This window comes from Photorhabdus noenieputensis, from assembly GCF_018448935.1.
GTDB lineage: Bacteria > Pseudomonadota > Gammaproteobacteria > Enterobacterales > Enterobacteriaceae > Photorhabdus > Photorhabdus noenieputensis.
This window is the reverse complement of sequence record NZ_RCWC01000021.1, coordinates 1-86039: the sequence shown is the minus strand read 5'-3', so window position 1 is coordinate 86039 and position 86039 is coordinate 1. Positions and strand designations below refer to the sequence as shown.

At 44.0% G+C, this 86039-nt stretch carries 39 protein-coding genes, 1 tRNA gene and 1 pseudogene; 27 read left to right on the top strand and 14 right to left on the bottom strand.

All coding sequences use genetic code 11. The annotated features are described in order from the left end of the window. The 9 genes from EAE91_RS14475 to tssE all read left to right on the top strand — a co-directional run. Nucleotides 1–1608: ImcF-related family protein (locus tag EAE91_RS14475; RefSeq protein ID WP_280520286.1), on the top strand; the 1608-nt coding region annotated here is incomplete at its 5' end. A gap of 785 nt (nucleotides 1609–2393) precedes the next feature. After that, nucleotides 2394–2906 (top strand): Tli1a family immunity protein, encoded by a 513-nt coding sequence (gene tli1a, locus EAE91_RS14470; protein ID WP_214089114.1) that lies wholly within the window; start codon nucleotides 2394–2396, stop codon nucleotides 2904–2906. 51 nt (nucleotides 2907–2957) lie between these two features. Further along, nucleotides 2958–3473 (top strand): Tli1a family immunity protein, encoded by a 516-nt coding sequence (tli1a, locus tag EAE91_RS14465; protein ID WP_214089113.1) that lies wholly within the window; start codon nucleotides 2958–2960, stop codon nucleotides 3471–3473. Beyond that, nucleotides 3461–5938, top strand: a complete 2478-nt coding sequence (locus EAE91_RS14460; protein ID WP_214089112.1) for a T6SS phospholipase effector Tle1-like catalytic domain-containing protein — start codon at nucleotides 3461–3463, stop codon at nucleotides 5936–5938. The genes tli1a (EAE91_RS14465) and EAE91_RS14460 overlap by 13 nt, the downstream gene beginning before the upstream one ends. 151 nt (nucleotides 5939–6089) lie before the next feature. Beyond that, a complete protein-coding gene (locus tag EAE91_RS14455; RefSeq protein ID WP_214089111.1) occupies nucleotides 6090–7073 on the top strand; it encodes a T6SS immunity protein Tli4 family protein in 984 nt (327 codons plus the stop codon). Nucleotides 7074–7607: 534 nt separating this feature from the next. Further along, complete coding sequence (gene tssF, locus EAE91_RS14450; RefSeq protein ID WP_214089110.1) at nucleotides 7608–9368, top strand: type VI secretion system baseplate subunit TssF; 1761 nt, start codon at nucleotides 7608–7610, stop codon at nucleotides 9366–9368. Further along, complete coding sequence (tssG, locus tag EAE91_RS14445; RefSeq protein ID WP_214089109.1) at nucleotides 9332–10417, top strand: type VI secretion system baseplate subunit TssG; 1086 nt, start codon at nucleotides 9332–9334, stop codon at nucleotides 10415–10417. Before tssF ends, tssG begins: the two co-directional genes overlap by 37 nt. Continuing rightward, entirely contained in the window at nucleotides 10395–10934 is a 540-nt protein-coding gene (gene tssJ / locus EAE91_RS14440) for a type VI secretion system lipoprotein TssJ (RefSeq protein ID WP_214089108.1), read from the top strand. The genes tssG and tssJ overlap by 23 nt, the downstream gene beginning before the upstream one ends. A gap of 4 nt (nucleotides 10935–10938) precedes the next feature. After that, entirely contained in the window at nucleotides 10939–11367 is a 429-nt protein-coding gene (gene tssE / locus EAE91_RS14435) for a type VI secretion system baseplate subunit TssE (RefSeq protein ID WP_214089107.1), read from the top strand. Between the two features lie 90 nt (nucleotides 11368–11457). Here the strand turns inward: tssE and EAE91_RS14430 are convergent, their stop codons facing one another. The 5 genes from EAE91_RS14430 to EAE91_RS14410 form a co-directional block, all read right to left on the bottom strand. Next, complete coding sequence (locus tag EAE91_RS14430) at nucleotides 11458–12330, bottom strand: hypothetical protein (RefSeq protein WP_214089106.1); 873 nt, start codon at nucleotides 12328–12330, stop codon at nucleotides 11458–11460. A gap of 4 nt (nucleotides 12331–12334) precedes the next feature. Continuing rightward, nucleotides 12335–13597: a hypothetical protein gene (locus EAE91_RS14425; RefSeq protein WP_214089105.1), complete on the bottom strand. Its 1263-nt coding sequence runs from the start codon at nucleotides 13595–13597 to the stop codon at nucleotides 12335–12337. A 555-nt stretch (nucleotides 13598–14152) separates the two neighbouring features. Then, nucleotides 14153–14821 carry a helix-turn-helix transcriptional regulator gene (locus tag EAE91_RS14420; protein WP_214089104.1) on the bottom strand — a complete coding sequence of 223 codons (669 nt, stop codon included), beginning with the start codon at nucleotides 14819–14821 and terminating at the stop codon, nucleotides 14153–14155. Between the two features lie 450 nt (nucleotides 14822–15271). Next, nucleotides 15272–15958, bottom strand: coding sequence for a helix-turn-helix transcriptional regulator (locus EAE91_RS14415; protein ID WP_214089103.1), 687 nt, complete (start codon nucleotides 15956–15958; stop codon nucleotides 15272–15274). Between the two features lie 34 nt (nucleotides 15959–15992). Then, entirely contained in the window at nucleotides 15993–16682 is a 690-nt protein-coding gene (locus EAE91_RS14410; RefSeq protein WP_214089102.1) for a PAS domain-containing protein, read from the bottom strand. A 1063-nt stretch (nucleotides 16683–17745) separates the two neighbouring features. Between EAE91_RS14410 and EAE91_RS14405 the strand changes: the two genes are divergently transcribed. The 4 genes and pseudogenes from EAE91_RS14405 (at nucleotide 17746) to EAE91_RS14395 (ending at nucleotide 31076) form a co-directional block, all read left to right on the top strand. Further along, entirely contained in the window at nucleotides 17746–18213 is a 468-nt protein-coding gene (locus EAE91_RS14405; protein WP_105394619.1) for a hypothetical protein, read from the top strand. A 1228-nt stretch (nucleotides 18214–19441) separates the two neighbouring features. Continuing rightward, entirely contained in the window at nucleotides 19442–30022 is a 10581-nt protein-coding gene (rtxA, locus tag EAE91_RS14400) for an MARTX multifunctional-autoprocessing repeats-in-toxin holotoxin RtxA (protein ID WP_214089101.1), read from the top strand. Between the two features lie 205 nt (nucleotides 30023–30227). Beyond that, nucleotides 30228–30311 (top strand): annotated as a pseudogene (locus tag EAE91_RS24275) (tail assembly protein); the annotation flags it as partial. Nucleotides 30312–30515: 204 nt separating this feature from the next. Beyond that, on the top strand, nucleotides 30516–31076 hold the full coding sequence (locus EAE91_RS14395; protein ID WP_011147420.1) for a Panacea domain-containing protein: 561 nt from the start codon (nucleotides 30516–30518) through the stop codon (nucleotides 31074–31076). Between the two features lie 320 nt (nucleotides 31077–31396). Here the strand turns inward: EAE91_RS14395 and vapB are convergent, their stop codons facing one another. Beyond that, entirely contained in the window at nucleotides 31397–31639 is a 243-nt protein-coding gene (vapB, locus tag EAE91_RS14390; RefSeq protein ID WP_244868853.1) for a type II toxin-antitoxin system VapB family antitoxin, read from the bottom strand. Nucleotides 31640–31742: 103 nt separating this feature from the next. Further along, nucleotides 31743–33296: a Fic family protein gene (locus tag EAE91_RS14385; RefSeq protein ID WP_214089100.1), complete on the bottom strand. Its 1554-nt coding sequence runs from the start codon at nucleotides 33294–33296 to the stop codon at nucleotides 31743–31745. 454 nt (nucleotides 33297–33750) lie between these two features. Here EAE91_RS14385 and EAE91_RS14380 point away from each other — a divergent pair, with 454 nt between their 5' ends. The 3 genes from EAE91_RS14380 (at nucleotide 33751) to rtxA (EAE91_RS14370) (ending at nucleotide 66331) form a co-directional block, all read left to right on the top strand. Continuing rightward, nucleotides 33751–34767, top strand: a complete 1017-nt coding sequence (locus EAE91_RS14380; protein WP_214089099.1) for a formamidase — start codon at nucleotides 33751–33753, stop codon at nucleotides 34765–34767. 1344 nt (nucleotides 34768–36111) lie between these two features. Next, nucleotides 36112–54900, top strand: coding sequence for a non-ribosomal peptide synthetase (locus EAE91_RS14375; protein WP_214089098.1), 18789 nt, complete (start codon nucleotides 36112–36114; stop codon nucleotides 54898–54900). A 1234-nt stretch (nucleotides 54901–56134) separates the two neighbouring features. Further along, the gene (rtxA, locus tag EAE91_RS14370; RefSeq protein WP_214089097.1) at nucleotides 56135–66331 is read left to right on the top strand and encodes an MARTX multifunctional-autoprocessing repeats-in-toxin holotoxin RtxA; all 10197 of its coding nucleotides are present in this window, start codon (nucleotides 56135–56137) and stop codon (nucleotides 66329–66331) included. Between the two features lie 66 nt (nucleotides 66332–66397). Here the strand turns inward: rtxA (EAE91_RS14370) and ybfF are convergent, their stop codons facing one another. Beyond that, nucleotides 66398–67159 carry an esterase gene (ybfF, locus tag EAE91_RS14365; RefSeq protein WP_376744738.1) on the bottom strand — a complete coding sequence of 254 codons (762 nt, stop codon included), beginning with the start codon at nucleotides 67157–67159 and terminating at the stop codon, nucleotides 66398–66400. Between the two features lie 489 nt (nucleotides 67160–67648). On the opposite strand from ybfF, the gene EAE91_RS14360 reads away from it, so the two are divergent. The 3 genes from EAE91_RS14360 to EAE91_RS14350 all read left to right on the top strand — a co-directional run bounded on the left by EAE91_RS14360 (nucleotide 67649) and on the right by EAE91_RS14350 (nucleotide 70493). After that, on the top strand, nucleotides 67649–68902 hold the full coding sequence (locus EAE91_RS14360; protein ID WP_214089095.1) for a dicarboxylate/amino acid:cation symporter: 1254 nt from the start codon (nucleotides 67649–67651) through the stop codon (nucleotides 68900–68902). Nucleotides 68903–69840: 938 nt separating this feature from the next. Then, a complete protein-coding gene (locus tag EAE91_RS14355; protein ID WP_214089094.1) occupies nucleotides 69841–70062 on the top strand; it encodes an AbrB family transcriptional regulator in 222 nt (73 codons plus the stop codon). Then, nucleotides 70059–70493, top strand: coding sequence for a type II toxin-antitoxin system VapC family toxin (locus EAE91_RS14350; protein WP_214089093.1), 435 nt, complete (start codon nucleotides 70059–70061; stop codon nucleotides 70491–70493). Before EAE91_RS14355 ends, EAE91_RS14350 begins: the two co-directional genes overlap by 4 nt. Before the next feature lie 256 nt (nucleotides 70494–70749). On the opposite strand, the gene EAE91_RS14345 is transcribed toward EAE91_RS14350, so the two are convergent. Next, nucleotides 70750–70824: transfer RNA gene (locus tag EAE91_RS14345), tRNA-Arg, on the bottom strand. A 188-nt stretch (nucleotides 70825–71012) separates the two neighbouring features. On the opposite strand from EAE91_RS14345, the gene mlaA reads away from it, so the two are divergent. Continuing rightward, nucleotides 71013–71768 carry a phospholipid-binding lipoprotein MlaA gene (gene mlaA / locus EAE91_RS14340; RefSeq protein ID WP_214089092.1) on the top strand — a complete coding sequence of 252 codons (756 nt, stop codon included), beginning with the start codon at nucleotides 71013–71015 and terminating at the stop codon, nucleotides 71766–71768. A gap of 78 nt (nucleotides 71769–71846) precedes the next feature. Here mlaA and fadL read toward each other — a convergent pair whose 3' ends face one another. Continuing rightward, on the bottom strand, nucleotides 71847–73184 hold the full coding sequence (gene fadL / locus EAE91_RS14335) for a long-chain fatty acid transporter FadL (protein ID WP_214089091.1): 1338 nt from the start codon (nucleotides 73182–73184) through the stop codon (nucleotides 71847–71849). A 582-nt stretch (nucleotides 73185–73766) separates the two neighbouring features. Here fadL and fadI point away from each other — a divergent pair. The 3 genes from fadI to sixA all read left to right on the top strand — a co-directional run bounded on the left by fadI (nucleotide 73767) and on the right by sixA (nucleotide 78021). Continuing rightward, a complete protein-coding gene (fadI, locus tag EAE91_RS14330; RefSeq protein WP_214089090.1) occupies nucleotides 73767–75077 on the top strand; it encodes an acetyl-CoA C-acyltransferase FadI in 1311 nt (436 codons plus the stop codon). Then, a complete protein-coding gene (fadJ, locus tag EAE91_RS14325; RefSeq protein ID WP_214089089.1) occupies nucleotides 75077–77260 on the top strand; it encodes a fatty acid oxidation complex subunit alpha FadJ in 2184 nt (727 codons plus the stop codon). Before fadI ends, fadJ begins: the two co-directional genes overlap by 1 nt. Before the next feature lie 278 nt (nucleotides 77261–77538). After that, nucleotides 77539–78021 carry a phosphohistidine phosphatase SixA gene (sixA, locus tag EAE91_RS14320; RefSeq protein ID WP_214089088.1) on the top strand — a complete coding sequence of 161 codons (483 nt, stop codon included), beginning with the start codon at nucleotides 77539–77541 and terminating at the stop codon, nucleotides 78019–78021. Between the two features lie 20 nt (nucleotides 78022–78041). Here the strand turns inward: sixA and smrB are convergent, their stop codons facing one another. After that, nucleotides 78042–78575 (bottom strand): endonuclease SmrB, encoded by a 534-nt coding sequence (gene smrB / locus EAE91_RS14315; protein ID WP_214089087.1) that lies wholly within the window; start codon nucleotides 78573–78575, stop codon nucleotides 78042–78044. A gap of 314 nt (nucleotides 78576–78889) precedes the next feature. On the opposite strand from smrB, the gene hutI reads away from it, so the two are divergent. The 3 genes from hutI (at nucleotide 78890) to hutC (ending at nucleotide 81939) form a co-directional block, all read left to right on the top strand. Next, nucleotides 78890–80128 (top strand): imidazolonepropionase, encoded by a 1239-nt coding sequence (gene hutI / locus EAE91_RS14310; protein ID WP_214089115.1) that lies wholly within the window; start codon nucleotides 78890–78892, stop codon nucleotides 80126–80128. A 17-nt stretch (nucleotides 80129–80145) separates the two neighbouring features. Beyond that, on the top strand, nucleotides 80146–81102 hold the full coding sequence (hutG, locus tag EAE91_RS14305) for a formimidoylglutamase (RefSeq protein ID WP_214089086.1): 957 nt from the start codon (nucleotides 80146–80148) through the stop codon (nucleotides 81100–81102). 105 nt (nucleotides 81103–81207) lie between these two features. Then, nucleotides 81208–81939: a histidine utilization transcriptional repressor HutC gene (gene hutC / locus EAE91_RS14300; protein ID WP_214089085.1), complete on the top strand. Its 732-nt coding sequence runs from the start codon at nucleotides 81208–81210 to the stop codon at nucleotides 81937–81939. Between the two features lie 11 nt (nucleotides 81940–81950). On the opposite strand, the gene EAE91_RS14295 is transcribed toward hutC, so the two are convergent. Continuing rightward, entirely contained in the window at nucleotides 81951–82592 is a 642-nt protein-coding gene (locus tag EAE91_RS14295) for an HAD family hydrolase (RefSeq protein ID WP_214089084.1), read from the bottom strand. A 103-nt stretch (nucleotides 82593–82695) separates the two neighbouring features. Next, nucleotides 82696–83970, bottom strand: coding sequence for an FAD-dependent oxidoreductase (locus EAE91_RS14290; protein ID WP_214089083.1), 1275 nt, complete (start codon nucleotides 83968–83970; stop codon nucleotides 82696–82698). A gap of 245 nt (nucleotides 83971–84215) precedes the next feature. Here EAE91_RS14290 and EAE91_RS14285 point away from each other — a divergent pair, with 245 nt between their 5' ends. Further along, a complete protein-coding gene (locus EAE91_RS14285) occupies nucleotides 84216–84551 on the top strand; it encodes a TetR/AcrR family transcriptional regulator (RefSeq protein WP_214089082.1) in 336 nt (111 codons plus the stop codon). Nucleotides 84552–84690: 139 nt separating this feature from the next. On the opposite strand, the gene EAE91_RS14280 is transcribed toward EAE91_RS14285, so the two are convergent. Next, nucleotides 84691–86039: thioesterase domain-containing protein (locus tag EAE91_RS14280; RefSeq protein WP_244868852.1), on the bottom strand; the 1349-nt coding region annotated here is incomplete at its 5' end.

Sequence of the window (86039 nt, the reverse complement as noted above, 5' to 3'; positions counted from 1 at the left end):
CTGACGTTAAGGCAAATGACCGGCGACACCGATGCCGAACGGCTGTTTACCACCTCTCACGTGATACCGGGGATGTTTACCCGTCAGGCGTGGGAAGGCGGGATACAAAAAGCGATAGCGGAGGCGGTGGCGTCACGTAAAGAGGCGATTGACTGGGTACTGAGTGATAACCGTCAGGCAGTCTCGGCGTCGGTATCCCCCGAAGAGCTGAAAGCCCGGCTGACCGCCCGTTACTTTACCGATTTCGCCGGAGCGTGGCAGGATTTTCTCAACAGCCTGCGCTGGAACAAAACCCGTAACCTGTCGGATGTCATCGACCAGCTAACGCTGATGGCGGATGGGCGTCAGTCTCCGCTGATTGCGTTGATGAACACGCTGGCCTATCAGGGCGAAACCGGGCAACAGGGGCCGACGTTATCGGATTCATTGGTGAAATCCGCCAAAACATTGTTGAATAAAAACACGCCGCCAATGATGAACCAACAGACGGCTGGCGTGCACGGGCCGATGGATGAAACTTTTGGGCCGTTGCTGGCGCTGATGGGAGAAAACCGGGCGACCGGGGGAATCAAGACTGACAGCACGCTGAATTTACAAACCTTTCTCACGCGGGTAACCGAAGTGCGTCTGAAACTGCAACAGATGAACAACAGCGATGATCCGCCGGCAATGGCGAATGCGCTGGCTAAGACGGTATTCGAAGGGAAAAGCACCGATTTAACCGATACGCAGGGCTATGGACGCCTGATAGCCGCCAGTTTGGGCGGCCAATGGCGGAGTTTTGGTCAGACACTGTTTATCGAGCCGTTAGCGCAGGCATGGCAGGGGGTACTGAAACCGGCAGAGACGAATCTGAACACCCAGTGGCAGAGGGCGATAGTGGACAACTGGAATCGGGCATTTGCGGGCCGTTATCCGTTTGCCGGTGGCGACAGTGAAATCTCATTGCCGATGTTGGGGCAGTTTATCCGGTCAGATTCGGGGCGGATAGAGCAATTTTTGGCGCGTCAGTTAGGCGGGATACTGCATAAAGCGGGTAACCAGTGGGTAGTGGATGAGGTGAATGGTCAGGGCGTGCAGATTAACCCGGATTTTCTCAAGGCGATAAATCAGCTCAGTCAGTTATCGGACCTGCTGTTTGCCGATGGCAGTCAGGGATTGCGGTTTGAACTGCGGGCCAGAGCGGTGCGGGATGTGGTGGAAACCGACCTGACGATAGATGGGCAGAAGCTGCGTTATTTTAATCAGATGGAAAGCTGGCAGAGCTTTCGCTGGCCGGGAGAGACCTATAAACCGGGCGTGATGCTGACGTGGATTAGTGTTAATGCCGGAGCGAGGCTGTTTGGTGATTATCAGGGGAACTGGGGGCTTATCCGCTGGCTGGCACAGGCAAAAGTGGAGAGACTGGATGAAAGCCGTTATCGACTGATATTTACTGCCCCGGATGGATTACCGTTGACCTGGATTTTGCGCACAGAATTGGGCGAAGGGCCGCTGGCATTATTAAAACTGCGCGGATTTAAATTGCCGAAAAATATCTTTGTGACGAAGCCGGGTAAGCATACGACAATATCAGCGGTAAATGACGATGATTTGATGGAGGAATAATGCATACGATTGGCGATAAATCAGGGAATAGCGTAACCGTTAACTGTTTTCGTTAACAGAATGGTTGTCAGGATAAATATCACTACAGATATTCCGATGAAGGTGTTTGACTGTATGGTTGAGAGCCATGATTACCCTTTTCTCCGTGAAGAGGGAATATTGCTATGCAGTTTTCTTGATGTTATTGGCTACCTTATTATTCGTATGGCATGAATGAGAATTATTCTTCTTTATCGTGATGGGATAATTGAAATTAAAAAAGGAGTGATGAGATTGAAACAGCGATAATCTATTGGATAACATGAAAATAGGCATTGTTATCATAGGGATGTGATTAAAATCGCGTATTCAGGCCGCCTTCATTTTATGGCAATCAATGCCAGTTTACTTTTGTCAATAAATGTCATGTTATTGTCATGAAGTTTAAATATTTTGTTCGACATGCTGTTATATCGGCGGTGATAAAGGGGTGTGCATTAAAAATTGTATTTTTTTGAAAAAAAGAGTTGATTTTTATAATCACCCACCGAGAAGATAGAAAAATTCAGAAATCGCTCATCCTGTTTATGCATGATGTATTGCGAAAAGGTGAGTGGCCTGTGTAAATATCTTTGATCCGGTTAACTGCCAGTCGGGAAATACCTGCGAGGTTATTTTCCGGTATGACGATAATGACATGCCGAACTTTTATTAGTTTTGTGTTGTCTGCCAACGACCGTAGAAATTATTAATAACGTCGCCAGTATTGGAGACACCATTGAGTAAATAGGAGTAGGTATTTAAAGATGAAAAAACAGCAACTGAGGCTGGCGGTTTTATGCCTGCTGCTGGTCGCCTGTAGCCGGTTTTCGGCACAGGCGGGAATCATTGAAGCGATTAATCATACCAAATGGGCGATTAACCGGTTCACTGTGGATGATCAACCGGGTATCGATATTATCGGCCCGTATCAGGGCGGTGGTGGCGGTTGCTGCTATCGAGCCCCGGAGAAGTGGAAGCCGGGTATGACAGTCCGAGTGGATTGGGAGACTGGAGTGGCTTACTCCTATGATTTTCCCGGATATGAAAATAGAGAGAAATATCTGGAATGGGATAGAAAAATCAGAGCCCAGAAGCGCCAGCATAGCAAAGTAGTACCAATACCCGATTATACCGGGCAACGTACCTGCGGTATTACAGTGCATTTCTTACCCTGTGATCAGGTCAAAGTTACCACCTCGTGTAACACCTACGGTAGTCCCAACTACCCGATTAAAGAACCCTTGAAAATGAAGGAACCAAAAGTATGTCCGAAGTAACGCATACAGGCACCTCAAGTCCAAATTGTCACTAATGTGAAGGTATAGAAGATGAAAAAACAACAATTGAGGCTGGCGGTTTTATGCTTGCTACTGGTCGCCTGTAGCCGGTTTTCGGCACAGGCGGGAGTAATTATCGCCATTAACCATACTAAATGGGCGATTAACCGATTCAGTGTGGATGATACACCGGGTATCGATATTATCGGCCCATATCAAGGTGGCGGCGGCGGTTGCTGCTATCGAGTTCCAGATAAGTGGCGATCCGGGATGACGGTTAAGGTGGATTGGGAGACAGGAGAGGCGAGCATGAAGGGTTTTCCTGGATATGCAGATTACGAAAAATATTTGGCATGGGTAAAAAAGATGGATGTTTATACACGCCAGCATAGCCAGATAGTGCCAGTTCCTTATTATCAGAATGGTGGTGATACCTGCGGTATTACGGTGCACTTCTTACCCTGTGATCAGATTAAAGTTACGACCTCGTGTTATGCCTACGGTAGCCCAAACTACCCGATTAAAGAACCCTTGGAAATGAAGGAACCAAAAGTATGTCCGAAATAAAGCACCATGATCTTGTCTGGCTGCCAGCTCCTTTTCCGGCTCAGGGGCGGTTACCTGCCAAGAGTTATCTGGTCAGGGAAAACTGTCAGCAACAGAGCAGTCAGGAAAAAGCTTACTACCAGGAACTTTGTCTGGCCGCCAATCGCCGAGTAATCCGTCCCTGTTGTAACACGTTGCATGTCAGCCTGTTTTTTGATGGAACCGGCAATAATTTATATAACGACCTTTATCGGGCTATTCCTCATCATCCGACCAATGTTGTCCGTCTTTTCCAGGCAACCATTGGGGCGGGTTATGCCGGAGGGGCATCAGGTAAGCCGTTACTGGATAATATTGAGAGCACCGGCGGTAAGTACTTTAAGTATTATATTCCCGGCGTGGGAACTCCTTTCCCGGAGATTAATGAACTGGATTACAGCAAATTGGGGCTGGCGGTCGCTAGCGGGGGAGAGGACCGGATCAATTGGGCATTACTGCGGTTGATTGATGTTCTCCGTTTTAACCTGACCCAAAAACAGATGACAAACGAAGAAACCCTAAAATCCTTGAAAGCGATGGCGACCACGTGGAATATGCTGGAGTTGGGGGGCAGCAATAACCGCTATGAGGAGTTTTATAAGCAGTTTGCGAGTTTAAAACGTGAACTGAGGATAGCCCGCAGTCAGCCGGGGCGGGGTAAGTGTAAGTTGTTGGGCATGAAATTGTATGTGTATGGTTTTTCCCGTGGGGCTGCGGAGGCACGGACTTTTGTCAACTGGCTGACCGAACTGTTTCCGCCGTCGAGAGAATCAGGCCAAAAACCGGCTCAGTGTCTGCAACATAAACACGATACAGACCCGGATAGCAATTTACCCATCAGCGTAGAATTTCTCGGATTGTTTGACACGGTGGCGTCGGTCGGGGTGCCCCATATGATCCCCGTTGTTGAAGGTCATATGGCCTGGGCAGACGGCACGCAGGAGTTGCCATCGGAGGAGACTTACGGTGGTCTGGTGAAACGCTGTGTGCACTTGGTCTCGACCCATGAACAGCGGTTGTGTTTCCCGATGGATTCCATTCGCCGTTCGGACGGCACTTACCCGACAGGCAGCACCGAGGTGATTTATCCCGGCGTGCATTCTGATTTGGGGGGTGGTTATCCACCGGGAGAGCAGGGTAAGGCTATAGGTGAAACCGATGGTTTGCTGTTATCACAGATTGCCTTGCATGAAATGTATGCAGCAGCATTCGGTATCGGTGCACCATTAAAAGTTCCTGAAGATGTTTTGCCTACAGATTTAGCCAGTGACAATTGGCGTAAAATGTCTTTGGAATTAGGAAAGGAATTTTTGGTCACTCCAGATTTAGTCAACCGCTTCAACGCCTGGCGTCAAGTGACTCTGGGGTTGGAGATGCCCAAACAACCCCTGCCGGATGAAGAAGCGGCCCGCTTTGAACCGGTGCGGGCCTCTGTGGCGTTGGAACAGGCGATGGAAAACCAGATGAACTGGCTGACAGCCTGGCGTATCAATCGTTACGCCAACGGCATGCTGCTCGGTGAGCCATTTTTTCATGAGGCTCCTAATCGTGATGCGAAAAAGGCGCATTATGAACAGAGTGAAAAGGCACAAAAAGCGGCACAACAGCAGGTCGAGGCTAAACGGAAAGCGCAGTGGAATGAATTTTTTCGCGATGGAGGAAAAACGCCGCCGTTGTTAATGCAGGGAGTACCGGATTTTGACCCGGAAACCGCCCAGAACCAGTTGCGGGAAGCGGCAGCGGAATTTGGTCGTGACTACCGGGGAGAAAGTCGTGAGCAAAGCAATCTAAAACAATTTGCTATTGAAACTCTCGCATACCACATGCTCTATATATGGGACAGTAATGATGATATTAAGGAATGTCAGCAAATGAAAACGGCGGGAGAAGCGTTGGTCAAACCGCTTTTCCGGCCTGCTCCAGTGGGAAAAACCGGCCAGCAGGAGTCACCCGAGTCATTGTTGGTCGCTCTGTATGACAATCAGGTTCATGATTCCCGCGCCTGGTTTATGTACTCTCTTCTGGATACCCGTGAGCCGGCAGGCGGTTACTTCCGTTACCGGATAATTTATTTCGGTACGAAATGTAACAAGCCTTTATCACCTCTGACGATAGCTGGCAATGTCGTCGGAGCGGCGAACCCGGTTGGTGCAGCGTTGTTTTTCTTGAAAGATAAAAAAGTCGGCAACATGTTGTCGGATGCCGCCGACAAGGTATCCGTCACAACGTGGGAAGTGACCGCGCAATATTTAACTTCTGGCGAGCTGATCCCCCTGTTAGCAGGACCGGAGTATAGAAAAGCGTTCACCCATAACGTGGGCGAAGTGACCCGTCAGCAGAGGGAATTTCTCAAAGAACGGCGGTTGCAAATGACCAAGGATGATCTCAAAGCGCGTTGGGCGGGAAAAATTCTGGAACCGACCCCGTTCAAGGAGCCTGAGAAATGAAAAACGTAATCCGTTAATGGTGTTGATATAGCGTGAGATTGAATAAGAAATACCTTACTCATTTTATTCTCTATCGTAGCAATTTATGCCTTGTGGCAGTGGTATTTCCCTGCTTCTTATTACCCCGTTTTAGCCTGAAAAGGAAAATTAAATGAAAACTGAAATATTAGCCAATATGCAGACTCGTTGTGTCGGGCATTATCTGATTGATATTCCCTTGTCATTTGAAAATATCATCAATGATGAGATATTTATTGGTGATGCAAAAATAGAAACCAAGCGTATGCATTTATCCACGTTTGAACAGCGGATAGAGATAAGAGAGCAAAAATTAAGGACGACCAAGCCTACTGATTTTAAAGATCTGCCCTTTTTAAAGAAGACCCATCATCTCCAGGGAAACTTATATGGCGTGATTTTTGATAGAAATAGTAGTGTCAGTGAACCCGGCTTTTCCCGTGTATTAGAAGCCCATTTATATGATAATGGGGTTGCTTTTATTATAGAGATGAAGTTTACAGAGATATCCGATGATAAATACAGTTATTCAAAAGACCGTTATATAAAATCTGGATTGAATGAAAGCCAATATAAAATGCTGTCTCAAACTATGGACAAAATGCAAAGGCTAATTGTTAGAGTCAGTGGCAGAAAGGATAGCGATATTCCGACAGAGGCAGGAATTTGTATCCCTGACGGTTTTATTGCCGGTCATGATAATGAGAAAGAGAATATGATGTTTGTCTATCAAGGAAACAAGGATGATAATTTTACACTCAGTGTTGCAATCATTAATGACTTTAAAGGGGAAGGGGTTTTACTTGAACGTATTAGTGAGATTGAAAGGGATTGGTTCATTAACTATGGCAAGGTAATAAGAAAGGGGGAAAGAGAGATAAATGGGATTTATGGGGATGAGTTGTTAGCGGTAGGTCTGCAAGCTTTTGATAATAATCCGAGGTATCGATTTGATTTTATTGAAAATAATATGGTGTTGGATGATGAAAACGTCTGTGTTGGTGTTATATTAATGAATTACCAGTTACCTGCAACGCCATATACCGAAGATGAATTGATCATGTTTTGGGATGCAATAGCGAAAACCTTTCGTAAAAGACCGGGAGCTTTCGAATAGTAATAAAGTGAGAGAGTGTGTGTTTTAAATAATTCACTAATGGGAGATTCAATGTGTACTGGCTTTTATTGCTAATGGGTTTTTTTATTTATCTGTTGATTTTTGGTCCGGCAATATTGGTTGTTGATATATTTATCATTCGTCGGATAATTAAAAATGGAGGGTGGGGGAAATATAAAATTGTGTTCTTTTTGATTCCTGGCGTGTTATTGATGAGTATCTTGATAGCCGGTGTGGGCTTTTTCACTAACATGTCGCTTCTTTATTTATGTGACCATTCATATTACTATTTTAGTTGAGGTAATAACCTTAAAATCAATGGCAAGGTATTTCGATATGAAGTATTGCCTTTGAATATTAATTGCTTATTGCGTGATTGCTCTGGCAATAAAATAGAGAATGTCGTTATGTCTGGCATTATTTTTAGGTGATATCAGACTACAGCTATTTTTCTCTAATGTTTCATTTCCCTTCTTATTATTTATTCTGAACGGGAAACGGTATTTTTTAATAACTTTTTTGGAGGACCATCCTATGGATGATTTAACCCTGCGCTATTATGAGGCAGAAATGCGCTACTTACGTGAGGCGGGCAGAGAGTTTGCTAAGGCTCACCCTGACCGGGCGGCTGCGCTTAATCTGGATAAAATCGGTATGCGTGATCCTTTTGTGGAGCGTCTGTTTGAAGGCTTTGCTTTTATGATCGGGAGTCTGCGTGAGAAGCTGGATGATGACTTGCCGGAATTTACGGAAGGGCTGGTTAGTTTGTTGTGGCCGCATTACCTACGCACGATTCCGTCCCTTTCCATTGTTGAATTGGGGATGGATTGGGCGCAATTGAAAAGTCCGGTACAGGTGAAAAAGGGCTTTGAGATCCTTTCGCAACCAATCGGCCCAAGCAAGACCCGGTGTCGTTATACCACGACTCAGGCGGTTCAGTTGTTGCCTCTGGCTCTGACTGACGCTTCCTTGCAAGAGGAACCGAATGGACGCTCCGTGATTCGATTGCGTTTTGGCTGTGGAACACTGGTGGACTGGCGTCAAATTGATTTGAGCCGTTTACCGCTGTATCTCAGTGCCGACAGCCCACTGGCCTGTGCGTTACATCGAGCGTTTACGCTGCAAACACAACAGCTTTACCTGCGTTTACCGGGGCAGCCTGATCGTCAGCCATTTGACGGCGGATTCTCACCAATGGGGTTTGGCGAAGAGGAAAGGTTATGGCCGAAAGGGGAAAGTTCATTTAGTGGTTATCAACTCCTGCTGGAGTATTTCACTTTCCGTGAAAAGTTTATGTTTGTTACGCTCTGTGGGCTGGAAAAGTTGACTCTCCCCGAGAGAACGCCGTGGTTTGAGCTGGATGTGGTTCTGCGCGAAAGCTGGCCTTTTGATTTGCCATTTTCTGCCGAGCATATCCGTTTGCACTGTACTCCGGTAATTAACCTGTTTCGGTTGGAATCCGATCCACTTCAACTGTCACCATTGCAAACTGAGTATTTGCTGTATCCGGTCCGCTATCAGGATGGGCATACCGAGGTTTATTCCGTGGATGAGGTGTCCTCTTCGAAACGCGAAGGTCATCGGTATGTGCCGTTTAGTAGTTTCCGTCATAAAGGCGGCATGCTGCGCCATGATGCACCGGAGTGCTACTACCATACCCGTGTGAAACGGGGGCCATCAGGTCTGTGTGACACCTGGATTATTCTGGGTGGAGCGGATTTTGATGATAATAAACTGCACGAAGACGAGGTTTTGTCACTCACGTTGACCGGTACTAATGGTCAACTGCCGCGCAGGGCGTTGCAGGATACGCTGCTGGATACCGCCGTTAATCCTCCGTTGGCGGAATTTACGGTACGTAACCTGTGTGAGCCGACATTACCCTGCTATCCACCCAATCGGGACCGTTTCCACTGGCGAGTACTCAGTCATCTAGGTTCTAACTTTCTTAGCATGATGGATAACCCGGAAGTGCTACGCGGGACGTTAGCCCTGTATGACTGGTCCGACAATGAGATGAATTATCGTCGGCTGGAGGCGATTGTCGCGGTGAAGCATTCGCTGATTGAACGATTTGAGCAAGGATGTTTGCGGAGGGGCGTGCACATTGAAGTGACACTGGATAGCAACGGCTTTGCAGGTGCCGGTGATATCTGTTTGTTTGGCGAAATGCTCAGCCGTTTCTTTGCTTTGTACACCGATATTCATTTGTTTAACCGACTTACACTGATTTTACAACCTACGGGGGAACGACTGTTATGGGAAGAACAACACTGTCAGAACATTCCCGGCTGATGGCGATGCTGGAAGCTGACATTTCGGCACTCGATTTCTACCAATTCTGTCAGATCGTCGAGCAAGCAGTCCCTGATCGGCCGCCACTGGGTAGTACGGAAAATCCGGCTGATGATGCGATACGTTTGCGGCCTCATCCAGGTTTGGGATTTCCCGTCAGTGAACTGAAAGCGATAGAAACTGACAATGAACATCCAGAGCGTCCACCGACGGTCAGAACAACCTTTATGGGGTTGTATGGGGTGGATTCTCTGTTGCCGACCGCTTACCTGAACGATATCGCTCAGCAAAGGGAAGGGAATGAAGCTATCGAAGCCTTTCTGGATATTTTTAACCACCGGATGTTCGCCCAGTTTTATCGTATCTGGCGTAAATACTCCTATCCGGCGACTTTTGCTACCGGAGGAATCGATAGAACGTCTCAATGTCTGCTCGGACTGATTGGCTTAGGTATACCGGGTAGTCAGCAACAGATTGCCACGCCGATGTCCCGTTTTCTGGCGCTGCTTAGCGTTATGCGCCTGCCAACTCGAACCGCTGAAGGTGTGTCGGCGCTGGTGGCATTGTTGGCACCGCAAACCCGGATCGTGGTGACGCCTGCTTGCCCGCGGCAGATCCATTTAATGCAACCGGCGAGTTTTTCAGATACTCACCGAATTTCCCTCTCGCAGCGTACTGTGCTGGGCAGAATGGGCATTGATATCAATAGCCAGTTATTGCTGGCGCTGTATACCGATTGTCCGGATGAAGCGCGGGGCTGGTTGCCGGGTGGTCAGTTACATACCGATTTTTTGGTGTTGCTGCGGGTTTATTTGGGCTGGCGATATCAAGCCAGATTACAACTGACTTTGCCGACCCGAATATTACCGCCGCCGATACTGGGTGGTCAGCCTGTTCAGTTAGGGCTGACCGGGGTATTGGGTTTAAAAGTTGAAGATCAGGCGGCAGTGCCTGACAACATTACGCTGAGTCTGGGGGGGTATCAGGGAATACCTCCAGACAGTAATCAAGACAAAGGAGGTGATTATGTTAACTATCCCTTTTTATAAAATGGTGCCGACGATAGCGGCAATAGCATTACTGCTGACAGGCTGCGGTCTGACTCAGACGGTGACTGATGGCACAGTAGCAGCCAGCCAATCCCTTTTTCATAAGCGGGTGAAAACGTTGCATCTGGATTTTATTCCACGGGCAGCGGTTAATACCGACACGGGAGAAAGTGTTGCTCTATCTGTCCCGGCATTAGTACGGGTTTATCAGTTGCGGGATAACAACGCTATAAAAAAGGTGGATTATGCGGATTTGTTGGATGACGGCGACCATATACTGAGCGCTGATTGTCTGGCGAGTGAGGAGGTGGTGGTGAAACCGGGTAGTCATGCATCGCTTGATATGCCGATGGCGGCACAGGCGAAATATGTCGCGGTGGTGGGGTTGTTCAGAAACCCCGATTTAGCCAACGGGACTTGGCGTCGGATCATAAAACGCAATCAGTTGTTAGCGGATGGGCCTCGTATTATTGAGCTTAATGCCCACGGCTTGGCCTTGTTGCCTGAAAAGGGGTGAGTAAATGAAAAAACCTTCTCTGTATGAAAGCCTTTTCGGCAATTTTAACTGCGGTTTGGAGTTGCATCAGGTGAGTGAAGAAGATCAGGTCATTTTGTCGGTATTAGACAATATGCAACGTATCCTCAATAGCCGTGCCGGTTCGCTCGCCCATCTGCCCGATTATGGCCTGCCTGATCTCAACACCATTCTGCGAGGGTTGCCTGCGTCGTCACAGCGCTTGATCTCGACGATTGAACATACATTGTTGACCTATGAACCGCGTTTGAAGCGAGTTGATGTCACGTTATTGCCGGAACTTGCGCCGGGGCATTTGCGTTATGACATCAACGCTGAACTCAAAGGTGTGGGGCTGGTGCGTTTTAGTACCGAGTTTGTACCAGAAGGGAATGTGTTGGTCCGCCATTTACGCCAGCAAGGGTATGTGGATTAGGTATTTGTGTGTGTTTTGTTACTCGTGTCGTAAATGATCATTTGTAATACAAAGTGAAGGCTTGCCATTGTTGTGCAAGCCTTTGGTAGTTTAAGAGAGAATTCGCTCTAGAAAATCTAAAGCTGATTGAGTGCTAGATAATTCAGCATCAACACTGTCACCATTCATATACTTAACATGGATTAAAAATGTATTAAATATTAGGTGATTAGGAATGAGTGTGCTGTTGTATGTAGCAATAAAGTCTTTAGCTTCCTTTAAAGTTTGAAATTTAAAGTCATGCCCATACAAAGGGGTTATAACTACATATTTGAGTGTTTTTTGTATTTTCCATTCCAATGCTTTTGTAAATCTTTCAATGTTTGCCTTATTTGAGTTAAAAATACTAGACTTAACTATTTCAAGTTGATCTTGTTTAAGTCGTTCAATAAGAGCAACTTTTTCAGCAAGGATTATTTCTGAGGTATCTTCATCAAAAGCCATATCAATCCCGGCTAAAGCGAATGCTGAAACAATATCTTTATAATGAATATACAAAACCTGAAAACCACAACTCTCAAGTTGTTTCAAGGAAGGTTCTGTAAATTCTCCGGCGAGTATTGCGCCTTTGAAAGGGCATTCAAGTTGATATTTACTTACAATAGGAAGAACAGCACCTTGAATTTCTTGAGCTTTATTCTTTGAATGTTTGGTGTATCGACGCCATGCTGATTCAATGAAGGCGACGGGCCTTCCTAGTGTTGTTGCTGAGCCAGAATATTCAAACACGAAATCTAAGTCATGAGTGTTTCCATAAGTATCTTCCCAAGTTATTTTTTTTCCTTTTCGTGCTTTTCTTGGTTGTCCAACAACATCAAGATATAAGCTTGTCTTATTTGCTATATCTTGTAATAAAGGAACGAATAAATTTTCGAGTATGTTCCCAATGAGTTGTCCAAGTTTGTGAGATGGAGATATAGCCATATTCTTATCCTTCAACCCATAAACGACCTTCATGTAAAGGTACTGTATGTGTTCTATTCTTCCATTTAACATTCCTATCTCTTAGCTTTTCAAAGCTGTAAGAGGAAAAACCGGCAGAAACAGCAAGTTCCCCAAGCCATTTTTCAGCAGGAACATGTATACCATATGGCGCGGAGTCACCAATAACAAAGCAGGCTTTTGAATTTTTTTCCATATTTTTACGAATATTTACCCATATTTTGGCTATGTCTAAAAAATAAGCCGCAATCATGGTGTGGTAGGATTTTTTACCGCCTTTACTATGCCTTATTATGTCTAACTTTTTGGTTACATCAGATATTTCATCTTTTATTGGATAGAGAAGTGGATTGCTAAGAACTTCATCCAAGTCGATTTTATCTGAAGACGAGTGTTGAGAACATGATCTCATCAGTGAAGGTCTGACAACATCTTTGAGGTCGCCCCAACCATTTATCTCTCCCCAAAACATCATCTCTAGTCTTGTTGCATCTGCATAATCATAGTTATTAGGATATGGCGGTGATGAAATTAGCAAGTTACACTTTTTTGTTTTAAATGGTTGTCTCACATCTTTGTGTTCAATATATGAGCTATTCTGCCAACCTGACGAAACTGCATGAAGCATATCAGCTCTCATCATTTCAAGCTTCCCAATGAAGGCTTCGAAGGGTTCTAGTACTTTAGATTTGGATTTATTAGGTAATACATATTGCCACTGAGCTGTGCCTACATGGCTACATGCTCTCAGTATTGATGTTATGTTTAGCCTGATTAATTCCCAGATCGGTTCAGCGTTAGATAATTTTTCATATGCAATTTTTAATCGTTCAAGTTTGTTAAATGAATCAAAGGAGTAGCATTTCCCTAAAAGGTTATTTTCGTTGTAGTGAATAGGATCGGGCATTGTCTTTAAAGACGATGCGTATGCGATAAGCTCTTCTCCTGCATCATTTAGGTCATTTGTATCTAAATACCAAAGCTGTTTAGCTCTTGCGATCCTTGCTACAAAGGGATGTCCCTCAAATCCGAAAGAGTTAACATTAAAAAAATCGGCCGCAATGTTGGTTGTACCTGAGCCAGCAAAAGGTTCAAGAATTATCGCTTTTTTACCCGTTTCGTCTTGGAATTTTAAAATCTCAGAATTCACCCACTCAGCCGAAAAACCAGCGGAATAGCGAAACCACCGGTGAACAGGGAGTTTCATGTTATCGGTAAAAGTTCCTGAGCGAGCTGTTTTTTTGAGCATAAATCTTTTTGTCATTTCGTGTTAGTGTAGAAAGGGCTATTGTACTCGAAAACATCTTTTATTAAGACTGTTTTTTATTCGATCATTTTGTTTCTCATATTCATCTATAAATAAGGTAATAACAACGATTTAAACAACAATAGCGAGTAAAAGTTCTGTTGTTAATGAAGTTATGAAATTGTGATATAAATTAAATACAATTTTTATATCAGATTGAATTTTAATAATAAATTTTCCGATGAGATAAAATTTTTAATGATTGCAATGAATATTATCATCGGACTTGTGGTAGAACATTTTCTGCCTGTGAGGGCTAGATATTTTATCATTTACAAGAACAATATTCCTCATGTTATTTTTACAATATCGAAGTAAATAAAATTTTAAATGGAAAAATAAAGGTAAGGGGATTATTTTAGTTCGTTTTACTATAATGAAATTAATAATATTGTTTCAGCGGTAGCCTTATTAATAGAGCAAGGCTACCGTTATTTCTTCTGGTATGTCCAGATTGAAATTTATTGTCAATAGCAGAGTGGTTTAATAATAAAATTGCTATGACAATAAGAATTTTTCTGGTACATAATGATGAAAATTATTCGCTAAACAGTATTCTTTCAGTTGTTGACTGGAATGAACACCTATCTTGCCATATATCCGAGCCATATAAGTTTCAACGGTATGGTAAGAAATGTTTAATTTCTGTCCAATCTGTTTCCTGGTATATTTCTGTAAAAAGAAGAAAATAATATCCCATTCACGCGGCGTAAAAATATCGCTTGGTGGTTGGAGCATAATCGATGCTGGTAGTTCTTTATGATATTGATGCAAGCAGGATAATGAATAGTCTTTGGCTTCCCAACAGTGGTACATGACGCCAATACAATTTCCATTTTCATGATAAAAAGGTAATTTTTCACAGAAATAAGATGACAAAATTTGATTTTGTCCGAATATATGTGTCTCAATTGAACATATTCTTTGTTCTTTTTCCATAACTATTTTATCTTGAATAATAAATTCCTTAGCAAATTCAGCACCATCCCACGGGAGTTCATGATCATCAAGCCCCTCATAATCAAATGATGCTTTAAAATTATGAATATATTTCTTGGTTGCTGAGTTTCCATAAATGAAATTTGAAGAACTATCTTTTATTCCCCACGGCTCATGGCTGATTTCCATTGTGTTGATGATTTGAGGTGATATCGTACAGTTCTTCATAAAAACTCCTTAATAGTTTTCAGCTTAAATAAACATTCTACTTTTGGATTTCCTGGTGCTTTCTGGGGTATAGCAATAAAATTGACTTTTTTCATAAGAACTTTCTAGTTTTATATGTTATGGCAGACTGAATTATTGTTTATTATATTTAAAACAAAGGGTTATTATAGTAATATCTAACAATCTGCTAGCTCAAAAGTACATTTGTTAGTTAATTGATTATCTTACAAATTCAGAACCATTCCAAGGAGGTTTATGGTTATACGGCTTTCTGCAATCAAATAATTCTTCAATATTATGAGTAAATTATTTTGTTGCTGAATTGCCGTAAATAAAATATGAAGAACTATTTTTTATTCCCCACGGTGTATGACTTATTGCCATTGTGTTAATAATTTGAGGTAATATTTCATAGTTCTTCTTCATAAAAACCCTGTTGTTATTTAGGGGTTAAGGAAATATTCTACTTTCTGAATGCACAAATCTTTCTGGTACATAAAGATCATAATCATTTGTGCGGCAATAATCTTCCAATTGACGACTAGAATGAACACCAATTCTTTTATATATTCGCGAGAGATGGGTTTCAACAGTACGATAGGAAATATTTAACATCCTACCCATCTGCTTACTAGTGTATTTTTGTAACAGAAGGAAAATAACATCCCATTCCCGTTGCGTAAATATATCGGTTGGTGGTTGAAATAATATAGATTGAGGAAGTTTTCCATGAAATAGACGGGTAAATGAGAAATCCTGCGCTTTCCATCCGTGGAACAGGGTACCGATACATTCGTTATCATCATTATAGAGTGGATATTTTTCTTGGAAATAAGATGAAAGAAATTTATCTTTCCCATACATATGTGTCTCAAGTGAACATACTCTTGATTGTTTCTCCATTACACTTTGATCGTGAATAATGAATTCTTTTGCAAACTCAGCTCCATCCCAAGGAATTTCATCATCATACCGTCCTTCATAATCAAATGAATCTGGAAGATTTTGGATATGTTTAAATGCTAAGTTACCATAAATAAAACATGAATCTTTATCTTTGATCCCCCAAGGTTCATTACTCTGCCGCATAGTGTTAATGACTTGAAGTGAAAGATTTAATTTGCTGATTTGGTTCATCATGAAATCCTATTTTTAAATTAGTAATTGTAGTTTATAACTCTCTACTACCAATAGTGATAAATCTTTCAGGAATATAAAGATGATAGTTATTTTGCTTACAGAAATCTGCTAATTCTATATGAGGTGATAAATTAAATTTATGGTAAATTGACTGAATGTGATTAACAACATCTTCTGTAGTTATCATTAATTCTTCGCTGATACTTTCTTCATCCAGTGAGCGTAAGATCAGAAAGAGAATTTCCCACTCAGTTTGAGTCAGGATATCGTTCGGTGGCATGAATACTAACGTTGCCGGAGTGGTTTTGTCATAATAATAAGAAACAGAAAAATCTTGAGTTTTATACATATGAAAGAAGATTCCAATGCAATCATTATTCTCATCAAAAAGGGGAAATTTATCACAAATATAGGTCTGTTTGACGTTATTTTCTCCAAACTGATGGGTTTCCAGTGAAGTGACGCGCTGCACAGTTTGGATGGTTTTTTGATCCTGACGATGGAGTTCTTCTGCATATTCAGCAATAGGTGAAGGCAATTCACCCATAGAAAGCCCTATAATATCGAAATCTTCAGGAAGGTTTAGCAGTTGATAGAAAGCCGGATTAGCGTAAATAAATCTTGATTGGTGATCTCTGGCACCCCAAGGTTCATCGCTTTTATCCCACATCATGGTTAATTGTGGCGTAATAAGAGCGGGTTTGTTTCTTATATTTGACATAGTAACTCCTAAATTTTGATTTAAATTGTTATCTGAGTAGTTGCTTTTTCGATTATGTCCTAAGTGGACTGCTATATAATAGAATATAATACTTTTCTCGTCAAAAAGCGTATGTTTATTAATTGAATTTTTACTATTTTATAATGAAACTTTAAATGGCAATGAATATAACTATATATATTATTTTAGATGAGGATTATTTGGGTGATTGATTGAAAGAGTGGTTGGAGGCTGTTGCTGCGCTCGCTGCTGTGCCTGATATCCGCCATTTTTTAGCTGGAAAGCACCCATCATTAGTGGTAAATAAGTACAGGTTATACTCAAAATTATCAGCATCCTAGCTGTTGTCAATTAATAAATAATTATTCGTCCTAATGCTTAATAGCTGTTTTATTAAACTATTTTAGTTATTCTCTTTTGTAATAAAAAACAAATCTGAACAGTAGAATGAAAAAAACGCTAGTTTTTGAACACATTTTTGACGTGACCTAAAGATTGAACTAAATAAATTACGTCTGTTGTGTTAAGTATATACTGTTAGTTTTCCTCGTTGTTTGTACTTATTACCCTTTTAAAAGAGTCGCTGGCAATAGTTACACTCATTGGGATTAAGTAGTAAATACTTAATGAACAATGCTAGCATAAATTTGGTTCTTTTATTGGAATTTTATTTTTGTTTAATGCTATTCGTGACTTCACATGTATACCTCATTATAAAAGTCCATAAATTGCTAGAATAGTGTTTGAAGTTAAGCATGGATAGCTTTTTATCTGTAAGATTGATCGCTGCTTTTTTCAAATCAGCAAGCCACCTGAGCGCAATAGCTAAATTAAAGACTATAATATGAAAGACTTAAAAAAGAGTAGCTCTTGGAATAAAGCATTGTTAGATTGCGCAGGGGGTTCAGGAAAGGATGTCTGAAAAACCGTAGAGCCTAAAGAAGTGAATAAACTTGTGAAAAAGGCTGCAAGTCCTGGTTTGAATGGTAATATATATAAATATAGTTTTTAATTAGTGAAAAGGAGGGGGTAATTTCCCTCCTACTTTTAAAGAGAGGATTGTATGGTAAACAAAGAGAAAAAATTAATATTTCTTATTATTCTAATCGTATCTATACTGACTTCTTGTGTAGGTTTTGTGATTCATGTTATCAATTCCGAGTGGGTAGTTCCTTATATAAGGAATGAAGTAAGTAATATAACTGTAGCCCCGTCTTGGGATGTTAGATATCTTGCAGCATTAACAAGTTTAGAGACAGGACTGGGTATAACATTTTTATATATTCTCATAAAAAAGAGTCTTCCTACATATACCTCTATCACAAGAGGTATCCTTATGTGGTTAATTGAATTAGCAATCATGGGACGGCTTGTTAGGCAACCATTGATGGACTATGCTATAGGAAATCCATTTACAATATCTGTTTTACAGAATTCAGTATCATGGATTAACTGGTTTTTTATTTGCCTTATAACCACTTGTTTGTATGACTATTTAATTAAAATTTGGTGCCAAAATAATAACGAATGATAATATTTTTAGAGATTTAAATAAAGAGAACGATGAAAATAGGTGGGTTGTTAATACAATAATTGAAATTTACCTATCTTCTCTTTTTTATATTCAATAGTGTTTTTTTGATATTTTTTCTGATAAATACAGAACTAAAGGCTACATAATATTAATCTGGTGGTGATTTCGATTTTGTATAAGTTCAGTAATCATACTCACTTAGGTGTTATATGAACAGATATAAACTACCACCGGATTAATAACTAAGAGATGTGACGTTTGGTAAAGATATTTGGGTAGTAAGTATAATGGGTAAAATGAAATTACAGCTATCAAGTGTTATAAGCGGGATTCTCTAATGTGGGTAATATTTGAGCATTCATGCGGTTGCCTTGGTGAATTATCCATTCAATAGACCCACTTTGTGGTGTTTTTTTATAAATTGCCAGAACAGTGTTTGAAGTTTAATCTTGCTATTAATTTAACTCATTATAGTTAGTAATATTGTATTTATTTGGAACAGAGTAATGGGAGTGAACTATTATTTTTTTACTAGAGATATTTTATTGCAAAGAAATAAGTTAAATTTGCCTACATTTCTGATGCAATAATGTTAATAATTTAACCATAGTAATTTTATTTATGAAAATTTTTTTTAATAATTTTAATAAAAACAACAAGTTAACATGTAATTTAATCTTATTTTTTACTATCTTATTTGTATTGCTGACATCAGTGTGGGGATATAGGGCAATATATGGGGGGTAAACAGACTTTCTTATGTATTAATATTGATTTTGAGTTTTTGCTCTATATTATTTTATTCTGCTTATTCATTTAACACTATTTTTATATATAGGCTCATTATGTCTCTGAGCTTAGGGTTTTTATTTTTCTCTATATTTCGCAATCTTTGTGAATAAATTTCTTGTTGAGGCGGAAATATGTTTAAAAAATTCGAACAATTATCTTTGATATCAGTTATAACAAAGATGTTTTTTCTCATTATTTGGTTGATCGTAAAATAAACAATCAATGAAATAATAACTCAATGGAATTAGATTAATCTGCCTAATTAGGTCAAATTATACAAATAATACCTGATTAATGGCTGTCATTATATTTTTACTGTGGGAAAACGGTGATTTTGCGCTGTCCACGGAAAACTAGATTCTTAAAACCGTTGCTGTATCTGTCAGATGCAGTGGTTTTCTATTTAACCTCAGCTTAAATTAAAGGACTATTTATGGGAAAATCATCAAATCGTAGTACAGAATATTTCTTTACTGGGAAATACTACGATGATGATGATGGCAATAATATTGTTGCCATCGGTGTAGGAGGGGTTATTTATGCCAAAGGAGGAGATGATCGTATTACCCTCGGATCAATTGGGGCGACGGTCTATGCCGATTCAGGTAATAAGGTCGTTAATGGCGGTGCTGGATATTTAAAAATAGTGGATAAGGAAGGTAATCTGTCAGTACATGGTGCTGCGGGTTATTCGGGTATTGATAAGAGCGGTAATGGTGATATTTCATTTGCTGGCGCGGCGGGAGGGGTTGCTATTGATCACCGGGGGAGCCACGGTAATCTCAATTTCTCTGGGGTGGCTGCTTATAATGGTCTGAATCGTAAAGGGCAATCCGGTGAGGTGATTTTTGAAGGTGTCGGAGGTTATAACGAATTATGGCATGAAACGAATCAGGGAGATTTAAATTTTTTCGGTGCCGGGGCCGGTAATAAAATTGATCGTACCTGGCATGATCACTATGAGAGAAGTCACGGCGATGTGAAATTTGACGGTGGGGGAGCAGCAAATAGTATTAGTTCGCGGGTTGAAAATGGCAATATTAATTTCACCGGTGCCGGGGCTGATAACCACATTATACGTAAAGGCAGAGAAGGCAATATTATTTTGCATGGTGCCGGGGCATCAAACCGTATTGAGCGTTTGCGCCAAAGTCAAGATCAATATGGACAGACCCACGGTAATATCGAATTTGAAGGGGCAGGAGGCTATAACCGGATTTATTCTGATGTCGCACATGGTGATATTACTTTCGATGGTGCCGGTGCTTACAATGAAATATCAAGAATCGGCGCAGATAGCGGTTCTCGTGATGGCGCTCTGGAATATGCGAAAGCCGAAGAGATCGTGTTAACGACAGCGACAATGGGAGGAAGTTGGATTCAGCAATCCCAACAAGTAATAGGTATTAAATCAACTATCGAGCCTGACACTTATCTTTTTGCATTTGCCGATGAAATGTACACTAAGGTTAGTAAAGTCCAACTCCGAAATGATCCTGAAACCGGTAAGCTCGGTTATTACGCCACTTCTTGGTACAAACAGGGTAATCATCTTAATAATCTTGCTACGGAGAATATCTCTTCAAGCAATGGATTTACTGATATAGGCATCAATGGTGGTTACCGTCTCTCTAATTTAATCTTCGAACATCATCACCCCGTTATTATTCAACATACGGTTGAAGAAGATTTGCAGGAGAACCAGTGGGTGACTTATGCCGGTGGAACCAATGCCAGAGCAGGAGATGTCACGTTGGTTGATGCCAAAATGCATGGGCATGCAATCCATTCTGGTGGTTTGATATTAGATGTTTCGGCGGTGAAATCGAACTGTCAACCGAACACTTATATTTATGCCAAATATGTTGAGTCATATACCAAAGTGGTAATGGTTGAATTGGCGAATAATCCTGAAACTGGCGCACTGCAATATTATGCCAGTGCGTGGTACAAAGCGGGTGATCATACCGGCAATCTGGCTGCTGAAGATTTTTCGCGCAAAAATGGTTATCGCTCGATGGATGTGGGCGGATATTCGCTAACTAATCTGCAATATAAAGTGAATTCAGTATGCCGTGTTTCTGAGCACTTAGCACATACCGAAGAGTACAGTCATCAGGAGTTGGTGAAATCATCCGCCGATATGGGTGACAGCTCCGGTGACATTAATTTCAAGGGCATGGGGGGTGGCAATGTCATTACCTCCAGTGTTATACGCGGCAATGTCAATTTTGAAGGCGCGGGTGCTGCCAATGTGATTGTGAGACGTGGGGAACAGGGCAATCTGACATTCCGTGGCGCAGGTCTGGCAAACGTACTGGTTCATCAAAGCCAGCGTGGAGAAATGAACGTTTACGCTGGCGGTGCGGCAAACGTATTGGTTCGAATCGGTGATGGGCGGTATCTAGCCCATCTTTTGGCCGTGGGTAATATTTCGATCCATCAAGGTAATGGCGATAGCCGAGTTATCATGCTTGGGGGGTACAACACTCATAGCCAAATAGGTAATGGCAACGCCGATTGGTTAAGTGCCGGTGGTTTTAATGTGATGATCCAAACCGGTAAGGGGAAACTCTCCTCAGTACAGGTGGGGGGCACCAATGTGCTGACTAAGCTTGGCGCTGGTGATGTGGTTGCCGGTATGCTTGGTGGTGCGAACATTATCACGCATCTCAACGATGATGAAATATCAGGTACCACGGCGGTTGCATTAGGCGGTGCCAATATTCTGACGAAAAAGGGCAGAGGTAGTGCTATTGCGCTGATGGGCGGCGGTGCCAACGTGTTTACTCATATTGGCAATGGAAGTACGACGGGGGTGATGTTAGGTGGCGCTAATATCTTGACCAAAATCGGAAACGGTGACACCGCGGGTATTATGCTCGGCATAGGTAATGTGTTGACTCATGTCGGTGGCAGTCAGACTCTGGGAGTGATGGGAGCCGCAGGCAATGTCTTTACCAAAGTGGGTAATGGAACGGCGATTGCGGCTATGATTGGTGCGGGCAATATCTTTACTCATGTTGGCAACGGCGATGCATGGGGGTTGATGGGAGGCTTGGGGAATGTTTTTACCAAAGTGGGGGATGGTAAGGCGCTGGCATTGATGATCGCTGCCGGCAATGTGTTTACTCACATTGGTGATGAAATGAGTGTTGCCTTGATGTTGGCTAAAGGCAATATTGCAACCAAAGTGGGTAACGGCATGACGCTGGCAGCCATGATCGGTGAGGCTAATGTGATGACCCATATTGGTAATGGCTCAACTTTTGCCGCGATGATCGGGCAGGGCAATATCCTGACGAAAGCAGGCAATGATTTGGCGCTCGGTTTGATGGTTGGTGAGGCCAATATCTATTCGCATGTAGGTAATGGCAGCAGTATTGGCTTATTTGCCGGTGAGCTGAATGTCATGACCAGAGTAGGTGATGGCACAACATTGGCGGCAATGTTTGGTCGAGCCAATATTATGACTCATTCCGGCAATGGCTTAACTGGTGTTTTGGCGTTAGGAGAGGCGAATATTGTCACCAAAGTGGGTGATGATTTTATGGGGGTGTTTGCGGCGGCGGAAGCGAATGTCATCACTCATAAGGGATCATCAACGACTGCTGCTGTGCTATTCGGTAAGGGCAATATTCTAACGAAGATAGGGGACGGGACAACAGTCGGTTTACTTATTTCCGATGTGGGTAACATCATGACCCATGTTGGTGATGGTACGACGGTGGGGTTCGCCAAAGGTAAAGCCAATATCATTACCAAAGTGGGGAGCGGTATCGGCGTTAATGCTGTTTGGGGGGATGCTAATATCCTGACTCAAGTTGGTGATGGTAACCGTTATAACTTCGCCAAAGGTAAAGCCAATATCATTACTAAAGTGGGTAATGAGCAGGAAATCACCGTTGTTCAGGGTGATGCCAATATCATCACCCATGTGGGGCAAGGTGATGATTATACCGGCGCTTGGGGTAAAGCTAATGTGATTACCAAAGTCGGTGATGGGCGTAATGTCGTACTTGCCAAAGCTGATGCCAACATTGTGACTCAGGTAGGTAACGGTGACAGCTTTAATGCCTTGTGGAGTAAAGGGAATATTGTCACCAAAGTGGGTGATGGTGTGCAGGTTACTGCGGCAAAAGGCAGAGCGAATATTACGACTTCGGTAGGGAATGGTTTAAGTATCACTGCGACGCATGGCGATTTTAATATCAACACTAAAGTGGGGGATGGTGTTTCCATTAACGCAGCGTGGGGTGAATATAACGTTAATACTAAAGTTGGGCATGGTCTTAATGTTGCGATCATGAAAGGTAAAGGCAATGCCAATATTCATGTTGGTGATGGTCTGGGGATTAACGCCTCTTATGCCCGCAATAATGTAGCGATTAAGGTGGGTAACGGCGATTTCTACTCTCTTTCTATTGCGGAAAGCAATACGCAAAGTAATAACCTTCCTTTTCTGTTTAAAAATATTAAACGAACTGTGTTAGGCGTGGAAGGTAGTCAGGCGATTAGCTATTTGATTCACGGTAATGAGGCTAACACTTCTGGAACTAATAAAGGCCGAGGAGCGATTAATTTAACCGAAGTGTCTGCCATTGATGGTTTCCATATGAATACCATTGATAACGTTGGTTCGAATTTGCGTGATAAATTAAGTGGTACGATAACTCAGGTGGAGGTGCCTGATATTGAGGCTATCCAGAACGCCTTGCATATTGGAGACAAGGTTGATTCGACGCAGAGTGAATCATTATCACAAGCTGATGCTGTTATTAAACATGCAAAACAGGGCAGCGCTGCGCAAAATGCATTAAGTGATAAAGAGCAAGCGGAGGAAAATCGCCGCATTCTGGAACAAGAACGGGATGACCAACTTAAAATAATTTCAAAATCACAATACCAATTGGAATCAACAGATCAAAATGCGCTGAGTGCCAATGGACAACTACAGCGTGATGCAATAAACGCAGAGTCCAGAGAAATAACGAAAGAGTTACTCTATATGACTCAACGTCTGGATGCGCTTAATGGCTATGCCAATTACACGGGTCAATCGGGTGATGAGTGGCGTAACCGGTTTGCTGTGGGATATTTGGACCATACTCAGGAAAAATTAGATGACGCCAAATTTATTTCACAGAAAAAATTAGCTGATTTACAACCGTGTCTTATCGATAATCAACAACAAGTAAAAAATGCAATTGGCAAATCAGAAGCAGGTTTAGAGCAAAGTCATCAGAATATAAAGAACGCGGACGGCAATATTGAGGATGCGCGTACAAAAGCGAAATCAAGACAGAAAGAAACGGATTTACAACGTCTGCGAGCAGCACAAGCGGAAAGCGACGCCTATGCCGTGTATGAAGAAGCAAAACAACGCGGTGAATATGATAGCTCGGTAGCGAAAAATAAAGCTGCTCAGGTACAGGTTGATGCGAAAGGGGCGAAACAGGCTGGTGATGCAAAACCAGATCGTAGCGGGGCGACCGGCAGTGGCTTGTCTGGAAAAGCTTATACACCAATCGACGTAGCGAAACCGAAAAGTCATATTAATCCTGAGTCCAAAACGGCAGCTAATGGCTGGAACAGTGAAGATCTAACGCTAACAGCCGCAGATTTGGCGGCATTGAATAGTGCGCAGCGGGCGATTAATCGACTACAGATCAACAGGAGTATGCATGCAGAACATATTGGTGCTTCGATCATTTCGCTGCTTACCGGCACGTCATCCGACAGGGTTGTGGAACCCGCCTTGAGTCAACCCAGAAAGTTAATCACAAAAGCACCTGTAATTTCGGGTATCAATTTACAAGGATTGGGACAAACGGCTGGTGGAGATAGCCTGAAATCCCATTCTTCTATCCTGAGAGAGTTTGAGCCTTTCTTGCTGAGTCAGGGTGACAAACAGTTTATTGATTCGACAAAAAGATATCTTGGTCAGATAAATACCGATCGGCCCAGTAAAGCGTTGGTGGCTGTACGCGAGGCTTTCAACAATGCGGTCGAACAACCTGATGAGCAGCATATGTTGCAGCTTGAGCAAGCGCTTGCTCATTGGCAACAGCATGATCCCAATGAATTTGCCAAGCGTTGCCGATTAGTCAAAAGCTTGCGTTTTGAGATGGGGGAACTGGTTGCTTACCTTCAAGCAAAAAGAGCTGAATCAGCCGGGATTTTAGGGATTAGCTTATTGCCTGACCATGTTGCACAGTTTGACCAACAGGTATCCTTTGATGGATTCGGGCGTGTGGTAGGTCTGAAAGGTGATATCGCGCAAAGCGAAATTAATCGTCTTACTGATTTACAAATCAAGCCATTGACCCAGATTAACTCTGTGGCGGAACGGGAAGCGCCTAAAACTGAAAGTGAAAGCCTCATCGTTTTCGTTAGCCGATTGCAGCAAGAAGCCATTCCCGAAGGTATGCCGCTCATTGAACGAGCCAAAAACCTTTGGCTTAGCGGACAAGTAACACGACAGGAAACCATTAAGCTATTTGAGGATGCGGTTAGCCAGTTGCAGACACATCCTGAATTACACACGCTAGCCCAGCAGTTACTGGCTGATGCCCGTAAGGAAAAGGCGACTGGACAATATATTGACAACCTGTTTGGTCGCCATTTTGATTCTGAATTGGCCCATGAATTGGTGAAAACAGCGCCACAGGATGCTATGACCACCTCCAGACAGACAGGACAATTTCTGGTAGAGAAATTTGAACAGTGGATCGGGGGTTTTTATCCTGATGTCGCCGAGCGTGAGAAGATTATTGCTAAAAAGATGGTGGGGTTTGCCAGGGCCATTAACAAGGATTTTCGTCCCTGGTTTAGTCGGGTACCTGAATTGACGGCGTTTCTGGATGAACCGACTTTTGCCAGTTTCAAGACCATGATGACTCAGGTTAATGATGGCTTTGCTGTGATTAAGGTGCCATTTCTGGCAGTAAAAATGGCGATTACCCCAGGAATGGGGATGGATCGTGCGGAGTGGAAGGTTAAAGGGGATCGCTTCTATGAGGATGTTATCACCAAAGCCCGTTCGACCAGTAGTCAACTGACTAGCGGGGCTGATGTTACATATGACGTTGAAATAACCGAAAAGCAGACTAACGATTATGGTACAGCGTTACCCTACCAGCCTGCTAATAACAAGCATGATGATTTTTTGTATGGCAGAAAGGTTGCTGCGGGCCGAATTTTAGTCCCCGGATGGGAAACGAGATTTGAGCATCATGCGTTAGCGCAAGGTCACTCTGTGGTGACAGGTGCCTCCGGTTCGACCAATATTATGGTTCATCTCAATAACTATATTGCTAGTGAACAGATTGCTAGTGAACAGCCTGCCTTCTCGGCCAGACAGAGCTATCTCAACACGCTGGCGTTTCTGGTATTTGATGGTGGTCATTCTGTCAACGAAAGTCTGGCGGTTTATCAGGCATTACAGATAACCGGTGATGAACAACGTAAGCAGTTACTCAATAGCTACACGGCTAATTATAGAGAGCTGGTGGATATTGCCGGTGAAGAAGGCAAAGTGTGGGTAAGTCAGGCGCTGGATAACGCTTTCCAAGAAACTGGGGAATTCTATCAGAAACATGCCAGAGTGAAGCCACAAAGTCGTCCAGCGGTGGAAGAGTTAGATGAGTTATCGGGTAAGAATAAACGGCCGGAATCGACGATCATCGACGATACTCATCAGGATAAGAAAACGAGCAGACCACTCGGTGACTGGCAAATAGAGAGGGTGACACCACAAGCTGATGGTCGTGAAACTCGCTTTGATGGTCAGATTATTATCCAAATGGAGGACGATCCGGTCGTCGCTAAAGCTGCGGCTAATCTGGCGGGTAAACACTCAGATTCTAGCGTAGTGGTTCAACTTGACTCTAAGGGCAAATATCGTGTGGTTTATGGTGATCTTGCCCGATTATCCGGTAAGTTACGTTGGCAGATTGTTGGTCATGGCCGTGATACATCGGAGCAGAATAACATTCATCTGAGTGGTTACGCTGCTGATGAATTGGCGACCCGATTAACGCGGTTTTATCAGGACGTTAATCGGGGTAAAAGCATAATTCACAAACCTGATCACATCAGTATTGTGGGTTGTTCTTTGATAAGTGATGACAAACGAGATGGCTTTGCTCGTCGCTTTATCACCGTGTTGGATAAACAAGGCATTCGCAGTGATGTTTCCGCTCGCAGTAGTGAAGTGGCTGTTGATGCCGGTGGACGCAAATTTACCCGTGATCAAAATAACCAATGGGTTAACAATCTGTCTGATAACAAAGTCGTATTAAGTTGGAATGATAACAATGAGCTGCTCACACATACCGAACAGGTTCGTCGCGGTATTGCTGAAAGCGATATCAACCTCTCCAGGGTAGGACATACCGAAGCTGATACCGTTATTAAAGGGGCGATTACCGGTCACAATGAAGTGTTGGTTCAACCCAAGAAACGTGAAAATACGATTCAGGTGGCCCCTGACGATCAATCGAATAATCAGCTCAGTTACTCCGGTAATATCCAGGTGAATGTGGGAGATGGCGAGTTTACTGCTCTCAACTGGGGAACCTCGAACGTCGGGATTAAAGTGGGTAGCGGTGGTTTTAAATCACTGGCTTTCGGTGATAACAATGTGATGGTGCACATCGGTAATGGTGACAGTAAACACAGCTTCGATATTGCAGGCTACCAGGCGCTGGAAGGGGCGCAAATGTTTATCGGTAATCGTAATATCAGCTTTAATCAAGGCCGCAGTAATGACCTGATTGTAATGATGGATAAATCCATTCCAACGCCGCCGCTGATTAATCCATTTGATGGTGCTGCGCGTATTGCCCACGTACTGCAAGGGGTTGCCGGTTCCAGTGAGGATCAAGATTGGTTGGTGGCGCAAGATCAGCAGTGGACCATCGCCGGTGCGAAGAGATTTGTGGAGGATATGTCCGGTTTGGACCAAACCAGCAGCGTGGACTACAACACATTGACTGATCTGGATTCGCAACATGAGCGCAACAGCCGTGGCTTGAAGCATGACGCTGAATTGACATTGAACAAGAAGTTTAACCAGTGGCTAGGCGAACATGGCAAAGGCACTGGTATGGGTAAAATAAGTCGTATAGAACAATTCCGTCAGGCCAATCAAAAACTGGCTTTCAACTTTGCTGTAGGCGGGCGTGGTGCCGATATTCAGGTGACAACCGGTAACTGGAACCTGATGTTCGGTGACCATATCCAGTCGATTCTCGACACTAACTTAGGTTCGCTATTTGGCCTGATGACGCAGCAATATTCAGCAACCGGCATGGCGAAAACCACCTTTACTTATAATCCACAGGACTTGCCGCGTCAGCTTAAGAATAAACTGATAGGTCGATTAGCGAGTGTAAATGCAGATACCACCTTAGCGGATATTTTTGGCGTGAACTACACGGCAGAGGGGAGAATTATTTCCCGCACCGGCGAATCGGTTGATGGTGCTGCGATTCTGCAAGAGATGCTGGAAGTGATTGGGGAATTTAGTGGGGATCAACTGCAAGCTTTCACCAATCCAGAAAAGTTACTTGATAGCCTGGAGGCGGGCATTGATATGGGCGAGGAGGGCGTTAGGTCATTTGCGGAGAGTCATGGTCTGAAAGAGAAAACGCCTGATGAGAGTCAGGAATCAGGATCTTCGGTGAGTATCAATGGAGAAAATGCTCAGACCAATAATAAACCCAAACCTGCATTTGGTTTTAATTCGCTTAATTTACCTAATTTATTTGCGACGCTGTTCAGCGAAAAGAAGCAGCAAGAAATGAAATCGTTAGTGGTTAACCTGAAAGAAAACCTGACGACAGATCTGCTTAATATGGAAGAAAAAACGTTTGATTTCCTGCGTAACAGCGGCCATTTGCATGGTGATGGCGATATCCATGTATCGTTGGGGAACTATAACTTCAACTGGGGAGGCGACGGTAAAGATCTTGGCGCTTATCTGGGAGATAACAACAACTTCTGGGGTGGTCGTGGCGATGATGTCTATTACTCGCTAGGGACTTCCAATATTTTTTCAGGTGGTGAAGGCAATGATCTTGGCATCCTGATGGGACGTGAAAACTGGATGTTTGGCGGTAATGGTGACGATACCGCAGTGGTGGCTGGGCGCATTAACCATGTCTCTATGGGGGAAGGCAATGATCAGGTGTTTGTCTTTGGTGAAGGCGGTTTTATTGATGCGGGTAACGGACAGGATTACGTCGTCACTTCCGGCAACTATAACCGGGTGGATAGTGGGGAAGGTCAGGATTATACGGTGATCATCGGCAATAATAATCAGGCCGAACTGGGAGGAGGCGACGATTTTGCCAGAGTATTTGGTAATGACAACCGGATCGATGGTTATTCCGGCAATGATGTGATTAAGCTGATGGGCTACCATGCGGTGATTAATGGTGGTGAAGGTGATGATCATCTGATAGCCGCGGCTATTTCAAAGTTCAGCCAGTTTTACGGCGGTGAAGGTCAGGATCTGCTGGTATTGGGCGGGTATCAGAACCATTTCCGGGGCGGTGCAGGAATGGATAGCTTTGTGATCGGCGAAGAAGTAATTGATAACCGAGTGAGCGATATTAACGCAGAAGATATGATTCTGTTTAACGGTGTTGACTGGAAAAATCTGTGGTTCCAGCGCAGCGGGTATGATTTGGTGCTGTCAGTGAATCGCCATACTCAGGACACCACCGCTCAGGGGAGATTTGAATTGGTGGGTTCGGTCACCTTTAATGATTACTTTAATGGCAATCGCGCCAAATTGGTGACTCGGATGAGTGATAAGGAGGCGTCAGGCGAACGTGAATTTACCGCACTGTCAGATCATGCGGTGGATTCTTTGATTCAGGCTATGAGTAGTTTTTCCCCGGCAGTGGGTGATAATGGTTTTATTGCGGGTCTGGACAGTCAGGCGAAAACGGTTATCGCAACGGCGTGGACCGATGTCACGATTGGTAAGGGGAAATTTGTTTAATCAGTTCTTTATAAATCAGTAAAAAGTTTTAATAAGGTGGCTCACAGAAAGGTGGGCCATTTTTGGAGTTTTCTATTCAGGAATTATTTCTGCGTTTTATTTGTTAATGATTTTACTAATTCTCGGTAGATTCACATAATAAGTGCAACATTGTTAACCTGGAAGTAAACACATTTGTATTCCCTTAAATAATTCATTCGGTGTTTCTCCCGTTCCTATATTATATGGAACCCGTGAGATTGGTGGGGCAATTATTTCAGCCAGGATATATACCGAAGATCAACAATGATCATACAGCAACATTTTGGGTTGTGTTGGTTGCTATACATTTTTTAGCCTAAAGATAAAGAATCTTTAATTCTTTATATATCAGACATATAGTTTCTAACTCATTGACTTTATTAGAGTTAACCTTGTCAGGGTTGCGCATTTAGAGGTACACTATATGTGTAGATTGCCAGTTTGGTATTTCGAAAAAGTCTTGGAGGTTTCTATGTTTTGCGAAGAAAAAGTAGCCCAAATGGCTGCCTACTTACTGTATAAGCGCGGCGGGCGCATGGCATATCTGAAGCTTATGAAGTTGCTTTATCTGGCAGATAGGGTATCTATGAATGACTATGGCTATCCTATCACTGGCGATCGAATGGTATCTATGCCTAGAGGGCCAGTTTTATCGCAAACCTTAAATTTAATTACTGGAGATTACGCCAGTGATGAATTTGGGTGGGGGGCATGGATTAAAAGTGAAAAGAATTATGAAATTTCACTCAAACGGAAAGGTATAACAAGGGATGATTTTGAATCTCTTTCTGATGCTGAATTAGAAGTTCTGGATGCCATTTGGGAACAATTCGGTCATATGAGCCGCTTTGATATTGTGGAGTATACCCATAAACATTGTACTGAGTGGCAAGATCCAGGCGGCAGTTCTTATCCTATTTCACCAAGTTCTGTTTTTATTGCTGTCGGTAAATCACCAGAAGTTGCTGAGAAATTGGCGCAAGAGTTAATAGAAAGGCAACAACTGGACTGTTTTCTTCAAGGATTGCGGTGATGCCGGGTGGGATTTTAAGGAAAGGAAGTTTACTTATCCCATCTGGATATACAGATCACTTATATATTATCTGCTGTGATCCAGTTTTTTACCCTAAAAAAACGAAGACATGTTTTTTGGCTGTAAATATTAGCTCTTTAAAACTGGACATACCGTATGATCGAACGTGTATATTGAATTGTGGCGATCATCCTTTATTTAAAAACAATATAAGTTTAAAATGTTATTTAATTACTGTTGCAAAACTTATTGAATTTAGGCTGAATAGATTCAGGGCGTTTTTTATCGTGAAAATCACAATATTAGTATCAAGCAGATACTTAATCATCGAAAGATTCTCTTTCACTTGTTACTTGATCAGGACGTCCAGGTAAAAAATCGTCAGTCACAGATTGATCAGACAGAAAAAAACTATCCCATGTGTTCTGTACGGGCGCAATAATTCGCTCCTTCCCTCTTGACCTAACAGTAACTTCTTTAACATTGTCAGGGAAACGGAGATCTGCGGGTAATCTCACATTCTGAGTTTGGTTGCTCATAAAAACTTTACTTCGATATATCATGACGCACCTCTTTCTTAACTTTCTGGTCCCGAATAGGAATTTATTTTTGCTGGCCTCTAAGGGACCTGTCAGCTCCGATCTTAGAACTCAGGTTAATATCCACTCATATTGCGATATTGTATTCTTCCTGCATAGATTGCCTTACGAACTCCGCAAATGGCTTCACATTCTTTCCTACCGAGGCTGATTCTAACGCTGATAGATACTGAGTTCTATTTTTGAGTTTAATCACCGTCCAAGGGTATCCTCCGATTACCAGCAAGAAATTCATTAAGAATCTGGCAGTGCGGCCATTACCATCGGGGAACGGATGAATATAACCCAGAAAAAGATGCCCTAAGATAGCCTTTACCACAAAGTGTTTCTCAGTAGCGATCAACTCTTTCAGTGCTTCCATACAGTCCATCAATTGCTCGCTGGAGGGCGGTACATGCATTGAAGTGCGGATATAGATCGGTCCTTTGCGAAATCCCGCCAAATCCAGTCTGTTGATAATTCCGGCATCTACACAGGGATTGAACAACGCAGTGAACCAGTCAGTCAAGCCAACGTCAATCAGGTAGTGGATGTCCAAGCCTTCCTTATCTTCATGTGCTTCACGCAGTAGATCTTTCACCTTGTTGAAGGCATCGTAATATCCTCTGGCAGCCATTGCATCCTTCTGCTCCTTGTCCCTTTGGATGGTATCCGGCGACCAGTCACCTTTAGACAGACGCTCGATTAATTCTGGCGTAACCTTGTAACCCTCGATGGATAGTGAGTTGTAGGCATCGCTTATGTAGAGGTTGCTCATCATGGCGTGTGTTTCTTCGATTGAGCACTCAAAGAAGTCAAAAGGTGGTGGAAAGTCATCAAATACCTCGACGACTGCTTGTCTCATCTCCTGCCACAAGAGCCTCACACGAACTGCGCTTGGGGATTCTCCCCGACTACCGCCTACTATCATCGGAATATGGTCAAATGGGTTAACCTGCTTAATACCTTCAAAACCGGCTCCTTCCATGATGGTTTGTAGTTTCCGGCTTTCGGCCCTCATCTTTAGCTGCTGGTAGGCACCAATTAATCTGTTCCCTGAGGCAACATTCTTGGTTGTCAGTACTGCTTCTGAAAGCAGACTCAGATCAGCATTCCTGAGTGCTAGCTGAATGCTTATAGGGTTGGCTCTGAAAGTTTGTGGGCCAGTTTCAACGAGTGCGCTTTCCAACGAATGAACATTTATACCGTTTACTTTGACAGTCTTACAGGGAACCCTTCCCTTGATGATCACCATACTCATGTTGTTAGGTAGGTTAAGTGTGCGAGGCGTCGTGTCTGAGGTGTAGACAATTATCTGGTTTGGTAAGGCATTGTTTGCTGTATGTAAATCAAGAGAGGATTCGGGACTTAGCCAGTAATCATCTCCGAAGATACTTTCGACGTACTGTCCAACGAAAGACCAGATGGATTCATACCAAAGTACTGAATCACCCGCTTTTTCAGTCGTGAGATCTGCATCCAGGAGATACCACCCCCTGATGATTTGCTTGAAATAGCCTTTATTGATCAGAAGCGTGCGTTGTTTATCAGTGATTGACTTAGAGCTCAGCACGTTGCCCACGGCCGCATCGCTTGCAGCTCTCAGCGCTTCTGCCAACCTTTCGTTTCCAGTTTTTGCCATGTCTTTCTTCCAGCAGATGTTCAAGTATTAGCTAATACGGGAATGCAATATTAGCTATTACGATATTGAATTACTAGCTTTTACGAACTTACATTATTAGCTTTTACACTCAAATACAGTGAATCTAAGTCCTAACTAAGTCTTGCCAACTGATTGCTGATGGTCAACATGCTGCAAAGGCTAAACAGATCGTTTGGGATTTTTTATAACTCCGCATATCGCTCAAGCCGGATTGTACTCTTTCAAAGTGCTCGACTATTTGCAAAGCTATTCTTTACTAAAAAGTTATTAATTTTTTTATTTAATGTTAAAGATCGCATTTTTGTAAACAAAAGAGGCGCTATTATGCATTAGTGAAATCGCTTAACGACGGGTAAAGATAAGTTCTATTTGTTTGTATAACGATGAAGCTTGTCATTCAATTTTAATAATTACTATTCATTTAGAGGTCTTTATGGGCAGTACAGGAAGTGTCAGTGCATGGGATGAGGCGTTATTAATTGCCGCTATTCAATATCCTGTTCCTATAATTAAGGGACCGGAAGATATTCAGGTTCAAGTACAGCAGATTTGTAAAACAATGGATTCAACTAAAGCCGGTTATCCTGATTTGGATCTTATTGTATTTCCTGAATATTCCGCTCAGGGATTAAATACCAAGATCTGGACCTATGATGAAATGCTATTATCATTAGATGGTCCAGAAGTGGATTGTTTTCGTCAGGCTTGTATTCGCAATGATATTTGGGGCGTGTTTTCAGTCATGGAACGTAATGAAGATTCGTCACAGCCACCTTATAATGCCGCGATTATTATTAACAGTAACGGTGAGATTGTATTACATTACCGTAAATTGCAGCCTTGGGTGCCGATTGAACCTTGGATGCCAGGTAATTTGGGAATGCCGGTTTGTGAGGGGCCAAAAGGTGCGAAGCTGGCGGTGTGTGTTTGTCACGATGGTATGTTTCCTGAATTGGCGCGAGAAGCTGCCTATAAAGGCTGTAATGTTTTTATCCGCATTTCTGGTTATTCTACCCAAGTTAACGATCAATGGATTTGGACGAATCGAACTAATGCCTGGCAGAACTTAATGTATACCGTATCGGTTAACCTGGCAGGCTATGATGAGGTTTTTTATTATTTCGGTGAAGGTACAATTTGTAATTATGACGGTAACGTTATCCAGCAAGGCCAGCGTAATCCGTGGGAAATTGTTACCGCTGAACTGTTCCCGCGTCTGGCAGATAAGGCTCGTGAGAATTGGGCGCTAGAGAACAGTATTTTTAATCTCGGTTGCCGAGGTTATGTTGGTAAACCGGGTGGAGAGAGAGCTAATTATTTGACTTGGGTGCGCGATTTGGCAAACGGTGAATATAAACTGCCTTGGGATGAAAATATCCGTATTCGTGATGGTTGGAAATATTATCCAGAAGGTGTGAAATTGGGGCCATTACCGAAAATTGATGAATAACTGAGAGGTTGAATGATCCAGCACCGCAAGGTCATTGCGGTGTTGTTATTTTTCCATTCTGTGCAAAAAGCATATGATATTTATAAAAATATTAATTTGTAACTAACTGTGTTTAAAAGAAAAACATCGTTGTGGAAGTATTGTGTCTGGGGTTGAATGTATTTCTGATGTTTTGTGAAAAATATTGACTATTCTGATGACGGGTATATAATGTTTTTTTACATTATATTCTATATTTATTGATTTTAATCATTTTTTTACCATTAAAAATATTATAAATCTCTTATCGGCTATTATTTAAATAATAGAAGTGTTTGTTAATTGATTATATCAAAGGTTTATTATTTAATTACTAAATAAGTTAATGTTATATGTGATTATTTAAAATTGATTTGGTTTTTCTAAGTGTAAATTGGATATATAAAGTCTGAGTTTAATTTAATTAAGATATATACGATAATATTTTTAATTTTGAAGCGATTATTCTAAAATCGTATTGGAAATTTAGAGAAAAAACGATTTATGCTTTGGTATTGATTGTGATGTAAGGCAACTTAAATGTTTATATTGACAGGTGTTAGTAAACTAAACGATGTAAAAATGAAAGCTTATTCTCACTCTAATATTGCTTACTATCTGATAAATCACATTAAATAAAAACTCCCCTAAAATATGCTATCTAATAATCAATGTGCTATGGCATCAAGGGTGATATTAGCTATATTATTATCGAATAATATATCAATGGATTAATTTTAAATTGAAATTATTTTTTCATGGAGTTAAATGTAATCAATATTTATATTGATTATGGCGTTTTATTATTATGAAATAGAATATGGTGAAATTGATTTTAATCTGAATTTATATTTTAAAGAAATTAAATATACAGGTTATTTTTGCAAATGTTTAATAAATTGTATTTTACAAGGCGTTTTATTAACTCGTTGTTTGAAGAGGAGTACTTATTTTGCAATGAGTTATCGAAGTAAATTCATATCTATAGTCGTCGATAAGTTCGTTTTTAGTCATGGGATTCATTGTCAATTAATCGAAGAAATTTATCTAAGAGGGGAGGGACGAAATAGAACTCCTGCTTATAGTTAATTTGATGAGCCATTTGCTCCGTTGTCAGAAATGGTTATTAACGCAGAATTAGAATCAAGTAGTTATTTACATTTGTGCCAGAGAGAAAGTGTTGCCTAAGTATCTTAATTGATGCTCAGCATGCCCGTATTTATTCCTCCCAAGATTAAGTGGGATAAAGGTAAGAGAAAACATTTTGATGGCTGCCGGGAATGACAGTTCTCAAATATCTAACAGATTCATTGAGGTAGTAAATAGATGAAAGATAGCATGGCTAAAAAGGAAAATATCTTTGACGCTGGATTAGTGTCGATATTGTCAGAAAAGGTGAGTAACGACTTATCTGTTTGCCAGCCTAATTTGTTGTCAGAGGCTGAACGTACCTTGTTGCTGGAAACCTGGAATGCCACTGAAACCGTGTATCCTGACCAGTTATGTATTCATCAGTTGTTTGAACAGCAAGTGGAACAAACCCCGACAGCGACAGCACTAATTGCGGGGGATAAAGTTTTGAGTTACGCGGAATTGAATGCCTGTGCTAACCGACTGACTTATCAACTGATTGAACAGGGGATTCAACCAGGTAACCACGTTGCAATTCTGTTAGAGCGTTCTATTGAGCTGGTGGTGGCACAGTTAGCTATTCTCAAGGCGGGGGCGGTTTACATACCTATTGATCCCAGAGTGCCGGATGAGCGGAAAAGCTGGTTGATAAACGATTGTTCAGCCAAATTACTGCTCACTAATATGCAGGTTGATATTTTCAATGACTTGACCGTGCCACTATTTCATCTCTCTAGTGAAACAGATATCAGCAAGGAAGCAGATTGTTTCAATCTTGATTTACTGTGCTCCAGCATCGCGCCAGCATATATTATGTACACCTCCGGCTCGACTGGTACCCCAAAAGGGGTAATAGTGCCTCATCGTGCGGTAGTCCGGCTGGTTATCAATAATGACTATGCTGAAATTGGACCTGATGACCGGGTTGCCTTCGCGGCTAACCCGGCTTTCGATGCCAGTACCTTTGAAGTATGGGCACCTTTGCTTAATGGTGGGGCACTGGTGGTTATCGATCACATCACTTTGCTGACACCGTTGGAGTTTGTACAGGTTTTAGGCCGTTATCACATTAATATCTTATGGTTAAGTGTTGGCCTGTTTAACCGGCTGGCGACGGAACTCTCCCCGGTTCTGCCGCGGATGAAAAACTTGATTGTCGGTGGAGATGTTCTCGATCCTCATGTGATCGCTCAGGTTTTGCGTAATAACCCGCCTCGGCAGTTATTGAATGCTTATGGACCGACTGAGGGTACCACTTTTACCACGACATACCGAATTGAGACATTACTCCCGGTAACGACCAATATTCCTATTGGTCGGCCAATTGCGAACACGCGGGTTTACTTACTAGATGAGCAGGGGAAGCTCGTGCCATCAGGGATAATGGGTGAGATTTATATCGGTGGCGATGGAGTGGCTTGCGGCTATCTCAATCGTCCTGAATTGACGGCTGAACGTTTTCTGGTGGATCCCTTTAGTGATGCATTGAATGCACGAATGTACCGAACCGGCGATTTAGCTCGTTACCTGCCGGATGGTAATTTGGAATTCCTTGGCCGTAACGATCAACAGGTCAAAATTCGTGGTTTTCGCATTGAGCTAGGAGAAATTGAAGCCCGATTGACTGAGTTTCCTGCGGTACGAGAATCGGCGGTGCTGGCGTTGAATGACGGGCAAGATAAGCGTCTGGTTGCCTACGTGGTGGCACCAGCAGATGAGGGATTGGTTAATAATTTACATAACTATTTGAGTGCTGTTTTACCTGACTACATGGTACCGGCGGCCTTTGTGCGTTTGGATGTGTTCCCGCTAACCCCGAACGGCAAACTGGATCGTCAGGCGTTACCGGGATTGGGGGAAGAGGCTTTTGCTCGCCAGATTTATGCAGCGCCGCAAGGGAAGATGGAAACTTTGTTGGCGAGCCTCTGGTGTGAGTTATTAGATATTGAACAGATTAGCCGCTATGACAGTTTCTTTGCACTGGGCGGTCATTCACTGCTTGGCATGCGCATGATTGAACGTCTGCGTGGCCTTGGGCTAACACTGGCTGCACGCGATCTATTCCAATCTCCAGTATTGTCGGAACTGACCCAAACACTGGGACAGCATCAGGCTGTAGTGGTGCCGCCGAATGTCATTATGCCGACGACTACAATACTGACGCCAGCAATGTTGCCACTGATTGATTGCACTCAGTCTGAAATTGATCATATTGTCGGACAGGTACCGGGCGGGATGACCAATATTCAGGATATCTATGCGTTGTCACCGTTGCAGGACGGTATCTTGTTTCACCATTTGTTGGTAAAAGATGGTGACCCTTATTTGCTGGCTTATCCGATGATTTTTGCTGACCGTGCTCTGTTAGAGCGCTATTTGGCAGCAATGCAACAAGTGATTGATCGCCACGATATTTTGCGTACTGCTTTTCTTTGGCAAGGGTTGTCTGTTCCAGCGCAAGTGGTTTGGCGTCGGGTGTCGTTGTCAGTGACTGAATTGACGTTGAACCCCGCTGATGGTCCTGTCAGTGAGCAGTTAAAGCAGCGTTTTGACCCACGAAGGTATCGTCTCGACCTAAATCAGGCCCCGCTGTTGCGCTTTATTGTCGCACAGGAGAGTGATGGCCGCTGGATCGCGCTGCAATTAATGCATCATCTGATTGGCGACCATACGACGCTGGAAGTGATGAACGGTGAAGTTCGGGCCTATCTTGACGGACAGGGTGACAACTTACCCGCACCAGTACCTTTTCGTAATCTGGTGGCTCAGGCCCGGTTGGGCGTCAGTCAGGAAGCACATACCCGCTTCTTTACCGAGATGCTGGCAGAAGTGGATGAGCCGACATTGCCCTTCAGTTTGGCGGAGGTACATGACGATGGTTCACGGATGAGTCAATCAAATCGGATGTTACCGGCCACGTTGAATGATCGCCTGCGTTGTCAGGCGAGACGTCTGGGGGTGAGTCTGGCGGCCTTGTGTCATCTGGCTTGGGCACAAGTGTTATCCCAGACCAGCGGTCAAGAGAAAGTGGTATTTGGCACCGTACTGTTTGGGCGTATGGCTGTGGGAGAAGGTGCTGACAGTGGTATGGGGCTGTTTATTAATACTTTGCCGCTGCGGTTGGATATCGATAATACCCCGGTACGAGATAGTGTACAGGCAACGCATGCCCGGTTGGCTGAGCTGCTGGAACATGAATACGCTTCGCTGGCGTTGGCTCAGCGTTGCAGTAGCGTTCCGGGGGAAATACCGTTGTTTAGTGCGTTGCTGAACTACCGGCATAATGTGCAGTCGCTAACCTTAGATAACGTGATAAACGGTATTGAATTTCTTGGCGAGCAGGAACGCACCAATTATCCGTTTGTTTTGTCGGTGGAAGATTTTGGCGATGCTCTGGGGCTGACGGCTCAAATCGTCCAACCGATTGAGCCAGATAGAATATGCGATTATATGCAACAGGCACTGGAGAGTCTGGTGGAAGCGTTAGAGCATCGCCCGGAAATCGCGGTACGGACGCTGGGCATTCTGCCGGATAGTGAACGTACTTTGTTGCTAACAACCTGGAATGCGACGGAAACCACCTATCCCGACCAGTTATGTATTCATCAATTGTTTGAACAACAGGTGCAGAAAACGCCAGAAGCTACAGTGCTAATAGCAGAAGATAAGATCCTTAGTTATGTAGAATTGAATGCCTGTGCTAATCGATTAGCCCGCCAGTTAATCGAACAGGGCGTGCAGCCCGATGATAATGTTGCGATCCTGCTAGAACGATCGGTGGAGTTGGTGGTAGCGCAATTGGCTATTCTCAAGATCGGCGCTGTTTATGTCCCTATCGATCCTAAGGTACCGGATGAGCGGAAAAATTGGCTGATAAACGATTGTTCAGCTCAATTATTACTGACTGATGTACAGACTGATATCGCGATTAGCCTGACGGTACCGTTATACCGTCTTTCCGCTGAGATAAATATCCGTGGGAAAGTGGATGATGGCAATCTTAACTTACCCCGTTCCAGCACGGGTTCTGCCTATATTATGTATACCTCCGGTTCGACCGGGATGCCAAAAGGGGTGATAGTACCGCATCGTGCGGTAGTCCGGCTGGTTATCAATAATGGCTATGCTGAAATTGGACCTGATGACCGGGTTGCTTTCGCGGCTAATCCGGCTTTCGATGCCAGTACTTTTGAAGTTTGGGCACCATTGCTCAATGGCGGCACGCTGGTGATTATCGACCATGCAACGTTACTGACACCAGCGGATTTTGTCCGGGCTTTGCAGATTTATCGTATTACGGTGCTGTGGCTAAGTGTCGGGTTGTTTAACCAACTGGCGACGGCTTTGTCCCCCGTGTTGTCTCAGATAAAAACCCTAATTACTGGGGGAGAAGTTCCCGAACCCCGGGTGATTGCTCAGGTTTTGTACAATAATCCACCGCAACATTTATTACAGGCTTACGGTCCGAGTGAAGGCACCACTTTTACTACAATATATCGTATTGCTGAGTTAGCGCCGGGCGAGGGCAAGATCCCCATTGGTCGGCCAATTGCAAACACGCGTCTCTATCTGTTGAACGCTTGCGCTCAACCGGTACCGTTGGGGGCGATCGGTGAGATTTATGTCGGCGGTGATGGGGTGGCCTGCGGTTATCTTAACCGCCCTGAACTGACGGCAGAACGTTTTCTGCTTGATCCATTCAGTGATGAAGTGGGGGCCAGGATGTACCGGACCGGGGATTTGGCGCGTTACTTGCCGGATGGCAATCTGGTCTTCGTTGGCCGTAACGATCAGCAGGTCAAAATCCGGGGTTTCCGCATTGAACCGGAAGAAATCGAAGCCCGGTTAACAGAACACGTAGCGGTGCGTGAAGCCGCTGTACTGGCTTTGGGGGATGGTCAGGACAAACGTCTGGTGGCTTATGTCGTCGCGGAAGCAGATGAAGCGTTGGCGAACAGTTTACGTATCTATTTGAGCGCTATTTTGCCTGATTATATGGTGCCGACGGCTTTTGTTCGTCTGGATACCTTCCCTCTGACCCCTAACGGCAAGCGAGATCTCCGGGGGTTGCTGGTACCGGGAGAAGAAGCTTTTGCCCGTCAGATCTATGAAACGCCACAAGGGGAGATGGAAACGGCGCTGGCAGCTATCTGGTGCGAGTTGCTTGGTATTGAGCGAATAAGCCGACATGACAATTTTTTTGCCTTGGGTGGTCATTCTCTGTTGGCGGTACGGATGATCAACCGGGTAGCCACTTTAGGTATTGAATTGTCGTTGACTACGTTATTTAAATCACCCTCTTTAACTGCCTTTGCCGAAGCGATAAGCGTCCGGTTTGATGAAAAGCATAACAGTAGATTAGCGGAGATTGTGCCGATATCCCGTCAGGGCAAGTTGCCATTGTCATTGGCTCAACAGCGTCTGTGGGTTATGGCTCAGTTTGAGGGGGTGAGTGAAACCTACCACATCCCGATGATCCTGCGCTTACATGGTCAGCTAAATATCTCTGTCTGGCAGCAGGCGCTCAATACGCTGTTTGCCCGTCATGAAGCATTACGTTCGGTATTCGTGGCTGTTAACGGTCAGCCGCAGGTTGAATTGTTACCCGTGGCATTTGGCTTGCCGATAAAACATTATGATCTGCGTAAAGCGTCTGATGTGGAAACAGAGCTTGAATTTCTGTGTGCTCAGGAAGCTAAGACACCGTTTGATCTTGCCCGTGGTCCATTAATTCGTTCTGCTTTAGTGCAACTGGTTAATGATGATTACGTTTTCTTACTGACTCAGCATCATATTATTTCCGATGGCTGGTCCTTAGAGGTGCTGAAGTCAGAATTGAGCGTTATTTACTCAGCTTGCCTAAACCAACAGCCGGAGCTGTTGCCGCCTTTAGCCATTCAATATCCAGATTACGCCGCCTGGCAGCGTCAGTGGCTATCGGCTGAACGGATACAAGCTCAATCTGATTATTGGCGTGGTGTACTGGCTGACGCGCCGGTATTGCTGGATTTGCCTACTGATCGTCCTCGCCCGCCTGAACAGTCATTTGCCGGGAATTTCTGGCCTGTTAAGTTGGATGAGGCATTAACTCAATCTCTTAAGCGCTTAAGTAAGCAGCAGGGCACCACACTATTTATGACCTTGCTGGCAGCTTGGGCCACGGTTTTATCGCGTTTGTCAGGACAGGAAGAGTTGGTTATCGGTACGCCGAGTGCGGGGCGCAATCGGCGAGAGGTGGAATCGCTGATCGGTTTCTTTGTTAATACGCTAGCTTTACGTATCGATTTGTCAGGTCAGCCCAATGTGATTGAGTTGCTGGCGCGTGTGCGACAAACCGCCTTGGCGGCGCAGGAGCATCAGGATCTGCCGTTTGAACAGGTGGTGGAAATCGTGCAACCGCCACGCAGATTGGCTCATACGCCGTTGTTTCAGGTGATGTTTGCCTGGCAGAACAATACGCATACTGACTGGGTATTGCCGGAGCTGGCCGTTTCACCTGTTGATCCTCTCCTTGATACGGCCAAATTTGATCTCGAACTGAACCTGTCCGAGGTGAATGGTCGGATTGTGGGTTATCTGAATTATGCTACCGCCCTGTTTGATCAACCAACCATTGAACGGTATGTGGGGTATTTGCACACAGTATTGCGAGAGATGGCCGCTGATTGTCAGCAATCCGTTGGTGGAATTGATATCTTAGCGCCGACGGAGCGTCAACTGTTACTGGAAACTTGGAATGCCACTGAAACTGTGTACCCTGATCAGTTATGTATCCATCAATTGTTTGAACAACAGGTGGAACAAACCCCGGCGGCTATGGCGTTGATAGCAGGAGATAAGTTTCTCAGCTATGCGGAATTAAATTGCTATGCTAACTGGCTGGCTTATCAGCTCGTTGAACAAGGTATCCAACCGGATGATCACGTAGCGATCTTGTTAGAACGATCTATTGAACTGGTCGTGGCCCAGTTGGCTATCCTCAAAGCCGGTGCCGTTTACGTGCCGATCGATCCCAAGGTGCCGGATGAGCGGAAAAACTGGCTGATAAACGACTGTTCAGCCAAATTGTTGCTCACTAATGCACAGTCTGATATTCCGGTTGGTTTAGCAGTGCCGTTATTTCTCCTCTCCAGTGAGACCGGTGCGAAGAGAGAAGAGGAGGCGTGCAACCCTAACTTATCGCATGTCAGCACTAAACCCGCGTATATTATGTACACCTCCGGTTCAACTGGGACGCCAAAGGGAGTGGTCGTACCACATCGTGCCGTGGTTCGGTTAGTTATCAATAATGGCTATGCCGAAATCGGGCAGGATGATCGGGTTGCTTTTACCGCTAATCCCGCTTTTGATGCTGGCACGTTTGAAGTTTGGGCACCTTTGCTTAATGGTGGCGCATTGGTGGTTGTCGATCATGCCACGTTGCTGATGCCGCAGGCGTTGATACGGACTTTACGGGTTCAGCGAATCACGGTTCTGTGGTTGACTATTGGACTGTTTAACCGATTGGCGGCAGCGTTATCTTCGATTTTTCCACAGATTAGAGTGCTGATTTTCGGGGGAGATATCCCCGATCCACAGGTGATTGCTCAGGTGCTAGATAATCACCCGCCACAACAATTGTTACAAGCTTATGGTCCCAGTGAAGGCACCACTTTTACCACCATGTATCGTATTGTGGCGTTACCGCAAGGAACGACGAGGGTTCCCATTGGGCGTCCGATAGCTAACACGCGGGTTTACTTACTGGATAAGCAGAAGCAGCCTGTGCCCTTAGGAATGACCGGTGAGATTTATGTTGGTGGCGATGGTGTGGCTTGTGGTTATCTCAATCGTCCTGAATTGACCGCTGAACACTTTCTGGTTGATCCCTTTAGCGATAAACCGGGTGCGCGTATGTACCGAACCGGGGATTTGGCTCGCTACCTGCCGGACGGTAACTTGGAATTCCTTGGCCGTAATGATCAGCAGGTAAAAATTCGCGGTTTCCGCATTGAGTTGGGAGAAATTGAGGCCCGATTGACTGAGTTTCCTGTGGTACGTGAGGCGGCGGTGCTGGCGTTGAGTGACGGGCAAGAGAAGCGCTTGGTTGCCTATGTGGCGGCGGAAGTGAGTGAGGGATTGGTTAATAATCTGCGTAGCTACTTAAGTACCGTTTTACCTGACTATATGGTCCCGGCGGCCTTTGTGCGTCTGGATGTTTTCCCGCTAACCCCAAATGGCAAACTGGATCGTCGGGCGCTGCCAGTACCGGGCGAAGAGGCTTTTGCTCGTCAAATTTACCAAGCGCCGCAAGGGGAGACAGAAATCACATTGGCGGCTATCTGGAGTAAGTTGCTAGGGATTGAACAGATTAGCCGACATGACAATTTCTTTGCCTTAGGTGGTCATTCGCTGCTTGCTGTACGGTTGGTTGAACATCTGCGTAGCGTGGGTTTAACGCTGACGGTGCGGGATTTATTTAAGTATTCTGTGCTCGCCGAACTTGCTAAAACGTTGGGGCAATATCGGGCTGTGGCGGTACCGCCTAATGTCATTACGTCGGCGATTACAACACTGACGCCGGCGATGTTGCCGTTGATTGATCTCACTCAGCCTGAGATTGATCATATTGTCGGACAAGTTCCCGGCGGGATTGCCAATATTCAGGATATCTATGCCCTATCACCGTTGCAGGACGGTATCTTATTCCATCATCTGTTGGCAAATGAAGGCGATCCGTATCTGTTAGCCAGCCAGATAGTCTTTGCTGAACGGTCGTTATTAGACCGCTATTTAGCGGCGGTGCAATGGCTGGTTAATCGTCATGATATCCTGCGTACCGCTTTTCTCTGGCAAGGATTGTCAGTTTCGGCTCAGGTAGTTTGGCGTCAGGCGTCGTTGCCAGTGACTGAATTGACACTGAATCCGGCGGACGGGGCAATCAGTGACCAGTTAAACCAGCGTTTTGACCCACGTCGGTATCGTCTCGATCTAAATCAAGCTCCGTTGCTACGTTTTGTTGTGGCAAAGGAACCTGATGGTCGCTGGATCGCACTGCAATTAATGCATCACCTCATTGGTGACCATACTACTCTGGAAGTGATGAACAGCGAAGTGCAAGCATATCTTGCCGGACAGGAGGATAGCCTGTCTGGACCGGTACCTTTCCGCAATTTAGTGGCTCAGGCTCGGCTAGGCGTAAATCAAGAAGCACACGACCGCTTTTTTACCGAGATGTTGGCAGAGGTGGATGAACCGACATTGCCCTTCGGGTTGACGGAAGTACGTGATGATGGTTCACAGGTGGTCCAATCACACCGGATGTTGACGGCCACGTTGAATGATCGTTTGCGTCGTCAGGCGAGACGTTTGGGCGTGAGTTTGGCGGCATTGTGTCATCTGGCTTGGGCACAGGTGTTATCTCAGACCAGTGGTCAAGAGAAAGTTGTGTTTGGCACCGTGTTGTTTGGGCGTATGCAGGGAGGGGAAGGCGCTGATAACGGCATGGGGCTATTTATCAATACCTTGCCGCTGCGGTTGGATATCGATGGTACTTCAGTGTGGGAGAGTGTACAAACAGCACATGCCCGGCTTGCTGAATTACTGGAGCATGAACATGCGTCACTGGCACTGGCTCAGCGTTGCAGTGGTGTGCAGGGCGAAACGCCACTTTTTAGTGCGTTGCTGAACTATCGGCATAATGCGCAACCGATAACCTTAGATAATGTGACAAGCGGCATTGAATTTCTTGACGCACAGGAACGGACTAACTATCCGTTTGTCTTGTCTGTGGAGGATTTTGGTGATGCTCTGGGGCTGACAGCGCAAATCGTTCAGCCATTTGATGCGAAGCGGGTGTGCGGCTATATGCAGCAGGCGTTGGAAAGTCTGGTGGCCGCACTAGAGCATACCCCGGACATCGCGGTGCGGATGCTGGATATTCTGCCGGATACTGAACGCACATTGTTGTTAAAAACCTGGAACGCGACTGAAATAGCGTATCCTGATCAGCTATGTATTCATCAATTATTTGAACAACAGGTAGAAAAATCCCCGCAGGCCATTGCGCTAATAGCAGGAGATAAGCAGCTAAGTTACGCAGAATTGAATGTTGGTGCTAATCAGTTGGCTCATCAGTTAATCGAACAGGGGATTCAGGCTGATGATAATGTTGCCATCTTGTTAGAACGATCGGTAGAACTAGTAATGGCACAATTGGCTATTCTCAAGGTTGGTGCCGTTTATGTGCCTGTCGATCCCAAAGTGCCGGATGAGCGGAAAAATTGGCTGATAAACGACTGTTCAGCCCAATTGTTGCTGACTGATGCACGGGCTGATATCCCGGTTGGTTTGACTGTGCCGCTATTCCGCCTTGCCAGAGAAAGTGGTATGACTAGAGAAGAAGGTTGTTTTAACCCTCATTTGCCCCGCTCCAGTGCCGGAGCCGCGTATATCATGTATACCTCTGGTTCGACCGGTACGCCCAAAGGGGTGATCGTGCCACATCGGGCGGTAGTCCGGCTGGTTATCAATAACGGCTATGCCGAAATTGGGCCGGATGATCGGTTGACTTTTACTGCTAACCCGGCTTTTGATGCCAGTACTTTTGAAGTCTGGGCACCATTGTTAAATGGTGGCACGTTGGTGGTTATTGACCAGGTAACTTTACTGACGCCAACGGATTTTGTCCGAGCTTTACAGACTTATGGCATTACTATCCTATGGATAAGTGTCGGGCTGCTTAACCGGATGGCAACGGCGTTGTCCCCTGTGTTGCCTCAAATAAAGACACTGATTACCGGCGCAGAGGTCCCCGATCCACAGGTGATTGCTCAGGTTATGCGCAGCAGTCCGTTACAGCAATTATTGCAGGCTTACGGCCCAAGTGAAGGAGCCACTTTTACTACAACATATCGTATTACCGAGTTGGTACCGGGCGAAGCCAAGATCCCTATTGGTCGGCCAATTGCTAATACACGTCTTTATCTGTTGAACGCTTATGGTCAACCGGTACCGTTGGGGGCGATCGGTGAGATTTATGTCGGCGGAGATGGGATTGCCAGTGGGTATTTTAATCGTCCTGAACTGACGGTAGAACGTTTCCTGATAGATCCGTTCAGTGATGAATCAGGGGCGCGGATGTACCGAACCGGGGATTTGGCTCGTTACTTGCCGGATGGCAATTTGATCTTCGTTGGTCGTAACGATCAGCAGGTAAAAATTCGAGGTTTTCGCATTGAACCGGGAGAAATCGAGGCTCGGTTAACAGAACACGTTGCGGTGCGAGAAGCATTGGTACTGGCGTTAAATGATGGACAGGATAAACGGCTGGTCGCCTATGTGGTAGCTGAGCCGGATGATGAACTTGTGACAAGTTTGCGGGAACATTTGAGTGCCATTTTACCTGATTATATGGTACCGGCGGCTTTTGTCCGTCTGGATGCCTTCCCACTAACACCTAATGACAAGCGAGATCTCCGGGCGTTACCGATACCGGGGGAGGAAGCTTTTGCCCATCAGATTTATGAAGCGCCACAAGGGGAGATGGAAACCGCATTGGCGACTATCTGGCGTGAGTTACTTGGCGTTGAACGGATAAGCCGACATGACAATTTCTTTGCCTTGGGGGGACATTCGCTGTTGGCGGTACGGATGATCAACCGGATAGCTGCTTTCGGTATCGAACTGCCGCTGACAACGTTGTTTAAATCGCCTTCTTTGGCTGCCTTTGCCGAGGCAATGAGTGCTCGCTTTGATGAACAGCACAGTAGATTACCGATGATTATGTCGTCGGAGATTGTGTTGCCGGAAATTGTGCCGATATCTCGTCAGGGCAAATTGCCGTTGTCATTGGCGCAACAGCGATTGTGGGTTCTGGCTCAGTTTGAGGGGGTGAGTGAAACCTACCACATTCCGGTGATATTGCGTTTACATGGTCAGCTAAATATCTCTGCCTGGCAGCAGGCGCTCAATATGCTGTTTGCCCGTCATGAAGCGTTACGCTCGGTATTCATTGCTGTTAACGGTCAGCCGCAGGTTGAATTGTTACCGGCGGAATTTGGCTTGCCGATAAAACATTATGATCTGCGTAAAGCGTCTGGTGGGGAAACAGAGCTGGCATTTCTGTGTGCTAAGGAAGCCAAGACGCCGTTTGATCTTGCCCGTGGTCCATTGATTCGTCCTGCTTTGGTACAGCTAGCTAATGATGATTACCTCTTCTTACTGATTCTGCATCATATTGTTTCTGATGGCTGGTCTTTTGGGATTTTGAAATCAGAATTGAGCGCCCTTTATTCAGCTTGCCTGAACCAACAGCCAGATCCATTACCACCCTTAGCTATTCAATATCCTGATTATGCCGCCTGGCAACGTCAGTGGCTATCGGCTGAGCGGGTAGGAGCTCAATCCGACTATTGGCGTACCATACTGGCTGATGCGCCGGTATTACTGGATTTACCCACTGACCGGCCACGTCCGGCTGAACAGTCGTTTGCCGGGAATCTGTTGCCGATAAATTTGGATGCAGAATTAACGCAATCCCTCAAACGTTTAAGTGAACAGCAAGGCGTCACGCTATTTATGACCTTGCTGGCAGCTTGGGCTACAGTCCTGTCGCGTTTATCAGGACAGGAGGATTTGGTTATTGGTACGCCAAGCGCAGGGCGCGGTCGTCAAGAGGTGGAATCGCTGATCGGTTTCTTTGTTAATACGCTGGCCTTGCGTATCGACTTGTCAGGTGAGCCAAATATGATTGAGTTGCTGGCGCGTGTGCGGCAAACCGCACTGACAGCGCAGGAGCATCAGGATCTGCCGTTTGAACAGGTAGTGGAAATTGCGCAACCGCCGCGCAGGTTGGCGCATACGCCCCTGTTTCAGGTGATGTTTGCCTGGCAAAACGATGGACATGCTGAATGGACATTACCGGGGCTGGTCGTATCACCTGTCGATCAGGCTTTTGATGTGGTCAAATTTGATCTGGAGCTGAACTTGTCTGAGGTGGATGGCCGGATTGTCGGTTATCTGAATTATGCAATGGTTCTGTTTGATCAACCAACCATTGCGCGACATGTCAGGTATCTGCATCAGATACTACAAGCGATGGTCGCTGATCCTCATCAGTCAGTTGCCAGAATAGATATTTTGACAGCGGCGGAGCGCAAACTATTGCTGGAAACTTGGAATGCCACCGAAGCACCGTATTTTGATTCGTTATGTATTCACCAGTTGTTTGAGCAACAGGTAGAGAAAAAGCCAGAAGCTACAGCGCTGGTGTATGGAAAGCAGGCTCTTAGTTATGCTGAATTAAATATTTGTGCTAACCGATTGGCACACCAACTTATTGCTCTGGGCGTCGCGCCAGATCAACGGGTGGCGATTTGCGTAGCGAGCTCACCGGCGCGGATAGTGGCGCTGTTGGCCGTGTTAAAAGCGGGGGGAGCTTATGTGCCGCTGGACCCGGCCTATCCGGGTGAACGTCTGGTCCATATATTGACTGATGCTGCACCTGCTATTTTACTGGCGGATGATGCCGGACGGGCGGCATTGGGTGAAAAAACATTGGCAGGACTGACCATACTTGATCCGAATTTATTACCGGACCAGTTGAATAATAACCCTCTGGTGCCTTTATTAACCTCGCGGCATCTGGCGTATGTGATTTACACCTCCGGTTCAACTGGTACGCCGAAAGGGGTGATGATTGAACATCGTGGATTGGTTAACCTTATTCAGGAAAAAATCATTCAGTTTGATATTCATTCCGCTAGTCGGATGTTGCAGTTTGCTTCATTCAGCTTTGATGCCAGTGTTTGGGAAATGATGATGGCGCTATGCGGCGGTGCCACTCTGGATATTCCCGATGATGCTGTTCGTCAGGAGCCACACCGTCTTTGGCATTATCTGCAAGAGCAGTCAGTGACGCATGCCTGTTTGACCCCGGCCTTGCTGCGGGACGGGACTGATTTGCCGACAATAACGATAAAACCCACATTAATACTGGGCGGTGAAGCGCCCAGCGCGGCGTTGCTTAAGGCGCTGTGCGGCAAGGCTACGGTATTCAATGCTTATGGCCCGACAGAAATCACGGTTTGTGCCACTAGCTGGCGTTGTCCGCCAGATTATCGGGATGAATGGGTTCCTATTGGTCGCCCAACAGCCAACATTCGTATCTACCTGTTGGACGCCTACGGCCAGCCGGTGCCATTGGGGGCAATAGGGGAATTGTACCTTGGTGGGATTGGTATCGCTCATGGCTATCTTAATCGCCCGGAATTAACCACCGCATGTTTCTTAGCTGATCCATTTAGCGATAAACCGGAAGCACGAATGTACCGAACCGGGGATTTGGCTCGCTATTTGCCAGATGGCAATCTGGTTTTTGTTGGCCGCAATGATCAACAGGTTAAGATCCGAGGCTTTCGGATTGAACCGGGGGAAATCGAAACTCGATTGATTGAACATTCAGCAGTGAATGAGGCGCTGGTATTGGTGCAAGGCGACGATCAGGACAAACGGCTGATTGCCTATGTGGTGGCACAAGCCGGTGACGGATTGGTTAATAATCTGCGCACCTATTTGAGTGCTGTTTTGCCTGATTACATGGTACCGGCGGCCTTTGTGCGTCTGGAGGCTTTTCCGTTAACGCCTAACGGTAAGTTGGATCGTCGGGCGTTACCTGCGCCGGGGGCGGAAGCTTTTGCCCGTCAGATTTATGCGGCACCACAGGGAGAAACCGAAATCTTACTGGCGGCTATCTGGCGTGAATTGTTGGCTATTGAACAAATCAGCCGACACGATAGCTTCTTTGCTTTGGGCGGTCATTCGTTGCTGGCGGTGCGAATGGTTGAACGTCTGCGTAACTTGGGGTTAACGCTGGCGGTGCGTGATCTGTTCCAATCTCCGGTACTGTCTGAACTGGCGCAAACATTGAAGCTGAATCGGGCCAAAAAAGCGCCGGTCAACGTCATTACACCGGATACCACCGTATTAACGCCGGAGATGTTGCCGTTGATTGATCTCACTCAGTCTGAAATTGATCATACCGTCGAGCAGATACCGGGAGGTATGGCGAATATTCAGGATATCTATGCGTTGTCACCGTTACAGGATGGGATACTGTTCCACCATTTGCTGGCAGACGAAGGTGATCCTTATCTGTTAGCCGGTCAAATGGCCTTTACTGATCGGAAGCTGTTAGATCGTTATCTGGCGTCGGTTCAACAGGTAATTAACCGTCATGACATCCTGCGGACCGCCTTTATCTGGCAAGGATTATCCGTACCGGCACAGGTTGTCTGCCGTCAGGTGCGGTTGTCGGTAACAGAGTTGACATTAGATCCGGCTGATGGACCGATTAGCGACCAGTTAGCACAACGTTTTAACCCACGCCAATATCGTCTCAATTTGGGGCAGGCACCGTTATTGCGGTTTGTGGTAGCACAGGAGAGTGATAACCGTTGGATTGTGTTGCAACTGATGCATCATTTGATTGGCGACCATACCGCGCTGGATGTGATGAATCACGAAGTTCAGGCATACCTTGACGGTCAGGAAAGCAGTTTGCCCGCCCCGGCACCCTTCCGTAATCTGGTGGCGCAGTCCCGGTTAGGGATGAGTCAGGCAGAACATAGCCGTTTCTTTACTGACATGTTGGCTGAGATCGATGAACCAACATTACCGTTTGGGTTGGCGGAAGTTCGCCATGATGGTTCGCAGATGACCGAATCGCATCGGATGCTGCCCCCTGAGTTAAATGACAGTTTACGTAGTCAGGCGCGGCGGTTGGGTGTCAGTCTGGCGGCACTGTGTCATTTGGCCTGGGCGCAGGTGTTGTCGCGTACCAGCGGACAGCGGCAGGTGGTCTTTGGCACCGTATTGTTTGGGCGTATGGCGGCGGGCGAAGGGGCTGAAAATGGCATGGGGCTGTTTATCAATACGTTGCCGCTACGTTTGGATATGGATGATACCCCGGTACGAGACAGTGTACAGGCAGCACATCACCGGCTGGCGGGATTATTGGAACACGAATATGCCTCGTTGGCGCTGGCCCAACGTTGTAGTGGCGTACAGGGAGGAACGCCCCTGTTTAGTACTTTGCTGAACTATCGGCACAATGTGCCGTTGGCGACGTCGAATGAAATCATGAGCGGCGTCGAATTCCTCGGTGCGCAGGAGCGGACTAACTATCCGTTTACGCTGTCGGTGGAGGATTTTAGCGATGCACTGGGGCTGACCGCGCAAATCGTCCAGCCATTTGATGCCGGGCGGGTATGTGGTTATATGCAACAGGCGCTGGAAAGTCTGGCGGCAGCGCTTGAACACGCTCCAGAAACGCCGGTTCGGCAGTTGGAGATTTTACCGATAGCCGAAAGGAAGTTGCTACTGGAAATCGGTAATGGCCCGCAAATGGCCTATTCCGACCTGTTGTGCATTCATCACCTGTTTGAACAGCAAGTGGCGAAAAGCCCTGAGGCTACGGCACTGGCCTGTGAAGAGCAAACCTGTAGCTATGCAGAGCTGAATGCGTGTGCTAACCGACTGGCTCATCAGTTAATTGAACTCGGCGTAGAGCCTGATCAACGGGTGGTGATTTGTGTCACGTGTTCACTGTCAAGAGTGGTGGCGCTACTGGCGGTGCTGAAAGCGGGTGGCGCTTATGTTCCCTTAGATCCGGCCTATGCCAGTGATCGGCTGGCTTATATGCTTAACGATGCGGCACCGTCAGTGGTACTGGCGGATAATGCGGGCCGTATCGCGTTAGGCGAACCTGCTCTTACGGCGTTAACGGTACTTGATCCCACAATTTTGCCTGATCAGCCGGACAGCAATCCACATGTCCCGATGCTGACCTCACGACATTTGGCGTATGTGATTTACACCTCTGGTTCCACTGGTACGCCGAAAGGGGTGATGGTTGAACATCACGGCTTGGTCAATCTGATTCAAGAAAAAATCATCCAGTTTGATATACGTGCTGATAGCCGGATGTTGCAATTTGCCTCATTTGGTTTCGATGCCAGTGTCTGGGAAATCATGATGGCGCTGTGTGGGGGCGCTATGTTGGACATTGCTGTTGATACGGTTCGTCAGGACCCGCTGCGCCTTTGGCGTTATCTGGAAGAACGGCGAGTAACCCACGCCTGTTTGCCCCCGGCTCTGCTACGGGATGGGGCCGATTTACCGGCGATAACGATAAAACCCACCTTGATATTGGGTGGAGAAGCGCCCAGTGCAGTGTTGCTTAAGACGCTGTACAACAAGGCAACGCTGTTTAATGCTTATGGTCCGACGGAAATTACCGTTTGCGCTACTTGTTGGCATTGCTCGCCAAATTATCGGCATGAATTAGTTTCCATTGGCCGCCCAACAGCTAACACTCTGGTATATCTGTTGGATGCTAACGGCCAGCCAGTGCCATTTGGGGGCGTGGGAGAATTGCACATTGGTGGTGCCGGTGTCGCGCGAGGCTATCTCAACCGCTCTGATTTGACCGCTGAACGTTTTCTTACCGATCCATTTAGTGATGTGGTGGGAGCACGGATGTACCGAACCGGGGATTTAGTCCGCTATTTGCTGGATGGCAATCTGGTGTTTGTCGGCCGTAACGATCAACAGATTAAAATCCGTGGCTTCCGCATTGAACCGGGTGAAATTGAAGCTCGGTTGACGGAATACCCTGATGTGCGAGAAGCGGTGGTGCTGGCGCTTGGTGATGGGCAGGATAAACGTCTGGTGGCTTATGTGGCGGCACCTGCGGATAACGGGCTGGCTAGCCGATTACATCGTCATTTAAGAGCTTTGTTACCTGACTATATGATGCCAACAGCTTTTGTGCGTTTGGATAACTTCCCACTGACAGCTCGTGGCAAACTGGATCGTCGGGCGCTACCGGCACCGGATGAAGAGGCTTTTGCGCGCCAGCGTTATGCAGTACCACGAGGAGAAATTGAGATTATTCTGGCGGCTATCTGGCGAGAATTACTGGGGGTTGAGCAGATTGGCCGAAACGATAGTTTCTTCGCGCTAGGGGGGCATTCATTGCTTGCCATGCGGATGCTCAACCGTGTTGCTGATTATGGTTTGATTTGTACATTGAATGATCTGTTTCAATTCCCGGTGCTGGCGGAGCTGGCGGCAAAAATGACATCAGATCCATCGTCTCAACCAAACGGCGCGGTATCGGTGCGGCCTGATGGAACGGGAGTGCCACTGTTCTTTGTTCCGAGTGGGATGGGGGATTATTCCTATGTTTTCGGGTTGGCTCAGTATATTCAGTCAGACTACCCGATTTATGCATTGCCTTGGCCGTCCATCAATGCAGAGCTGATGTTGACAATGGAACAACAGGCCACAAGGATGATCACCTTGATGAAAGCTGTTCAGCCAGCAGGTCCGTATCAGATATGTGGTTACTCTTCTGGTGGCATATTGGCTTATGCCATTGCTCAGCAACTATTAAATGCTGGTGAGACAGTCAATTTCTTGGGGCTGATTGATACGCCTGCGCCTCACTATTCCGGGCAGCAGACAATGCCGCTAAAGCTTCAGTTTTTTACTGAGCTGGCGAGGCAGGTAGAGGAAGCGAATATTAAAGAGGTGGCGGCATTGCACCTGCGAATTGGTGAACTGAGTTTGGTGCAGTTTATTGAAGCGGCACAGGAATTGGCGTTATACCCGGCAAATTTGCCGCCTGATTTGATCGCGAAACGGTGGCAACAGATAGAAAATTATGCGCAAATCGTCAGAAATTATCAGCCGCAAGTATTGGCGATAACGTTATATCAGTTCTATGCAATGGAGCCTTCTCCACCGGTTCCCGTTGTGATTGATACTGAATTCTCTCCTTTAAGTGTGGAACCGTCATTAGGTTGGGCACGGATAATGCCTGATTCTTCACTGCGGTTAGTGCCAATTTCAGGTAATCACTTTAGCTTGTTAGAGGATCTGCGGGATAAGACCATGTTAATTCAGGCTTTAAATAGGGCATTAACGGTGAGTGGTAAGTAAGGGTTTAATATACCCGTCATCTTTCAAGTTGCCTCTTTGTTGGCTGCACTCGCTCACCCCGGTCACATAGTTCTCTATGCTCCCGGGGATTCATTCCCTTGCCGTCGCGACGCATCTTGAAATCCATAGGATATAGATCTGTTTCCACGTGATAATCCGACATAATGGTATTTGTCGGATTTTTTCTGTGTATTGAAAAAATGTTTTTATCTGTCTTGAACGGCGATTTATGAAGCCATCTGATGATATGACTCATCCCATTCTTCGTTCTTTCTGCCGAAGAGAGTGAGCGTGTTGCACGATTGATTCGTGTGTTTGATGCCGTAGTACAACTTTTTGGCGGAAATAAGCATGAAGCATGGACATTAATGCCCAGTTTAATGTGAACTGGGCATTTTTTTAACGTCAGGATAGATGGCAGGTTTACATTAAATAGAATCGATATTAATTATTTCAAATGATTATTATTTTAAATATATATTATATTTGTGAAATTAATATTATTCGTGAAAATATATTTTTGGTATTTTAATAAAGAAAAAATAAATAATTGATCATAATTAGTGAAACGTTATATCTTATGCGAAAGAAATAGGTTTTCTGGGTTAAATATTGATTTTGAATTTTGTTTTATTTGATAGGTTTATTTGAAAATATTTGTCTATACATCAGTTTAGGTATTTTCTGATTTTAAAGTTTTATTGTGTGCTTTTTATGAATAAATTGTCTTTTGAGTAAAAGTATGTCTAAAAGATTCATACAAATTCTCTCTAATCTACATGTCGGCAGGGAAGCTGCTTACCTTATATTCCGTGTGATAAGAATAAAATTGCCGGATGAATAAACAGGATGAATAAAATAGTGGTGGAGTAGTATTTTCCTGCATTGAGTATTTTAAATAAAGCTTAATCGTTGAACCGGAATATCTGTTTTTTCTAAATGGTCATATCCTGTGATCACCGCTTTAACGTTGCTAACAATTTGTTTTTAAGTCTCTTTTTATCATGGAAAGGCTAAAGGATTTGTATTGTCAAAAAAATGAGATGTTCAACCTAACCATTATATCCGTCGAGTACGGTTTTAACTTCTATACCCGTTATCTTTCAAGTTGCCTCTTTGTTGGCTGCACTCGCTCACCCCGGTCACATAGTTTTCTATGCTCCCGGGGATTCACTCCCTTGCCGTCGCGATGCATCTTGAAATCCATAGGGTATATTAAATTAAGGGATTGTTTATGGGGAAATCATCAAGCAGGAGTGCGGAATATTTTTTTACCGGGAATTATTTCGCTGATGACAATGATAATGACATTGATGCCATTGGATTTGGTGGCTACATTTATGCCCGTGGAGGAAATGATCATATTACGTTGGGATCGATTGCTGCCAAAGTCTATACCGGCACAGGTAATGACACGGTTGTCGGTGGTGCGGCATATTTATCTGTTGAGGATTCCACAGGTAATCTGACAGTAAAAGGTGGTGCGGGTTACGCTGATATTGATAAAAATGGTGATGGTAATGTTTCATTTTCTGGCGCTGCGGGTAGCGTTGTTATGGATCACACAGGTCATCACGGTGATTTGGACTTTACCGGTGCGGCTATTTATAACGAAATGAACCGTGACGGTCTAACGGGTGATATGAGCTTCAATGGCTCTGGCGGCTACAATAAATTATGGCACGGAACTAATCAGGGCAATTTATTCTTTGATGGTGCTGGAGCGGGTAATAAAATTGACCGCACCTGGTATGACAATTACAACGGAAGCCGTGGCGATGTCACATTTAATGGTGCAGGTGCGGCAAATAGTATTAGCTCGCGGACAGAGTTCGGTAATATTGTTTTCGAAGGTGCCGGGGTTGATAATCACATTGTACGTAAAGGTAAAGAAGGTGATATTACCTTGATTGGTGCCGGGGCATCGAACCGAATTAAACGTATTCGCCAAAAGGAAGATGTTTACGTACAAACCCGTGGTGATATTTCTTTCGAAGGTGTCGGTGGTTATAACAGAATTTACTCTAATATTGCACATGGTAATATCAATTTCTCCGGTGCCGGAGCCTACAACCAAATATCAAGAATCGGTGTGAATAACAGTTTTCGTGATGAGGCGCTGGAATATTCAAAGGCTAAAGATATTGTATTAACGACAGCAACAATGGGCGGAACCTGGATTCAAGAAGCCCGACAAGTGACAGGTATTAAATCAACTGCTGAATCTGATACTTATCTTTTTGCCTTTGCTGACGAAATGTATACAAAAATCAGCAAAATTCAGCTCCAAAATGATCCCGAAACCGGTAAGCTCAATTATTACGCCACTTCCTGGTATAAGGAGGGTAATCACCTTAATGGTCTCGCTTCAACGGAGATCTCTTCCGGTAATGGATTTGTCAATATCAACATCAATGATGCTTATCGTCTTTTTAATTTAATGATTGAACATCATCAGCCGGTGACTATTCATGCCGTTGAAGAGGGGGTATCTGAAAACGAGTGGATTATTTATGCGAGTGGGACCACGATCAAAGCGGAAGATATCACCCTCTCTGATGCAAAGATGGGAGGGCATACGATCTTTTCCAATTGTCAGAAGTTTGATGTTTCCGCGGTGAGATCGAAACGTCAACCGAATACTTATGTGTATGCTAAATATTTGGAATCGTACACGAGAGTGGTGGTGGTTGAACTGGGAAATGATCCTATCACGCAGGAACTCAAATACCTTGTCAATGCGTGGTGCAAAGTGGGTGATCATACCAGTAATCTAGCTGATGAAGATATTTCATCCGCAAACGGTTACTACTCGGTGAGTGCTGGTAGCTGCGTGTTAAGTCAGCTTCAATATAGCCTTAATGCAACGATGCGGTGTGGTTCTGATCGGTTAGCACATACCGAAGAATACCGTCAGCAAGCACTGGTGAACTCATCTACTAACAGTGGTGACAGCTCCGGTGATATTCAATTCAATGGCGCTGGCGGCGGAAATGTTATTACCTCCAGTGTCACCTATGGCAATGTCAATTTTGAAGGCGCGGGTGCCGCGAACGTCATTGTGAAAAAGGGGGAAGAGGGCAAGTTGACATTTCGTGGCACAGGTCTGGCAAATGTCGTTGTTCATCAAAGTCAGCGTGGAGATATGGATATTCACGCTGGTGGTGCGATAAATGTTTTCGTCCGTATCGGAGATGGACAATATTTGGCTCATCTTCTGGCGGTTGGCAATATTTCAATCCACAGAGGTAATGGCAACAGCCAGATTTTCATGTTAGGTGGCTACAACACGCACACGCAGATAGGCAATGGTAGAGCGAGCTGGTTAGGTGCGGGGGGCTTTAATGTCATGACTCAAAAAGGAAATGGCAATGTCTCCTCGGCATTAGTGGGCGGTGCCAATGTGCTGACTAAGCTCGGTGCCGGTGATTTGGTTTCCGGTATGCTCGGTGGGGCTAACATTATTACGCATATCAGTGATGATGCTGAAATGTCGAATACCAGGGCGGTTGCGTTGGGTGGCGCTAATGTTCTTTCCAAGAAAGGGCGGGGCGATGTGTTGGCAGTGATGGGCGGTGGTGCAAACATTCTGACCCACATTGGTAACGGGAATACGACAGGTGTGATGCTCGGTGGTGCCAATATCTTGACCAAAATTGGAGATGGCGATACTACTGGCACTCTGTTTGGTATAGGTAATGTACTTACCCATGTCGGTGGTGGTCGGACTTTGGGGATGATGGGGGCAGCAGGCAATATCTTTACTAGAGTTGGGGATGGCGCTGCGATTGCAGCCATGATCGGTGCAGGTAACCTCTTTACTCATGTTGGTCACGGTGATGTATGGGCGTTGATGGGGGGCGCAGTAAACATCTTTACTAAAGTGGGTGATGGTGATGCGTTGGCGCTGATGATAGCCGCAGGCGACGTATTTACCCACATTGGTGATGGGGGAAGTGTTGCCCTGATGCTGGCAAAAGGCAATGTTGCGACTAAAGTGGGTAATGGTATGACGTTGGCCGCAATGATTGGTGGTGCCAATATCTTTACCCATATGGGAGATGGCAATACCTTTGCTGCCATGATCGGTGGTGCCAATGTGTTGACCAAGATCGGTAATGATCTGACAACTGCCTTGATGGTGGGTGAAGCTAATATCTATTCCCATGTGGGTAATGGCCCCAGCATTGGCTTGTTTGCCGGTGAGCTGAACGTGATGACTAAAATCGGTGATGGTACAACGTTGGCGGCAATGTTTGGTCAGGCCAATATCATGACCCATGTCGGCAATGGCTTAACCGGTGTTTTGGCGCTAGGAGAAGCAAATATTGTCACCAAAACCGGTAATGATTTTATGGGGGTTGTTGCAGGGGCGAAAGCTAACGTTATTACTCATATAGGCAACTCGATGACCGCTGGCGTACTGCTTGGTGAAAGCAATATTCTGACCAAAGTTGGGGAGGGGACGACCGTCGGCTTGCTGGTGTCGAATGTGGGGAATGTTATGACCCATGTTGGTCATGGTACAACGGTAGGATTTGCTAAAGGTAAAGCCAATATCATTACCAAAGTGGGGAATGGTACCGGTATTAATGCGGTTTGGGGGGAGGCCAATATCCTGACGCAAAAGGGGCATGGTGACCGTTATAACTTCGCGAAAGGTAGAGCGAACATCATAACCAAAGTGGGTGATGGACAAGAAGTGACGATCGTTCAGGGTGACGCCAATATTATCACTCATGTTGGTCATGGTAATGATTACACTGGCGCTTGGGGTAAAGCTAACGTCATTACCAAGGTCGGTGATGGGCGCAATGTGGTGCTTGCCAAAGGTGAGGCTAACATTGTGACTCAGGTGGGTAACGGTGACAGCTTTAATGGCTTGTGGAGTGAAGGAAATATTGTCACCAAAGTGGGTGATGGCATGCAGGTTACCGCGGCAAAAGGCAAAGCGAATATCACCACCACTGTGGGAAATGGCTTAAATGTAACGGCGACGCATGGTGACCTGAATGTGAATACCAAAGTGGGTGAGGGTGTTTCCGTTAACGTGGCATGGGGTAATGCCAATGTTAATACTAAGGTTGGAAATGGCCTGAATATTGCGGTGATGAAAGGTAAAAATAACGCCAATATTCATGTTGGTGATGGTCTGGGGATGAATGCCTCTTATGCACACAATAATGTGGCGATTAAGATTGGTAATGGTGATTTCTATAGTTTCTCCGTTGCAGAAAGCAATACGCAAAGCAACAAACTCGCTTCCTTCTTTGAACATATTAGACAGACAGCGTTAGGTGTAGGGGGCAGTCAGGCGATCAACTATCTGGTTCAAGGTGCTGAGGCTAATACGTCTGGGATGCACAAAGGCAGAGGGGCAATTAATTTAGCCGAAGTTTCTGCTATTGATGGTTTTAAGATGGATGAAATTGTTCCGGTAAGTTCAGATTTAAGCCGTCGTCTGAGTGGTTCTGTAACAGCGGTCGAAACGCTTGAGCTCGAAAATATCCATAATTCATTGAATATTAACGAAAGCAATGATCCGGAACAGGAAGCCAATCTGATCATCAATGGTAATTTTGAACAAGGTAATTACGGCTGGCTGGCAACTAATGGTATTGAAGCCTATCACTCAGCCGGTGCTTATGGTCTTGATAAAGAGAGATATGGAGAACGAGTCAGTGAACTTGATGTGGATGGAAACACTACGATTTATCAGGATCTACAAAACTTGTTCGAGGGGGAAATTATTTCACTGAGTTTTGATTTTGCCAATCGTCATAATGCTTATCTTACCAACAACGGCATGGATGTTTTCTGGAACGGTGAACGGGTATTCTCAACTTCTGGAGATGTCGCTGGATGGCAAAACAAAACGCTGGAGCTGATAGCAAAAACGGGTAGTAACCGAATTGAATTTAAAGGCACAGGTTTAAATGATGGCGTAGGTTATGTTCTCGATAATATTGTTGCGAAATCTGAGATCTCACGACCAGCCAAGGATGTTATCGAACACGCAAAACAGGATAAAGCGGCGCAAAATGCGTTAAACGATAAAGATAAAGCCGAAGAAGATCGCTGTATCTTAGAACAAGAAAAAGAGAAGCAACTGGCAGCAATTGCAGGTGCACGGTCTCAATTGGAATCAACGGATCAGGCTGCGCTAAACACCAATGGGCAAGCGCAGCGTGACGCGATAAAAGAAGAATCACAAGCAGTAACAGATGAACTGCTCTCCATGACTCAAGGTCTGGATGCACTGAATGACTCTGATAATTACCACGGTAAATCAGGCACCCAATGGCGTAAGCAATTTGCTACCGGATTATTGAACAATGTTCAACGTAAATGGGAGCACACTGAATCTACCGCACAGAAAGAGTTAGTTAATGTTCAGCAAAATGTGACCAGTAACCAACAGAAAGTAAAAAAAGCGATTGCCCAATCAGAGGCAGGTGTAGCGAAAAGTGAGCAGCATCGTATTGGTGTGCAACAAGATGTAATAGACGCTTATGAAAAAGCAAAATTGAGAAAGAAAGAGGCACTGTTACAACAACAGCGAGCAGAAAAAGCCAAAAATGATGCTAACGTTGCTTATCAGGAGGCGGAGAATCGAGGCAGACAGGACATTGCTGTGGCTGAGAATAAAATAGTTCAGGCACAAACCGATGCGAAGAGCGTGAAGCAGAGTGACAATGTTAAGCCACAGCGAATGGGCGCACTTGGCAGTGGTTTGTCTGGAGAGGCTTACCAGTCCACGGCTATGGTTGAAACCAGCAGCCATGTTAGACCTGAGTTTGCCGTACAGGCAGATGGGAGATTTAGTGCAGGGTTGATAGAAGAAAATCTGTCCGTACTGAAAGATGCAGAAAACATGATTAATCGGCTCCGGATTAATAGTCAATCTCCGTTGGATAAAAATCCACTGGCAGCATCCTCTCAACATCGAGGAGCAATAAAAGGAGATGTTTTACAAAAAATTGATAATAAAATTTTTGATCTTATCGCGCATGGGAAAGAGTTGGAGGCTTATTCATTCCATTTTAGCCAGGATGGTAATGTGTTGGAAAAAATCAGTAAAATCATCCCGGAAATTGGCAGTGTTCTTCTGACGAAAGGAGATACCGCTGAGTCTAAAAAGCTCATGAAAGGATTGTGTTTTGCTTTATCTGCCCGTTACTTAATGGAAGAACGAGTACATGGCTCAGGGGGTGGTAAAGCTTATATGATGTGGTTGAAGGACACTGTTAAAGCCTACAACGACAAATCAGTCAATAAGAAAACTGATATCAACGCCATTGAATCTGCTTTGCTAACCCAATATCGCCGTCAAAATATTGGGCTGGTTATTGAAGATTTATTATCGATGCAGTACAGCCAATTTATGGATGACTCTACTCTTGAAGCCTATAAAAAAGCGAATGCTGCCTATGGCGGCAAATTGAAAACTAATGGATTGGCCGGGTCGAATATTAGTAATGCACTGAATTACTCTGTTGAAGGCTATGAATCCGTCATGGATAAGCTGCGTCATGTGAGAAAGTCGATTTACATATCATTCATGTCTGAAGAACATGCCATGTCTGTTGTAGTGCATAAAAAACTCAATCAAACAGTTTGGTCATTTTATGATCCTAATTATGGTGGTAAATCGTTTGCTAACTATAACGATTTCCGTCGTTTTATGGATATGTTTCATAAAGGGTTTATAACGAGTTATAAATTTCAGGCAAGTAAAGAGCCAAGCCAAAGCTTTTATATTCACTTTAATAAGTTTGAAGAGGGAACCATTGCGAGATATGACGGCGTTTGGAAAACGTCACGTGATGGTGAACAAAACTACGTATTGCGTGCATTGAAAGAGCAAGGCAAGGTATTTAACTTAGGTCCAAACGTCACTGGGCGTGTAGTTGATTACCGAAAAGATGATATCACCCTGGAAATAACGGCTAAGCAAGGTAAACAAACGAAGAAGGTTCTGGTTGACGTTGAGAGCAATAACTTTAATCAGGCTGCCAACTTTGTGCAGTCGAATATCGATAAAGTCCTCTCTTATCCAGCAGCAAATCGACTGATACTTAAAGTACCGGTTGATGGTGATGTGGCGAGCACGTCGCTGGAAAAATTGTCATCAAGTGACATCATCAAAAACAAAAATGCAGGGGAATGGGAGCAGGTAGCTGTCACACCACAAGCCGATGAGCGTACAACTCGTTTTAGTCATCAGGTCATTATTCAAATGGAGGATGATCCGGTCGTTGCCAAAGCCGCCGCTAATCTGGCCGGTAAGCACCCGGATTCCAGTGTGGTTGTGCAACTCGATGCTGACGGTAAATATCGTGTCGTTTATGGCGATTCTGCCAGATTATCCGGCAAGTTACGTTGGCAAATTGTCGGTCATGGCCGTGATACGTCGGAGCAAAATAACATTCGTCTGAGTGGTTACACTGCCGATGAGCTTGCTGTGAGGCTAAAGCAGTTCAGTCACGACCTTAAACCGGCGGGTAAACCTTACCATATCAGCATCGTAGGTTGTTCTTTGATAAGTGATGATAATCGGGACGGTTTTGCCCGGCACTTTATCACAGAGTTAGATAAGCAAGGTATTCGCAGTCATGTTTCTGCTCGCCGTAGCGAAGTAGCGATTGATGCAACAGGCCGTAAATTTACCCGTGATGCCAATAACCAATGGGTTAATAACTTACCTGATAACAAAATTGTATTCGAATGGAATAAACAGGGTGAATTGACGACCAGTACAGAAAGGGTTGTTCGCGGTATTACTGAAAGTGACATCACCCTTTCCAGGGTGGGATACTCTGGGGCTGATGCGGTGGCAAGAGGGGCAGTAGCAGATTATCGTCGTCCTTTTACTGTGCCAAAGAAACGTGAAAATACCGTTCAAATTAACTCCAACGATAAATCGAATAATCAGCTTAGCTATTCCGGCAACATTCAGGTTAATGTGGGTGAAGGGGAGTTTACAGCGCTTAATTGGGGAACATCAAATGTCGGTATTAAAGTGGGTAGCGGTGGTTTTAAATCACTGGCCTTCGGTGACAATAATGTGATGGTTCATATCGGAGACGGAGACAGCAAACACAGCTTCGATATCAATGGCTACCAAGCGTTTGAAGGGGCGCAGATGTTTTTCGGTAATCGTAACGTCAGCTTCAATCAGGGCAGCAGTAATGACTTAATTGTGATGATGGATAAATCCATTCCAACACCGCCACTGGTTAATCCGTTTGATGGTGTGGCACATGTCGGTGGAGTACTACAAAGTATTTCCCTCGCTGGTAAAGAACAGGATTGGTTAATCGCGCAAGATCAGCAGTGGACCATCACCGGTGCGAACAAGTTTGTGCAGGATATGTCCGGTCTGGATCAGACCAGTAGTGTGAACTACAAAACGTTGGTTGAACTGGATTTACAGCATGAACGTAGCAGCCGCGGTTTGAAGCGAGATATTGAAGCCACATTGAATAAAAAATATCACCAATGGCTAACCAGCAATGTTACTGGTATGGACACAATGAGTCGCGCAAATAAATTCCGTCAGGTTAATGAGAAGTTGGCTTTTAATTTTGCCGTCGGTGGTCAAGGGGCAGATATTCAGGTAACAGCCGGTAACTGGAATTTCATGTTTGGTGATCATATCCAGTCGATTATGGATACCAACCTAGGTTCGTTGTTTGGTCTGCTGACTCAGCAATATTCAGCAACAGGTATGGCAAAGACCACTTTTACTTATCATCCGCAAGATTTACCGCGTCAGCTTAAGAATAAGCTGCTTGGCCGATTAGCAAATGTAAATGCCGATACTACCTTAGCGGACATATTCGGTGTGAATCACACCGCAGAGGGCCAAATTGTTTCCCGTACAGGGGAACCGATTGATGGCGAAGCGACTCTGCAAGAGATGCTGGCAGTGATTGCAGAATTTAGCGGGGACCAACTGAAAGCTTTTACAAATCCGGAGAAGTTGCTTGATGGTTTAAAAGCGGGCATCGATATGGGCGAGGATGGCATCAGATCGTTTGCGCAAAGTCATGGCCTGCAACAGAAAGCCTCTGATGAACACCGTAAACTGGAATCTCCAGTGAACATCGATGGAAAGCGTACTCAGGCCGATGATAAAGCAAAATCTGCATTTGGCTTTAACTCACTGAATCTGCCTAATCTGTTTGCGACGATGTTCAGTCAAGATAAGCAAACAGAAATGAAGTCCTTAGTTACACATTTGAAAGAAAACCTGACGGCTGATTTGCTTAATATGGAGGAAAAAACGTTTGATTTCCTGCGTAATAGCGGTCATTTGCATGATGATGGCGATATCCATATATCGTTGGGAAACTATAACTTCAACTGGGGTGGTGACGGTAAAGATCTCGGTGCTTATCTGGGAGATAACAACAACTTCTGGGGTGGTCGCGGTGATGATGTTTATTATTCAATTGGTACTTCCAACATCTTTACCGGCGGTGAGGGAGATGATCTGGGTGTCTTGATGGGACGTGAAAACTGGATGTTTGGCGGTAATGGCGATGATACCGCAGTAGTGGCTGGGCGCATTAACCATGTGTTTATGGGGGAAGGCAATGACCAGGCATTTGTCTTTGGTGAAGGCGGTTTTATTGATGCTGGTAACGGACAGGATTACATCGTCGCCTCCGGCAACTATAACCGAGTGGATAGCGGTGAAGCTCAGGATTATGTTGTCGCCATCGGCAATAGTAATCAAGTTGAATTGGGTGAAGGCAATGACTTTGCCAGAATATTTGGTAATGACAACCGGATCGATGGCTATTCCGGTAACGATGCAATAAAACTGATGGGCTACCATGCGGTAATCAATGGTGGAGAAGGTGATGATCACTTGATAGCTGCGGCGATTTCAAAGTTCAGTGAATTTGATGGCGGCGAAGGTCAGGATCTGCTGGTGTTAGGCGGGTACCAGAACCGCTTCCAGGGTGGCTCGGGGGCGGACAGTTTTATGGTTAGCGGAGAGGTGATTGATACGTCAGTCAATGATATCGGCGCAGAAGACATGATATTGCTTAATGACGTTGACTGGCGAAACCTGTGGTTGCAGCGCAGCGGATATGATTTGGTGCTGTCAGTGAAGCGCCAAACTCGGGACAATAGCGCTCAGGGGTTATTTGAATCAGTAGGTTCGATTACCTTTGATGATTACTTTAATGGCAATCGCGCCAAATTGGTGACTCAGATAGGTGATAAGAACGCATTAGGGGAGCGTGAATTTACGGCACTGTCAGATAATGTGGTGGATTCTTTGATCCAGACAATGAGTGGTTTTGCTCCGACAGCCGGTGATAATGGTTTTATTGAAGGGCTGGAAAGTTGGGCGAAAGTGACCATCGCAACGGCGTGGGCAGATGTCACGATTGGTAAGGGGAAATTTGCCTAATTAAGTTCATGATAATCAAGTGGCTCAAGATAAGTGAGCCACTTTTATCGCTAATCAACCGGTTTCCTACATTAATTGCGTATCGGTATTAAGAAAACGATGAATTGCCTTTAAAACTGCGTCTGGTTTTTCTGCATGAACCCAGTGGCCGCAACCGGCGACTACCCAAGCTTTAGCCTGTGGAAATTGTCTGGCGATATCGTTCCGATACTCTTCTTGAATATAAGGGGAGAGGCCGCCACGAATAAACAAAGCGGGATGAGGCCATGTAGGGATTTCTTGCCAGCCACTGATCTTTTCATACTGGTCAATTAATACCGGTAAATTGAATTTCCATTCCCCTTGATGGAATGATTTCAGTAAGAACTGAATGACACCTTCTTCCTGAATATTTTCTCGCATAATTTTAGTGGCGTCTTGACGGGTTTTAACTCCGGCTTCTGTCACTTGGTTCAGTGCGGTAAAAATTTGGTCATGACGGCGAACTTGATAGGCGACGGGTGCTATATCAATAAGAACAATTTTTTCTATCCGTTCTGGTGCCAGTGCGGTCATTGCCATTGCGATCTTACCACCCATTGAATGACCAATAATAATGGCGGCCTGAATTTGCAGATGATCCAACAGGGAAATAACATCTTGTGCCATATCGTGGTAATCCATATTATTTGCCCGTGGGGATAAACCGTGATTGCGTACATCGATTTGAATGACGGGATAGTATTGCTGCAAATCACGGGCCAAAACCCCGAGATTATTGAGATCACCGAATAATCCGTGGATTAATACCACAGGGGTCGAAGAGCGCGGATTTTCCGGTATCTGCATATGGTAATTTAGCGGGTGGTCTAATTTCATAATGAGAATTGTTTTCTTTCAGGTATTGATGTCATACCGTGTATATTGTTGCTTAAATTATAAAAAAGCAACCAGGCTATACAATTATAGTTAATAATTTCTTATAATTATATTGTTATCAAAATATTCATGTATCGAAAACTTGTTAGTTTTTTCAAGGTAATACTTAATGGATTGAAAAATAAACGTTCTTCAAGTAGATAGTATTTTTAAATGGAAAGTTTTAAATAATTTATGAGATGATCATTGGTTCAATCATCTTAGTGAGGTATTGATTGTGTGTTTGTGTGATCTATATCTTAAAAAATTGTGTGTTAATTTTAACTTTTTGTGAAAAAATGATGAAAATTTACTTTATATTTTATTAAATAAAGGTATAAAGTACATTTAGCAACAACAACACCGTTCTAATAAGAATAAATAGAATCTGATTTATACTATGGATTAGGGAATTAAGAAGTGAAGAAAAATTTACTAAAGAGTCTTTATTTTCAAGTTTTGGTTGCAATAACCATCGGTATACTTTTGGGACATTTCTACCCACAGCTTGGTGCGGAAATGAAGCCATTAGGTGATGGATTTGTTAAATTAATCAAAATGGTTATTGCTCCTGTTATTTTCTGTACCGTTGTGACTGGTATCGCAGGTATGGAAAGTATGAAAGCTGTTGGTAAAACAGGTGCTATTGCATTGGTATATTTTGAAATAGTTAGCACAATTGCTTTGATTATTGGGCTAATTGTTGTCAATGTCATGCAGCCTGGCGCAGGGATGAATATTGATCCCTCTACGCTAGATGTTAAAGCGGTATCCTTATATGCGGAAAAGGCGGCTGAGCAAGGGATAGTCGCATTTTTACTTGATGTTATTCCGGCTAGTGTCATCGGGGCATTTGCTAGTGGTAATATTTTGCAGGTCTTATTATTTGCCGTGTTATTTGGTTTTGCACTTCATCGTTTAGGAGAGAAAGGGAAACCAATCTTTAATATTATTGATGGTTTTTCTCATGTTATTTTCGGTATTATCAATATGATAATGCGATTAGCTCCTTTGGGGGCTTTTGGTGCAATGGCATTTACCATCGGGAAATATGGTATTGGTACATTGGTACAATTAGGACAATTAATAGTTTGCTTTTATATCACTTGTATTCTTTTTGTGGTATTTGTTTTAGGAACAATTGCTAAAGCCACAGGGTTTAGTATATTCCGATTCATTAATTACATTAAAGAAGAATTATTAATCGTATTGGGAACATCGTCTTCTGAATCTGCATTGCCACGTATGTTAGATAAAATGGAGAAAGCGGGATGCCAGAAATCTGTTGTTGGTTTGGTGATACCGACGGGATATTCATTTAATCTGGATGGGACCTCTATTTACCTGACAATGGCTGCGGTATTTATTGCTCAAGCAACGAATACTCATATGGATATAGTGCATCAAATAACGCTATTAGTTGTATTGCTTTTATCCTCTAAAGGTGCCGCTGGTGTAACAGGTAGTGGGTTTATTGTATTAGCTGCGACAATTTCTGCGGTTGGGCATTTACCACTAGCGGGGCTGGCATTAATACTGGGAATAGATCGTTTCATGTCAGAAGCAAGAGCGTTAACGAATCTAATTGGTAATGGCGTTGCAACGATTGTGGTAGCGAAACGTTGTCGTCAGCTTGATGAAGGCAAATTAAACGAAGTGTTAAATGCCAAATAAGTAACTCTTTAGGTTTTTACCTATTCGATGACCAATTAGTAAAATAATGTCGGCTTTTAACCGGCATTATTTTCAATTAATGAAGACCAGCAGCAATCCATATTATTCTCCTTCTGATATGCATACGTAACTTACTTTCATTTTATTGATAATATCGAGTTATAATGTAATTTAAAAAAAAGATTCTATATAAATGATTTCATATTATTCATGATAAAACATATATAATTATTTTAAGATGACATTTTATTTTCATTATTTGATATTTTTAAGAAATAGAAAATTACTTGTTTATTGATAATTATGCCAAGATAAATACAGTATAATTAATTATATTAAAATAGTAATGTATTGAATAGGCGGTATTTTACATTACTTCTATCCCCTAGGGATAAATAACATTTAAATTAATCTTGTATTCTGTCATAATGAGCCAATGATAGTAAAAATACTCATTTGTGATTATGTTGATATATCTTTGTTAGGCTGTTTTTATAACTGTAATAATTAAATAATGTTTCGTAATTCTGCTACACATGGTCTTCTTCAACCCATTGTTATACATAGAATTATGAGTGGTATAAGATGTAGCGCTATTTTGGAATCTTATTTAGCATTTTAAATTCATATATGAAAGATAAGTTCTAACAAGAATATAAATTTGTTTCCTTCCTTATCTGTAAAGCGCCATTATTTAAATAAGAATATGGAGATATCTTTTGTTGTCCGTAAATAAATAATTAAGAATATCTTACCTGATTATAACGATTTGTCATTTTCACCAATAACAACTTTAAATAATGGATTTGGTATTGGCTAGCGGTTTTCATTAACAACATGAGAAGCAGGTGAATAATGAATAAGACAGGTATTTACTGTTGACAACATACAAGGATACGCATATCTTTACTTTTTATATTTAGTAAAGAGGTGTTTGCATGCCAATAGTTAGCCAAAAAAGGCAGGTGACATTACCGCTTGAGCAATGTTTGATAGCTGGCATTCAGCCAGGTGATGAGTATGAGAGTTTTGTCAGTCGAAAAGGGGTCATTTCAATTGTTACAAAGCGCAAAGGTGCCGCGAAGGGGATATTGAAGGGTATTTTGGCCGATAACCAAGTGAGTGAAGAAGAATCACTTGAGAGTGGCATGCACAGATGATTGCGGTAGACACAAACGTCTTACTTAGGTATCTGCTGCAAGATGATGCGAACCAATCTCAAAAGGCCAATGCACTCTTTGAAGGTAATCAAAAAATCTTGATCACAGATGTAGTCTTAGTTGAGACAATTTGGACATTGAGGGGCAAGCGTTACTTGTTACCTAAAGAGTCTCTGATAAAAGTGTTGCACAGACTCATTGAAGAGCCCAATGTTGTCTTCGAAGATGGTCACGCGCTCTGGTGTGCATTGGATGACTATATCAATGCAAAACCGATTAAATGCGGCGGCAAGACTAAGCAGGCCGACTTTGCGGATGCATTGACAGTGAATAAGTTTCAGCGGTATGGAATAAAAAACAAAGAGTCGGTTTCACCGCTTTATACATTTGATAAAGCTGCATTGGAGATTGACGGTACAGAAGAGCCTTAGAAGAAAAAGATTATGGTGGGGTTACGATCTTTAAATTATCTTGAAACTGTCGTCTATAGGCTAACACCTGTCGTTTAAGCCAAAAATAATCGATTGAAAGCTCCAGACTAAAAATAAGCCTCATTAATTATATGATGGTTTTTTTTATGCTTAACGTGATCCGACGCACATACGAACATCTTCTACGACAAAGGTGGATAAGGGCTGTTTTTAAAGAAATTCTGTTAGCGGAAGGTTGTGTTTATTAGCATTAGAGTGGCGTCCCCTGCTGGAATCGAACCAGCAATTAGCCCTTAGGAGGGGCTTGTTATATCCATTTAACTAAGGGGACATAGCTTTATTATAACGGCTTTTCATTCATAATATAAGGCGTTATAAACTGTTTGCCTATTTAGTGATCGCTTGAATTGAGTACCATTCAAGTTGGATTGTCAGTAATATTTACATTATTGATGATTATCGGCGAGTCGTGCAAAAACTGATCTGCCGGATCTAGAAGGTTATTACTTGGAGAGATGTATGAAGTACCGTTCGGGCGGAATCGCTCTTGCCGCCGCATTACTAGTGGGATGCGCTAATTCATCTAATACTGCTGAACAGGGGCGTTCAGACCCACTGGAAGGTTTTAACCGTACAATGTTCAACTTTAATTATGATGTTCTTGACCCTTATGTTTTACGTCCAGTCGCGGTAGTGTGGCGCGATTATGTGCCGATGCCTGCTCGAAATGGTTTGGGTAATTTTCTGAGTAATCTCGAAGAGCCGGCTAGTATGGTAAACAGTTTCTTGCGTGGTAATCCATATCAGGGAATGAAACATTTTAATCGTTTTTTCCTGAACACCATTTTGGGTATGGGGGGGCTGATTGATGTTGCAACGATGGCAAACCCCAAATTGGCAAAAGAAGAGCCAAAACGCTTTGGGAGTACTCTGGGCTATCATAAGGTGGGGTATGGCCCTTATGTTGTATTACCGGGCTATGGCAATTTCACCCTACGTGATGAAGGGGGAAACTGGGCGGATATGACTTATCCAATGCTGAGTTATCTGACTATTTGGATGTCAGCCGGCAAGTGGGCATTTGAAGGGATTGAAACCCGTGCTCGTTTACTGGATTCTGATGGCTTGTTGAAGAACTCGTCAGATCCCTATTTGATGATGCGTGAGGCTTACTTCCAGAGCCATGATTTTATGGCAAGCGGCGGTAAACTTGAAGCCACGAAAAATCCAAATGCTGAAGCATTACAGGATGATTTAGATAGTATTGATGATTGATAACCCCTTATTGGGTTTTTAACCGCGTAGATAAAAAAGGATAGCAATGTCGCTATCCTTTTTTAGAGTGGCATATTATTAGAATGCGTAGTTGAAGTTCACACCGTACAACCAAGCAGTGCCTTTAGCTTCGAATTCATATGCGTTAGGCAACGCTTCAGACAATTTCTCTTTAACGGTGACTTTCTGACCATGCATATATGAAACGCCTACATCAACGGAAGCATCTTTGTTAAATGCGTAGGTTGCACCCGCACTCAGCCAGAAACGATCTTGATCCGGAATAGAGATAGAACGGTTTTCTGCCGGAACCGGGCTGTCATCAAAGGCGATACCTGTACGGAATGTCCAGTTGTCGTCGTGATAATAAGTTGTACCTAAAGCAATACGGTAGGCATCTTTGAAACCTTCATGTTTACTAAACAGAACTGAACCGTCTTTTTTTCTGGTCCCTTTCAGTTCATCGAACTCACTCCAGCCTGCATATGCCAGGCTATAGTGGATAGCCCATTTAGGCGCTACACGGTTATAACCTGAAATTTCCCAGATATCCGGCAAATTGAGATCCAATTTACCGCCAACGGTTTGGCCTCCAGTAGCAGGTAAATGCACTCCTGCTTGTTGCAGCTTTTGACCTAGCGCAACAGGTATGTCATTTTTATAGTCACCGTCTTTAAACTTAATTTTAACTTTAGAGCGGTAAGTCAGGCTGTAACGGTTATTTTCATCCACTTCATACATGATGCCTGCGTTCCAGCCATAGCCCCAATCTTTACCTTCCAGATTAGCAACCTCATCTGTTGGTTTCACGAGACCTTTTGGCATCCTGGGGTGTTGATCAAGCATGTATGACAGAGCGCCCGCATGACGGACAATTTTTGCATCCGCATAAACCGCGTTCAGCCCTAAACCAAAGCTAAAGTGATTATTCAGTTTATAAGCACCGCTTAAGTTGAAGTTCAGCGTTGTCAGGTCAGTTTTACCGCCGATGGGGCCTGCTTCATAGTTATTGCTAAAATCGGTTGCCAAGCCGAAGTTGGTGGTGACCGAAGTGCCAACAAACCATTGATCATCGATTGGCATAATGAAATGTAGGTTAGGTATCCAAGCAGTAGGCGCGATATTTTTAGCGTTAGTACTTTTGCCCGTTACTGGGGATTTACCGCTAATATCAACATCTGGGTTGATATAGATAGCGCCAATGGAAAATGATGGGCGATCAAACAGTGTCATTGCTGCTGGGTTACGACTTCCTACCGATGCGTTATCAGCAACAACGCCTTCCCCGGAAAAAGCGCGGCCCAAAGCCGAAGTAGAAAATTCATTTAACTGGAAACCAGCAGCGCCAGCATTCGATGAAATTATTGCCACTGCAACCGCTAATGCTGAACGGGTGAACAGGTTTTTCTGGTTCATAACCAAAACCCTCTTGTTTATTATTTAACTATGCCACTTATCTTAGCAAGGAGCGCAGGATTGTAGGGTCGGTTTGTCTCGCTGACAAATCAGACCAGTCGTGAAGTATAGGTCTGATAACAGTTGGTGTTGCAAGAATGTTTTCAAAATATTACCAAGTTGATATCAAAAACGCGACTCAGTTAACAAAAAAATGATTTTTGATATTAATAAAAACGTTTAAAAATGATTTTTTAAGATCAAATTTCGGCAAATAAATATTCTTTAGGGGTAGGGCGAGTTTCCCGGTAGTTGAGAGGGATAAGATATTAAAATTTATTATGAATATTTTAGTAATGAAATTATGGCTGGTGTAATAGACCAGTGTCGCAAAAAAAGCTTGAGAACATGCTCGAATAAGTATTGAAACCATTTAGCCATTAAATAAATTAAAGTTGCGCTTCCTCTCATTTTTGATTTATTCAGGTTTGCTATTTATAAACATTACGCTAACAATGATCTATCAGGTCAGACCTGTCCAGATTGGTTGAAAAGTTTTTTCAGTAATTTGATTCAGTTAACGATAATCTTTCAGGAGCCGTTATGAGTCGTCCTTTAACAAAAGTGACACAGCAAGGTGATCGTATCGCCATTGTCAGTGGGCTACGTATTCCATTTGCTAAACAGGCAACATCGTATCACGGCATACCGGCTGTGGATTTGGGTAAATTAGTTGTCAGTGAACTCGTGACTAGGAGTGGTTTACTCCCTGAAAAGATTGACCAACTGGTGTTTGGGCAAGTAGTGCAAATGCCTGAAGCGCCAAATATTGCCCGTGAGATCGTTCTCGGTACTGGGTTAAGTGTGAGTACTGATGCTTACAGTGTATCCCGTGCGTGTGCTACTAGTTTCCAGGCGATTGCCAATGTGGCTGAAAGTATTATGGCTGGCACAGTGAATATTGGGATTGCTGGCGGGGCAGATTCCTCGTCTGTATTGCCGATTGGTGTGACTAAATCCCTGGCTCGTACGCTGGTGGATATGAATAAGGCTAAAACGCTATCGCAACGCCTTAAGCTACTTAGCCGCCTTAAATTTCGCGATTTGTTGCCTGTATCTCCGGCGGTAGCGGAGTATTCGACAGGTCTGCGTATGGGAGATACCGCGGAACAGATGGCGAAGACTTACCGTATCAGTCGGGAAGATCAGGATGCGTTAGCACATCGCTCCCATATTCTGGCAGCGAAAGCTTGGGAGCAGGGATTGTTAGCTGATGAAGTTATGACAGCCCATTTCCCACCGTACCGTGAAGCATTGCTTGAAGATAATAATGTTCGTAAAAATTCTGTATTGACCTCTTATGCGAAGCTGCGTCCGGCATTTGACCGTAAGTACGGCACGGTCACTGCTGCAAATAGTACGCCGCTGACGGATGGTGCGGCGGCAGTCATATTGATGCGTGAATCAGTGGCTAAGGCATTGGGAACAAAACCGCTTGGTTATCTGCGTAGTTATGCATTCTCAGCCATTGATGTTTGGCAAGATATGTTATTAGGGCCGTCATACGCCACGCCAATAGCGCTCGATCGTGCAGGTATTACACTGAAAGATCTGACTTTAATCGATATGCATGAAGCTTTTGCAGCTCAGACACTGGCAAACCTGAAAATGTTTGCCAGTGATGAATTTGCTCGTAATAAATTAGGGCGTGCTCAGGCAATTGGTGAAGTCGATATGGACAAATTTAATGTTTTAGGTGGTTCAATCGCTTATGGGCACCCATTCGCCGCGACAGGAGCTCGTATGGTGACGCAAGTATTGAATGAGTTGCGTCGTCGTGGCGGTGGGTTTGGGTTGACAACCGCTTGTGCTGCTGGCGGGTTGGGCACAGCTATGGTATTGGAGGTGGAATAATGACTCAGGCTCAACATGATGCTGCACCCATCACTATGGATACAAACCAAACTGCTTCTGTTTTCAATTTTGATGTCAGGCCAGATAAGATCGGCGTTATCACCATTAATGTGCCGGGAGAAAAGGTCAATACTCTGAAAGCAGAATTTGTTGATCAGTTTCTGAATGTTTTCAAACAAGCTCAGCAATCTTCTGGTCTTAAAGGATTAATATTAATTTCCGGTAAGCCGGATACGTTTATTGCCGGTGCCGATATTTCTATGATTGCCGGATGTAAGACTAAAGAAGATGCGCGAGATTTGGCTGAAAAGGGTCAGAAGCTATTTTCTCAGATAGCTAATTATCCCTTGCCTGTCGTAGCCGCAATTCATGGTGCTTGCTTGGGGGGCGGTCTGGAATTGGCGCTTGCATGTCATTGGCGTGTCTGTTCACTGGATGATAAAACTCGTCTTGGATTACCTGAAGTTCAACTTGGGTTATTACCCGGTTCCGGTGGTACTCAGCGGTTGCCAAGGCTTATTGGTGTCAGTTCAGCGTTGGATATCATTTTGACAGGCAAACAGCTACGAGCGAAACAAGCATTACGGCTCGGATTGGTGGATGATGCTGTGCCGTTGGATATTCTGCTGGACATTGCTATCGAAAAAGTCAAAAAGGGTATTCCTGTGCGTAAGCCTTTGCCGTGGCAACAACGGTTATTAGTTGGCCCCTTGGGAAGATACTTTTTGTTTAATATCGTTCGTAAAAAGACACTGGCGAAAACTCGTGGGCATTATCCTGCACCTGAACGAATTATTGATGTTGTCAAAGAAGGTCTTGAGAAAGGCATGAGCCAGGGTTTACGGGCTGAGGCGGTAGCATTTGGTGAACTGGCAATGACACGGGAATCTGCTGCTTTACGTAATCTGTTTTTTGCTGCAACTTCGTTGAAAAATGAAACGGGTTCATCAGAGAAACCGGCGGAAATCAAGCGCGTTGGTATATTAGGTGGTGGCTTGATGGGCGGAGGCGTTGCCAATGTAACAGCCACCCGTGGCGCACTACCAGTGCGGATTAAAGATATTAATGAAAAGGGCATTAGTCAGGTATTGAAATATACTTGGGATTTGTTGTCCAAGCGGGTGAAGCAAAAACGACTACGCCCAGCAGAACGTGCTCAACAAATGATGCTGATTTCGGGAACGACGGATTATCGTGGTTTCGCACAAACCGATATTGTTGTTGAAGCCGTGTTCGAGGATTTGTCACTAAAGCAGCAAATGGTGGCAGAAATTGAAACGAATGCTAAACCGGACACCATATTTGCATCTAATACCTCTTCACTACCTATCCATCAGATTGCTGAAAAAGCCCAACGACCAGAACAGGTTATTGGTCTGCATTATTTTAGTCCGGTGGATAAGATGCCGTTGGTGGAGGTTATTCCACATCAAGGGACTAGTGAGAAAACGATTGCTACAGCCGTTGCTTTGGCGAAGAAACAGGGTAAAACCGCTATCGTGGTAGGTGATAAAGCCGGATTTTATGTAAACCGGATTCTTGTCCCTTATATTAGTGAAGCCGCTCATTGTCTGGTAGCAGGAGAACCTATTGACCATATCGATGGAGCTCTGGTTAATTTTGGTTTTCCGGTAGGGCCGATTAATTTGTTGGATGAAGTAGGTATTGATGTTGGCACCAAAATCATGCCGATTCTGGTAGAACAACTAGGTCCACGTTTTGCTGCGCCTGAATCTCTCGATGCTGTACTGAAAGATGGTCGCAAGGGTAGGAAAAATGGGCGTGGTTTCTATTTGTATGCATCAGAGGCCAGAAAATTCTGGCAGTTTGGTAAGAAAGGCAAAAAAGTTGATAGCTCAATTTATACCTTGCTGAATATAACACCTGAGTCGCATATGCTCTCGTCAGAAATTGCTCAACGTTGTGTGATGCTAATGCTTAATGAAGCTGTTCGTTGTTTGGATGAAGGTATTATCAGAAGTCCGCGTGATGGTGATATTGGGGCGGTATTTGGCATTGGTTTTCCGCCATTCTTTGGTGGTCCGTTCCGTTATATTGATAGCCTTGGTTGTGCCAGAGTAGTGGAGATTCTGCGTAGGCTGGAAAGCCAGTATGGAGACAGATTTGTACCTTGCGAGTGTTTAGTGAAAATGGCTGAACAGAATAAAAGTTTTTATCCATAGTTGCCTGTACTCTATTGATGAAAAAATAGATTCTGGTGTCGTTGGGGCTCCGGAATCATATTGAGTATTTTTGAATAAAAAAGATCTCTTTATATACCCTATGGATTTCAAGATGCATCGCGACGGCAAGGGAGCGAATCCCCGAGAGCATAGAGAACTATGTGACCGGGGTGAGTGCAGCTAACAAAGAGGCAACTTGAAAGATAACGGGTATAATTGAGATTACTGATAGTTATTAGCAGCAAGATAACTGCACTTACTCATTCATACGGTGGACTATGCAAATTTTTATTATGCGTCATGGTGACGCAGCTTTAGATGCAATTAGTGATGCTGCCCGGCAACTTACTCCTCGCGGTTGTGATGAATCGCAAAAAATGGCTTGCTGGTTAGCACAGCAAAAGCATCAGATTGATCTCGTATTAGTCAGTCCTTATATTCGCGCTGAACAGACGTTACAAGTTGTTCGTAAATCCTTACCTTTACCAGATAGTGAAGAAGTGTTGTTGGGATTAACTCCATCAGGTGATGCTGCTACAGTGAGTAGTTATCTTCAGTTTCTTGCTGAGCAAGGACATAACGCTGTTTTAGTTGTCTCCCATTTACCCTTAGTCAGCTACTTAGTTGCTGAGCTATGTCCGGCAGAAACACCACCGATGTTTGCAACTTCTGCAATGATATGTGTAGATTTAAACAGCCAGACTGGCAAAGGGACTCTTGTCTGGCAGGTTAGCCCATCACAATTGGCAGAAAAAGCTTAATAATTCAGCGACGTATAGGTTCAAGGCTCATCAAGTTCGATAAGCATTAATAGTGCGGCGTTACCTCCCCATTCCTTTGGCGCTTGATGGAAGGCTATGATATCCGGGTGTTGAGCTAACCACAGAGGTGTTTGCTGTTTGAGAATGTGTTTTCCGTGGCCGTGCATGATGCAGGCACAATAGACATGTTCACGACGGCAAGCGGCGATCAATGCTCCAATTTCCTGTTTGGCTTGCGTTTGAGTTAGTCCGTGTAAATCAAGAAACAGTTCTGGTGAATAGTCACCTCGACGTAATTTCTTCAATTCATAATGGCTTGTATCTCCCCTTACATAACGGGTAGGACCCTCGGTATCGAGGTTAGGCTGAAATTCATCAGAAAAATAGTAGCTGGCATCAATTTGCTCTTGCTGAACTCGTTCAGGGGCAATATAGCTGGTTTTTTTTCTTTTGGGAGAATGTAAGACGGTATCCTGGTTTATGCGTTTGGTGCCTGCTACCGATTGTTGAAATAAGTGAATTTCTTCCTCATTCAGGGAGTATTTATTTTTCATCATTGCTCAGTTAATTAAACCATTTTGTGACAAGTGTACTGCATCTTTTTAACTATTAAACCTAATTATGCTTAATAAAACCTGATTTTACCGAGTTTGTGGTTTAAAAATGCTGATAAGAAGGTATATCTAGGTAGTTAACAAAATCATTTGACAATGACAGTTGGTTGGAAAATAAATGTATATACAACTAACCCTGATTTATACCCTATGGATTTCAAGATACATCGCGACAGCGAGCAAGTGCAGTCAACAAAGAGGTAACTTGAAAGATGACGGGTATATCAGATACAGACCAATACAGGATGCTGATCATGGCGATACAACTGCGTGATACTGATATTATCTGGCGTAATGCAAGACTGGCAACAATGGACCCTGCTGTCAATGCAGCTTACGGATTATTAAAAGAATATGATCTTCTGGTACGTGATGACAAAATTTTAGCTATTTTGCCCACCGCAACATTACAGACAAGTCGTTGTCAGGTAATTGATGTCCAGCAACGCCTGATTACCCCTGGTTTAATCGATTGTCACACCCATTTAGTGTTTGGTGGTAATCGGGCTTATGAGTGGGAGCAGCGTTTAAATGGTATGTCCTATGCTGAACTTAGTGCTCAAGGAGGGGGGATTAATGCGACAGTTTCTGCGACTCGGGCCAGTTCTCATGAACAACTTGAACGTTCCGCGCAACAGCGTCTTGCTGCATTTATGGCTGAAGGCGTAACTACTATTGAGATTAAATCGGGTTATGGATTAGATCTGGAAAATGAAGAAAAATTGCTACAGGTTACGCAAAACTTGGCGCGAAATAATTCGATAGAAATTAGCCCTACATTGCTCGCTGCTCATACTTGTCCACCTGAATATAAGCATAATCCTGACGTTTATATAGATCTGATTTGCAAAGATATCCTTCCGCAACTCTGGCAAAAAGGGCTGTTTGAGGCAGTGGATGTTTTTTGTGAGAGTGTAGGATTTAATCTGGCTCAAACTGAGCGGCTCTTTAAGGAAGCACAACGTTGGAACATTCCAGTAAAAGGTCATGTGGAGCAGTTATCTCATTTAGGCGGAAGTGAACTGGTCGCTCGCTATCATGGCCTTTCTGTGGATCATATTGAATATTTAGATCAGGCGGGAGTTGAGGCGCTCAGTCGCAGTGGTACGGTAGCGGTTTTGCTTCCTGGTGCGTTCTACTTTTTGCAGGAAACACAGCGCCCACCTATTGATTTATTGCGGCAATTTAATGTGCCGATAGCCGTATCTACCGATTTTAATCCTGGAACCAGCCCATTTGCTTCTTTGCGAATGGCCATGAATATGGCATGTGTCCAATTTGGATTGACTCCTGAAGAGGTATGGTTAGGTGTAACTCGGCATGCGGCTCGTGCATTGGGCAGAGAACAGAGTCACGGACAATTGCGTGCAGGGGCTTACGCTGATTTTGTTGTTTGGGATGCGGAAAATCCCGTTGATATTTTCTATGAGCTTGGTCATAACCCTTTGAATACCAGAGTTTTTCGTGGCGTTATGACTCATTCCAGCATATAACAGATAAGGAGCAGTAAATGAATTTATGGCATGCTACTTCGCCGACTATTTGGCAGGGACGAAATGATTTGGCAGAAGCGGATAATGCACTACGGCTTTTTCAAACAATTAAACTATCTCCGTATTTTACGCCGGAAGAATTTTCTCACTATATTGCTCTATTAGGGTTTGAATGTGATGAAGGTGTAAAACGCAATCAAGGACGGCCTGGTGCCAATCAAGGCCCTGATTATTTGCGGCAGTCGTTGGCAAATATGGCTAGTCATAAAGGGCATGATCGATTGGTGGACTTGGGAAGTATTCGTGCTAATCCCAATCAATTGAGTGAGGCGCAACAAGCCTTATCTGATGCCGTTACCCAATGCCAACATCAGAATGTACGTACTCTGGTATTGGGTGGTGGACATGAAACGGCTTTTGCTCATGGTGTTGGAATTTATGATGCTTTTCCACATCAACGTGTTGGTATTATTAACTTTGATGCTCACCTCGATTTACGGCGGTCGCCGCAACCCACTTCTGGTACACCATTTCGTCAACTTGCTGAATATTGTCAGCAACATCAACGCCTGTTTCACTATACTTGCATTGGCGCAAGTTTGGCGTCTAATACTCAGGCATTGGTGGATGAGGCAAACTGTTTGAATGCCACGATTATCTGGGATGATCAATGTCGTGAAACTATGCTGGACAAGGTGCAACAGCAGATACAAGATATACTCCAGCAAGTTGATTTGATTTACATGACGATCGATTTGGATGTATTACCTGCTTGTCAGATGCCCGCAGTCTCTGCGCCAGCCGCATTAGGATTGCCATTGGAGCGTCTTCTGCAATTAATTCAGCCAATTTGTCAGAGTGGTAAACTACAGGCGGCTGATTTGGTTGAACTCAATCCAATATTTGATATACAGGGCATAGGTGGAAAAGCAGCGGCACGTATTGCCTGGCAATTAGCACATTGGTGGTATTGATTATCTAAAATAACAGTACTATTGTGTTTTTTATTTTGGCAAAGATAGCCTGATAAAGTGAATGTAATTAATCACTTAACATTTTGACAGCATAAGGAATTTATTGTGACGACGCACTTATCAGGATCATTTGCCAAACCTGCGCCTCTGTATGCCAGAGTAAAACAATCCATTATTGAAAAAATTTATACTGGTGAATGGAAATCAAATGATCGAGTTCCCTCTGAAGCTGAATTGGTTAAACAATTTAACTGTAGCCGTATGACTGCTAACCGCGCGTTGCGTGAGTTAACTGCTGAAGGGCTATTAGTACGGCTGCAAGGCGTGGGATCGTTTGTCGCTGAACCGAAGGGGCAATCTGCGCTGTTCGAAATTCACAGCATTGCTGATGAGATTTCAGCTCGTTCTCATCAGCATCGCTGTAAAATCTTAAAATTATCAGAACTGAGTGCGGATGTGAAACAGGCCGCTGAATTGGATATTATCGTCGGTACGCCGATTTACCATTCGGTTATTATCCACTATGAAAACGATATTCCTGTTCAGATAGAAGATCGTTATGTCAATGCCCAAGCGGTTCCTGGCTATTTGCAGCAGGATTTTACCAAACTTACGCCACACGATTATTTGTCAATGATTGCCCCGCTAACGGAAGGTGAGCATATTGTGGAAGCTATTGCTGGCGATCCTCGATCCTGTAAGTTGTTGCAAATTGAGTTAGGGGCTCCTTGTTTATTAATTAGCCGTCGAACTTGGTCCACTCATTACACTGTCTCCAGTGCCAGGCTGCTATTTCCCGGTAATCGCTATAAATTAAAAGGGCGTTTTAGCTCATAGCGATATCCTTATTATTCATTATTGATTTTTTTCCGTATGAGCTGGTAAGGTTGCCATAGATCGTTACCTTCATAATGAATTAATGCGATTTCACGTATTTTATCCGTCCCATTTATGGCAACTGTATTGGTAAGGGCATTAAATAACGGGATGTCAGAGTCAGAATCACCATAGGCAACACACTCTTCCAAATTTAGCCCATATTCCTGTACGTACTTTTTTACTATCTGTAACTTACTTTCAGGCGTTAGTATCTGTTCTGGATCAACCGGTTCCCGAAAAGGTAAAGCAGGAAAATTTGATGCAACAACGATATCAACCCCAAATTTTCTTAAATGTTGGGCGAAGAAATCCGGTGATAGGGTAATGACCATAGATATTTCATCTTTGGTTCTGATATCGTCAAAAACCTCTTTTATTCCCCCAATCCACGGTGAGGCATGAAAAACTTCGGCAACGTCAGCGTATTGCAAGTTTGACCATAAAAGCTGTAATTCAGTGGCAAACTTTTTGGTATTTATATCTCCTTGAGAAAATTGTTTTTCCAGCAGATAAAGTTCTGTCAGGCAATTCATTGTACGGGCAATTTCCAGACTTGCTGTGGTTCCTCTGAGAAGGGTGCCATCCATATCAAAAATATGTAATATTTTCATAATAAACCTAGGTAATTTTTTTCGTGTTAGATCTATTTGTGATTGTAAACATATAGGGATTACCTATCTTAGTAATCCCCCGCTTATTCAGCTAGCTCACGGATTAGGCGGTTTCTACTGCCAAGGTCTTAAGAACCGCTGAGGCGGCATAGTGACCACTAATCATTGCAGCAACAATACCTCTGAAAATTCCACAAGCGTCGCCCGCAACCCATACAGGATAAGGGGAAGTCTCTAGGCTTAAATCGCCGTCAAGGCTGGGATACCAACCGACACCTTCTAGTGTAGGACCGACGATATGCGTATTCTCGTGATCGATTTCGGGAAATTTTTTGATAATATTACGCAATCCTTGCAACATCTTATCGAATAGCTCTTCTCCATAAATAGATATAAGTTGTGTAATTATGTGAGCATTTCCTGCTAATACATCTTGTACTTTGATTCTAAAGTAAGAATCTTCTTGCTTCATGGCGGAAACAACATTATTGAGTGTTCGGTCCGCGATATCTTCATCAAGGATACGTGTATTAAACCCAACATTAGATCGTCCTGTCGAAGGGCCGTCAGAATGACCGGAAACGGTCCATAAATCTTGGGTTTTTGTTAATACTGTTTCTCCATCCCGGCAAGCACAGAAAGTACGCCATTCAATAACGCCATCATCCGACCGAAATTTTAACTTCGGGTCGAGTTGCTTCATATTTTTAAAGAATGCCAAATCTTCTTGCTGTTCAATGCGGAACCCGACTTCTAGTCGGTTGAAAGATTGTTTTTCAACCAGATTAGCAATATCTAATGGGCCAAATCTTCCGCTAGCCAAAATGATTCGTCGGCATTCAATTTGATACGTATTAGCATTTTTGTCTCTTAAATTCATAATCAAAGAATCTTTTCCTCTGACATATTTATAAGACAGAAATTTAGTTTGTGTGATGATATCTGCATCTGCCGTTTGCACCATATCTTCAACAAGATTAATTCTATCTTCAAGAGACATATAATTAGAGGGATAATCTTTTAATACCCATTCCCCGGAACCTACTGTAAAGTCTTTGGGATTTGTTGGGAATGGTGGTGTGTCCAGGCCATATGTATTTAATGTGGTGCATGTCCATTCATATGCTTGCCGTAATTCCAGTTCATTTGGTAACTCCCAAAGTGCACTGGCAGAAGGAAAAAATGAGAATTTTCCGTCAGAAAACAGTCCTGCACCACCATGTCCTTCGGTAATCTCAACGAGATTATCTTTATCGCGTTCGTGAATAGCTTTGCCATTATCGATTAGTACGACTCGTAAACCTTTTCCTTTCAATTTCTGTACCGCAGCTAAACCTGCTGGGCCAGCGCCAATAATAGCGACATCATATACAGACATTTCTCTCCTCCATTCTTTAGTTAGAATCGATGTTCCTGGGAACATTTTCTATGAGTTGAGCATTGAATTGTTTGTTCGGTTTTACGGAGTACATCCCGTTTTTTACTAGAAATAGTACTCTATTCCGATTACCTTTATTAAATACGAAACTATTGGTATCGAAATTAGAGCGTCTAAACTTGCTTTTCTGGTGCTATTTGTCAATACCTAAATATGGTTATTTTTTGACATAAACGGAGGGATTTATGAGTGAGAATGAGCCACTATCCTCGTTAAGACGTGGGCATCCACGCGATAATGACACGACAAAAACCGTGTTGAGTGCTGCACTTGTTCTCGCTGAAAGTGGACGGATTGCAGATATTACTATTAATCATATTGCTTTGTATTCAGGCGTTGCGAAATCGACTATTTATCGTAGATGGCCGAATGTATCAGCGGTTTTAATGGATGCTTTCTTTGATGATATTGAGCCTCTAATTATTTATGACAAACAGATGCTGGTGATAGAATCCATGCGGGTTACCATTAAAAAACTTATTGAAGTATTGCAAAGTAAGCGCGGGTTGCTATTCAGGTAATGGTCTCTTTTTCTCCTATTACACCTGAATTTGTCGATAAGATTATTGATTGTGAGTTTGGTGGTTTGGCTAAGGATTGAATGTTCATTTCGACAGGAAATCTGATGGGGCCAGCAATGCCAGCCCTCGTTAATCATAATTAAGTTATATTGATCTTATCCTTAATTGATAGCGTGTTAATTATTTTTTCGCTGATAATAGAAACAGCTTCAATAATATTTTCGTGATAATAATCATTAAGCAATGTAATCACTAATGGATTGACTGTCCATTGGGAAATATTATTATCCGGTATTTTTATTATCAATTTACCTATAGCTAATTGAATTTCATCTGTATGATATGGCGTCATTTGGCCAGCTTTAAATAGGGTAATATTGGTATGGGCTAATTTCCCGCTTAAAGTGCAATTAGTCATTCGATGTTCAAATGGTATTGCTGCCAAAACTTTATTAATATAGGTATTACTTGCTCCCATTTCCCGCAATTTTACAACGATGGGACCATGTTCACTTGATATAGCTAAGTTGGCTCTGAACTCTTTTATCTCATCATTATTGATTACAGTATCTAACAAGAACAATTGAATTTCTTTTGCACCTAGTTGTTCTAATTGAAATGCAATTTCCATCGCTAATTGTCCACCTAATGACCACCCTAAGATGCGAATAGGTTGATTAATAGAAGTTTCAGTCAGAATTAACTCCCCATAAATTTGAGCTATTTGGTGTAGTGAATCTATCTGATTATCTGTACAGAGATTATAATTATCGATGCCTATGCAGTTATAGGTGCTAGATAAATTATTTGCCAGAGATTCATAGACTTCACTACCGGCATTAGCAGGATGAACCATAAACAGTTTATTTGTTGCCGTTGATTTTGGTGTTAATAAATTAAGCAAGCTGGATTTTGTATTGCCTGTTTCCAACCATTGGGATAATAGAGAAATGCATTTGTAGCTAAATAAAATATTTAAAGGAATATCAATCCCCATTTCATAGCGTATCGCTGTGGTTAGCTTAATTGCCATCAGGGAGTTGCCCCCGATGCGGAAGAAGTTATCATCAATGCCAATCCGCTCCAACCCCAAGACGGCCTGCCAAATGGTACACAGTTGGGTTTCCAACGCGTTGCGGGGCGCGACATAGCTGTCACGATCCCCCCAGACTGGCTCAGGCAGGGCGCAGCGATCCAGTTTGCCATTCAAGGTCAGGGGCACTGCTTCAATACGGGTAAAGCTGGCAGGCAGCATGTATTCCGGCAAGTTGGAAGAAAGATGTCCAGTCAGGCTGTCATCAGACAGTTCCCCCGCTGTCACCAGATACGCCACCAGTACTTTATGGCCGTTATGCTCATGGTCAATCACCACCGCCTGTTTGACCTGTGGGTGCAAAGCGAGGGCGGCTTCAATTTCGCTCAATTCGATGCGGTAACCGCGGATTTTGACCTGAAAATCATTGCGCCCCAGATATTCCAGATTGCCAT

Bases quoted from the DNA above. Each gene is read 5' to 3' on its own strand.
- hutI (WP_214089115.1), top strand. From the start codon at position 78,890: ATGGCGATACAACTGCGTGATACTGATATTATCTGGCGTAATGCAAGA.
- rtxA (WP_214089097.1), top strand. From the start codon at position 56,135: ATGGGGAAATCATCAAGCAGGAGTGCGGAATATTTTTTTACCGGGAAT.
- EAE91_RS14460 (WP_214089112.1), top strand. From the start codon at position 3,461: ATGTCCGAAATAAAGCACCATGATCTTGTCTGGCTGCCAGCTCCTTTT.
- EAE91_RS14415 (WP_214089103.1), bottom strand. From the start codon at position 15,958: ATGAACCAAATCAGCAAATTAAATCTTTCACTTCAAGTCATTAACACT.
- vapB (WP_244868853.1), bottom strand. From the start codon at position 31,639: ATGATATATCGAAGTAAAGTTTTTATGAGCAACCAAACTCAGAATGTG.
- EAE91_RS14295 (WP_214089084.1), bottom strand. From the start codon at position 82,592: ATGAAAATATTACATATTTTTGATATGGATGGCACCCTTCTCAGAGGA.
- EAE91_RS14420 (WP_214089104.1), bottom strand. From the start codon at position 14,821: ATGAAGAACTGTACGATATCACCTCAAATCATCAACACAATGGAAATC.
- hutG (WP_214089086.1), top strand. From the start codon at position 80,146: ATGAATTTATGGCATGCTACTTCGCCGACTATTTGGCAGGGACGAAAT.
- rtxA (WP_214089101.1), top strand. From the start codon at position 19,442: ATGGGAAAATCATCAAATCGTAGTACAGAATATTTCTTTACTGGGAAA.
- smrB (WP_214089087.1), bottom strand. From the start codon at position 78,575: ATGAAAAATAAATACTCCCTGAATGAGGAAGAAATTCACTTATTTCAA.
- ybfF (WP_376744738.1), bottom strand. From the start codon at position 67,159: ATGCAGATACCGGAAAATCCGCGCTCTTCGACCCCTGTGGTATTAATC.
- mlaA (WP_214089092.1), top strand. From the start codon at position 71,013: ATGAAGTACCGTTCGGGCGGAATCGCTCTTGCCGCCGCATTACTAGTG.
- fadJ (WP_214089089.1), top strand. From the start codon at position 75,077: ATGACTCAGGCTCAACATGATGCTGCACCCATCACTATGGATACAAAC.
- tli1a (WP_214089114.1), top strand. From the start codon at position 2,394: ATGAAAAAACAGCAACTGAGGCTGGCGGTTTTATGCCTGCTGCTGGTC.
- EAE91_RS14350 (WP_214089093.1), top strand. From the start codon at position 70,059: ATGATTGCGGTAGACACAAACGTCTTACTTAGGTATCTGCTGCAAGAT.
- EAE91_RS14285 (WP_214089082.1), top strand. From the start codon at position 84,216: ATGAGTGAGAATGAGCCACTATCCTCGTTAAGACGTGGGCATCCACGC.
- EAE91_RS14290 (WP_214089083.1), bottom strand. From the start codon at position 83,970: ATGTCTGTATATGATGTCGCTATTATTGGCGCTGGCCCAGCAGGTTTA.
- fadL (WP_214089091.1), bottom strand. From the start codon at position 73,184: ATGAACCAGAAAAACCTGTTCACCCGTTCAGCATTAGCGGTTGCAGTG.
- EAE91_RS14405 (WP_105394619.1), top strand. From the start codon at position 17,746: ATGGTAAACAAAGAGAAAAAATTAATATTTCTTATTATTCTAATCGTA.
- EAE91_RS14430 (WP_214089106.1), bottom strand. From the start codon at position 12,330: ATGGCTATATCTCCATCTCACAAACTTGGACAACTCATTGGGAACATA.
- EAE91_RS14410 (WP_214089102.1), bottom strand. From the start codon at position 16,682: ATGTCAAATATAAGAAACAAACCCGCTCTTATTACGCCACAATTAACC.
- EAE91_RS14395 (WP_011147420.1), top strand. From the start codon at position 30,516: ATGTTTTGCGAAGAAAAAGTAGCCCAAATGGCTGCCTACTTACTGTAT.
- tssE (WP_214089107.1), top strand. From the start codon at position 10,939: ATGAAAAAACCTTCTCTGTATGAAAGCCTTTTCGGCAATTTTAACTGC.
- tssJ (WP_214089108.1), top strand. From the start codon at position 10,395: ATGTTAACTATCCCTTTTTATAAAATGGTGCCGACGATAGCGGCAATA.
- EAE91_RS14455 (WP_214089111.1), top strand. From the start codon at position 6,090: ATGAAAACTGAAATATTAGCCAATATGCAGACTCGTTGTGTCGGGCAT.
- EAE91_RS14375 (WP_214089098.1), top strand. From the start codon at position 36,112: ATGAAAGATAGCATGGCTAAAAAGGAAAATATCTTTGACGCTGGATTA.
- tssF (WP_214089110.1), top strand. From the start codon at position 7,608: ATGGATGATTTAACCCTGCGCTATTATGAGGCAGAAATGCGCTACTTA.
- EAE91_RS14355 (WP_214089094.1), top strand. From the start codon at position 69,841: ATGCCAATAGTTAGCCAAAAAAGGCAGGTGACATTACCGCTTGAGCAA.
- fadI (WP_214089090.1), top strand. From the start codon at position 73,767: ATGAGTCGTCCTTTAACAAAAGTGACACAGCAAGGTGATCGTATCGCC.
- EAE91_RS14380 (WP_214089099.1), top strand. From the start codon at position 33,751: ATGGGCAGTACAGGAAGTGTCAGTGCATGGGATGAGGCGTTATTAATT.
- tli1a (WP_214089113.1), top strand. From the start codon at position 2,958: ATGAAAAAACAACAATTGAGGCTGGCGGTTTTATGCTTGCTACTGGTC.
- tssG (WP_214089109.1), top strand. From the start codon at position 9,332: ATGGGAAGAACAACACTGTCAGAACATTCCCGGCTGATGGCGATGCTG.
- sixA (WP_214089088.1), top strand. From the start codon at position 77,539: ATGCAAATTTTTATTATGCGTCATGGTGACGCAGCTTTAGATGCAATT.
- EAE91_RS14425 (WP_214089105.1), bottom strand. From the start codon at position 13,597: ATGCTCAAAAAAACAGCTCGCTCAGGAACTTTTACCGATAACATGAAA.
- EAE91_RS14385 (WP_214089100.1), bottom strand. From the start codon at position 33,296: ATGGCAAAAACTGGAAACGAAAGGTTGGCAGAAGCGCTGAGAGCTGCA.